At 67.9% G+C, this 115343-nt stretch carries 109 protein-coding genes and 1 riboswitch (1 of these 110 running past the window's edge); of the genes, 84 read left to right on the top strand and 25 right to left on the bottom strand.

Annotated elements, in window-relative coordinates; translation table 11 throughout:
* The 12 genes from L5G28_RS11345 to L5G28_RS11290 all read left to right on the top strand — a co-directional run.
* A protein-coding gene (locus L5G28_RS11345; RefSeq protein WP_237001649.1) for an acyl-CoA dehydrogenase family protein crosses the window boundary here: on the top strand, window positions 1-467 show its 3' end. 766 nt of this gene lie to the left of the window's left edge; only the last 467 of its 1233 coding nucleotides appear in the window; its start codon lies off the left edge, out of view; its stop codon occupies window positions 465-467.
* A 6-nt stretch (window positions 468-473) separates the two neighbouring features.
* Window positions 474-1625, top strand: coding sequence for an acyl-CoA dehydrogenase family protein (locus tag L5G28_RS11340; protein ID WP_237001648.1), 1152 nt, complete (start codon window positions 474-476; stop codon window positions 1623-1625).
* Between the two features lie 193 nt (window positions 1626-1818).
* Entirely contained in the window at window positions 1819-3921 is a 2103-nt protein-coding gene (gene thrS / locus L5G28_RS11335; protein ID WP_237001647.1) for a threonine--tRNA ligase, read from the top strand.
* Window positions 3918-4475: an ATP adenylyltransferase gene (locus L5G28_RS11330; protein WP_237001646.1), complete on the top strand. Its 558-nt coding sequence runs from the start codon at window positions 3918-3920 to the stop codon at window positions 4473-4475. The genes thrS and L5G28_RS11330 overlap by 4 nt, the downstream gene beginning before the upstream one ends.
* Window positions 4468-5142, top strand: coding sequence for a phosphatidylinositol phosphate synthase (gene pgsA, locus L5G28_RS11325; protein WP_237001645.1), 675 nt, complete (start codon window positions 4468-4470; stop codon window positions 5140-5142). The genes L5G28_RS11330 and pgsA overlap by 8 nt, the downstream gene beginning before the upstream one ends.
* A 6-nt stretch (window positions 5143-5148) precedes the next feature.
* On the top strand, window positions 5149-6060 hold the full coding sequence (locus L5G28_RS11320) for a phosphatidylinositol mannoside acyltransferase (RefSeq protein WP_236997634.1): 912 nt from the start codon (window positions 5149-5151) through the stop codon (window positions 6058-6060).
* A gap of 7 nt (window positions 6061-6067) precedes the next feature.
* Window positions 6068-7192: a glycosyltransferase family 4 protein gene (locus L5G28_RS11315; RefSeq protein ID WP_237001644.1), complete on the top strand. Its 1125-nt coding sequence runs from the start codon at window positions 6068-6070 to the stop codon at window positions 7190-7192.
* A 31-nt stretch (window positions 7193-7223) separates the two neighbouring features.
* Window positions 7224-7736: a LemA family protein gene (locus L5G28_RS11310; protein WP_237001643.1), complete on the top strand. Its 513-nt coding sequence runs from the start codon at window positions 7224-7226 to the stop codon at window positions 7734-7736.
* A gap of 111 nt (window positions 7737-7847) precedes the next feature.
* On the top strand, window positions 7848-8753 hold the full coding sequence (pdxS, locus tag L5G28_RS11305; RefSeq protein WP_308191972.1) for a pyridoxal 5'-phosphate synthase lyase subunit PdxS: 906 nt from the start codon (window positions 7848-7850) through the stop codon (window positions 8751-8753).
* Between the two features lie 206 nt (window positions 8754-8959).
* Window positions 8960-9745, top strand: a complete 786-nt coding sequence (locus tag L5G28_RS11300; RefSeq protein WP_237001642.1) for a PP2C family protein-serine/threonine phosphatase — start codon at window positions 8960-8962, stop codon at window positions 9743-9745.
* Entirely contained in the window at window positions 9742-10479 is a 738-nt protein-coding gene (locus L5G28_RS11295; RefSeq protein ID WP_237001926.1) for a hypothetical protein, read from the top strand. The genes L5G28_RS11300 and L5G28_RS11295 overlap by 4 nt, the downstream gene beginning before the upstream one ends.
* Before the next feature lie 190 nt (window positions 10480-10669).
* Entirely contained in the window at window positions 10670-11143 is a 474-nt protein-coding gene (locus L5G28_RS11290; RefSeq protein ID WP_237001641.1) for a helix-turn-helix transcriptional regulator, read from the top strand.
* Window positions 11144-11149: 6 nt separating this feature from the next.
* Here the strand turns inward: L5G28_RS11290 and L5G28_RS11285 are convergent, their stop codons facing one another.
* Window positions 11150-13108, bottom strand: a complete 1959-nt coding sequence (locus L5G28_RS11285; protein ID WP_237001640.1) for an acyl-CoA dehydrogenase family protein — start codon at window positions 13106-13108, stop codon at window positions 11150-11152.
* Window positions 13109-13222: 114 nt separating this feature from the next.
* On the opposite strand from L5G28_RS11285, the gene L5G28_RS11280 reads away from it, so the two are divergent.
* From L5G28_RS11280 to L5G28_RS11225, 12 genes are all read left to right on the top strand, one after another.
* A complete protein-coding gene (locus L5G28_RS11280) occupies window positions 13223-14074 on the top strand; it encodes an acyl-CoA thioesterase (RefSeq protein ID WP_237001639.1) in 852 nt (283 codons plus the stop codon).
* Window positions 14071-14697, top strand: a complete 627-nt coding sequence (gene pdxT / locus L5G28_RS11275) for a pyridoxal 5'-phosphate synthase glutaminase subunit PdxT (RefSeq protein WP_237001638.1) — start codon at window positions 14071-14073, stop codon at window positions 14695-14697. The genes L5G28_RS11280 and pdxT overlap by 4 nt, the downstream gene beginning before the upstream one ends.
* Before the next feature lie 64 nt (window positions 14698-14761).
* Window positions 14762-15517, top strand: coding sequence for a YebC/PmpR family DNA-binding transcriptional regulator (locus L5G28_RS11270; RefSeq protein WP_237001637.1), 756 nt, complete (start codon window positions 14762-14764; stop codon window positions 15515-15517).
* 63 nt (window positions 15518-15580) lie between these two features.
* The gene (gene ruvC, locus L5G28_RS11265; RefSeq protein ID WP_237001925.1) at window positions 15581-16153 is read left to right on the top strand and encodes a crossover junction endodeoxyribonuclease RuvC; all 573 of its coding nucleotides are present in this window, start codon (window positions 15581-15583) and stop codon (window positions 16151-16153) included.
* Entirely contained in the window at window positions 16150-16743 is a 594-nt protein-coding gene (gene ruvA / locus L5G28_RS11260) for a Holliday junction branch migration protein RuvA (protein WP_237001636.1), read from the top strand. Before ruvC ends, ruvA begins: the two co-directional genes overlap by 4 nt.
* Window positions 16740-17813, top strand: coding sequence for a Holliday junction branch migration DNA helicase RuvB (gene ruvB, locus L5G28_RS11255; protein ID WP_237001635.1), 1074 nt, complete (start codon window positions 16740-16742; stop codon window positions 17811-17813). Before ruvA ends, ruvB begins: the two co-directional genes overlap by 4 nt.
* 123 nt (window positions 17814-17936) lie before the next feature.
* On the top strand, window positions 17937-18371 hold the full coding sequence (yajC, locus tag L5G28_RS11250) for a preprotein translocase subunit YajC (RefSeq protein ID WP_237001634.1): 435 nt from the start codon (window positions 17937-17939) through the stop codon (window positions 18369-18371).
* Window positions 18372-18382: 11 nt separating this feature from the next.
* Window positions 18383-19981 carry a protein translocase subunit SecD gene (gene secD, locus L5G28_RS11245; protein ID WP_237001633.1) on the top strand — a complete coding sequence of 533 codons (1599 nt, stop codon included), beginning with the start codon at window positions 18383-18385 and terminating at the stop codon, window positions 19979-19981.
* Entirely contained in the window at window positions 19978-21024 is a 1047-nt protein-coding gene (gene secF, locus L5G28_RS11240; protein WP_237001632.1) for a protein translocase subunit SecF, read from the top strand. The genes secD and secF overlap by 4 nt, the downstream gene beginning before the upstream one ends.
* Window positions 21021-22769 (top strand): ABC transporter substrate-binding protein, encoded by a 1749-nt coding sequence (locus L5G28_RS11235; protein WP_237001631.1) that lies wholly within the window; start codon window positions 21021-21023, stop codon window positions 22767-22769. Before secF ends, L5G28_RS11235 begins: the two co-directional genes overlap by 4 nt.
* Window positions 22766-23344 (top strand): adenine phosphoribosyltransferase, encoded by a 579-nt coding sequence (locus L5G28_RS11230; RefSeq protein ID WP_237001630.1) that lies wholly within the window; start codon window positions 22766-22768, stop codon window positions 23342-23344. Before L5G28_RS11235 ends, L5G28_RS11230 begins: the two co-directional genes overlap by 4 nt.
* A gap of 37 nt (window positions 23345-23381) precedes the next feature.
* Window positions 23382-25685 carry a RelA/SpoT family protein gene (locus L5G28_RS11225; RefSeq protein WP_236997263.1) on the top strand — a complete coding sequence of 768 codons (2304 nt, stop codon included), beginning with the start codon at window positions 23382-23384 and terminating at the stop codon, window positions 25683-25685.
* Window positions 25686-25716: 31 nt separating this feature from the next.
* On the opposite strand, the gene L5G28_RS11220 is transcribed toward L5G28_RS11225, so the two are convergent.
* Window positions 25717-26667, bottom strand: coding sequence for a peptidylprolyl isomerase (locus tag L5G28_RS11220; protein ID WP_237001629.1), 951 nt, complete (start codon window positions 26665-26667; stop codon window positions 25717-25719).
* Window positions 26668-26793: 126 nt separating this feature from the next.
* On the opposite strand from L5G28_RS11220, the gene L5G28_RS11215 reads away from it, so the two are divergent.
* On the top strand, window positions 26794-27504 hold the full coding sequence (locus L5G28_RS11215; protein ID WP_237001924.1) for an MBL fold metallo-hydrolase: 711 nt from the start codon (window positions 26794-26796) through the stop codon (window positions 27502-27504).
* A complete protein-coding gene (gene hisS / locus L5G28_RS11210; protein ID WP_237001628.1) occupies window positions 27501-28766 on the top strand; it encodes a histidine--tRNA ligase in 1266 nt (421 codons plus the stop codon). Before L5G28_RS11215 ends, hisS begins: the two co-directional genes overlap by 4 nt.
* A gap of 110 nt (window positions 28767-28876) precedes the next feature.
* Here hisS and L5G28_RS11205 read toward each other — a convergent pair whose 3' ends face one another.
* Entirely contained in the window at window positions 28877-29689 is an 813-nt protein-coding gene (locus tag L5G28_RS11205; RefSeq protein ID WP_237001627.1) for a type IV toxin-antitoxin system AbiEi family antitoxin, read from the bottom strand.
* A gap of 190 nt (window positions 29690-29879) precedes the next feature.
* Window positions 29880-30725, bottom strand: coding sequence for a KPN_02809 family neutral zinc metallopeptidase (gene ypfJ, locus L5G28_RS11200; RefSeq protein WP_237001626.1), 846 nt, complete (start codon window positions 30723-30725; stop codon window positions 29880-29882).
* 191 nt (window positions 30726-30916) lie between these two features.
* Between ypfJ and aspS the strand changes: the two genes are divergently transcribed.
* The 11 genes from aspS (at window position 30917) to aroB (ending at window position 44552) form a co-directional block, all read left to right on the top strand.
* Entirely contained in the window at window positions 30917-32728 is a 1812-nt protein-coding gene (gene aspS / locus L5G28_RS11195) for an aspartate--tRNA ligase (protein WP_237001625.1), read from the top strand.
* A 7-nt stretch (window positions 32729-32735) separates the two neighbouring features.
* Window positions 32736-33896, top strand: coding sequence for a hypothetical protein (locus L5G28_RS11190; RefSeq protein ID WP_237001624.1), 1161 nt, complete (start codon window positions 32736-32738; stop codon window positions 33894-33896).
* 10 nt (window positions 33897-33906) lie between these two features.
* Entirely contained in the window at window positions 33907-35265 is a 1359-nt protein-coding gene (locus L5G28_RS11185) for a replication-associated recombination protein A (protein WP_237001623.1), read from the top strand.
* A gap of 92 nt (window positions 35266-35357) precedes the next feature.
* On the top strand, window positions 35358-38024 hold the full coding sequence (gene alaS / locus L5G28_RS11180) for an alanine--tRNA ligase (protein WP_237001622.1): 2667 nt from the start codon (window positions 35358-35360) through the stop codon (window positions 38022-38024).
* Window positions 38021-38467, top strand: a complete 447-nt coding sequence (gene ruvX / locus L5G28_RS11175) for a Holliday junction resolvase RuvX (protein ID WP_237001621.1) — start codon at window positions 38021-38023, stop codon at window positions 38465-38467. Before alaS ends, ruvX begins: the two co-directional genes overlap by 4 nt.
* Before the next feature lie 30 nt (window positions 38468-38497).
* Window positions 38498-40330 (top strand): endolytic transglycosylase MltG, encoded by a 1833-nt coding sequence (locus tag L5G28_RS19445; protein WP_237001620.1) that lies wholly within the window; start codon window positions 38498-38500, stop codon window positions 40328-40330.
* On the top strand, window positions 40323-41156 hold the full coding sequence (locus L5G28_RS11165; protein ID WP_237001619.1) for a shikimate dehydrogenase: 834 nt from the start codon (window positions 40323-40325) through the stop codon (window positions 41154-41156). Before L5G28_RS19445 ends, L5G28_RS11165 begins: the two co-directional genes overlap by 8 nt.
* A 69-nt stretch (window positions 41157-41225) precedes the next feature.
* Window positions 41226-41639: a prepilin peptidase gene (locus L5G28_RS11160; RefSeq protein ID WP_237001618.1), complete on the top strand. Its 414-nt coding sequence runs from the start codon at window positions 41226-41228 to the stop codon at window positions 41637-41639.
* 83 nt (window positions 41640-41722) lie between these two features.
* On the top strand, window positions 41723-42901 hold the full coding sequence (gene aroC, locus L5G28_RS11155) for a chorismate synthase (RefSeq protein WP_237001923.1): 1179 nt from the start codon (window positions 41723-41725) through the stop codon (window positions 42899-42901).
* 14 nt (window positions 42902-42915) lie between these two features.
* Window positions 42916-43446, top strand: coding sequence for a shikimate kinase (locus L5G28_RS11150; protein WP_237001617.1), 531 nt, complete (start codon window positions 42916-42918; stop codon window positions 43444-43446).
* Entirely contained in the window at window positions 43443-44552 is a 1110-nt protein-coding gene (aroB, locus tag L5G28_RS11145) for a 3-dehydroquinate synthase (protein ID WP_237001616.1), read from the top strand. The genes L5G28_RS11150 and aroB overlap by 4 nt, the downstream gene beginning before the upstream one ends.
* A gap of 33 nt (window positions 44553-44585) precedes the next feature.
* Here aroB and L5G28_RS11140 read toward each other — a convergent pair whose 3' ends face one another.
* Entirely contained in the window at window positions 44586-45068 is a 483-nt protein-coding gene (locus L5G28_RS11140) for a B-4DMT family transporter (protein WP_236997246.1), read from the bottom strand.
* A gap of 48 nt (window positions 45069-45116) precedes the next feature.
* On the opposite strand from L5G28_RS11140, the gene L5G28_RS11135 reads away from it, so the two are divergent.
* The 10 genes from L5G28_RS11135 to pyrF all read left to right on the top strand — a co-directional run bounded on the left by L5G28_RS11135 (window position 45117) and on the right by pyrF (window position 56314).
* On the top strand, window positions 45117-46295 hold the full coding sequence (locus tag L5G28_RS11135; protein WP_237001615.1) for an aminopeptidase P family protein: 1179 nt from the start codon (window positions 45117-45119) through the stop codon (window positions 46293-46295).
* A gap of 58 nt (window positions 46296-46353) precedes the next feature.
* Window positions 46354-46917 carry an elongation factor P gene (gene efp, locus L5G28_RS11130; RefSeq protein ID WP_237001614.1) on the top strand — a complete coding sequence of 188 codons (564 nt, stop codon included), beginning with the start codon at window positions 46354-46356 and terminating at the stop codon, window positions 46915-46917.
* Between the two features lie 37 nt (window positions 46918-46954).
* On the top strand, window positions 46955-47404 hold the full coding sequence (gene nusB, locus L5G28_RS11125; RefSeq protein WP_372477212.1) for a transcription antitermination factor NusB: 450 nt from the start codon (window positions 46955-46957) through the stop codon (window positions 47402-47404).
* 62 nt (window positions 47405-47466) lie between these two features.
* On the top strand, window positions 47467-48045 hold the full coding sequence (gene pyrR / locus L5G28_RS11120) for a bifunctional pyr operon transcriptional regulator/uracil phosphoribosyltransferase PyrR (RefSeq protein ID WP_265744124.1): 579 nt from the start codon (window positions 47467-47469) through the stop codon (window positions 48043-48045).
* Entirely contained in the window at window positions 48042-49043 is a 1002-nt protein-coding gene (locus tag L5G28_RS11115) for an aspartate carbamoyltransferase catalytic subunit (RefSeq protein WP_237001613.1), read from the top strand. The genes pyrR and L5G28_RS11115 overlap by 4 nt, the downstream gene beginning before the upstream one ends.
* Entirely contained in the window at window positions 49040-50347 is a 1308-nt protein-coding gene (locus L5G28_RS11110) for a dihydroorotase (protein ID WP_237001612.1), read from the top strand. The genes L5G28_RS11115 and L5G28_RS11110 overlap by 4 nt, the downstream gene beginning before the upstream one ends.
* On the top strand, window positions 50344-50928 hold the full coding sequence (locus tag L5G28_RS11105; RefSeq protein ID WP_237001611.1) for a PH-like domain-containing protein: 585 nt from the start codon (window positions 50344-50346) through the stop codon (window positions 50926-50928). The genes L5G28_RS11110 and L5G28_RS11105 overlap by 4 nt, the downstream gene beginning before the upstream one ends.
* Window positions 50929-52161: a glutamine-hydrolyzing carbamoyl-phosphate synthase small subunit gene (gene carA, locus L5G28_RS11100; protein WP_237001610.1), complete on the top strand. Its 1233-nt coding sequence runs from the start codon at window positions 50929-50931 to the stop codon at window positions 52159-52161.
* On the top strand, window positions 52161-55496 hold the full coding sequence (gene carB / locus L5G28_RS11095; RefSeq protein ID WP_237001609.1) for a carbamoyl-phosphate synthase large subunit: 3336 nt from the start codon (window positions 52161-52163) through the stop codon (window positions 55494-55496). Before carA ends, carB begins: the two co-directional genes overlap by 1 nt.
* Window positions 55493-56314 (top strand): orotidine-5'-phosphate decarboxylase, encoded by an 822-nt coding sequence (gene pyrF / locus L5G28_RS11090; RefSeq protein WP_237001608.1) that lies wholly within the window; start codon window positions 55493-55495, stop codon window positions 56312-56314. Before carB ends, pyrF begins: the two co-directional genes overlap by 4 nt.
* A gap of 32 nt (window positions 56315-56346) precedes the next feature.
* Here the strand turns inward: pyrF and L5G28_RS11085 are convergent, their stop codons facing one another.
* Window positions 56347-57411: an alpha/beta fold hydrolase gene (locus tag L5G28_RS11085; protein WP_237001607.1), complete on the bottom strand. Its 1065-nt coding sequence runs from the start codon at window positions 57409-57411 to the stop codon at window positions 56347-56349.
* Between the two features lie 220 nt (window positions 57412-57631).
* Between L5G28_RS11085 and mihF the strand changes: the two genes are divergently transcribed.
* The 10 genes from mihF (at window position 57632) to ribD (ending at window position 67747) form a co-directional block, all read left to right on the top strand.
* A complete protein-coding gene (gene mihF / locus L5G28_RS11080; protein ID WP_132993466.1) occupies window positions 57632-57946 on the top strand; it encodes an integration host factor, actinobacterial type in 315 nt (104 codons plus the stop codon).
* A 2-nt stretch (window positions 57947-57948) separates the two neighbouring features.
* On the top strand, window positions 57949-58569 hold the full coding sequence (gmk, locus tag L5G28_RS11075; RefSeq protein ID WP_236997235.1) for a guanylate kinase: 621 nt from the start codon (window positions 57949-57951) through the stop codon (window positions 58567-58569).
* Window positions 58570-58866, top strand: a complete 297-nt coding sequence (gene rpoZ, locus L5G28_RS11070; protein ID WP_236997234.1) for a DNA-directed RNA polymerase subunit omega — start codon at window positions 58570-58572, stop codon at window positions 58864-58866. It abuts the gene before it with no gap.
* An 8-nt stretch (window positions 58867-58874) separates the two neighbouring features.
* Window positions 58875-60104, top strand: a complete 1230-nt coding sequence (gene coaBC, locus L5G28_RS11065; protein WP_237001606.1) for a bifunctional phosphopantothenoylcysteine decarboxylase/phosphopantothenate--cysteine ligase CoaBC — start codon at window positions 58875-58877, stop codon at window positions 60102-60104.
* 76 nt (window positions 60105-60180) lie between these two features.
* A complete protein-coding gene (gene metK, locus L5G28_RS11060) occupies window positions 60181-61395 on the top strand; it encodes a methionine adenosyltransferase (protein WP_237001605.1) in 1215 nt (404 codons plus the stop codon).
* Window positions 61396-61460: 65 nt separating this feature from the next.
* On the top strand, window positions 61461-63470 hold the full coding sequence (locus tag L5G28_RS11055) for a primosomal protein N' (protein WP_237001604.1): 2010 nt from the start codon (window positions 61461-61463) through the stop codon (window positions 63468-63470).
* 2 nt (window positions 63471-63472) lie between these two features.
* A complete protein-coding gene (gene fmt / locus L5G28_RS11050; RefSeq protein ID WP_237001603.1) occupies window positions 63473-64414 on the top strand; it encodes a methionyl-tRNA formyltransferase in 942 nt (313 codons plus the stop codon).
* A complete protein-coding gene (locus tag L5G28_RS11045; RefSeq protein WP_237001602.1) occupies window positions 64411-65880 on the top strand; it encodes an RsmB/NOP family class I SAM-dependent RNA methyltransferase in 1470 nt (489 codons plus the stop codon). The genes fmt and L5G28_RS11045 overlap by 4 nt, the downstream gene beginning before the upstream one ends.
* Before the next feature lie 152 nt (window positions 65881-66032).
* Window positions 66033-66737, top strand: coding sequence for a ribulose-phosphate 3-epimerase (rpe, locus tag L5G28_RS11040; RefSeq protein WP_237001601.1), 705 nt, complete (start codon window positions 66033-66035; stop codon window positions 66735-66737).
* A 5-nt stretch (window positions 66738-66742) separates the two neighbouring features.
* Complete coding sequence (ribD, locus tag L5G28_RS11035) at window positions 66743-67747, top strand: bifunctional diaminohydroxyphosphoribosylaminopyrimidine deaminase/5-amino-6-(5-phosphoribosylamino)uracil reductase RibD (protein ID WP_237001600.1); 1005 nt, start codon at window positions 66743-66745, stop codon at window positions 67745-67747.
* Window positions 67748-67769: 22 nt separating this feature from the next.
* Here ribD and L5G28_RS11030 read toward each other — a convergent pair whose 3' ends face one another.
* Window positions 67770-68096: a LapA family protein gene (locus L5G28_RS11030; protein ID WP_237001599.1), complete on the bottom strand. Its 327-nt coding sequence runs from the start codon at window positions 68094-68096 to the stop codon at window positions 67770-67772.
* A gap of 126 nt (window positions 68097-68222) precedes the next feature.
* Window positions 68223-68373: riboswitch (FMN riboswitch) on the top strand.
* A 58-nt stretch (window positions 68374-68431) separates the two neighbouring features.
* Between L5G28_RS11030 and L5G28_RS11025 the strand changes: the two genes are divergently transcribed.
* The 4 genes from L5G28_RS11025 to L5G28_RS11010 are packed head-to-tail and all read left to right on the top strand — an operon-like array spanning window position 68432 to window position 71290.
* Complete coding sequence (locus tag L5G28_RS11025; RefSeq protein WP_237001598.1) at window positions 68432-69055, top strand: riboflavin synthase; 624 nt, start codon at window positions 68432-68434, stop codon at window positions 69053-69055.
* Window positions 69055-70362 carry a bifunctional 3,4-dihydroxy-2-butanone-4-phosphate synthase/GTP cyclohydrolase II gene (locus L5G28_RS11020; protein WP_265744121.1) on the top strand — a complete coding sequence of 436 codons (1308 nt, stop codon included), beginning with the start codon at window positions 69055-69057 and terminating at the stop codon, window positions 70360-70362. The genes L5G28_RS11025 and L5G28_RS11020 overlap by 1 nt, the downstream gene beginning before the upstream one ends.
* On the top strand, window positions 70359-70829 hold the full coding sequence (gene ribH / locus L5G28_RS11015) for a 6,7-dimethyl-8-ribityllumazine synthase (RefSeq protein ID WP_237001597.1): 471 nt from the start codon (window positions 70359-70361) through the stop codon (window positions 70827-70829). The genes L5G28_RS11020 and ribH overlap by 4 nt, the downstream gene beginning before the upstream one ends.
* Window positions 70826-71290 carry a PH domain-containing protein gene (locus L5G28_RS11010; protein ID WP_237001596.1) on the top strand — a complete coding sequence of 155 codons (465 nt, stop codon included), beginning with the start codon at window positions 70826-70828 and terminating at the stop codon, window positions 71288-71290. Before ribH ends, L5G28_RS11010 begins: the two co-directional genes overlap by 4 nt.
* Here the strand turns inward: L5G28_RS11010 and L5G28_RS11005 are convergent, their stop codons facing one another.
* Window positions 71291-72118, bottom strand: a complete 828-nt coding sequence (locus L5G28_RS11005) for a hypothetical protein (RefSeq protein WP_237001595.1) — start codon at window positions 72116-72118, stop codon at window positions 71291-71293.
* Window positions 72119-72258: 140 nt separating this feature from the next.
* Here L5G28_RS11005 and uvrC point away from each other — a divergent pair, with 140 nt between their 5' ends.
* The 9 genes from uvrC to ppc all read left to right on the top strand — a co-directional run bounded on the left by uvrC (window position 72259) and on the right by ppc (window position 83831).
* Window positions 72259-74361 carry an excinuclease ABC subunit UvrC gene (gene uvrC / locus L5G28_RS11000; RefSeq protein WP_237001594.1) on the top strand — a complete coding sequence of 701 codons (2103 nt, stop codon included), beginning with the start codon at window positions 72259-72261 and terminating at the stop codon, window positions 74359-74361.
* On the top strand, window positions 74354-75250 hold the full coding sequence (gene rapZ / locus L5G28_RS10995; protein ID WP_236997221.1) for an RNase adapter RapZ: 897 nt from the start codon (window positions 74354-74356) through the stop codon (window positions 75248-75250). Before uvrC ends, rapZ begins: the two co-directional genes overlap by 8 nt.
* Window positions 75247-76275: a gluconeogenesis factor YvcK family protein gene (locus tag L5G28_RS10990; RefSeq protein ID WP_237001593.1), complete on the top strand. Its 1029-nt coding sequence runs from the start codon at window positions 75247-75249 to the stop codon at window positions 76273-76275. The genes rapZ and L5G28_RS10990 overlap by 4 nt, the downstream gene beginning before the upstream one ends.
* A gap of 112 nt (window positions 76276-76387) precedes the next feature.
* On the top strand, window positions 76388-77365 hold the full coding sequence (gene whiA, locus L5G28_RS10985) for a DNA-binding protein WhiA (RefSeq protein WP_236997627.1): 978 nt from the start codon (window positions 76388-76390) through the stop codon (window positions 77363-77365).
* A 162-nt stretch (window positions 77366-77527) separates the two neighbouring features.
* A complete protein-coding gene (gap, locus tag L5G28_RS10980; RefSeq protein ID WP_236997219.1) occupies window positions 77528-78547 on the top strand; it encodes a type I glyceraldehyde-3-phosphate dehydrogenase in 1020 nt (339 codons plus the stop codon).
* Window positions 78548-78549: 2 nt separating this feature from the next.
* A complete protein-coding gene (locus L5G28_RS10975) occupies window positions 78550-79770 on the top strand; it encodes a phosphoglycerate kinase (RefSeq protein ID WP_237001592.1) in 1221 nt (406 codons plus the stop codon).
* Window positions 79770-80570, top strand: coding sequence for a triose-phosphate isomerase (gene tpiA, locus L5G28_RS10970; RefSeq protein WP_237001591.1), 801 nt, complete (start codon window positions 79770-79772; stop codon window positions 80568-80570). Before L5G28_RS10975 ends, tpiA begins: the two co-directional genes overlap by 1 nt.
* 114 nt (window positions 80571-80684) lie before the next feature.
* Window positions 80685-80921: a preprotein translocase subunit SecG gene (gene secG / locus L5G28_RS10965; RefSeq protein ID WP_236997216.1), complete on the top strand. Its 237-nt coding sequence runs from the start codon at window positions 80685-80687 to the stop codon at window positions 80919-80921.
* Between the two features lie 72 nt (window positions 80922-80993).
* A complete protein-coding gene (ppc, locus tag L5G28_RS10960; RefSeq protein ID WP_237001590.1) occupies window positions 80994-83831 on the top strand; it encodes a phosphoenolpyruvate carboxylase in 2838 nt (945 codons plus the stop codon).
* 90 nt (window positions 83832-83921) lie between these two features.
* Here ppc and pgl read toward each other — a convergent pair whose 3' ends face one another.
* The 5 genes from pgl to tkt are packed head-to-tail and all read right to left on the bottom strand — an operon-like array spanning window position 83922 to window position 90409.
* Window positions 83922-84668 (bottom strand): 6-phosphogluconolactonase, encoded by a 747-nt coding sequence (pgl, locus tag L5G28_RS10955; RefSeq protein WP_237001589.1) that lies wholly within the window; start codon window positions 84666-84668, stop codon window positions 83922-83924.
* Entirely contained in the window at window positions 84665-85582 is a 918-nt protein-coding gene (locus L5G28_RS10950) for a glucose-6-phosphate dehydrogenase assembly protein OpcA (protein WP_236997213.1), read from the bottom strand. The genes pgl and L5G28_RS10950 overlap by 4 nt, the downstream gene beginning before the upstream one ends.
* A 25-nt stretch (window positions 85583-85607) precedes the next feature.
* Window positions 85608-87149 (bottom strand): glucose-6-phosphate dehydrogenase, encoded by a 1542-nt coding sequence (zwf, locus tag L5G28_RS10945; RefSeq protein ID WP_237001588.1) that lies wholly within the window; start codon window positions 87147-87149, stop codon window positions 85608-85610.
* Window positions 87150-87185: 36 nt separating this feature from the next.
* On the bottom strand, window positions 87186-88304 hold the full coding sequence (gene tal / locus L5G28_RS10940; protein WP_237001587.1) for a transaldolase: 1119 nt from the start codon (window positions 88302-88304) through the stop codon (window positions 87186-87188).
* A 29-nt stretch (window positions 88305-88333) separates the two neighbouring features.
* Window positions 88334-90409, bottom strand: a complete 2076-nt coding sequence (gene tkt / locus L5G28_RS10935) for a transketolase (protein WP_237001586.1) — start codon at window positions 90407-90409, stop codon at window positions 88334-88336.
* A gap of 237 nt (window positions 90410-90646) precedes the next feature.
* On the opposite strand from tkt, the gene L5G28_RS10930 reads away from it, so the two are divergent.
* Window positions 90647-91618, top strand: coding sequence for a heme o synthase (locus L5G28_RS10930; protein ID WP_265742566.1), 972 nt, complete (start codon window positions 90647-90649; stop codon window positions 91616-91618).
* A 10-nt stretch (window positions 91619-91628) separates the two neighbouring features.
* On the opposite strand, the gene L5G28_RS10925 is transcribed toward L5G28_RS10930, so the two are convergent.
* Complete coding sequence (locus L5G28_RS10925) at window positions 91629-92594, bottom strand: quinone oxidoreductase family protein (RefSeq protein ID WP_237001585.1); 966 nt, start codon at window positions 92592-92594, stop codon at window positions 91629-91631.
* Between the two features lie 34 nt (window positions 92595-92628).
* Between L5G28_RS10925 and L5G28_RS10920 the strand changes: the two genes are divergently transcribed.
* Entirely contained in the window at window positions 92629-92991 is a 363-nt protein-coding gene (locus L5G28_RS10920; RefSeq protein WP_237001584.1) for a hypothetical protein, read from the top strand.
* 38 nt (window positions 92992-93029) lie between these two features.
* Here L5G28_RS10920 and L5G28_RS10915 read toward each other — a convergent pair whose 3' ends face one another.
* The 4 genes from L5G28_RS10915 to mptB form a co-directional block, all read right to left on the bottom strand.
* On the bottom strand, window positions 93030-94040 hold the full coding sequence (locus L5G28_RS10915) for a COX15/CtaA family protein (RefSeq protein WP_237001583.1): 1011 nt from the start codon (window positions 94038-94040) through the stop codon (window positions 93030-93032).
* Window positions 94037-94843 carry an ABC transporter permease gene (locus L5G28_RS10910; protein ID WP_237001582.1) on the bottom strand — a complete coding sequence of 269 codons (807 nt, stop codon included), beginning with the start codon at window positions 94841-94843 and terminating at the stop codon, window positions 94037-94039. Before L5G28_RS10910 ends, L5G28_RS10915 begins: the two co-directional genes overlap by 4 nt.
* Complete coding sequence (locus L5G28_RS10905; RefSeq protein ID WP_237001581.1) at window positions 94840-95811, bottom strand: ABC transporter ATP-binding protein; 972 nt, start codon at window positions 95809-95811, stop codon at window positions 94840-94842. The genes L5G28_RS10910 and L5G28_RS10905 overlap by 4 nt, the downstream gene beginning before the upstream one ends.
* Window positions 95812-95905: 94 nt before the next feature.
* The gene (gene mptB / locus L5G28_RS10900; RefSeq protein ID WP_237001580.1) at window positions 95906-97678 is read right to left on the bottom strand and encodes a polyprenol phosphomannose-dependent alpha 1,6 mannosyltransferase MptB; all 1773 of its coding nucleotides are present in this window, start codon (window positions 97676-97678) and stop codon (window positions 95906-95908) included.
* A gap of 126 nt (window positions 97679-97804) precedes the next feature.
* On the opposite strand from mptB, the gene L5G28_RS10895 reads away from it, so the two are divergent.
* From L5G28_RS10895 to L5G28_RS10865, 7 genes are all read left to right on the top strand, one after another.
* On the top strand, window positions 97805-98575 hold the full coding sequence (locus L5G28_RS10895; RefSeq protein WP_237001579.1) for a helix-turn-helix transcriptional regulator: 771 nt from the start codon (window positions 97805-97807) through the stop codon (window positions 98573-98575).
* Window positions 98572-100008: a Fe-S cluster assembly protein SufB gene (sufB, locus tag L5G28_RS10890; protein WP_236997199.1), complete on the top strand. Its 1437-nt coding sequence runs from the start codon at window positions 98572-98574 to the stop codon at window positions 100006-100008. The genes L5G28_RS10895 and sufB overlap by 4 nt, the downstream gene beginning before the upstream one ends.
* Window positions 100008-101189, top strand: a complete 1182-nt coding sequence (sufD, locus tag L5G28_RS10885) for a Fe-S cluster assembly protein SufD (protein WP_237001578.1) — start codon at window positions 100008-100010, stop codon at window positions 101187-101189. The genes sufB and sufD overlap by 1 nt, the downstream gene beginning before the upstream one ends.
* Window positions 101190-101275: 86 nt before the next feature.
* Window positions 101276-102046: a Fe-S cluster assembly ATPase SufC gene (gene sufC / locus L5G28_RS10880; protein WP_236997197.1), complete on the top strand. Its 771-nt coding sequence runs from the start codon at window positions 101276-101278 to the stop codon at window positions 102044-102046.
* Window positions 102047-102051: 5 nt separating this feature from the next.
* Window positions 102052-103320, top strand: coding sequence for a cysteine desulfurase (locus L5G28_RS10875; RefSeq protein WP_237001577.1), 1269 nt, complete (start codon window positions 102052-102054; stop codon window positions 103318-103320).
* On the top strand, window positions 103317-103766 hold the full coding sequence (gene sufU, locus L5G28_RS10870; protein WP_237001576.1) for a Fe-S cluster assembly sulfur transfer protein SufU: 450 nt from the start codon (window positions 103317-103319) through the stop codon (window positions 103764-103766). Before L5G28_RS10875 ends, sufU begins: the two co-directional genes overlap by 4 nt.
* 2 nt (window positions 103767-103768) lie before the next feature.
* Window positions 103769-104107 (top strand): metal-sulfur cluster assembly factor, encoded by a 339-nt coding sequence (locus L5G28_RS10865; RefSeq protein ID WP_236997194.1) that lies wholly within the window; start codon window positions 103769-103771, stop codon window positions 104105-104107.
* Window positions 104108-104128: 21 nt separating this feature from the next.
* On the opposite strand, the gene L5G28_RS10860 is transcribed toward L5G28_RS10865, so the two are convergent.
* A complete protein-coding gene (locus L5G28_RS10860; protein ID WP_237001575.1) occupies window positions 104129-104707 on the bottom strand; it encodes a helix-turn-helix domain-containing protein in 579 nt (192 codons plus the stop codon).
* Between the two features lie 48 nt (window positions 104708-104755).
* Here L5G28_RS10860 and L5G28_RS10855 point away from each other — a divergent pair, with 48 nt between their 5' ends.
* From L5G28_RS10855 to L5G28_RS10845, 3 genes are all read left to right on the top strand, one after another.
* A complete protein-coding gene (locus L5G28_RS10855; protein WP_237001574.1) occupies window positions 104756-105730 on the top strand; it encodes an NAD(P)/FAD-dependent oxidoreductase in 975 nt (324 codons plus the stop codon).
* 87 nt (window positions 105731-105817) lie between these two features.
* Window positions 105818-106177 (top strand): thioredoxin, encoded by a 360-nt coding sequence (gene trxA, locus L5G28_RS10850; protein WP_236997191.1) that lies wholly within the window; start codon window positions 105818-105820, stop codon window positions 106175-106177.
* 67 nt (window positions 106178-106244) lie between these two features.
* Window positions 106245-107375: a DUF7373 family lipoprotein gene (locus L5G28_RS10845; RefSeq protein ID WP_237001573.1), complete on the top strand. Its 1131-nt coding sequence runs from the start codon at window positions 106245-106247 to the stop codon at window positions 107373-107375.
* Here L5G28_RS10845 and L5G28_RS10840 read toward each other — a convergent pair.
* Complete coding sequence (locus tag L5G28_RS10840) at window positions 107353-108492, bottom strand: lycopene cyclase family protein (protein ID WP_237001572.1); 1140 nt, start codon at window positions 108490-108492, stop codon at window positions 107353-107355. The two genes, L5G28_RS10845 and L5G28_RS10840, sit on opposite strands and share 23 nt — an antisense overlap.
* 27 nt (window positions 108493-108519) lie before the next feature.
* Window positions 108520-109608, bottom strand: a complete 1089-nt coding sequence (locus L5G28_RS10835) for an NAD(P)-dependent alcohol dehydrogenase (RefSeq protein WP_237001571.1) — start codon at window positions 109606-109608, stop codon at window positions 108520-108522.
* 121 nt (window positions 109609-109729) lie between these two features.
* Between L5G28_RS10835 and L5G28_RS10830 the strand changes: the two genes are divergently transcribed.
* Entirely contained in the window at window positions 109730-111358 is a 1629-nt protein-coding gene (locus tag L5G28_RS10830) for an ABC-F family ATP-binding cassette domain-containing protein (protein WP_237001570.1), read from the top strand.
* Between the two features lie 99 nt (window positions 111359-111457).
* On the opposite strand, the gene L5G28_RS10825 is transcribed toward L5G28_RS10830, so the two are convergent.
* Entirely contained in the window at window positions 111458-112060 is a 603-nt protein-coding gene (locus L5G28_RS10825; protein WP_237001569.1) for a class F sortase, read from the bottom strand.
* A complete protein-coding gene (locus tag L5G28_RS10820) occupies window positions 112060-112644 on the bottom strand; it encodes an MSCRAMM family protein (protein ID WP_237001568.1) in 585 nt (194 codons plus the stop codon). The genes L5G28_RS10825 and L5G28_RS10820 overlap by 1 nt, the downstream gene beginning before the upstream one ends.
* Before the next feature lies 1 nt (window position 112645).
* On the opposite strand from L5G28_RS10820, the gene L5G28_RS10815 reads away from it, so the two are divergent.
* Window positions 112646-112945 carry a hypothetical protein gene (locus tag L5G28_RS10815; protein ID WP_237001567.1) on the top strand — a complete coding sequence of 100 codons (300 nt, stop codon included), beginning with the start codon at window positions 112646-112648 and terminating at the stop codon, window positions 112943-112945.
* A gap of 132 nt (window positions 112946-113077) precedes the next feature.
* Here the strand turns inward: L5G28_RS10815 and L5G28_RS10810 are convergent, their stop codons facing one another.
* Together L5G28_RS10810 and L5G28_RS10805 are read right to left on the bottom strand one after the other, a co-directional pair.
* Window positions 113078-114622, bottom strand: a complete 1545-nt coding sequence (locus tag L5G28_RS10810; RefSeq protein WP_237001566.1) for an acyl-CoA synthetase — start codon at window positions 114620-114622, stop codon at window positions 113078-113080.
* A gap of 145 nt (window positions 114623-114767) precedes the next feature.
* Window positions 114768-115343: TetR/AcrR family transcriptional regulator (locus L5G28_RS10805; RefSeq protein WP_237001565.1), on the bottom strand; the 576-nt coding region annotated here is incomplete at its 5' end.

Here is a 115343-nt window from a genome sequence, read left to right as displayed (position 1 = left end):
TGCAGGTGATGTTGGAGAACCTGACCTCCGACGCCGCCGAACAGTCCCTCCCCGGCGGCCGGCGACTCATCGACGATCCATTGTTCGCCGCGAAACTCGCTGAAGCACGGATCCGCACCGAGGTGCTGGAGATCTTCGAATACCGTGTGCTCGCGACGGTCGCGGCCGGAAAGAACCCCGGTCCGGCGTCGTCGATGGGCAAGATCCTGTCCACCGAACTCAGCCAGAGCATCACCGAGCTCACCATGGAGGCCGCGGGCAGGTACGGCCGTGCCTACCAGCCGCACATCACCGCTCCGGGCGGGCCGATCGCCGAGTTCACGCCACCCGCCGACGGGTACGCCGGAGGCGAGCCGTGGCAGGCCGTCGCGCCGCTGCGGTACTTCAACGACCGCGCGGGCTCGATCTATGCGGGCAGCAACGAAATCCAACGAAACATTCTCGCTAAAGCAGCTTTGGGGCTCTGACACACCATGGACTTTGAACTCTCCGCAGAGCAGCAGTTGCTGCGCGACGGGCTCGCCCAATTCCTCGCAACGCGCTACGGACTCGAATCCTCGCGCGCGGCAGTCAAGACCGGTCCCGGCTGGCAGCCGGACATCTGGAAGGCGTTCGCGCACGACCTCGGAATCCTCGGCGCCACCCTGCCCGAGTCGGCAGGCGGCATGGGCGGCGGTCCCGTCGAGACCATGGTGATCGCTGAAGCACTCGGCCATGCGCTCGTCGTCGAACCGTACGTCAACACCGTCGTCGTCGCGGGTGGACTGCTCTCGCGCATCGGCTCAGACGTCGCGAACACCGTCACCGCACAGATCGCCGAAGGCGAGGCCATCGTCGCACTCGCCGCGGCCGAGGACTCGTCCGACAATCTGACCTCGGTCTCGACCACCGCCCGCCGCGATGGTGACCAGTGGGTGCTCGACGGCTCGAAGGCGCTCGTCGTCGACGCGCCCATCGCGACCCACCTCATCGTCACCGCGCAGATCGACGGTGAACAAGCCGGGTCCGGCCAGCCCGAACTCGGCCTGTTCGTCTTCCCGTACGACGCCACGGCGGAGGGGGTCACGGCACACGCCATCCGCACCGTCGACGACCGGCAGGCCGCCGACATCGTGTTCGCCGGAGCCCGAGTGCCGGGTGACTCGCTCCTGTTGACCGGCGATGAGGCGACCGAGGCGCTGTCGCGTGCCGTCGACGAAGGCTCAGCCGCGGTCTGCGCCGAGGCAGTCGGCGCGATGCGCAAAGTGCTCGACGACACCGTCGAGTACAGCAAGCAGCGGCAACAGTTCGGGGTGCCGTTGAGTAGCTTCCAGGTACTCAGCCACCGCATGGTCGACATGCTCATCGAAGTGGAACAGGCCTCCGCCGCAGCGCTTCTGGCAACGATCAAGATCGACGCGGCGCCGGCGGAGAGGGCTCGCGCGGTATCGGCGGCCAAGGTCACCGTCGGGCGCGCCGCCCGTTTCGTCGGGCAGAACGCAGTACAACTCCACGGCGGCATGGGCATGACCGAAGAGTTGGCGATCGGCCACTACTTCAAACGGCTGACCGCGCTGCAGTACGAGTACGGCGCCACCGACCGTCACCTCGCCCGATACGTGGAGTTGACGGCACCGCCTCGCTGAGGTGAGCGCGCGGCGTTGATCGAGCGGAGTCGAGATCTCGACTCCGCTCGATCAATGAGTGGGGTGTGCGGCCGATCGCAAGGTCGCTCGATCGGCCTGAGACATCGGGTGCGGTACGCCGTGGTGTGGACGGGACCGATAACATCAAGCTCGACAGTTTCATGTCGTCAGCCCGAAACACAGGAGTCAGCAAGTGCCCGACAACGTCGCGTCCGCTCAACGAGTTCGCCTTCCCGAGACCGTGCGGGTTCCGGCGGGCACTACTGCGGGCGCAGCGATGCGGGACACCGAACTTCCCGACGGCGTCGAGCTGCCGAACAAGGGTCCGCAGGCCGTCGTCGTCGTCCGGGAAGCCGACGGCACCCTTCGTGACCTGTCGTGGGCGCCGGACATCGACAAGTACGTCGAGCCGGTGACCGCCGACTCCGACGACGGGCGTTCGGTGATCCGACACTCCGCCGCGCATGTGCTCGCGCAGGCCGTGCAGGACCTGAACCCGAAGGCGCAGTTGGGGATCGGGCCGCCGATCACCGACGGCTTCTACTACGACTTCGCCGTCGACGACCCGTTCACCCCCGAGGATCTGAAGGTCCTCGAGAAGCAGATGCGCAAGATCATCAAGTCCGGTCAGAAGTTCTCCCGCCGCGTCTACGAGTCCAAGGACCAGGCCCGCGCGGAACTCGCGAACGAGCCGTTCAAACTCGAACTGATCGACGACAAGGGCGCAGCCGACGATGACGAGATCATGGAGGTCGGCGGCGGAGAGCTCACCGCGTACGACAACCTGAACCCGCGCACGGGCGACCGAGTATGGGGCGACCTGTGCCGCGGCCCGCATGTGCCGACCACCAAGTACATCCCGGCGTTCAAACTGACCCGCAGCTCGGCCGCCTACTGGCGAGGCGACCAGAGCCTGGCCGATCTGCAGCGCGTGTACGGCACGGCCTGGGAGACGACCGAGGCGCTCGATCTCTATCTCGACCGGCTGGCCGAAGCGGAGAAGCGCGACCACCGTCGTCTGGGCAGCGAACTGGATCTGTTCAGCTTCCCCGACGAGCTCGGTTCGGGTCTGCCGGTGTTCCACCCCAAGGGCGGCATCATCCGCAAGGAGATGGAGGACTACTCGCGCGAGCAGCATGCGGCCGCCGGGTACGAGTTCGTCAACACCCCGCACGTCACCAAGAGCAACCTGTTCGAGGTGTCCGGACACCTCGACTGGTACGCCGACGGCATGTTCCCGCCGATGCAGCTCGACGCCGAATACAACGAGGACGGCACGGTCCGTAAACCCGGCCAGGACTACTACGTCAAGCCGATGAACTGCCCGATGCACAACCTGATCTACGGCTCCCGCGGACGGTCGTACCGGGAGCTTCCGTTGCGGCTGTTCGAGTTCGGTTCGGTCTACCGCTACGAGAAGTCCGGCGTGGTGCACGGTCTCACGCGCGCTCGCGGATTCACTCAGGACGACGCCCACATCTACTGCACGCAGGAGCAGGTCGTCGACGAGCTCACGACCACGCTGAACTTCGTGCTGCAGTTGCTCAAGGACTACGGACTCGACGACTACTACTTGGAACTGTCGACGAAGGATCCGGTCAAGTACGTCGGCTCGGACGAGGTCTGGGAGCAAGCCACGCAGACGCTCCGGGAGGTCGGCGAGGCGTCCGGGCTCGAACTCGTCCCCGACCCGGAGGGCGCGGCGTTCTACGGTCCGAAGATCTCCGTTCAGGTCAAGGACGCGCTCGGTCGCACCTGGCAGATGTCGACGTTGCAACTCGACTTCAACCTGCCGGAGCGTTTCGACCTCGAGTACACGGCGACCGACGGCACCAAGAAGCGTCCGGTGATGATCCACCGCGCGCTGTTCGGCTCCATCGAGCGGTTCTTCGGCGTGCTCACCGAGCACTACGCGGGCGCTTTCCCGGTCTGGCTGTCGCCGGTGCAGGTGGTCGGCATCCCCGTTGCGGACGCGTTCGCCGGGCATCTGCAGACGACGGTCAATCGGCTCAAGAGCCGCCGGGTCCGCGCCGAGGTCGACCACTCCGACGACCGGATGCAGAAGAAGATCCGCAACCACACCGCGGCCAAGGTTCCGTTCATGCTGCTCGCCGGGGAACGCGACGTCGAAGCCAACGCTGTCAGCTTCCGGTTCCGGGACGGCACACAACTCAACGGGGTGGACGTCGACGACGCGGTGGTCGCCATCGACGAGTGGGAGGAGTCGCGCCGCAACGACTCGCCGACCGCCGACACGATGCGTGAGTTCCTCGAACTCGTGAGGAAACGCCGATGACAGCGGCCGACCGTTCGGCGCGCGAGGGCCTGGAACGACTCTGGACTCCGCACCGGATGAGCTACATCACCGCGGAGTCGCCGAAGAAGGCGTCCGACGGCGGTGAGCTCACTGGCCATCCGTTCCTGGACATCCCTCGGATGACCGACGAGGAAGGCCTCATCATCGCGCGCGGCGAGAGCGTGTACGCGGTGCTCAACCTGTACCCGTACAACCCTGGGCACACCATGATCGTGCCGTATCGCCAGGTGGCCGACCTGGAGGATCTGACGGTCGACGAATCGCGCGAGCTGATGTCGTTCACCCAGCATCTGATCCGTGTCATCAAATCGGTGTCGAACCCGAACGCGTTCAACGTCGGTCTCAACCTCGGTGCGGCCGCAGGCGGGTCGCTGTCGGAGCACCTGCACCAGCACGTCGTGCCACGATGGTTGGGCGACGCGAACTTCATCACCGTCGTCGGCGACACGAAAGTGATGCCACAACTGCTTCAGGACACGCGGACGCTGCTGGCGCGGGCGTGGACGGACCTCGGGGGACCAGAGAGTGCTTAGCATCAAAGGCCGCGCGTCGGTGTCGAAGGTGACACTGCCGATCGGCCGCGCCCTCATCCGGACCGGTCTCACCCCGGACCTGATGACAATCATCGGCACGGTCGTGACCGTCGCCGCGTCGATCTGGCTGTTCTCACAGGGGCACCTGTTCGCCGGAGCCCTCGTGACGTGGGCGTTCGTCATGTTCGACATGCTCGACGGCGCGATGGCCCGCGCCCGCGGCGGCGGCACCCGTTTCGGTTCGGTGCTCGACGCGACGTGCGACCGCATCGCCGACGGCGCGATCTTCGGCGGCCTCGCATGGTGGGCGGCCGTCCAGGACCCGCACGAACTGCTGCTCATCGCCACCCTGATCTGCCTGGTGACCTCACAGGTCATCTCGTACGCCAAGGCGCGCGCCGAGGCGGCCGGCCTGAACGGCGACGGCGGGCTCATCGAACGACCCGACCGCCTCATCATCGTGCTCGTCGGCGCAGGCCTCACAGACTTTCCGGGACTGCACTGGTCGTGGGCGATCCACGTCGCGATGTGGGCGCTCGCGGTCCTGAGCCTGATCACCGTCGCGCAGCGCATGTGGTCGATCTACTGCTCGCCGGGCGCGCGTGAACTGATCCCGGCCGCGACACCGGCCGTAGCCGAGCCCGACGAACGAACCGGGGAGGCCTGACAGGTGCTGGGCGGATTGGGCGACATCGTCGCCGACCTCGGTTATCGCGCCGGGTGGGCGGCCGTCAAGTACTCGCCGGAGACGCTGGCGCGCGGCGTCTTCGACGCGGCGGGAACCTTCGCCGGCCGCCGGAACGGTGGACCGGAACAGCTCCGGAAGAACCTGGCCCGGGTGATCGGCACGACGCCCGACGACGTCCCCGCCCAACTGGTCGAAGAGGCCATGCGCTCGTACGCGCGCTACTGGCGTGAAGCGTTCCGGCTGCCGACGACAGACCCCGACGCGATCGCGGCAAGCGTGGCAATGACCGACTACGACCGGGACTCGCTCGACGCGTCGATCCGGTCCGGGCGAGGCGTCGTGATGGCACTGCCGCACTCGGGGAACTGGGACATCGCAGGCGTGTGGCTGGTGAAGAACTACGGCCGGTTCGCGACCGTCGCCGAACGTCTCGAACCGGAGTCGCTGTTCGACCAGTTCGTCGCCTACCGGGAGTCTCTCGGCTTCGAGGTGTTCCCGCTCACCGGCGGCGAACAACCACCGTTCCAGGTCCTCGCTGAGCGTCTGCGCGCGGGAGGCCTCGTCTGCCTCATGGCCGACCGTGACCTGTCCGCGCACGGAGTGCCGGTCACGATGTTCGGGGAGAAAACCCGCATCCCGGCAGGCTCGGCGAAGCTCGCCATCGAGACCGGCGCGGTCCTGCACGCCGTGCATCACCGGTATACGGGTGTCGGGACGTCGCACCTGAGCTGCGGTACCGTCATCGACACCGACGGCGGTATCGCACCGACCGCGCAGCGGCTCGCCGACGCGTTCACCCGCGACATCGCGACCGCGCCCGCCGACTGGCACATGCTGCAGCCGTTGTGGGAGGCCGACTGGTCGCCCGAACGTCGGGCGCGGCTCGGAATCGAATGAGGTTCGCGTGAAGATCGGCATGATCTGCCCGTACTCGTTCGACGTGCCGGGCGGTGTCCAAGCGCACGTCGTCGAGCTAGCGGAGGTGTTCGTCGGCCGCGGCCACGAGGTGCGTGTGCTCGCGCCCGCCGGCCCCGACGTCGTCCTTCCCGACTACGTCGACTCCGCTGGCCCCGCGCTCGGCATCCCGTACAACGGATCGGTCTCGCGCGTCACGTTCTCGCCCAAGGCCTACCATCGTCTCCGTCGATGGATCGCGACGAACGAGTTCGACGTGCTGCACGTGCACGAGCCGAACTCGCCGAGCCTGTCCATGCTGTCGTTGATGGTCGCCAGCGGGCCCATCGTCACGACGTTCCACACGTCGACGACGAAGTCGATGTGGCTGTCGATCTTCGATTCGGTGCTTCGCCAGTTCCGCGAACGGATCAGCGGCAAGATCGCGGTCTCCGAGCTTGCGAGGCGCTGGCAGATGGAGTCCCTCGGCAACGACGCGGTCGAGATCCCCAACGGTGTCGACGTCGCGGCGTTCACCGAGGCGACTCCACTGGACGGATATCCGCGGGCCGGCCGCACCGTGATGTTCCTCGGCCGGTTCGACGAGCCGCGCAAGGGCATCGACATCCTGATGCGTGCATTGCCGAGCATCGTCGAAGAGTTCCCCGACGTCCAGGTCCTCGTGGTCGGCGGCGGGAACGAGGCGGCGCTGCGTCGACGTGCGGGCGGTCTGGCCGATCGTCTCCGATTCCTCGGCATGGTCGACGACGAGACGAAGGCGCGCGCGTTGGCGAGTGTCGACGTGTACGTCGCACCGAACCTGGGCGGCGAGAGTTTCGGCATCGTGCTCGTCGAGGCGATGGCCGCAGGCGCCGCGGTCGTGGCGAGCGACCTCGTCGCGTTCTCCCGGGTCCTCGACAGCGGGCAGGCAGGCTGCCTGGTGGCGACGGGGTCGCCGACCGCCCTCGCCGACCAGGTCAATTCGCTGCTCGGCGACGACGACCTGCGCGCACGATACGTCGCCCGCGGCCGCGAGCGCGCCGACCTCTACGACTGGTCGCGAGTCGCCGACCAGATCCAGAGCGTCTACGACACCGTCACCTACAACGCCGGCCCCGTGGTGGTGTCCGACTGATGCGAACCACTGACGCCGCAGGCGGCACCGCATGACCGCCGCCGCGACCACCGCGACCGTCGTCGGGACAGCCGTCGGCATCGGCCTCGTGTGGCTCGTCGTCCTGTCGGCGACCCGAGCGACGAGGATGGACCGTCTGAACATCCGCGTCGATCTCACTCGGCAAGCGCTGTTCGGAGCGTTGGAGCGACGCGCCGTCGTCGCCCGGGCCATCGCCGCAGCCGACCCCGACGCGTCGGGTGCTCGCGACTTGGCGGCCGCGGCCGACGCTGCGGAAGGCGCTGCCCCCGAGGTGCGTGAGACCGCCGAGAACCGCCTGTCGGCCGCCATCGCACACGCCGACCCCGCACGCCGCTCGGCGGCGTTGACAGCCGAGCTCGCCGACGCGCAGACCCGCGTGACGATGGCACGCCGGTTCTACAACGATGCGGTCCGTGACGTTCGTACCCTCCGGAGTCGTCGGATGGTCCGATGGCTGCACCTGGCGGGGCACGCGCCGCGCCCGGCCTACTTCGAGATCACCGAGCGGGTGACCAGCGGATGAGCCCGTGCGTGGCGTGCATCTCGTAGGAGACGACCCGGCGTTGGACGACGCCGCCTGATCGGGTTTACTTGGACGCGTCAGACCCTCACCTGAGACCAAGGAGCACCGCCCGTGACCACTGATCCGCAGAACTCCCCGGCGACCGGTACCGCCCGTGTCAAGCGCGGCATGGCCGAGATGCTGAAGGGCGGCGTGATCATGGATGTGGTCACGCCCGAGCAGGCCAAGATCGCCGAGGACGCCGGTGCGGTCGCCGTGATGGCACTCGAGCGCGTGCCCGCCGACATCCGCGCTCAGGGCGGCGTGTCGCGCATGAGCGACCCGGACATGATCGACGGGATCATCGAAGCGGTGTCGGTCCCGGTCATGGCGAAGGCTCGGATCGGTCACTTCGTGGAGGCGCAGGTCCTGCAGAGTCTCGGTGTCGACTACGTCGACGAGTCCGAGGTCCTGACCCCGGCCGATTTCGAGAATCACATCGACAAGTTCGCGTTCACCGTGCCGTTCGTGTGCGGTGCCACCAACCTCGGGGAGGCGTTGCGTCGCATCAACGAGGGCGCGGCGATGATCCGGTCCAAGGGCGAGGCCGGGACCGGTGACGTGTCGAACGCGACGACGCACATGCGTCAGATCCGCCAGCAGATCCGTCGTCTCAGCTCGCTTCCCGAGGATGAGCTGTACGTGGCGGCGAAGGAACTGCAGGCGCCGTACGACCTGGTCGTCGAGGTCGCGAAGGCAGGCAAGCTTCCGGTCACGCTGTTCACCGCGGGCGGTATCGCCACCCCGGCCGACGCAGCGATGATGATGCAACTCGGCGCCGAGGGCGTCTTCGTCGGCTCGGGCATCTTCAAGTCGGGCAACCCGGCTCAGCGTGCCGCCGCGATCGTCAAGGCCACGACGTTCTACGACGACCCCGACGTGCTCGCGAACGTCTCGCGCGGTCTCGGCGAAGCCATGGTCGGCATCAACGTCGACGACCTGCCGCAGCCGCACCGGCTCGCCGAGCGCGGTTGGTGATCGACCCGACAGCGATCGCCGACTCGATCGGGCGATAGGCGCGCCAGGGGAGTCCTGGCGCCACCGTCCCGATATGATTATGGGCGGTGATCTCGACTACGCTGACGGCACGGCTCGAGCTGTGACAGTGCGCTGTCCGGCCCGACCGCGTCCGGTCGGCGGAGTCTTTCGACTCATGAGCCAGGGGTACTCAGGGAGAGGTGAGCATGGACGACACCGTCATCTTGCGTGACGAGGCGCGGACCGGACAGGATCGGATCGGCGACGTCACCGTCGACTGGTCGGTGGTCTGCCATGTGGGCCGCGTCCGTGAAGCCAACGAGGATGCCGCACTGGCGCTTCCCGGCTGCTATCTCGTCGCCGACGGCATGGGCGGTCACGACAGCGGCGAACTCGCCAGCGAAGCCGCGCTCCTCACCCTCGCCGACGCTCCGGTCGGCGAACCCTTCGACGCGACGCGCACCGCCGTCGCCGCACTGCTCGTGCAGGCGCAGGAGAAGATCGGCGCTTTCGGTTCCGAATCCGGGCGACGCGCGGGAACCACGACGACGGGTGTTCTCCTCGCCGAAGGGGAGGACGGCCCGGCGTGGGTCGCGTTCAACATCGGTGACTCGCGTACCTACCTGTACTCCCAGGGCGCGTTGCGACAGGTCAGCGTCGACCACTCCCAGGTGCAGGAACTCGTCGAAGCGGGCTACCTGACACCCGAGCAGGCGCGAGTCGACTCGCGACGCAACGTGATCACGCGTGCACTCGGCGCAGGCATGGCGGAACCGATCGCCGACTACTTCGCGTTCGCCGCGGTTCCCGGCGACATCGTGCTCCTCTGCTCGGACGGGCTGGACGGCGAACTCGATGACTCCGAGATCGCCTCCGTGGTCGCCGCGGCCGACGGCGACGTCGAACTCGCCGCGGCCGCCCTCGTCGAAGCCGCGCTCGAGAGCGGAGCCCACGACAACGTCACCGTCGCCGCGGTGACCGTGAGCCGATAGCGGTGCAGCCCGCGGGCGACGGCACGACGTTTGTCGAGTTCGTCGGCGAGCGCTACCAGGTGGTGCCCGGTCAACCGTTCTACATCGGCCGGGAAGCCACCCTCACCGTCGACGACAATCCGTACCTGCATCGTCGTTTCCTGCTGCTGCACGACGAGAACGGCATGTGGTGGCTGACGAATCTCGGAACCCACCTGTCGGCGACGGTGACCGCCGCCGATCTCGGCTTCTCCGCGACGCTGGGGCCCGGTGCGCGCATGCCTCTCGTGTTCGGTCGGACCAGCATCGTCTTCAGCGCCGGACCCACCACGTACGAGGTCCAGGTTCAGGCAGGTGCGCCCGCGGTCGCCCCGCCGGTCGGCACCTCGACGGTCGGCGGCGACACGACGCGCGGCGTCCCCAACTTCACCGAGAGCCAGAGGCTCGCCGTTCTCGTCCTCGCGGAGGCGATCCTCCGCCGCGACGGCACCGGTGCGAGCGCGCTGCCCAGCTCCGCGAAAGCGGCTGCGCGCCTTGGCTGGTCGCTGACGAAGTTCAACCGGAAACTCGACAACGTGTGCGACAAACTCGACCTGATCGGCGTCGCAGGCATGCGGGCCGGCGGCGGACGTCTGGCGTCGAACCGTCGACTCAAGCTCGTCGAGTACGCGCTGTCGACCGGCCTCGTCAGTCGAGGCGACCTTCCGATGCTCGACGCCGAGCACATGCGGAACACCCAGCCGCCGAACTCCTGACGCACCGACGCGCCACTCGCCCAGCACCGTGCCTGGGCACGTCGCCGCGTCGAGTCGGTCAAAAACATAGTTTGACCTGCGCAGATACCATGGGTAGTTCTCCCCATCGCGTTATGGTCGCCGTCACCCTAACGTTCTTCTCATCAGCCCGGTGATCGACCGGTCCCGGGCGCCGAGGAAGGGAAGAAAGATGACCGTCGCCGCGATCCACACCGCCCCCGGATACCAGACCGCAGCCCGCACCGCCGTGTCCGCACCGAACCGCTCGAGTTCGGTAGAGGCGCGTCGCCGTGAAGCACTGGCCCGCCTGAGCGCTCGCGTGATGCCGCTGCCCGGCCGCCCCGTCTACGTCGAAGCGCCGCTGCGCCGTCGCGGCCACCTGGCTCCGGTCGCCCTCGCCGCCGCAGCCGTCGTCGAGCCGACCGCCCCCGATCTGCCGCGCCCGACCCTGACCGACCGCGAAGTGGAAGTTCTCCGCACCTGGCTGATGGTCGACTCCAAACCGGCATGCGGCGAAGAACTCCACATCTCGCTGGGCACCGTCAACACCCACCTGACGCGCATCCGCGCGAAGTACGCCGAGATCGGGCGCCCCGCCTCCACGAAGGCCGCGCTCGTCGCCCGCGCCATCCAAGACGACATCATCGACATCGACGAACTGTGACGCCGGTCAGCCGTGGCGGATCATCGGGACGTCGAGTGCGGTGTCGGGGACGCCGAAGGCGTCGACGAGATCAGCGGCGTGCGGTCGCAGAACGCCGCACAATTCGTTGACACCGCGTCGGACGGCCTTGGCCCGCTCCACCGAGACGTGCCGGTGCATCAGATACCAGCCGAGATCGTCCTCGACCAGTGAATAGACGAACAGATCGCGGACCCGCTTGAGCAGGGTCCGCGTCTGCTTGTCGGTCACCCTGCCGATCACGTCGACGACGGTCTCCAACACGACCCGCTCGATGTGCGCGTCGCCGACCTTGATCAGATGGTCCTGCGTGCCGGTGAACACCTCTTGGGCGTCCGCGTCCTCGTCTTGCGCCCGGCCCATCCGAGCGGCAGCGGTCCGCAGCAGGTGATCCTCCCGGTTGCGGAGCAGCCGCAGCTGGGTGCCGGGGTGGGTGAGGTCGCTGTTCTCCGGGTCTTCGTCCGAGTCGTCGAGAAGCGTCTGCACCACCTGGCGGGCGGCGGTCTTCTCCAACGCGATGTCCTTCACCGTCGAGGCGACGAACCGGATCCAGCCGACCGCGTCCAGGTCGCTCACATCGCTCGCATACGCGGTGAGGAGCTGTTTGGCGACGAGCTGGCGGAGGATCAGGTTGTCGCCCTCGAACGTCGTGAACACGTCGATGTCGCCGCGCAGACGCGAGAGCCGGTTCTCGTCGAGGTACCCGGCGCCGCCGCATGCCTCCCGAGCCTCGGAGATGGCCCGCGACGCCAACTCGGTGTGGCCCGCTTTGATCGCGGCCGCTTTCACCTCGAGCTTGCGGATCTCCTCGGGGTCGGCGTCGGCGGGATCGCCGGACTGCAGTTCGTGGAGTTCGGCGACGACCTCGTTCTGCGCGATGGCGAAGGCGTACGCGCGCGCCACCAGCGGCAGGAGACGTCGCTGATGGGTGCGGTAGTCGAGGAGGACGAGCTCGTCGTCGCTGTCTGGCCCGGAGAACTGGCGACGGACCAGTGCGTACTTGACGGCGAGTGTCAATCCGAGGCGGCCCGCTGCTCCCGCAGCGGCGCCCACCGTCACGCGGCCCCGGACAAGCGTCCCGAGCATGGTGAAGAAGCGTCGGTTCACCGACTCGATCGGGCTGGAGTACGTTCCGTCCGCGGCGACGTCGCCGTAGCGATTCAGCAGATCGTCCCGCGGAATCCGCACGTGATCGAACACGATCCGACCGTTGTCGACGCCGGGTAGTCCGCCCTTGTGGCCGCAGTCCGACGTCGTGACTCCCGGCAGGTCGTTGCCGTCGGCGTCGCGGATCTGGACGACGAAGCAGTGGACGCCTCGGCCGGTCGGCTCTTCCCCGGGGCCCGCGGTGATCAACTGGGCGAACACCGCGGCATAGCGTGCGTGCTCCGCGGCGCCGCCGATGTAGTCCTTACGGGATCCCGGCGTCGGCGAGGTGATCTCGAACTCGTGCGACTCAGGCAGATAGGTCGCGGTGGTCTCCAGCGCCTGCACATTGGAGCCGTGGCCGGTCTCGGTCATCGCGAAACAGCCGAGGACGTCCAGGTCGATGAGCCCGGGCACGTACTTCTCGTGGTGGCGCTCGGTGCCGAGATTCTCGATCGCCCCGCCGAACAGGCCCCACTGCACGCCTGCCTTCACCATCAACGAGAGGTCGCCGTAACCGAGTGTCTCGATTGCGGTGACGGCGGCGCCCACGTCGCCGGTTCCGCCGTGCGGCACCGCGAAACCGTCGGCTGGGAACCCGAGCGGCACCATCGCAGTCATGGCGTCGAGCATGCGAGCGCGATAGTCGGCCATCGACAGCCCCGACATGGGTACGAGGTCGCTCGCCTGGATCTGGTCGCGGACGATGTCACGGGTGTGCGCCCAGCGGCCGTCGAGAACGGCGCGCAATTGTGCGACGGTGTCGGTCGGGGGAGTGGAGACTTCCTCGCGTTCTGCCATACAGGTGACACTACCGACGAGTAACGATCTGCGCATGACGCTACCGACGAGTAACGATCTGCGCAGCAGGGCGAACGATGCGGCCGCACATCGCCTGAGGGATAATGCGCAACTGTGGCTGACATCGAAGACATCTTGGCCGTCGAGCGCATCGACGACGACATCTATCGCAGCAGCGTGTTCGCGAGTGCACTACGCCGGACGTTCGGCGGACAGGTCGCCGGGCAGGCGCTCGTCGCGGCCACGCGAACGGTCGGCACGGAGTTTCGGGTGCACTCCCTGCACGGATATTTTCTGCGTCCCGGCAAGCCCGACCATCCGACCATCTTCCTCGTCGACCGGATCCGCGACGGTCGCTCGTTCGTGACCCGCCGGGTCAACGGCGTGCAGAACGGCGAGACGATCTTCTCGATGTCCGCGTCGTTCCATGTCGCGAACGACGAGGGGATCGAGCATCAGGACACGATGCCCACCGCTCCCGATCCGGAGTCGCTGCCGGACGGCAGCGAACTGGAGGGGCCGGCCAAAGCGTTGCGCGCCGAGTGGGAGAACTTCGATGTGCGGGTGGTGCCGGAGGACCAACTCGTCAAACACGGCTGGTTCGCCTCGCAGCAGCGCGTGTGGTTCCGCTACCGGAAACCGCTGCCCGACGACCAGCTCCTGCACGTCTGCACGCTGGCGTACATGAGCGATATGACACTCCTCGGCTCGTCGAACGTGGCGCATCCCGGCGTCCGGTTGCAGAGCGCGTCGCTCGACCACGCGATGTGGTTTCTGCGGCCGTTCCGAGCCGACGACTGGTTGCTGTACGACCAGACATCGCCGTCGGCGAGCGGCGCCCGCGCTCTGACACAGGGCCGGATCTACGATCGGGCAGGCCGGATGGTGGCCGCGGTGACCCAGGAGGGGCTGACCAGGACCGGCGTGCCGGAGCAGAAGGCGAGCTTCATGGCGGAACGCGAGTGAGCGCCCAGAGGGAGAAGCCGCTGATCGGCGTCCTCGCGTTGCAGGGCGACGTCCGGGAGCACTCCGAAGGTCTGATCGCGGCGGGTGCCGACGTCGTCGCGGTGCGCCGGGCGAGCGAGCTCGACCGGGTCGACGGGCTGGTCATCCCCGGCGGCGAGTCGACGACGATGAGCAAACTGCTGGGCGTCTTCGACCTCTACGACCCGCTCGTCGCGCGACTGGGCGACGGGATGCCCGCCTACGGATCGTGCGCGGGGATGATCATGCTCGCGTCGAACATCCTCGACACGCGCGCCGACGCCCGACACCTCGACGCGCTCGACGTCACGGTCCGCCGCAACGCATTCGGCAGGCAGGTCGAATCGTTCGAGACCGATCTGGAGTTCGCGGGCATCACCGACGTGCCCGGCGCCGCCCCGATGCGAGCCGTGTTCATCCGGGCGCCGTGGGTCGAGTCGGTCGGCGGCGACGTGCAGGTCCTCGCCACCGTGCCGAGCGGGCCCGCAGCCGGGCGCGTCGTCGCGGTCCGCCAGGCGAACGTGCTGGCCACCTCGTTCCATCCCGAGGTCACCGGGGATCATCGAGTGCACAGGTACTTCGTCGACCTGGTACGTGCAGCGTAGAATTCGACAGTCACTCCGCTCGTCGTGCGACGACGGGCGAGCGTAAACGGAAGGGATCACCACCATGAGCGGCCATTCCAAATGGGCCACCACCAAGCACAAGAAGGCGGTCATCGATGCCAAGCGCGGCAAGATGTTCGCCAAGCTGATCAAGAACATCGAGGTGGCCGCCCGCACGGGTGGTGGTGATCCGGCAGGCAACCCGACGCTCTTCGACGCGATCCAGAAGGCCAAGAAGTCGTCGGTGCCCAACGACAACATCGAGCGGGCTCGTAAGCGCGGCGGCGGCGAAGAGGGCGGCGGCTCCGACTGGCAGACCATCATGTACGAGGGCTACGGTCCGAACGGCGTCGCGGTCCTCATCGAGTGCGTCACCGACAACCGCAATCGTGCGGCAGGCGAGGTCCGCACCGCGATGACCCGCAACGGCGGCAACATGGCCGATCCTGGGTCGGTGTCGTACCTGTTCACCCGCAAGGGCGTCGTGACGCTGGAGAAGGGCGACCAGACCGAGGACGACGTTCTCATGGCGGTCCTCGACGCGGGAGCCGAAGAGGTCACTGATCTGGGTGAGTCCTTCGAGGTCGTCAGTGAACCGGGTGATCTCGTCGCCGTGCGTACCGCGCTGCAGGAGGCGGGCATCGACTACGACTCGGCCGAACCGGATTTCCGCGCATCGGTCGAGGTCGTGGTGGACGCCGAGGGCGCCCGGAAGATGTTCAAGCTCATCGATGCGCTCGAAGACTCCGACGACGTGCAGAACGTCTACAGCAACGTCGACGTGAGCGACGAGGTGCTCGCCGAGCTCGAGAACGACTGATAGGATCTCGAACAAACGTTCGCCGCGTTCGGTGCGGTGCACTTGTCGGGAGGTCGGTACGCGGTGCGAGTGATGGGTGTGGACCCGGGCCTCACCAGATGCGGTGTCGCACTGGTGGAGTCGGGGAGCGGCCGAAAGGTCACGGCGCTCGACGTCGACGTCGTCCGCACCCCGTCGAACATGGAACTCGCCGAGCGTCTCCTGGCGATTCATCGCGCCGTCGAACAGTGGCTCGACACGCACCGGCCGGACGTCGTCGCGGTCGAGCGAGTGTTCGCGCAACGGCAGGTGAGTACCGCCATGGGGACTGCGCAGGCCGCCGGAGTCGTTGCGCTCGCCGCGGCCGAACGCGGCATACCGGTGCGCTTCCACACGCCGTCCGAGGTGAAGGCGGCCGTCACCGGGTCCGGCCGCGCCGATAAGGCTCAGGTGACCATGATGATCACGCGGATCCTCGGTCTGCAGACGCCGCCGAAGCCCGCGGACGCGGCCGACGCCCTGGCCCTCGCGGTGTGTCACTGCTGGCGCGGCCCGGTCAACGAGCGGATGGAGGCGGCGGCGGCGAAGGCCAAGGCCGCCCAGGACCGTCATCGTGCGCGCCTGAAGGCGGCACAGGAGGAGGCTGCAGCGCGATGATCGCGTCCGTGTCCGGCGAGGTCGTCGACATCGCCCTCGACCACGCCGTCGTTGAATGCGCGGGCGTCGGGTACCGCGTCCTGGCGACTCCGCCGACGCTGGGAAAGCTGGTGCGCGGCAAGCACACCCGCTTGCTGACGTCGATGATCGTCCGCGAGGACTCGATGACCCTCTACGGGTTCACCGATCCGGCGGCCCGTGACCTGTTCGGTCTGTTGCAGACGGTCACCGGGGTCGGGCCGCGTCTGGCGATGGCGACGCTGGCCGTCTTGGAGCCCGAGAGTCTGCGTCGCGCGCTCGCCGACTCGGATGCGAAAGCGTTGACCGCCGTTCCGGGCATCGGTAAGCGGGTGGCCGAACGTCTCGTCGTCGAACTGCGCGACAAGGTCGACGCCGCGCCGGGTGCACCGGGGGTTCCGGGAGTGTCCGCGAGCGGTGTGGGCGGGCAGGTCGCCGAGGCCCTCGTCGGGCTCGGGTTCACCGAGAACGCGGCGCAGCAGGCCGTCGCTGCGGTGCTCGCCGACCAGCCGGACGCCGACTCGTCGACACTGTTGCGCAGTGCTCTCGCCGGTCTCGGACCGCGACGATGACCGGAGAGTTCGACGGTTCGCCCGACGACTTCCTGGCGCCGGACGAGATCCCCGCAGACCGCGACCTCGACGCGAGCCTGCGGCCCAGCAGTCTCGGCGACTTCATCGGCCAGCCGAAGGTCCGCGAACAACTCGAACTCGTGCTGCACGCGGCCCGCGCACGCGGCAGCACGCCCGACCACATCCTGCTGTCCGGCCCTCCCGGACTGGGTAAGACGTCGCTCGCGATGATCATCGCGAGCGAGATGGGTGCGGCCATCCGCATCACGTCCGGCCCGGCGTTGGAGCGGGCGGGCGACCTCGCCGCCATGCTCTCGAACCTCGTCGAGGGCGACGTTCTCTTCATCGACGAGATCCATCGGATCGCCCGACCCGCCGAGGAGATGCTCTATCTTGCGATGGAGGACTTCCGGGTCGACGTGGTCGTCGGCAAGGGGCCCGGCGCGACGTCGATACCGCTCGAGGTCGCACCGTTCACGCTGGTCGGGGCGACGACCCGGTCGGGAGCACTGACCGGTCCGTTGCGCGACCGTTTCGGTTTCACCGCCCACATGGAGTTCTATGAGCCCGCCGAACTCGTACGCGTACTGGTGCGATCGGCGAAGATCCTCGGCATCGACCTCGACGCCGCCGCTGCCACCGAGGTCGCGGGACGGTCACGAGGGACGCCCCGGATCACCAACCGCCTGCTGCGGCGCGTCCGCGACTACGCGGAGGTCCGCGGAGACGGCCGGGTCGACGTCGAGACGGCGCAGGCGGCGCTCGCGGTCTACGACGTCGACGAACTCGGGTTGGATCGGCTCGACCGCGCGGTGCTCGGGGCACTGGTGCGCGGATTCGGTGGGGGACCAGTCGGGGTGTCGACGCTCGCCGTCGCGGTCGGCGAAGAGCCCGCCACGGTCGAAGAGGTGTGCGAGCCGTTCCTGGTCCGGGCGGGCATGCTCGCGCGGACACCGCGCGGCCGGGTCGCGACCGGTGCCGCCTGGAACCATCTCGGCCTAGCGGCGCCCCCGGACGCGATCGACCAGGTGCACGGTGTGCGTGCCCGCGAAGAAACCCTCTTCGACTGAACCGATCCGTCGGATTCGTCGCGGTGCGTCGTCGATCGCGAAGTGGTCGATCGCGCAGTGGTCGAGAGTTCATGTGCGTGTGCGCTGCACGGCGCCGGTGGCGGGCCTGGCACACTGGAGGCCATGTCATCCTCATTGATCATCCCGCTGATGCTGGCGGCTATGGCGGTCTTCATGTTCGTGAGTGTCCGCAACCAGAAGAAGCGGGCTGCAGCCGTCGCCGACATGCAGTCGGCCATCGGACCCGGTACCCGCGTCCAATTGCAGTCCGGTCTGTTCGGGGTGGTTGTCGACGCGTCCGACGACACCGTCGTCCAGATCGAGATCGCGCCCGGTGTCGTCACCGAGTGGAACCGCCTGGCCATCCGCGAATCCGTCACGGACACACCGGAAGACGACGGCGACACGCCGACCTACGACCAGGACGCAGACGACTTCCAAGTCCCCGACAGCCTCGAAGGACTCGACGGCGACCCGACTGATTCGCAGCACGACAAGCCGAACCTCGACAAGTCGCGCGGCGACGAGTCGGGCGACGACAAGCACGAAGAGAAGTAGGCTGCCGAGACGTGAGCAGTAACAACCCACTCACCGCGCGACGCACTGCGCAGCGAGAGACGTCGCCGTGGGCACCTCTCCTGGGGTTCATCGGCGTCCTCGCACTGATCTTCGTGCTCGTGTTCGCCACCGGTGATCACAAGGCGGAGCCCAAGCTCGGCATCGATCTGCAGGGCGGCACCCGTGTCGTCCTCACCGCACGCACCGAGAACGGTCAGGCACCCGACAAGACTCAACTCGACCTCGCACGCCAGATCATCGAGCAGCGCGTCAACGGGCTCGGCGTCGGCGGCTCCGAAGTGGTCGTCAACGGCAGCACCCTGGTCATCACGGTCCCCGGCGACGACGGCAAGCAGGCCAGGTCGCTCGGCCAGACCGCGCGACTGTACATCCGGCCGGTCGTCACACAGACGCCCGCGACACCGCAGAAGGCCGACCCGAACGCCAAGAAGGTCTCCGAGATGACCTCGGAGGAGCAGACGGCGGCGATCGACGCCGCGCGCCAGGCGCGGCAGGCGCCCGCCGGTGCCGACCAAGCCACGATGCAGCGCCTGCAGGCAGAGATGGCGAAGGTCAACTGTTCGCCGGACGCCGTCGACCCGCTCGTCGGCTACGACAAGCCCGACCAGTATCTCGTCGCGTGCGGCGACAAGGATGGGCAGGTGTATCTGCTCGAGCCGATGATCATCAAGGGCACCGACGTCGACAAGGCGAAGGCCCAACAGAACGAGGGCGGCCAATGGGTCGTCGCGGTCGATTACAAGGGCGACGGCAAGGATACGTGGGCCGAATACACCGGGAAGAACGTCGGAAAGGTCACCGCGACCGTCCTGGACACCCAGGTAGTGAGCGCCGCGACCATCAATTCGGCCATCATCGGCACCACCGAGATCTCCGGCGACTTCACCCAGTCCGAGGCCGAAGAACTCGCCAACGCGCTCCAGTACGGTTCGCTGCCGCTGTCGTTCGAGACGTCGGACGCGCAGACCGTGTCCGCGACTCTCGGCCTCACCTCGTTGCGCGCCGGTTTGATCGCGGGCGCCATCGGTCTGCTCGCCGTGCTGCTGTACGCGCTCCTGTATTACCGCATGCTCGGCTTCCTGACGTTCCTGTCGTTGATCCTCGCGGCGGCGATGGTCTACGGTCTCATCGTCCTGCTCGGCCGCTGGATCGGATTCACGCTCGACCTGTCGGGCATCGCCGGTCTGATCATCGGCATCGGCATGACCGCCGACTCGTTCGTCGTCTACTTCGAACGAATAAAGGACGAGATGCGTGAAGGCAGATCGTTCCGGTCCGCGGTCAACCGCGGTTGGCAGAGCGCCCGCCGCACGGTCTGGACCGGTAACGCCGTCAGCTTCATCGCCGCGGCCATCATCTACTTCCTCGCGGTCGGCCAGGTCAAGGGCTTCGCGTTCACTCTCGGCTTGACCACCATCATCGACGTCGTGATCGTGTTCTTGGTGACGCATCCGATGGTCGTGTTGGCGAGCCGCACCGACTTCCTGTCCCGTTCGCGCATCAACGGCCTCGGCGGGGTCTCGGAAGTCGCGCGAAGACGTCGCGCCACCGCAGCTAAGCGGTCCGGCGCAGGAGAGGACACGCTGTGAGCGACGAGAAGTCCAGGACGGTCTGGGCCGACGAAGACTACGTCGGGGCGAAGAACCAGTCGTTCCTGTCCCGGCTCTACACCGGCACCGGCGCCTTCGACATCGTCGGCAAACGCAAGATGTGGTACGTGATCTCCGCGGCGATCATGTTGATCTGTCTGCTGTCGATGATCTTCCGCGGGTTCACGCCGGGCATCGACTTCGAGGGCGGCACCCAGGTGTCCCTTCCCGCGTCGGCGTCGGTCACGACCGACGCGGCGAGCGAAGTGTTCGCCACGACGCTCGGGCAGGAACCGGAGTCGGCGCAGACCGCGGGCTCGGGCGGATCCGCCACGATTCAACTGCGCACCGAGACGCTGTCGGCGCAGGACGCGTCGAAGCTCGCGCATGCGTTCGCCGACGCCTTCAAACCCGATGTGACCGTGGCCGATGTCAGCAGTTCGGACGTGAGTTCCACCTGGGGCCAGGAGATCACCCGCAAGATGGTGATCGCGCTCCTCGTGTTCCTGGTGGTCGTCTTCATCTACATCGCGGTCCGTTTCGATCGGGAGATGTCCGCGGCTGCTCTCGTAACGCTGCTATTCGACGTGGTCGCCACTGCGGGCGTGTATTCGCTCGTCGGCTGGGAGGTGACTCCTGCGATGGTCATCGGTCTGCTCACGGTTCTCGGCTTCTCCGTGTACGACACGGTCGTCGTGTTCGACAAGGTCGAGGAGAACACCAGATCGGTCTTCGCGACGTCGCGGCGTACCTTCGCCGAACAGACGAACCTCGCGGTCAACCAGACGTTGATGCGGTCGATCAACACGACAGTCATCTCGGTTCTGCCGATCATCGCGTTGATGGTCGTCGCGGTGTGGATGCTCGGCATCGGGACGCTCAAGGACCTGGCGCTGATCCAGTTGGTCGGCGTCGTGGTCGGCACGTACTCGTCGGTGTTCCTCGCGTCGCCGATGCTCGTGTCGCTCAAGGAACGCCGCAAGGACGTCAAACGGCACACGGCCAAGGTGCTCGCTCGCCGAGAGAAGGTGGCGAGCGCATGATCGGTCCGCGGCTGCGAAGGGTCGCAGCGTTCGCCGCGACACTCGCGGCCGCGGGCACGATCCTGGTCGCGTGCGGTGACGACGAGGAGTCGAGCATCGACTACCTGATCGATGCGCGGGTCTCCGACTACAACGTCAACACCCGCGACGGATACGCCGAGGGCGCGTTGATGGCGTTGACCCGGGTGCTGCCCGGCTTCTCGCTCATCGGTCCGGACGGTCAGATCGTCGCCGACCGTGACGTCGGCACCGCGACGCTCACCGAGACGTCGCCGATGACCGTCCGCTACGACTTCAACCCGGACGCCGTCTACTCGGACGGCAAGCCGATGGTGTGCGACGACCTCGTGCTCGCCGCCACCGCGCTCGGGGGCCGGGTGCGCGGCTTCGACGCGGCCACCAACGCCGGCTACCGCGACATCGACAAAGTCGACTGCACGCCCGGCGCGAAGACCGCTACCGTCACCTTCGACAAGGACAGCGAGTTCCGCGAGTGGCGCGGACTGTTCGGCGCGGGCACGCTGCTGCCCGCGCACGTCGTCGGGCGGATCGCAGGCGTGCCGGACGTCGTCGGCACGCTGAACGGCAAGAACCGCGCCGCGATCGCAAAGATCGCGAAGGCGTGGAACACCGGATTCGCGATCGCGCCGGGCGACGAGATCGACCCCGAGACATTCGTGGCGTCCGGGCCGTACCGCGTCGAGAGCTACAGCACCGATCGCGGTCTGCGGCTGGTCGCCAACGACAAGTGGTGGGGGCAGAAGCCGGTGCTCGGCGACGTCACCGTCTGGCCGCTCGGCACCGACGGCAAGACGGCGGTCGACGACGGAGTCGTCGACGTCGCGGACACCGCCGACCTGGCGCTCGCCGACACGGTCGCCGGACGTGATCCGCAAGGCCCACAAGGGGATGAACAAGGCGGGGATGCACAAGATGGGGAGGGCGCCGAGACCGATCGCAGCGCTGCACGCGACATCGCGCCGCTCGCCGTGACGAACCTGGTGTTTGCGGACACCGGGGTGACCGCGGACCTGAAGGTCCGGCAGGCGCTGGCCACCTGCATGCCACGAGACCGGCTGGCGCGCGAGCACGGCTCCAATGGCATCGTGTGGAGCCTGCACAGTGCGTCGCCCGCCGACACCCTCGGCCCGTCGTTGAACGTCCAGTTCGGTCGCCGCTACCCGCGGTCGAATGTGGCGCGCGCCCGCACTCTGCTCGAGCAGCGGGTCGCGGACGAGAACGGGCGCCGCGCCAAGCCGGTGATCCGGATCGGTTACCCGGCAGGCAGTGCCTCGTCTGCCGCCGTCGTGAAGACGATCGCTGACGCGTGCGTCGGTGCGGGCATCACGGTGAAGGACGCGTCGTCACCGGATCTCTCGGTGGCCGGGCTCGGCAAGAAGGTCGACGCGCTGCTCATGTCCGGCGACACGTTCGCCGCGGCGGGCACGTCCAGCGGCATCCCGGCGCTCTACGCGCTCTATCCCGGCGATCCTCTCAACCTGTCCGACTACCGGAACGCCGAGGTCGGCAAGGCGATCACCGGGCTCTCGGAGACCGCCAGCGACAGTGCGCGCCTGCCGCTCCTACGCAAGATCGACACACAGGCGTGGGACCAACTGCCCACGATCCCGCTCTACGGCAGCGTGCGCGGGCGTGACGCGTCCGCCGCGGTGCAACGCATGGTGCCCGGTATGGGGCGCTCCGGAACCGGATGGAACATGGACCGATGGGGAATGACCCGATGACCGTTGACGTGGCCGCGAACGGCGTTCAGGATCGGCTCGATCGGGCACGCCGTTCCATCGACGCGCACGCCCGACTCGTTCCGGACTTCCCAGAGCCAGGCGTCGCGTTCAAAGACCTGACTCCGGTGCTCGCCGCACCCGACGGTCTGCGTGCCGTGACCGCGGCGCTCGCCGACGCGTGCGCGGGAGCCGAACTCATCGCGGGCATCGACGCTCGCGGCTTCCTGCTCGGCGGTGCGATCGCCCACCATCTCGGCATCGGCGTCGTCGCGGTTCGCAAGGGTGGCAAACTTCCGCCTCCGGTCATCGGGGTCGACTACGACCTCGAATACGGCTCGGCCCGACTGGAGGTTCCCGCGTCCGGGATCGAGTTCGCCGGGCGGCGGGTCGCGGTCGTCGACGACGTCCTCGCGACTGGTGGAACTCTGTGCGCCACACTCGATCTCCTCAAACAGGTCGGCGCGAAGGTGTCCGATTTCGCGGTCGTCATGGAGTTGAGTGGATTCCCGGGACGCGCACGACTCGAAGCGGCGGGCGCCGGTCAGGTGCACGTGCACAACCTGTGCGAAGGGTGATGTGAATCACTGTCCGCGAGTGACTTAGACTCGCAGCATGAGTGAACCCGATGCCGCGCGCCGCAGCGAAGACACAGCTGCACCGTTGAGTTCTCGGCGCGTGCGGGCTCGACTCGCGCGCCGAATGACGTCGGCCCCGCGGGGCGGCGTCACGCAGGTGCTGGAGCCGCTTGTCACGCTCCACCGCAGCGTCTACCCGAAAGCCGACGTCGCGGTCCTCCAACAGGCCTATGAGGTCGCCGAACAGCATCACACCGGTCAGATGCGCAAGTCCGGTGACCCGTACATCACGCATCCGCTGGCCGTCGCGACGATCCTCGCCGACCTCGGAATGGATACGACGACGTTGATCGCCGCGCTCCTGCACGACACCGTGGAGGACACCGAGTACTCGCTCCAGCAACTCGAGAGCGACTTCGGCGCGGAGGTCGCGCACCTCGTCGACGGCGTGACCAAACTCGACAAGGTCGCCCTCGGCAGTGCTGCCGAGGGCGAGACGATCCGCAAGATGATCATCGCGATGGCCCGTGACCCGCGCGTGCTCGTGATCAAAGTGGCCGACCGTCTGCACAACATGCGGACCATGCGCTTCCTGCCGCCCGAGAAGCAGGCCCGCAAGGCCCGCGAGACGCTGGAGGTGATCGCGCCCCTCGCACACCGCCTCGGCATGGCGACGGTGAAGTGGGAGCTGGAGGACCTTGCCTTCGCGATCCTGCACCCGAAGAAGTACGAGGAGATCGTACGGCTCGTCGCCGACCGCGCGCCGAGTCGTGACACCTATCTGGCTCGGGTGCGCACCGACCTCGACAACGCGCTCGGCGGAGCCCACATCCAGGCGAACGTCGAAGGACGCCCGAAGCACTACTGGTCGATCTATCAGAAGATGATCGTCCGCGGCAAAGACTTCGACGACATCCACGACCTCGTCGGGATGCGCATCCTATGTGACGAGGTGCGCGACTGTTACGCCGCGATCGGCGTCGTGCACTCGCTGTGGCAGCCGATGGCCGGCCGCTTCAAGGACTACATCGCCCAGCCGAGTTTCGGTGTCTACCAGTCGCTGCACACGACGGTGATCGGTCCGGAGGGCAAACCTCTGGAGATCCAGATCCGCACGCACGAGATGCACCGGACCGCCGAGTTCGGCATCGCGGCCCACTGGCGCTACAAGGAGGGCCGGAAAGGCAAGGGACGCAAGGCGACCGATGTCGCCGAGGTCGACGACATGGCGTGGATGCGCCAGCTTCTCGACTGGCAGCGGGAAGCCGCGGACCCGGGGGAGTTCCTCGAATCACTGCGCTACGACCTGGCCGTCCGGGAGATCTTCGTCTTCACGCCGAAGGGCGACGTGATCACCCTGCCTGCGGGATCGACACCGGTCGACTTCGCCTACGCCGTCCACACCGAGGTCGGGCACCGCTGCATCGGCGCGCGCGTCAACGGCCGCCTGGTCGCGCTGGAACGACCGTTGGAGAACGGTGAGGTCATCGAGGTCTTCACGTCGAAGGCGGAGACGGCGGGGCCGAGTAAGGACTGGCAGAACTTCGTCGTCTCGCCGCGGGCGAAAGCGAAGATCCGTCAGTGGTTCGCGAAGGAGCGTCGCGAGGAGGCGCTCGAGGCGGGTAAGGAAGCGATCGTCAAGGAGGTGCGACGCGGCGGGTTGCCGCTGCACCGCCTCCTGTCCGGTGAGTCCGTGATGTCCGTCGCCAAGGAGTTCGGCTTCAACGACGTCGACGCGCTCTACACAGCGGTCGGTGAGGGGCACGTGCCAGCCGGACGTATGGTGCACCGGCTGGTCGCGATGCTCGGTGGTGTCGAGGGGGCCGAGGAGGAGATCGCGAACCGAGCGACACCGTCGTCGACGCAGAACTCCCGTCCGAGTTCGGGTGACAGCGGTGTGGTCGTCGAAGGCCTCGGCAACGTGCTCGTCAAACTCGCCAAATGCTGCACACCGGTGCCGGGCGACGAGATCCTGGGTTTCGTGACCCGCGGCGGCGGCGTCAGCGTCCACCGCGCCGACTGCACCAACTCCGAGGAGTTGCGAACGCAGCCGGAACGACTCGTCCCGGTCAGTTGGGCCGCGACGACGAATGCAGTGTTCCTCGTCGCGATCCAAGTGGAGGCGCTCGACCGCCACCGGTTGCTGTCCGACGTGACCAGGGTGCTCGCGGACGAGCGGGTCAACCTGCTGTCCGCGTCACTGACGACGAGCCGCGACCGTGTCGCGATCAGCCGGTTCACCTTCGAGATGGGCGATCCGAAGCATCTCGGCCACGTCCTCAACGTGGTTCGCAACGTCGAAGGCGTCTACGACGTGTACCGGGTGACGTCAGCGGGCTGACGCCACCCGGGGGGCGGCTATCTGGGATCTGTCAGTCGTCGTCGCTGACGGACGCCGTCTTGATCTCGAGATTCGCCTTCGGAACGCCGTTCTCCGCGGTGGAGCCGGGTCCGACGACGGCGCCCTGCTTCATCACCTCGTCGATGACTTTGATGCCATCCGGGGACGCCTTGCCGATCACCGACAGGGGTGACGTGGAGGTCGAGTCCTTGGTGAAGATGATGAAGTTGGCGTTGCCGGTGTTGGCCTGCTGGGCCGGATCCTGCGCCTGAGGGTTGTTCGAATTGATGATGGCGACGGTGCCGCGCGGGTAGGTGATCTGGCCCTGGGTCATGCCGAGCTGCGCCATCTGCGGATCGGGCGGCGTCATCTCGAGGAAGTCGGGCGCTTCGTCCGGCGAGTTCCAGCCCGGTGAACCCGCACCGGTGCGCGTCGGATCGCCGCACTGCAGACCTGCGATGTTCTGGCTGCTGGCGAGCCGGTAACAGGTGGTCCCGTTGTAGTAGCCGTCGTTGGCCAGGGAAATGACGGCGTTCACGTTGCACGCAGCATGGCTGCGGTCGAGATCGACGGCGACGTCGCCCATATTGGTGGCGAGGGTCAATTCGGGGTTACCTGAGTTGAGGGTGCGGGAATCCGGTTTCGGGGAGGTCCTCTCCTTCTTGACTCCGTCGCGGAGGGTCGTCAGGAATGCCTCGGCCTCGGGCTTCTTGTCCGCTTCCAACTGCGGCAGCATTGCCTCGACGCTCTTGATCTGGCCCTGGAGGTCGGCGGGGGCGTCCGCGTAGTCGCACACGGTGTGTCGATCGTTGTCCCACGAACGCCACCAGAAGTATCCGCCGACGGCCGCGATGGCGACGACGACGACGCCTGCTGCGGCGATCATCGAGAGTCGACGCTTCTTCGCGGCCTGCTGCTCGCGTTCAAGCCGCTCTTCGAGCTTGCGGCGGGCGGCGTCGCGACGCTCTTCGTTGGTCGACACGCTGGTGGAACCTCCTGTAAGCGGTGTCCGCGGGCGAGAGTCCGCGCGGGGCGGCCCCATGCTATCGCAGAGGCCTGATCAGTCGATGAGACAATGGGTTCGACACACGAGAGAAGGGTGACGTCAGTGCTGATCGCGGGGTTCCCGGCCGGAGCATTCCAGACCAACTGCTATCTGGTCGCGTCGGCGCCAGGCTCGGACGCAGTCGTCATCGACCCGGGTCAGGACGCTGCGCCACAAGTGCGTGCCGCGTTGGCCGAGTACTCCCTGACGCCGGTCGCCGTGTTTCTGACGCACGGGCACCTCGATCACACCTGGAACGCGCAGGAGTTGGCGGACGAGTTCTCGATGCCCGTCTACATTCACGCGGATGACCGTCCGATGTTGACCGACCCCGGGATGGGGATCGGGTCGGCGCTGTCGTCGATGATCGGCGACCTCGAGTTCGTCGAACCGGAGAAGGTCATCGAGTTCGTCGACGGCGAGGACGTCGACGTCGCGGGGTTCCGATGGGGTGTCGACCATGCGCCCGGCCATTCGCGGGGGAGCGTGCTGCTGACACCCGACGTGCCGGCCGACCCGGATACGGGCGAGACGGTTTCCGTCTGCTTCTCGGGGGACGTACTGTTCAACGGTTCGATCGGCCGTACTGATCTGCCCGGGGGCAGTCATCAGCAGTTGCTCGACTCGATCGCGGCGAAACTATTGCCGCGCGACGACGACCAGGTGATCCTGCCTGGTCACGGACCGCAAACGACGATCGGCGCCGAACGCACCGGCAACCCGTTCCTCGTCGATCTGCCAGATACCAAGAAGAAGGGACGATTCGGACTGTGAGCGAGTTCTCCGCGCCGAAAGGCATTCCGGACTATTTTCCGCCCGCTTCGGCCGACTTCCTCGCCGTCCGCAACGCGCTGACCGATGCCGCGCACCGCGCGGGCTACGGGCACATCGAACTGCCGATCTTCGAGGAGACCGCGTTGTTCGCGCGCGGTGTCGGCGAGTCGACCGATGTGGTGAGCAAGGAGATGTACACGTTTGCCGATCGCGGCGGACGCACCGTCACGCTCCGCCCGGAGGGGACGGCAGGGGTGGTGCGCGCGGTGATCCAGCACGGTCTGGATCGTGGGCAGCTGCCGGTCAAGCTGTGCTATTCGGGTCCGTTCTTCCGGTACGAGCGTCCGCAGGCCGGTCGCTACCGGCAACTTCAGCAGGTGGGTGTCGAGGCGATCGGTGTCGACGACCCGGCGTTGGACGCCGAGGTCATCGCGATCGCCGACGAGGGATACCGACGGCTCGGTCTGACCGGCTACCGCTTGGATCTGACGTCGCTGGGCGACGAGACGTGTCGGCCCGAGTATCGAGAGATGTTGCAGGAGTTCCTGCTCGGCCTCGATCTGGATGAGCCGACGCGTGAACGTGCCCGCATCAACCCGCTGCGAGTGCTCGACGACAAGCGCTCGGAGGTGCGGGAGGCGACGGCCGACGCGCCGCTCATGCTCGACCATCTGAGCGATTCCGCGCGCGAACACTTCGAGCAGGTCAAGGCTCACCTGGACCGTCTCGGCGTGCAGTATGTGATCAACCCGCGGCTGGTCCGGGGGCTCGACTACTACACGAAGACGACGTTCGAATTCGTCCACGACGGGCTCGGCGCGCAGTCGGGGATCGGCGGTGGCGGACGCTACGACGGACTGATGAAGCAACTCGGCGGCAAGCAGGAGCTGTCCGGCATCGGGTTCGGCATTGGCGTCGACCGCACGGTCCTCGCGTTGCAGGCCGAGGGGGTCTCGGTCGCGGGTGCGGGCCGCGTCCAGGTGTTCGGCGTCCCGCTCGGCGCCGCGGCCAAGGCCGAGATGGTCGGCGTCGCCGGTGCGCTGCGCGACGCGGGGATCTCGGTCGACCTCGCCTACGGCGACCGCGCGCTCAAAGGCGCGATGAAGGCCGCCGACCGCTCCGGCGCGCGGCTGGCCCTCGTACTTGGCGAGCGCGAGCTCGACGAACGGACCATCGAGATCAAGGACCTCACGAACGGCGAACAGCAGTCGGTGCCTCTCGACGACGTCCTCGCACAGGTCCGCAGCCGACTCACGTCCTGAGGCATCCGCGGGTTTCGGCGACAGTCCGCGGTGTTCGAGGCACAGGCGCGGGCTTCGGTGACATTCGCGGCATTCACAGATGCCGCGAATGTCGGTGAGTGCCGCGACCGTCAGATGATGCCGGCGTCCTCGTCGTGTTTCCGGACAATCGACACCACCCGCCCGGTCCGCAGGTCGTCCCAGGTCCATCGGGCGACGTCGAGGCCGAGGTCGCGGAGCTCGTCCTCCCTGATCTTTTCGCGGATGACGACGTCTTCGGGCTCCTCGCCGTTGCGCATGTCGCGCCGGTACTTGACGAGCCCGTCGAATTCGCCGACGAACCTGCCCATCGTGCCGAAGTCGCAGAACGCTGTGCGGCCCGAGCGTAAGCGGTAACGGACCTGAAGGTCGGGGATCGGCAGCCCGGCGTAGATGATGTGGGCTCGGCTCCACGACTCACCCGGCGACTCTGCTCTGCCGTCGGCGAACGACAGAGCTCGCCGCGCGAGTGCCACACCGCGCCGACTGGATGCGAGCGCACGCGCCATCTCGTCACGGCACTCGTCGTCGCCTGCTGGCGGGCTCTTCGCCAGTCCGACGTCGAAGGCCGTCAGCGCCTGCGCGAAGTGCTTCGCCGCAAGAGCCAAATCCACGGCGGTTCGCCTCATGCTCGTCACGAGGACGCCGTCCACTTCGGTGATGTCGTCGTCGGCGAGGACACCGGTGTGCACGATCCGTCGCTCCTGCGTGTAGCCGCCGCCGGGCCGACCGTTCGTCATATGCACGTGCGCGCGATCCGGGTAGAGAAGGGCGAAGCCGTGTACCGCGGCAGCGGATTCGTGGCTGAGCACCATCGCGTGCGGGCCGGTGGCGGCCGCGAGACACCTGGCCCGGTACAACACCGCGGTGGCGTCGGCCCGGCCGATGAGGCTCGTCTGCGGCATGTACCTCCCCCGGCCAACGACGAGAAGTTCCCCGGCCCGGACCGCGGCAGGGGCGAACCGCACATTCTTTCCGCGGGTCTCGTCGACATTCGCGGCACTCCTGAATGCCGCGGGTGTCGATGAGATCCGCGGCTGGCGTCAGCGGGTGCCGCGGATGTCGACGTGCCCCGCGTTTACCGGTCGGTCGCGTTCACAGGTCGTTGGTGGCGAACGTGTCGCAGCGTTTCGGGTTCCCAGACTCGTAGCCGGTGGTGAACCAGCGTTGACGCTGTCGGGCGCTGCCGTGGGTCCAGCCCTCCGGGTTCGAGTTGGAGCCTTGGATGCTGTCGTCTCCGATCGCTTTGGCGGTCTGGATCACCGACGCGATCTGGTCGTCGGTCAGCGGAGCGAGCATCGCGTCCGGGCCGTCGTCGGCGTGCTGGGCCCAGACACCGGCCAAGCAGTCGGCCTGCAGTTCGACGCGGACCGAGCCGTCGTTGCCCATCCGCTGTCCCTTGGCGAGGACGCCCGTCAAATTCTCGACGTGGTGGCCGAACTCGTGGGCGACGACGTACTCCTGCGCGAGCGGGCCGTCCGACCCGCCCATCCGCTTGAGTTCGGCGAAGAAACTCGGATCGAAGTACGCGGTCTCGTCGGCCGGGCAGTAGAACGGGCCCATCGCCGACGACGCCGCACCGCAGCCCGTGTTGATGTTCCCGGAGAAGATTCGGACGGACGGCTCGGTGTAGTCGCCCATCAGGTCGCCCCACACCTTGTTGACGCTGATCGCCGTCGCCTTGATCCGGCAGACGTCATCGGTGTTGGCCTGCTCGATCGTGCAGTTGTCGATGTGCTCCTGCAGCGCCGCGTCCGATCCGGTGCTCGTCTGGGACGACGTCGCGCCGCCGCCCATGATGTCTCCGGGGTTGACGCCGAACAGCAATGCGACGACCGTCACGACCAGGCCCAGACCGCCGCCCATGGCGATCCGCCCGCCGCCGCCTCCGCCGCCGGAGACATTGCCGCCGTCCAGCGGCCCGCTTCCCTGGAAAGTCATGGAGTCAGGCTAGCGGGTGCGGCGCCGGTTTCGGGGCAACGTCGGAGACGTAACTGTCACTGCGTCGGAGACGTAACTGTCGCAACGTCGGAGACGTAACTGTCGCAACGTCGGAGACGTAATTGTCACTGCGTCGGACTCGAAACGTAGACTGTGGCGAGATCATCTTGTCCTTATCAGGAAGGAACCCAGTGCTCCGCACGCATTTCGCTGGATCGTTGCGCCGCGAGGACGCCTCGCAGACTGTCACCGTCGCCGGTTGGGTCGCACGACGCCGCGACCACGGCGGAGTCGTGTTCATCGACCTCCGCGACTCCTCGGGCCTGGTCCAGGTGGTGTTCCGAGACGACGAGGTCGCTGAAGCCGCTCACCGTCTGCGTGCCGAGTTCTGTGTCCAGGTGACCGGCGTCGTCGAAGCACGGCCCGAAGGCAGCGAGAACCCGGCGCTGGCGTCCGGCGACATCGAGTTGAACGCCACCGAACTCGTCGTGCTCAACGAGTCGGCTCCGCTGCCGTTCCAGCTCGACGAGCAGCCCGGCGAGGAGACGCGCCTGCGTCACCGCTACCTCGACCTTCGCCGTGAAGGGCCCGCGCGCGCTATCCGTCTGCGTTCGCAGGTGAGCGCTGCCGCTCGCACCGTCCTCGGCGGACACGACTTCGTCGAGATCGAGACGCCGACCCTCACCCGCTCCACCCCGGAGGGCGCCCGCGATTTCCTGGTGCCCGCACGCCTGCAACCGGGCAGTTTCTACGCGCTGCCGCAGAGTCCGCAGCTGTTCAAGCAACTGCTCATGGTCGCGGGCATGGAGCGGTACTACCAGATCGCCCGCTGCTACCGCGACGAGGACTTCCGCGCCGATCGCCAACCCGAGTTCACTCAGCTCGACATCGAGATGAGCTTCGTGGACGAGGACGATGTGATCGCCCTCGCCGAGGAGATCCTGGTTTCGCTGTGGAAGCTGATCGGCCATGAGATCACCACGCCGATCCCGCGCATCACCTACGCGGACGCCATGCGACGGTTCGGCAGCGACAAGCCCGACCTGCGCTTCGACATCGAACTCGTCGAATGCACCGAGTTCTTCGCCGACACCCCGTTCCGCGTGTTCAAGGCGCCGTACGTCGGCGCCGTCGTGATGGCGGGCGGGGCGTCGCAGCCGCGTCGCCAGCTCGACGCGTGGCAGGAGTGGGCCAAGCAGCGCGGCGCCAAGGGGCTGGCATATGTGTTGGTCCAGGAGGACGGCAGCCTCACCGGACCGGTCTCGAAGAACATCTCCGACACCGAACGCGACACCATCGCGGCGCACGTCGGCGCGAAGCCTGGCGACTGCATCTTCTTCGCTGCCGGACCGACGAAACCGATGCGTGCTCTGCTCGGCGCCGCTCGCGGCGAGATCGCCGACAAACTCGGCCTCATCAACGACGACGACTGGGCATTCACCTGGGTCGTCGACGCACCGATGTTCGAGCCCGCCGACGACGCGACCGCCGCGGGCGACGTCGCGGTCGGCTCGGGAGCGTGGACCGCGGTCCACCACGCGTTCACCTCGCCCAAACCCGAGTGCATGGCCGACCTGGAATCAGATCCGGGCGCCGCGGTGGCGTACGCCTACGACATCGTGTGCAACGGCAACGAGATCGGCGGAGGCTCGATCCGTATCCACCGCCGCGATGTGCAGGAACGCGTCTTCAAGATCATGGGGATCGGCGAGGAGGAAGCGCAGGAGAAGTTCGGTTTCCTCCTCGACGCGTTCGCCTACGGTGCGCCGCCGCACGGCGGCATCGCCTTCGGCTGGGACCGCATCACGTCCCTGCTGGCGGGCGAGGCCTCCATCCGCGAGGTGATCGCCTTCCCGAAGTCCGGCGGCGGTGTCGACCCGCTCACCGACGCACCCGCGCCCATCACTGTGGCGCAGCGCAAGGAGTCGGGCATCGACGCGAAGCCCGTCCCCAAGAACGAACCTGGTCCCAAAGCTCAGGAGGGACAGGCGGTCAACGCCTGAAACAGTCATGACCCTTGTGGCACACGATCGAATCGACTCCGTCCTCGACGCGGCGCAGGACGTCCTGACGCGACGAGCGGGAAGCCAAGTTCAGATCGACGATCCGGAGGATCTCGGCGGATCCGGACGCAGCACCGTGGTGCGCTTCCGGGTCGCCGACAACCCGGTCTCTCTCGACCGCACCGTCGTCGTCAAGGCGTTCGACGACAACTCCGAAGCGGGCCAAGTGCTGCGCGAGATCGCGTCGTACCGGTATGCGACTGCGTTGCCGACGGTGTCCCGGCCCGGCCCGCAGCTGCTCGCGTCCGACCTGGACACCCGCATTCTCGTGCTGACCGATCTGGGCAGCGGCCGTGGCATGCTCGACCAACTCGCGTCGTCGGACATCGACGACGTCCACCGCGGCGTCAGCGCGTGGGGTCAGGCGTTGGGACGTATGCACGCCGCGACCTACGGCGGTGAGGACGACTTCCAAGCGTTGCTCCGCGTGAGCGGGCGCGGCGGAGTCGGCCCACGCGATGTCGCCGACGACCCGGTGTTCGCGGGCATCGGCGGCGAGGCGTCGGAGTCGGTCCGACGGGCCGACGAAGTGGCGGCGGAGGTCGGCGTCGACGTCCCGGACGAGTTCCGGAGAGTCCTCGACTCCGGTCTGACCCTCTTCGACGAGGGCCGGTTCCGCGCGTTCAGCCCGTCCGACGTCGGCCCGGACAACATCCTCATCAACGACGATGGTGTCCAGTTCATGGACTACGAGTGGGGCGCCTTCCGCGACGCGACCCTCGATGTCGCGTATGCGTTGACGACTTTCCCCGCCGCACTGTCCGACCAGGGGGTCGCCCACCAGGTGGAACTCGAGTCGGCGCTGGTGGACGCGTGGCGATCCGAAGCCGGACCGCTGTGGCCCGCATTGAACGACGACACGACGCTGGGCAATCTGCTGCTGACACCGCGGACACTGTGGACGTGGTTGGGCACCTACTGGATGCTCGAATCGGACACCTCCGGGCACGATTGGGCGCTCCACACGAGCGACCCTCGCGTCGTGACCGCCCGGTGGGCCGATCTTGCGGTCGCGGCCGACGCCATGGCCGGCGGAGACGTCGTCGAGTCGGTAGCCGGCGTGGCGCACGACGTGCAGCGCGCGCTGCAACGACTCTGGTTCGAGTGATCGGCCGCCGATGAGCGATTCGGACAGGCTCTTCGACGACGTCGGCACCGGGACGCGCACCACGCCGCAGACGCCCGCGCCGTCGGCGCCGCTCGCGGTCAGAATGCGCCCGGCATCCCTCGACGAGGTCGTCGGACAAGACCACCTCCTGGGTGAGCGGTCCCCGCTGCGCAGGCTGATCGCGGGCTCCGGCGGTTCCTCGGTGATGCTGTACGGTCCACCCGGCACCGGCAAGACGACGATGGCGTCGTTGATCAGCCAGGCGACGGGCGGCAGTTTCGAAGCGCTCTCGGCGCTGTCTGCGGGCGTCAAAGAGGTGCGCGCCGTGATCGACGCCGCACGGCGTCGGCTCGTTCGGGGCGAACAGACCGTCCTGTTCATCGACGAGGTCCATCGCTTCTCCAAGACGCAGCAGGACGCACTGCTCGACGCCGTCGAGAATCGCATCGTCCTGCTGGTCGCGGCGACGACGGAGAACCCGTCGTTCTCGGTGGTCGCCCCGCTGCTCTCTCGGTCGCTCGTGCTGAACCTGCGGTCGCTGACCGACGAGGACGTCCGGACGGTTCTGCGGCGAGCGGTCGCCGACCCGCGCGGTCTCGACGGTTCGGTCGAGGTGGCCGACGAGGCGCTCGAGCATCTCGTCGCCGTCTCCGGCGGTGACGCCCGGCGCGCGTTGACCGCGTTGGAGGCCGGCGCCGACGGCGCCTCCGACGGCGTCGTCGCCGTCGCCGACGTCGAGGCCGCGATCGACCGGGCAGCCGTCCGCTACGACCGGTCCGGCGATCAGCACTACGACGTGACGAGCGCGTTCATCAAATCGATCCGCGGCTCGGACGTCGACGCGGCCCTGCACTATCTGGCTCGGATGATGTCAGCGGGCGAGGACCCGCGATTCATCGCGAGGCGTCTGATGATCCACGCGAGCGAAGACATCGGGATGGCTGATCCGACCGCTCTGCAGACGGCCGTGGCCGCGAGCCAGGTGGTCCAACTCGTCGGTATGCCGGAGGCGCAGTTGGCGTTGGCGCAGGCGACGATCCATCTGGCTACTGCGCCCAAGTCGGGGTCGGTGACGTCCGCGCTCGGTGCGGCCATGGCGGACGTCGCGGCGGGCAAGGCCGGAGCGGTGCCGCCGCACCTGCGTGACGGTCATTATGCGGGCGCCAAGAAGCTCGGCAACGCCATCGGCTACCGGTTCCCGCACGATCATCCCGATGGTGTTCTACCGCAACAGTATCCGCCGGACGAACTGGTCGGATCCGACTACTACACGCCGACCGACCACGGTTTCGAACGCGAGTTGGGGCCGCGGGTGGGCAAGCTGCGCACCATCATCCGGAGCGCGGCGAACCGTGGCCGCCGCCACTGACGGCCCCCCGGTAAACTCACACTCGAACACCCAGCAACCTGAACACCCAGCAACCTAAACGCTCAGCGATTCTCGACGAAGGACACCCCGCAGTGCAGACGCATGACATCCGGAAGCGGTTCCTGGATCACTTCATCCGTGCCGGACACACCGAGGTGCCCAGCGCATCGCTGATTCTCGACGACCCGAATCTGCTGTTCGTGAATGCGGGCATGGTGCCGTTCAAGCCGTACTTCCTCGGCGACCAGACGGCCCCGTACGAGCGGGCGACCAGTGTGCAGAAGTGTGTGCGCACCCTCGACATCGAAGAGGTCGGCATCACGACCCGGCACAACACGTTCTTTCAGATGGCTGGCAACTTCTCGTTCGGTGACTATTTCAAGCGCGAGGCGATCACGTTCGCGTGGACGTTGCTGACCGACCCTGTCGACGACGGCGGCTACGGTATCGATCCGACCCGGCTGTGGCCGACCGTGTACCTCGACGACGACGAGGCCGAGCGGATCTGGCGCGACGAGATCGGTGTGCCCGCCGAACGGATCCAGCGTCGGGGACTCAAGGACAACTACTGGTCGATGGGCGTGCCCGGCCCGTGCGGCCCGTGCTCGGAGATCTTCTACGATCGCGGCCCCGACTACGGCGTCGAAGGCGGCCCCGAGGCGGACGAGGACCGGTACATCGAGATCTGGAATCTCGTGTTCATGCAGAACATCCGGGGTGAAGGCGGAGCTAAGGACAACTACGAGATCCTCGGTCCCCTCCCGAAGAAGAACATCGACACCGGGATGGGCATCGAACGCGTCGCCTGCATCCTGCAGGGTGTCGACAACGTGTACGAGACGGACCTGTGCCGCCCCATCATCGACCTGGCGGCACAGTTGACCGGTCGCGGCTACGGTCTCGGCCGGCATGAGGACGACGTCTTGTTCCGGGTGATCGCCGACCATGCCCGCACGTCGGTGATGTTGATCGGCGATGGCGTCGTTCCGTCCAATGACGGACGCGGTTACGTGCTGCGGCGCTTGCTGCGCCGCGTCGTGCGCTCGGTCCGGTTGCTCGGCGCCGGTAATGCGTCGATGGGGCGGATCACGGAGGCGGTCATCGACCTGATGAGTCCGTCGTACCCGGAGCTCGCTCGACAGCGTGAGCACATCGTGGCTGTCGCCGTCGGCGAGGAGGCGAGCTTCTCCAGGACGCTCGCGGCCGGCTCGAAGCTCTTCTCCGAAGCAGCGGATGCGACGAGGGCGAGCGGTAGATCGCAGATCAGCGGCAGCGATGCGTTCGCGTTGCACGACACGTACGGGTTCCCGATCGAGTTGACTCTGGAGATGGCGTCCGAGGCCGGCCTGCAGGTCGACCGTGACGGCTTCACCGAGCTCATGGCCGAACAGCGCAGCCGTGCGAAGGCGGATGCGACGTCGCGGAAGTCGTCGCATGCCGACCAGACCGTGTACCGCGAGTTTCTCGACCGCGGCCCGACTGTCTTCACCGGATTCGACGAGTTGGTGTCGGAGGCGCGCGTGCTCGGCCTGGTCGCCGGCGGCGAACGGATCCGCTCGGCGTCGCCGGGCAGCGAACTCGAGGTGATCCTCGACCGCAGCCCGCTGTACGCGGAGGCCGGCGGCCAGACCGCGGACCAGGGCGTCATCACGACGTCGGATGGTGTCCGTTTGTCGGTGAAGGACGTGCAGAAGGTCGGCAAACAGGTGTGGTTGCATCGGGTGGTCGTCGACGAGGGTGAGATCACCGAGGGCGATGAGGTCCTCGCGAGCGTCGACGCCGGCTGGCGTCACGGCGCGACGCAGGGTCACTCGGGCACGCACCTGGTCGGGGCGGCGCTCCGGCAGATCCTCGGCCCGACCGCGACCCAGGCCGGGTCGTTGAACCGGCCGGGCTATCTGAGGTTCGACTTCCATTCGGCCAGCGGACTCACGGACGAGCAGCGTGCGCAGATCGAACAGATCAGCAACGACGCGGTCGAATCGAACTTCCAGGTCAATACGTTCGAGACCGATCTGGACAAGGCGAAGGCGATGGGTGCGATGGCGCTCTTCGGCGAGAATTATGGCGACCGCGTGCGCGTGGTCGAGATCGGTGGACCGTTCTCCATGGAACTGTGCGGCGGAACGCATGTCGGAAGCTCGGCGCAGGTCGGTCCGATCACGGTGATCGGCGAGTCGTCGGTCGGCTCCGGTGTCCGACGCGTCGAGGCGTACGTCGGCATGGACTCCTTCCGCTACCTGTCGAAGGAGCGCGCGCTCATGGCGGGCCTGGCGTCGTCGCTGAAGGTGCCGTCCGATCAGGTTCCGGGCCGGGTCGAGCAGCTCGTCGCACGTCTGCGTGATGCGGAGAAGGCGCTCGACGCGGCGAGGGCCGAGCAGGCGCGCGCCGCCGTGACCGGGCTCATCGACGAGGCTCAGACCGTCGGGGAGACCCTGGTCGTCGCCGGTCGCGTGGCCGACGGTGTCGACGCGAACGGACTGCGTTCGCTCGTCACCGATCTGCGTGGACGTGTCGCCGACCGGAACGCCGTCGTTGCGTTGTTCTCCGCTGACGGCGACAAGGTTCCGTTCGCGGTCGGCACCACCGACGCGGCGCGCGCGGCAGGTATCAAGGCGGGCGACGTCGTCAAGGAGATCGCGCCGTTGGTGGCCGGTCGTGGCGGCGGCAAGCCCGATCTGGCGCAGGGATCGGGCACGGACGCCTCGGGCGTGGATGCCGCGCTCGTGCGCTTGCGCGACGTAGTCGGAGGGCGATGATCTCCCCTCGCGGCCGACGGATCGCGATCGACGTGGGGAGCGTGCGCGTCGGGGTCGCCGTGTGCGATCCCGACGGGATCCTCGCCACCCCCGTCGAGACGGTTCGGCGCGCCAAGGACGGCAGCGACATCGAACGCATCGTCGAGATCATCGACGAGTATGAGGCGGTCGGTGTGGTCATCGGGCTGCCGCGGACGCTCGCCAACACGGAGGGGCACGCGACGAGGTTCGCGCGGGGGTTCGGGAGGGCGCTCGCAGCACGGCTGCGTGAGCGCGACGATCGACCGGACGTACCGACCGAGTTTTATGACGAGCGGTTGACCACAGTCACCGCAACAACGGCATTACGGGCAAATGGTGTGAAGGCGAAGGATGCGCGCGCCGTCGTGGATCAGGCCGCTGCGGTGGCTATCCTCCAGGGATGGTTGGACGCGCACCGGTGAGGCATTCGCCGATGAGGAGGATCGATCGACGTGACTGATCAGGACCCGACGTCTCGCCCGGGGAGCGACGACTCCCGGCGGTATTTCACCGACCGGCCCGCGTCGCAGGGCCCGAACAGGCATCGTCGTCGCCGCGGGCCGGGTGACCCCACGACTACGGGAAGTATTCCGATCGTCCGTGTCGACCGGGCGCTGCCGGACCCGACGATCGAGTATCGGACGCCGGAGCCCACGGAGAGCGCGTCGTCGTACTTCGAAGTGCGCTACCGCAGTTCGGACGATTCGGCGATGCAGTTCACCGACCCGCGGTGGACGCAGCAGCCTCCGCCCGCGCACGCACGTCCCGAGCCGCCCGCACCGCGTCGGCAGGCGCCGCCCCCGGCTCCTCCGATCGAGACTCCTCCGATCGAGACTCCTCCGGAGGCCACGACCCAGCCGACCCCGCGGTCCCGGCATGCGGCGCCCGCCGCCTTCGCGCCGCGGACCGAGCAGATGCCGCCCGCGGCGGTGCCTGCCGAACCGGTTGCTGCCGAACCTGTCACGGTGCACGACGCCGCGTTCGATGTCCTCGAGTCACGACCGGACGAGGTAGGGGAGTTTCCGCGCGAGACGCAGGTGTACCCGCCCGACGACGAGGAGTCCGCGGCCGGGTACGGGCCCGCGGCGCTCGACATCCTGGACGACGACGGCGACGACCCCGTCGTGGGCGGTGCGATGCCCGCACGTCGACGCAACAAACGCGTCCTGATCGGTATCGGAGTCGTCGTACTGATCCTGGTACTCGTCGTCGGCGGACTCGGATTGAAATGGTTCGGTGTCTTCGACTCCCGGACCGACTACGACAGCGCGACCGGGTCGGGCGCTGTGCTCGTCGAAGTCCCGTCGGACGCGGCGATCCGCGACGTCGGGCAGACCTTGGCCGACGCGGGTGTGGTCGGCAGCAAGCGGGCGTTCGTCGACGCTGCGGAGAACGGTCCCGGCGTGTCGGCGGGCTTCTACGACCTGCCGAAGGGGATCTCGGCGAAGAGCGCGCTCGACATGATGAGCGGCACCGATAAACGAGTCGGGCGGATCATCGTTCCCGAAGGGCTGCAACTCGATTCGAAGGAGAGCATCGGCGGGAACACGCGACCGGGCATCTTCGAGATGATCTCGAAGGCGACGACGTTCACCACCGACGACGCCGAGTACGGCGTGAGCGTCGAGCAACTCGACGAAGCGGCGGCTCAGGCGACTCCCGACGAGTTGGGCGTTCCGTCGTGGGCGAAACAGAAGGTCGAGGAGCTGACCGGCGACCACCGACGCATCGAGGGCCTCATCGCCTCCGGAGCATGGGAGAACATCGATCCGCGGCTCGACGCGAAGCAGATCCTGCGCGAACTCATCACGCGCAGCGAGACGCGATACACGGCGTGGGGTCTCCTCGACGGCAACGACGCGAAGCTGTCCCCGTACGACGCGCTGACCGTCGCGTCGATCGTCGAAGCCGAGGCGAGGAAGGAAGGCGACTTCCCGAAGGTCGCGCGCGTCATCCTCAACCGGCTCGATCGCGACCAGCGGCTGGAGATGGACTCGACCGCCAACTACACGGCGGACGTCCGGGCCAACGATTTGCACGGCGACGCCTACAACGACGACAACGAGTGGAACACCTACAAGCACGACGGACTGCCGTTGACGCCGATCGGCGCGGTCGGCGACCGTGCGCTCCGCGCCACCGAGGATCCCGCCGACGGCACCTGGCTGTACTTCGTGACCGTCGACGAGGACGGGACCACGTTGTTCGCCAGCACCTTCGAGAAGCACAAGCAGAACCGTCAGGTCGCATGCCGCAACAAGTTCCTGTCGGTCGGCTGTGAATAGCGGTCTCGGGCGTCGCGCAGCGGTGCTCGGGTCGCCGATCGCTCACTCGAAGTCGCCCGCGCTGCATCGGGCGGCGTACGCCGCGCTCGGTCTTACGGAGTGGACGTACGACGCGCTCGAGACGACCGCCGACCAACTCGCGGATCGAGTCGGCTCCGCGGGCCCGGAGTGGATCGGCTTCTCGGTGACGATGCCGTGCAAATCGGCTGCGCTCGCGTTCGCCGACACGGTGACTGAGCGCGCCGAGCTCATCGGTTCGGTCAACACCCTGGTCCGGTCCGACGGCGGGTGGCGAGCCGACTGCACGGACGTCGACGGCGTCACGGGCGCGATCGCGCAGACCGGGCTCGTCGAACCGCCGACCCGTGCGGTGCTGATCGGTGCGGGCGGGACGGCGCGGCCCGCGTTGGCGGCGCTCGCCGAGGCTGGCGTCACGGACGTCATCGTCGTGGCTCGGGACGCGGGACGGGCTGCCGGGCTCCTCATTCTCGCCGACCGGCTGGCGGTCAACGCGCACGTGGTCGGCTTCGCGCCGACCGATCGGCTGCGCGCAGAGTGCGCGGCGGCCGACATCACGATCTCCACCGTGCCCGCTGCGGGCGCCGCCGTCCTGACACCGTCGGTCGCGTCGTCGGCGCGGCTGATCGACGTCATCTACGATCCGTGGCCGACGCCGCTCGCCGCCGCCGTCGCTGATGCCGGCGGCGTCGTCGTCGGCGGGCTCGTGATGCTCCTGAACCAGGCGTACAGCCAGGTGGAGCAGTTCACGGGTTCACCTGCGCCGAAGGCCGCGATGGCCGCCGCCGTCGGTATCGACACGGACTGAGCCGCTGCGGGCAGCGCACCTACTCGCCGGTTGTGGATAACGCGGTTGGCAGCGTCGAGTCGAGCGACGATGCTGGCACTCATGCTCGTGGTCGCACTCGTTCTCTCCTGTGCCGCGCTCGCGTGCGCGGCGACGGACGCGTGGACCGGGCGCATACCCAATGCGATCACCCTGCCCGCGATCGGACTGGTGGTGGTGACCGGCGTCGTCGAGCCGCTCGTTCTGCTCGCCGGCGTGCTGTGTGCGTCCGTCTACGCCGTCGCATTCGCCCTCCGGACATGTGGCGGAGGGGACGTCAAGCTCGCCGCCGTGGTCGGGGGAGCCCTCGGAGCGCCCGCCGCCGCAGTGGCGACGGTCGTCGTCGCAGCGAGTGTCACGCTCGTCGTGAGCCTCGTCAGCCGTCGACGCGCCGTCGTGCACGGGCCCGCGCTCGTCGCTGCCGCGGGTCTGGTGACCGCGTTCTCGATCGCCGCAGGCCCGTGAGCGCTCGCGGGCCGTGACGTGGCGTGTGGGCGAATTCGGTGGTCGGGCCCGACTCTGGAACAATTGACGACGTGCTGCGTTGGATGACTGCCGGAGAATCACATGGACCGGCCCTGGTTGCTCTTGTCGAGGGGATGGTGGCAGGCGTGGAGATCACGTCCGCCGACATCGCCGAACAATTGGCTCGGCGGCGCCTCGGCTACGGCCGCGGTGCGCGGATGAAGTTCGAAGCCGATGAGGTCACCGTGATCGGCGGTGTCCGCCACGGCAAGACCCTCGGCGGGCCGATCGCCGTCGAGATCGGCAACACCGAGTGGCCCAAATGGGAGAAGGTCATGGCGGCCGACCCGGTCGACGAGGACGAACTCGCAGGCAGTGCGCGTAACGCCGCGCTCACCCGGCCACGTCCCGGACACGCCGATTACTCGGGCATGCTCAAGTACGGCTTCGATGACGCCCGCCCGATCCTGGAACGGGCGAGCGCCCGCGAGACGGCGGCCCGCGTCACCGCCGGAACCGTCGCCCGCAACTTCCTCAAGCAGGTGCTCGGCATCGAGATCGTGTCCCACATCGTCGCGATCGGCGACAGCGAACCGTACGCCGGACCCGCACCGCGCCCGGCCGACCTGGACGCGATCGACGCGAGTCCGGTCCGCGCGTTCGGCAAAGACGCCGAGACGTCGATGATCGGCGAGATCGAGGCCGCTAAACGCGACGGCGACACGCTCGGCGGCGTCGTCGAAGTCATCGTGACCGGTGTACCGGTCGGCCTCGGTTCGCATGTGAGCGGCGAGACTCGATTGGATGCGCGCCTGGCCGCAGCACTCATGGGGATCCAGGCCATCAAGGGCGTCGAGGTCGGCGACGGCTTCGAGACCGCACGTCGCCGCGGCAGCCAGGCCCACGACGAGATGGTCGCAGGCGCCGACGGCGTCCTCCGTTCGACCAACCGGGCGGGCGGGCTCGAAGGTGGCATGACCAACGGCGAAGACCTCCGCGTGCGGGCGGCGATGAAGCCGATCTCGACGGTGCCGCGCGCCCTGGCGACCGTGGACATGACCACCGGCGAACCCGCGAGCGCCATCCACCAGCGCAGCGACGTGTGCGCGGTACCCGCCGCAGGCGTCGTCGCCGAGGCGATGGTCGCGCTCGTGGTCGCACAGGCGGCGTTGGAGAAGTTCGGCGGCGACTCGGTCACCGAGACACAGACCAACGCGCATGCCTACCTGGACTCGGTGCACGCGCGCCCGCCGCGCCCGTGACGGACACCGCGCCGATGACCGACCGCACGGTCGTCGACCGCCCGCTCGTCGTCTTGGCCGGATTCATGGGGTCGGGTAAGTCGACCGTCGGCACCGCGCTCGCGGAGCGTCTGTCTGTCGACTTCGTCGACACCGACACCGAGATCGAACGGCGAGCCGGACGAACCATCCCGGAGATCTTCACCGCAGACGGCGAAGACGGATTCCGCGCGATCGAAGCCGACACGGTCCGCGACGTTCTCGCGTCGGCCCGCGGCGTCGTCGCGCTCGGCGGCGGGTCACCGACGGTTGCTGCGATTCGCGACGCCCTCGCAGGCTGTCACGTCGTCTACTTGGAGATCAGCGCCGACGACGGATTCGCGCGCGTCGCCGGGACGAATCGACCGTTGCTCGCCGACGATCGTCCGGACGAGCGCTACCGCACGATCCTCGCGGCGCGCGTCGAGCACTACCGGGGCGTCGCCACCCACATCGTGGACGCCGCCCAGCCGGTGACGACTGTGGTCGCCGACATCATCAGCCGACTTGATCAGGAGAAATCATGACCGAACCGGTCACCGTCGCAGTTCGCGCCGCAGCCCCGTACGACGTCACGATCGGTCGAGGACTGCTCGACGACGTCGCGGCCGCCGCGAAGGGCGCCGACCGCGTCACCATCGTGTATCAGCCGACGCTCGCGCAGACCGCCGAACAGATCCGCGCATATCTCGCCGAGCGGGGCTTCGATGCACACCGGGTCGAGATCCCGGACGCCGAAGCGGGCAAAGACCTGTCGGTCGCGTCGTTCTGCTGGGAGGTGTTCGGGCGCATCGGCATGATGCGCAACGACAAGGTGATCAGTCTTGGCGGCGGCGCAGCCACCGATCTCGCGGGTTTCGCGGCGGCCACCTGGATGCGCGGAATCGGTGTCATCCACGTGCCGACCACACTGCTCGCGATGGTCGACGCCGCAGTCGGCGGCAAGACCGGCATCAACACCGACGCCGGGAAGAACCTGGTGGGCTCCTTCCACGAACCGGACGCCGTCCTGATCGACCTCGCGACGCTGGAGACGGTGCCGCACAACGAGATCGTGTCCGGGCTAGCCGAAGTGATCAAGACCGGCTTCATCGCCGACCCGGTGATCCTCGACCTGATCGAAGCCGACCCGCAGGCGGCCCTCGACCCGAAGGGCGACGTTCTCCCCGAACTGATCCGCCGTTCGGTACAGGTCAAGGCCGACGTAGTCTCCGCAGACCTCAAAGAGTCGGCGCTGCGGGAGATCCTGAACTACGGGCATACGCTCGGGCACGCGATCGAACGTCGTGAACAGTACAAGTGGCGGCATGGAGCGGCCGTGTCGGTCGGCATGGTGTTCGCCGCCGAACTCGCGCGCCTCGCCGGGCGCCTCGACGACGCGACCGCAGACCGCCACCGCACGATCCTGGAGCTCGTCGGACTCCCGACGTCATACGATTCGGACGCGCTGAACGCGCTCCTGAAGACCATGGCGGGCGACAAGAAGAACCGCTCGGGCATGCTGCGCTTCGTCGTGCTCGACGGACTGGCCAAACCGGGACGACTCGAAGCGCCCGACCCGTCGCTCATCGCGGCGGCCTACTCGGCGATCGCGGGCGGGACACAGTCCGGCGGGGGAGCCGTCCTGCTCTGAGCCTCGGCCGCCGAGTAGAGGGGCCGGGGTGGCTCAGGCGGCGACGGGAGTCTGCTCGGTCGGGGCGTCGGCGTTGCGCTCGGCCTTGCGCTGCTCGCGGCGGATGATCAGGCGGCCGATCGACGCGCCGAAGAAGGCCGGGACGAAGACGATGAGGGTGATGAACGACGTGCCCGCGAAGATCTCGACGGCGAACGATGCCTGGCCGATGCCGTTGAACCAGCCTGCGGTGCCGACGATCCAGCTGACCAGGCAGGAGACGAAGCCGGCCAGCAGGCCGGCCTTGAGCCAGCGGACGGTGAGGTCGTCGTAGTCGTCGGGGTCGGCGTGGGCGCGCGCATCGCGGATGCCGTCGATACCGCCCCAGACGATGGCGATGAGGACGACCGCCGCGAGCGCGAGCGACGTCGACAGCGTCTTCGACAACGGTGCGGCGATCACGACGGCACCGAGGATGAAGCGGGCGGCGATCTGCACAATGGACATCAGAACGCCACGGATAAGCCACGAAGTCATGAAGACACAGTAGCCGCCTAGAACATGTTCAACAATGGAGACATACCGATGAGTAATACGAACGCTCGCCGTCGTGCGGCGCTGGCCGGTTCTCCGGCCCTCACTGACGTCGACGCGGTCATCGTGACGGACCTGAACAATGTGCGGTACCTGACGGGCTTCACCGGAAGCAACGGCGCGGCCCTGGTGTGGGTCGCCGAGCCCGCAGACCCCGATCACACGAGCCCCGACCCGACAAGCCCCGACCCGACAAGCCCCGACCTGACAAGCACCGACCCGACAAGCACCGACCGGATCAGTACCGACGGCCGCTACCTCACGCAAGTCGCGGAGCAGAGCGCGGACATGAGGGCGATCATCGCCCGCGACTGCCCGAGCGCTCTGCTGCGGTTCGTCGCCGACCGCGAGCCGGGGGCACGCGTGGCCATCGAAGGGCACGTCGTCACCGTCGCCGCATATGAAGGCCTCACGGAACTCTCCAGCGAACTCGGCGTCCAGCTGGTCCCGGTGGTCGACGCGGTCGAGCGACTCCGCGTCGCGAAGGACTCGAACGAAGTGGAGTTGATCACGTCCGCCTGCGCGCTCGGTGACGCCGCGCTCGCCGACCTGATCGCGCGTGGAGCGATCTCGCCCGGTCGCACCGAGCGACAGGTGGCACGCGACCTCGAGTGGGCGATGTTCGCACTGGGCGCAGACGCTGTCGCGTTCGAGACCATCGTCGCCGCGGGGGCCTGGTCTGCCGTGCCGCACCATCGGCCCACCGATGCCGTTCTGGCCGCAGGTGACCTGGTCAAGATCGATTTCGGCGCCGTCGTCGGCGGCTACCACTCGGATATGACGCGCACCTTCGTGCTCGGCGAGCCGGCCGCGTGGCAGGTGGAGATCTACGACATCGTCGCCGCTGCGCAGCAGGCCGGGCGGGACGCGCTCGCCGTGGGCGCCGAGCTCGCCGCAATCGACGGCGCGGCCCGCACGGTGATTGCCGACGCGGGATACGGCGAGTACTACGTACACGGTCTCGGGCACGGCGTCGGCCTGCAGATCCACGAAGCGCCGGGAATCGGAGCCGCGGCGAGCGGTACACTGCCTGACGGCGCAACGGTCACCGTGGAGCCCGGGATCTACCTCCCGGGGCGCGGTGGCGTGCGGATCGAGGACACCCTGGTGGTCACCGACGGCGGAGCGACGTCCCTGACGACGACGTCCCGCTCGCTGACCGTCCTGTAGACGCGCTCTATACGCCCACCCGGCCGACATGACGACACCAACCACGAGGAGAACACTCATGGCGACGACCGCCGACTTCAAGAACGGCCTCGTTCTGAAGATGGACAACCAGCTCTGGCAGATCATGGAGTTCCAGCACGTCAAGCCGGGCAAGGGGCCTGCCTTCGTGCGAACCAAGATCAAGAACGTCATGTCGGGCAAGAACGTCGACAAGACCTTCAACGCGGGCGTCAAGGTCGAGACTGCGACCGTCGACCGCCGCGACATGACGTTCCTCTACAAGGACGGCGCCGACTTCGTCTTCATGGACGGCGAGACCTTCGAGCAGATCAACATCCTCCCCGAGGTCCTCGGAGACGGTGCGCGCTTCCTCCTCGAGAACATGACCGTCCAGGTGTCGACGCACGAGGGCGAGCCGCTGTCGGTAGACCTGCCCGTCACCGTCGAACTCGAAGTGACCCACACCGATCCCGGCCTGCAGGGCGACCGCTCGACCGGCGGCACCAAGCCCGCGACCCTGGAGACCGGCGCCGAGATCAGCGTCCCGTTGTTCATCAACACCGGTGACAAGCTGAAGATCGACTCGCGCGACGGCAACTACCTCGGCCGCGTCAACAGTTGACGCCCCGTTCGACAACCAGTAGTGACGAGAACCATCAGTGAGTGAAGCGAAGGGCCGCCACCGCATGCGCGGGCGCGCGGTCGACATCCTGTTCGAGGCCGAGGCCAAAGAGGTCCCGGCGCCCCAACTGGTCAAGGAGCGACGCGACTGGTTCGCCGAGCATGACGCCGTCGGCGAGATGACCGGTTACACGGTCACGCTCGTCGAGGGCGTCTCGGCCGACGCCGCGCAGATCGACGCGGTGATCACGTCGCACCTCGAGAACTGGAAGCTGCACCGGCTGCCCGCCGTCGACCGCGCCATTCTGCGGTTGTCGGTGTGGGAGCTGCTGTACTCGAACGAGGTCGACATCAACGTCGTCATCGACGAAGCGGTCAAGCTCGCCAAGGAGCTGTCGACCGACGAGTCGCCCGCGTTCATCAACGGAGTGCTCGGCCGGGTGGCCGAACTCGCACCTCAGGTCCGCGCCGCCGCATCGGCGGAGTAGACTGCTTCATCAAGCGCTAATCCTTTAACGGACCGTCCAGTGAGGCGGGGAAGGAGGTCGGCTTGGTTCCGCCAGTCGATGATGCCCACCACCCGATACCGGGTGATCCACGTGTACTGCTCGACGCGTCAGACGTCGGCCGCACCGTGGCCAGGATGGCACATCAAGTCATCGAGAAGACCGCTCTGGACGAGTCCGGTTCGCGCCGGGTGCTCCTGATCGGGATCCCCACCCGCGGCACGTCGTTGGCGCAGCGGCTGGCCGACAAGATCGCCGAGTTCACCGGGGTCGCCGTGCCGACCGGATACCTCGACATCACCCTGTACCGCGACGATCTGCGCGACAAGCCGCATCGCCCCCTCGAACGCACGCTCGTCCCCGAAGGGGGCGTCGACGGCGCGCTCGTCATCCTCGTCGACGACGTCCTGTTCTCCGGCCGCACCGTGCGCGCTGCGCTCGACGCGTTGCGCGACCTCGGTCGACCGGCCGCCGTCCAACTCGCCGTCCTCGTCGACCGCGGTCACCGCGAACTGCCGCTGCGCGCGGACTACGTCGGCAAGAACATCCCGACGGCCCGCGACGAAGACGTACAGGTGCATCTGCACGAGCACGACGGTCTCGACGAGGTGGTGCTCAGATGAAGCACCTGCTCTCCGCCGCAGACCTGTCGCGCGACGAGGCGATCGACATCCTCGACGAAGCCCAGCGGTTCGAGCAGGCGCTCGCCGGTCGCGAAGTGCGCAAACTTCCGACCCTGCGCGGCCGAACCGTCATGACAGTGTTCTACGAGAACTCGACGCGCACCCGCGTCTCGTTCGAGGTCGCCGCCAAATGGATGAGCGCCGACGCGATCAACGTGAGCGCGTCGACGTCATCGGTGAACAAGGGCGAATCGCTGCGCGACACCGCGAAGACTCTCCGGGCGCTCGGCGCGGATGCCCTCGTCGTCCGGCATCCGGCGTCCGGGGCCGCAGCCCAGATCGCGCGGTGGACCAACGACGGCAGCGACGTCCTCGGCATTCCAGGGTCCACCGGTCCGTCGATCATCAACGCGGGCGACGGCATGCACGAGCATCCGACGCAGGCACTGCTCGACGCCTACACGATCCGGCAGCGACTCGGCGGCCTGGAAGGTCGTCGCGTCGTCATCGTCGGCGACATCCTGCACTCCCGGGTGGCCCGATCCAACGCGCTGCTGTTGTCGACGCTGGGCGCCGACGTCGTCCTGGTGGCGCCGCCCACGCTGCAGCCGACCGGAGTCGACACGTGGCCGGTGCGCGTGGCGACCGACCTCGACGCCGAACTGCCTGCCGCCGACGCGGTCATGATGCTGCGCGTCCAGGCCGAACGCATGAACGGCGGCTTCTTCCCGAGCAGCCGCGAGTACGCGGTGCGTTACGGACTCTCCGACGCCCGCACCGCGATGCTGCGCGACGACGTCGTACTCCTGCACCCGGGCCCGATGCTCCGCGGCATGGAGATCGGCTTCGACGTCGCCGACGCACCCCAGGCCACGGTCCTCGAACAGGTCCGCAACGGCGTGCACGTCCGGATGGCGGTCCTGTTCCGGCTCATCGCTGGCGCTGAGGAAGCCGTCGCCCACCACACCCCAGTCGACCTCGGAGGAGAGAAGTCGTGACCGTCACCGGTTCGGCCCTGATAACCAATGTTCGGCCATACGGTGACGGCGACCCGGTCGACGTCGCAATCGTCGACGGCGTCATCTCCGCGCTTGGCGCGGGCCTCGAGGCCCCCGACGGTGCGGAGAGGATCGACGGAGGCGGCGGCGTCCTGCTCCCCGGATTCGTCGACATGCACACCCACCTGCGTGAACCCGGCCGCGAAGACACCGAGACGGTCGCCTCGGGATCGCTGGCGGCGGCCCGCGGCGGCTACACCGCGGTGTTCGCGATGGCCAACACCGCGCCGGTCGCCGACAACTCGACCGTCACCGACCTGGTCTGGCGCCTCGGGCAGGAGGTCGGCCTCGTCGACATCCACCCGGTCGGCGCCGTGACCGTGGGACTCGCAGGCGAGCAGCTCGCCGAGATGGGCATGATGGCGCAGGGCGCCGCAGGCGTCCGGTTGTTCAGCGACGACGGGAAGTGCGTGCACGACCCGGTCCTGATGAAGCGCGCCCTCGAATACTCGAGAGGGCTCGGCGTCCTGATCTCCCAGCATTCGGAGGATCCGCGGTTGACCGTCGGCGCCGTCGCTCACGACGGACCGACCGCGGCCCGACTCGGTCTCGCCGGCTGGCCGCGCGCCGCCGAGGAATCGATCGTCGCCCGCGACGCGCTCCTCGCCCGGGACGCGGGAGCCCGTGTCCACATCGCCCACGCGTCGACCGCGGGCACCGTCGAGCTCGTCAAGTGGGCGCGCGACCAAGGCATCGACATCACCGCCGAGGTGACACCGCACCACCTTCTGCTCGACGACTCGCGGCTGGAGACCTACGACGGCGTCAACAAGGTGAACCCGCCGTTGCGTGAGGCCAGTGACGTCGCCGCGCTCCGTCAGGGGCTCGCCGACGGCGCGATCGACTGCGTCGCCACCGATCACGCGCCGCACGCGTCACAGGAGAAGTGCTGCGAGTTCTCGCAGGCCCGTCCCGGCATGCTCGGCCTCGAGACGGCGCTGTCGATCATCGTCGACACCATGGTGAACGCCGGGCTGCTCGACTGGCGCGGGGTGGCGCGAGTGATGAGCGAACGTCCCGCCGAGATCGTCGGACTCGACGACCAGGGCCGCCCGATCGCCGTCGGAGAACCTGCGAACCTGACCGTCGTCGACCCCGACGCCGAGTGGACGGTGCGCGGCGCCGCGCTGGCGAGCAAATCGCAGAACACGCCGTACGAGGAGATGACTCTGCCGGGAACGGTGCGGGCGACCCTCTTGCGGGGGCGGGTAACAGCGCGTCGGACGGCGGGTGAGTGGCAGTGAGCAACTGGGCCTATTACCTCATCATCGCGATCGTCGCCATCGCGATCTGGCTGTTCCTGGTCTTGCTCGCGCTGCGCGGCTGGCACAACCGCGGACGACGCCAGGCCGACCTGGTCGGTGACTTCCCCGCGCCGCCTGCCGACCTCGGCGAGCCGGTCCGCGGACCGCACACCGGACTGTACGTCGGCAGCACCCTCGCACCGAGTTGGCAGAACCGCGTCGCCGTCGGCGACAAGGGCGACCGCGCGAGCGCCGAACTCACCGAGTACCACGACGGACTGATGATCACGCGCCACGGAGCGTCGGAGATCTGGATCCCGCGCGAGTCCCTGATCGCGGTCCGCACCGAGAACGGCCTCGCGGGCAAGGCGATGAGCCGCGACGGAGTTCTGGTGATCCGCTGGAGGTTGCCGAGCGGCACCGAGATCGACTCGGGCCTGCGCGGCGACGACAAGACGACGTACCCGGCGTGGGTCGCGGCCTACGCCGAACTGAACGAACGGGCCTTCGCAGCCGTCGAAGCAGCAGACCTCGAGAACGCGAAGAACGAGGCCGGCACCACGAAGAAGAAGGAAGACTAGATGAGCAAGGCAGTACTGGTGCTGGAGAACGGCCAGGTGTTCACCGGGCTGGCGTACGGAGCCACCGGGCAGACGGTCGGTGAAGCCGTGTTCTGCACCGCGATGACCGGATACCAGGAGACGCTGACCGACCCGAGCTACCACCGCCAGATCGTCGTGGCGACCGCACCGCAGATCGGCAACACCGGCTGGAACAGCGAAGACAGCGAAAGCCTGCTCGGCAAGCGCTCGGACGTCCGCTGGGTGCCGGGATCGCCGGAGAGCGGACCGTACAAGACGTGGTCGTCGGACTTCATCGACCGCGACGACCCGGGCAAGATCTGGGCGGCAGGCTATGCCGTCCGAAACCCGACACGCCGCGTCTCCAACTGGCGTGCCGGATCGACTCTCGACGGCGAGCTCGCCGACCAGGGCATCGTCTCGATCGCAGGCATCGACACGCGTGCCCTCGTCCGGATCCTGCGCGACAGCGGATCGATGCGGGCGGGCGTCTTCTCCGGGGATGCGCTGCGCTCCACCGAGGAGATGCTCGACGTGGTCCGCGCCCAGCCGTCGATGGCCGGCGCCGATCTCGCCGCCGAGGTCAGCACCGCTGAGCCGTACATCGTCGAAGCCGCCGGGGGAGAAGCCCGATTCAAGGTCGCGGCCCTGGACATGGGCATCAAAGCCAACACTCCGCGGATGCTCGCCGCGCGCGGCGTCGAGGTCCACGTCTTCCCGTCGACGGCGACGTTCGCCGACATCAAAGCACTGAACCCGGACGGCTTCTTCCTGTCGAACGGTCCGGGCGACCCCGCGACCGCCGACGCCGCCGTCGCGCTCACCAGCGAGATCGTCGACGCGGGCCTCCCCACGTTCGGCATCTGCTTCGGCAACCAGATCCTGGGCCGGGCCTTCGGCCGCGGCACCTACAAGCTCAAGTTCGGTCATCGCGGCATCAACATCCCGGTGCTGGACACGGCGACCGGCCGGATCGCCATCACCTCGCAGAACCACGGTTTCGCGATCGAAGGCGAGGCAGGCGAAGAGTTCGACACCCCGCTCGGGCGGGCCCGTGTCTCGCACGTGTGCGCCAACGACGGTGTCGTCGAAGGCGTCGAACTGCTATCCGGCAGGGCGTTCTCCGTTCAATACCACCCCGAGGCCGCGTCCGGACCGCACGACGCCGCCAACCTCTTCGACAAGTTCGTCCACGTCATGGAGAACCCCGCCCAGGAAGGGAACCTTTCGTAATGCCCCGTCGTACTGACATCTCCCACGTCCTGGTGATCGGCTCCGGCCCGATCGTCATCGGCCAGGCCTGCGAGTTCGACTACTCGGGCACCCAGGCATGCCGCGTCCTCAAGGCCGAAGGCCTGCGGGTGTCGCTGGTCAACTCGAATCCGGCGACGATCATGACCGACCCGGAGTTCGCCGACGCGACCTACGTCGAACCCATCACCGCCGAATACGTCGAGCGGGTCATCGAAGCCGAAGCGGCCGCAGGCCACCCCATCGACGCCGTCCTGGCGACCCTCGGCGGGCAGACGGCCCTCAACACCGCCGTCGCGCTCCACGACCGCGGCTCGCTCGAGAAGTACGGGATCGAGCTGATCGGCGCCGACTTCGACGCCATCCAACGCGGCGAGGACCGCCAGAAGTTCAAGGACATCGTCGCCAAGATCGGCGGCGAGAGCGCCCGGTCCGCGGTCTGCTACACGATGGACGAAGTCCGCAAGACCGTCGACGACCTCGGCTTCCCCGTCGTCGTGCGCCCCTCGTTCACGATGGGCGGTCTCGGCTCCGGCATGGCGTACAACGACGAGGACCTCGACCGCATCGCGGGCGGCGGCCTCGCCGCGTCACCGTCGGCGAACGTGCTCATCGAGGAGTCGATCCTCGGGTGGAAGGAGTACGAGCTGGAACTGATGCGCGACAACATGGACAACGTCGTCGTCATCTGTTCGATCGAGAACGTCGACCCCGTCGGCGTCCACACCGGTGACTCGGTGACCGTCGCCCCGGCGATGACTCTCACCGACCGCGAGTACCAGGTGATGCGCGACCAGTCGATCGCGATCCTCCGCGAGGTCGGCGTCGACACCGGCGGCTGCAACATCCAGTTCGCGCAGAACCCGCGGGACGGACGTCTCATCACCATCGAGATGAATCCGCGTGTGTCGCGGTCGTCGGCTCTCGCGTCGAAGGCGACCGGTTACCCGATCGCGAAGATGGCAGCGAAGCTCGCCATCGGCTACTCGCTGGACGAGATCACCAACGACATCACGAAGGTGACCCCGGCCGCGTTCGAGCCGACCCTCGACTACGTCGTCGTCAAGGCTCCCCGGTTCGCCTTCGAGAAGTTCCCGGGCGCCGACGACACCCTCACCACCACCATGAAGTCGGTCGGTGAGGCGATGAGCCTGGGCCGCAGTTTCGCCGAGGCCTTCGGCAAGGTGATGCGGTCGATGGAGACCAAGGCGGCCGGGTTCTGGACAGAACCGGACCGTCCGGACCCGGCGACGCTCGACGTGGACGCCCTCCTCGCCGACATCGCCGTGCCCCGGAACGGGCGCATGCACAAGCTGATGCTCGCGCTCGAGGCCGGCGTGTCGATCGAGAAGCTGTACGAGGTCACCGCGATCGACCCGTGGTTCCTCGCCGAGATCGACGGGATTCGCGAGGTTGGCCACCAGGTGCGTGACGCCGACGTCCTCGACGAGGAGTTGCTGCGCATCGCCAAGTCGACCGGTCTGTCGGACCGCCAGATCGCCGCGCTCCGCAGCGATCTCGTCGACGAGGACGCTGCCCGCGAACTCCGCGTCGGCCTGGGCGTCCGACCGGTCTACAAGACCGTCGACACGTGTGCCGCCGAGTTCGAGGCGAAGACGCCGTACCACTACAGCGCCTACGAGATCGATCCCGCGGCGACGAGCGAAGTCGCCCCGCAGACCGAGCGCCCCAAGGTGCTGATCCTCGGATCGGGACCGAACCGCATCGGCCAGGGCATCGAGTTCGATTACTCGTGTGTGCACGCCGCGCTCACCCTGAGTGAAGCCGGCTACGAGACCGTGATGGTGAACTGCAACCCGGAGACGGTCTCCACCGACTACGACACTGCGGATCGCCTGTACTTCGAGCCGCTCACCTTCGAGGACGTCATGGAGGTCGTTCACGCGGAGAGCGAGTCGGGCACCGTCGCGGGCGTCATCGTGCAGTTGGGCGGGCAGACGCCGTTGGGTCTGGCCGCTCGCCTGGAAGCCGCGGGCGTCCCCATCGTCGGCACCAGCCCGGAAGCCATCGACCTCGCCGAGGACCGTGGCGAGTTCGGCCGCGTGCTCACCGAGGCGGGGCTGCCCGCACCGAAGTTCGGCACCGCGACGACGTTCGACGGTGCGCGGGAGATCGCCGCAGGCATCGGTTACCCGGTGCTCGTGCGCCCCTCCTACGTACTCGGCGGCCGCGGTATGGAGATCGTGTACGACGAGCAGGCACTCGCCGACTACATCTCCCGCGCCACGGAGATCTCCGACGACCGCCCGGTGCTCGTCGACCGATTCCTCGAAGGCGCGGTCGAGATCGACGTCGACGCACTTTACGACGGCAGCGACATCTTCATCGGCGGCATCATGGAGCACATCGAGGAGGCCGGCATCCACTCCGGCGACTCCGCGTGTGTGCTGCCGCCGATCACGTTGGGCGCCAACGTCATCGAGCGCGTCCGCGACTCGACCGAGGCGCTCGCGAAGGGGATCGGCGTCCGCGGCCTGCTCAACGTCCAGTACGCACTGGCCGACGACGTCCTCTACGTCCTCGAAGCGAACCCACGTGCCAGCCGGACCGTGCCGTTCGTGTCGAAGGCGACCGCGGTGCCGCTCGCGAAGGCCTGTGCGCGCGTCATGCTGGGCCGCACGATCGCCGAGCTGCGCACCGAGGGCATCCTGCCCGCGACCGGCGACGGGTCGTCGACGCCGGCGCATGCTCCGGTCGCCGTCAAGGAGGCCGTGCTGCCGTTCAACCGGTTCCGTCGCGCGGACGGCTCGGGCGTCGACTCGCTGCTGAGCCCGGAGATGAAGTCGACCGGTGAGGTCATGGGCATCGACGCCGACTTCGGCCGGGCTTTCGCGAAGTCGCAGGAGGGAGCCGGCGGCGCGCTGCCGACGTCGGGCACCGTCTTCGTGTCCGTCGCCGACCGCGACAAGGCGTCCATCCAATTCCCGATCAAGCGGCTGGCCGACCTCGGCTTCTCCGTCATGGCGACAGCCGGGACGGCAGATATGCTGCGCCGTAACGGGATCGACGTGACGACGGTGGCCAAGGCCGCGGACGCTGCGGAGGGAACGACCACGGTGATCGACGAGATCAAGGCAGGCAACGTCGACATGATCATCAACACGCCGTACGGCACGTCGGGCCCCCGCGTCGACGGCTACGAGATTCGGGCGGCGGCCATCGGCGCCACCGTCCCGTGCATCACGACGGTGTCGGGCGCGAGTGCCGCGGTGCAAGGCATCGATGCGGCGATCGGCGCGACGATGGGAGTCGCGTCCCTGCAACGTCGCCACGCGGAACTCCAGGGTCGAGCGTGAGCTTCGGCGTCCGCTACGCGGAGGCGGTCGCTGCGCGCGGCCGCCTCTGCGCGGGGATCGATCCACACGCCGCACTCCTGACCGAGTGGGGCCTGCCGGTCTCGGTGGACGGCTTGCGTGTATTCGCACAGTCCTGCGTCGCGGGGATCGCACCGGTCGCAGCCGTGGTGAAACCGCAGGTCGCGTTCTTCGAACAGTTCGGGTCGGCGGGGTTCGCCGTCCTGGAGGAGACGATCGCCGGATGCCGCGCAGCGGGCGCCATCGTGCTCGCCGACGCGAAACGCGGTGACATCGGGTCGACGATGGCCGCCTACACGACGGCGTGGCTCGATGACGCGTCCCGATTGTGCAGTGACGCCGTCACAGTGTCGCCGTATCTCGGGTTCGGCTCCCTCGACCCGACGGTTGCCGCCGCACGTGCCTCCGATCGCGGTCTGTTCGTGCTGGCGCGTACGTCCAATCCCGACGGCGAAGCCCTGCAGAACGCGTCGGTGGTCGACGGCGGGACTGTCGCACAGGCGATCGTGGACGCGGCCGCCTCGGTCAACGCCGAGAGTTCGGGCACCGTCGGAGTGGTCGTCGGTGCGACGCGTGAACACGGACTCGACTTGAGTGCCCTCGGCGGTCCGATCCTGTCACCGGGGCTCGGCGCTCAGGGGGCGACCGCTGCGGATCTCGCCCGCATCTTCGACGGCGCCGACGTCACCTGGCTCCTGCCCGCCGCCAGCCGCAGCATCCTGCGGTCCGGTCCCGACGTCGCCGGTCTCCGTGCCGCCGTCGAATCGACCAGAGACGAGGTCGAGAAGGCGCTGAGGTAGGGCCGCAGGGAGATTACTGTGCAGGGAGACTACTAGGCGAGCGAGGTCACCAGGGACTCGCGGAACGCTGCGATCGCCGGCCATGTGTGCGCCTGCGCGTCGGCCCCGGTCAACAGACCGAGGTGGCTGGATTCGACAGTGTGGAACTCGACGTGCGACGACGAGGTCAGAAGCTTCTCACCGTAGCGGGCCGCGGCATGACTGACGATCGCGTCGCGGTGCGAACCGACGAGGAACACCGGCGCCGAGATCGCCCGCAGGTCGACGGTGTGGCCGCCGAGGTGCAGCACACCTTCACCGACCTCGTTGCGCACCACCAGATTCACCAGCATCTGCTCGCTCAGCTTCCCCGAGTAGCCGGGCATCGCATCCTGAAAACGATCGATCACCTGCATGCGGACCAGAGCATCGTGATCGTCGAGACTGTCGAGAATGTACTTCGGCTTGCGGAGTTCGCGCTGCCACGCCGTCGCACGATACGACAGCTGGACGAGGGGAGCGGGAATGCCGCCGAGCGCCTTCAACACGTAGTCGATCGGCTTCCCGTCGGTCGGTGCGAGCACCGAGCGGACCGCGGCGTACATCGGCATCTTCGAGTAGTTCAACGGCGTGCCGACCGTGATGATCGACCGGATCGGAAGATCGCGGCGATGCGCAGCCGTCAACAACGACAACGTGCCGCCGAGACTCCAACCGAGAAGATCGACAGCATCCGAACCGGCCCGGAAATCGCCGATCGCGTCCGCGATCGCACGCGGAACGAAGCCGTCGAAGTAGTCCTCGAAACCGAGTCGACGCGCCGCGTGACCGAAATCGACGACGTACGGAATGGTCCCCGTCGACAACAGGAACTCGACGACCGAGTTCGCCGGATCGACGCCCGGAGCCAGGTCATAACACGATGCCGGAACCGCTAACGGCGGCACGAGAACGACGGGAACCGCACCTGCTTCACGGGCCGCGTCGAACTGGCCGCGGGTCCCATACCTGCGAAGACGTCCGTGCGGGCGGTCACTGACGGTCACCGATTCGGTCGCGGTCCGGGGAGCGTAGTCGTCTCGCAGAACGCGGGCGAGTGTACGCAGGTCGCTGAGCATGGACGCACACGGTACTACCAGAGGAGTTTCTGCGGCGCGCCCGGGGTGGAGGGTGCGAAGTGCCGGTGGCAGCGGGTACCGTTTGTGCTGGTCTCGGCGGCGAGCGTTACGATCGCCGAAGTACGTGAAGTCCTGATGGGCCTCACGACGAAACCACCGACCGATGTTGATAGCGTCGATCGGACCAACTGAACCCGCAGAAACGAAAGACGGAGGAACCGTGGCTCTTCCCCAGTTGACTGACGAGCAGCGCGCTGCTGCGCTCGAGAAGGCGGCTGCAGCCCGCCGCGTGCGTGCCGAGCTCAAGGAACGCCTCAAGCGTGGCGGCACGGACCTCAAGCAGGTCCTGGCCGACGCCGAGAACGACGAGATCCTCGGCAAGATGAAGGTTTCGGCTCTGCTCGAAGCCCTGCCCAAGGTCGGCAAGGTCAAGGCGCAGGAGATCATGACCGAGCTGGAGATCGCTCCGACCCGCCGTCTGCGCGGACTCGGCGATCGTCAGCGCAAGGCACTGCTCGAGAAGTTCAGCTCCTGAGCGTGCCCGATACGAACACCCGTCCGAGGGGCCGACTAGTAGTTCTGGTCGGCCCCTCGGCCGTCGGGAAGTCCACGGTCGTCCGCCGCCTCCGTGAGGAACTCCCCGATCTGCACTTCAGTGTGTCGGCGACGACGCGCGATCCGCGCCCCGGTGAGGTCGACGGCCGTGATTACCGCTTCGTCACCCGCGATGCGTTCGACGCGATGATCGACGCGGGCGACATGCTCGAATGGGCAGACATCCACGGTGGGCTCCAGCGGTCCGGGACGCCCGCGGCACCCGTCGAGGCGGCCCTGGCCGACGGTCGTCCGGTGCTCATCGAGGTCGACCTCGTCGGCGCGCGCAACGTGCGCGAGCATCTCGCCGAGGCGATCACGGTGTTCCTGGCGCCGCCGAGCTGGGACGAACTCGTCTCCCGGCTGACGGGGCGGGGCACCGAGAGCAGCGACGCCATCGAGCGTCGCCTGGAGACCGCGCGCGTCGAAATGGCGGCGCAAGACGAGTTCGGACACGTCGTGGTGAACGACGATGTCGACGAAACCGTCGAAAGATTGCTAAACTTGCTGGTCGGGCCGCGGGCGGAAACGCGGTCGGCCGAACAAACTGCGCAGGAGATGTGAGTGACCACTCAGACCGAGATCGATCAGACTGTCGTCGATGAGCCCGTGTACGACACCCCGCTGGGTATCACGAACCCGCCGATCGACGAACTGCTCGAGCGCACGTCGTCGAAGTACGCGCTGGTCATCTATGCCGCCAAGCGTGCACGCCAGATCAACGACTACTACAACCAGCTCGCCGAGGGCATCCTCGAATATGTCGGCCCCCTCGTGGAGCCGGGCGTCCAGGAGAAGCCGCTCTCCATCGCGATGCGCGAGATCCACTCCGATCTGCTCGAGCACACCGAAGGCGAGTAGGCCGACCGGTGTCGCACGTCCTCATCGGGGTCGGCGGGGGGATAGCCGCCTACAAGGTGTGCAGTGTGATTCGTCACTTCACCGAGGCTGGACACGATGTTCGGGTGGTCCCGACGCGGTCCGCGTTGAACTTCGTCGGAGCGGCGACGTTCGAAGCCCTCTCGGGTAACCCCGTCAGCACCGAAGTGTTCGACGATGTCGACGAGGTGGCGCACGTCGCGCTCGGTCGACGAGCGGACCTCGTGGTGATCGCGCCCGCGACGGCCGACCTGATGGCTCGCGCCGTCGCAGGCCGGGCAGACGATCTCCTGACCGCGTCGCTGTTGACCGCGACCTGTCCCGTGCTGTTCGTCCCCGCGATGCACACCGAGATGTGGCAGCACCCGGCGACCGCGGCGAACGTCGCGACCCTCCGCGAGCGCGGAAACACGGTGATGACGCCGGCGAGCGGTCGACTCACGGGCACGGACACCGGTGCGGGGCGGATGCCCGAGCCGAGCGAGATCGGACTGCTCGGCGAGCTCCTCCTCGACCGGCCCGAAGCGCTTCCATACGACCTCGCAGGCCGGCGCATCCTGGTGAGTGCCGGCGGGACCCGTGAACCACTCGACCCGGTCCGCTATCTGGGCAACCACAGTTCCGGTAAGCAGGGGTACGCGCTCGCGCGTGCGGCCGCCCAGCGCGGAGCGCAGGTGACGCTCGTGGCGGGCGCCACCAGCGATCCCGGCGAGCCTGCGGCGGTGGACATCGTCCACATCGAATCGGCGCGCGAACTCGAGCACGAGATGTCCCGGCGCGCCCGCGAAGCCGACGTCGTCATCATGGCGGCGGCCGTCGCGGACTTCCGCCCCGTCGACGTCGCCGGATCGAAAATCAAGAAGGGCGACGACGGCCCCGCGCCCATCCGACTCGACACCAATCCCGACATCCTCGCCGGACTCGTCCGCGCGCGCGATGCGGGCGACATCGCCCGCGACACGGTGATCGTCGGCTTCGCCGCCGAGACCGGCGACGCCGACGGAGGCGTCCTCGACCACGGTCGAGCCAAGCTCCGTCGCAAAGGCTGTGACCTGCTGGTGGTCAATGCGGTCGGCGACGGCAAAGCGTTCGGCACCGAAGACAACGCGGGCTGGATTCTCACCGTCGACGGCAACGAGACGGCCCTTCCGTTCGGGTCGAAGACATTGATGGCGAGCAGAATCCTTGACGAAGTAGCCGTCATCGTGCCTCATAGTTAGGCACACAGCACCGCTTTGTTCTGATTTGAAGTCAGCAGGGGATGACCCCTGTGATTGAGCACCCCGAGAGGAACCGATGACCGCCTCAGCGTCCCGACTGTTCACCAGCGAATCTGTGACGGAGGGACACCCCGACAAGATTTGCGACGCGATCAGCGACGCGGTGCTCGACGCACTGCTCGCCGTCGACCCCAATGCGAAGGTCGCGGTCGAGACGCTGGTCACCACCGGACAGGTGCATGTGGCAGGCGAAGTCAACACGATCGCCTACGTCGACATCCCGACGATCGTGCGCGAGAAGATCCTCGAGATCGGCTACGACTCGTCCACCAAGGGCTTCGACGGCGCGTCGTGCGGCGTGAACGTGGCCATCGGTGCCCAGTCGCCGGAGATCGCGCAGGGGCTCACCGACTCGCACGAGAAGCGCACCGGCGGCGGCGGCGATGACCTGGACCATCAGGGCGCGGGCGACCAGGGACTGATGTTCGGGTTCGCGACGGCCGAGACCCCCGAGCTGATGCCGCTGCCCATCGCGTTGGCGCACCGACTCTCCCGCCGTCTCACCGAGGTCCGCAAGACCGGCGTCCTGCCGTACCTGCGGCCCGACGGCAAGACTCAGGTGACGATCGAGTACGCAGGCGACACCCCTGTCCGTCTCGACACCGTCGTCGTATCGACCCAGCACGCCGCCGACATCGACATCGACAACATGCTCGCCCCGGACATCCGCAACCACGTCCTGCAGCCGGTGTTCGACGAACTCGAGCTGCCCGTCGCGCTCGACACCAGCAGCCCGCGACTGCTCGTCAACCCGACCGGCAGCTTCGTGCTCGGCGGGCCGATGGGCGACGCCGGCCTGACCGGCCGAAAAATCATCGTCGACACCTACGGCGGGATGGCCCGCCACGGCGGCGGCGCGTTCTCCGGCAAGGACCCGTCGAAGGTCGACCGCAGCGCAGCCTACGCGATGCGGTGGGTCGCCAAGAACGCCGTCGCTGCAGGTCTGGCCACACGCATCGAGGTCCAGGTCGCGTACGCGATCGGCAAAGCCGCACCGGTCGGCCTGTTCGTCGAAGCGTTCGGCACCGAGACAGTCGACGCCGGCACCATCCAGAAGGCGATCTCGGAGGTCTTCGACCTGCGTCCGGGCGCGATCGTGCGCGATCTCGAACTGCTGCAGCCGATTTACGCTCCGACTGCCGCCTACGGGCACTTCGGCCGTACCGACATCGACCTGCCGTGGGAGCGCACCGACCGCGTCGACGAGCTCCGTCGGGCCGCTGGGCTCTGAGGGGTTTCGACTCCGCTCGACCAGCGAAGGCTGGTTCGAAACCGGTGCGGTGAGGTCAGAACGGCGTGAGTGAGACGAAGGACCGCAATCGGCGGTTGCCCGCACCGGTGCGGCCCGTGGCTCGGGTGCTCCCGATCTTGAGCCTCGCCCACCTGGATCGGCCGTTCGACTACCTCGTCGACGAGAAGACCGACGCCGACGCTCAGCCGGGTGTTCGAGTTCGCGTCCGCTTCTCGGGCCGCCTCGTCGACGGCTTCCTGCTCGAACGGCGCGAGTCGAGCGATCACGGCGGGCAGCTCGCGTGGCTCGATCGCGTCGTATCACCCGAACGCGTGCTGACCGATGATGTCGCCGGCGTGTGCCGGGCCGTCGCCCAGCGCTATGCGGGCACTGTTCCCGACGTGCTCCGCCTGGCGGTTCCGCCCCGGCACGCACGCGTCGAGAAGGAAGCGGTCTGCGCGGGTCCTGTGCCGCCCGTCCAGGCGCCCGACCTCGCCGGCTGGTCGCCGTACACGGCGGGGGAGTCGTTCATCCGCGCAACGGTCGACGGCAGGCATCCTCGCGCGGTGTGGCAGGTACTTCCCGGCGACGACTGGGCCCAGCGGATCGCCGAACTCGTGACCGCCGTCGCAGCGTCCGGGAAAGGTGCGATCGTCGTGGTCCCGGATCAGCGCGACCTCGATCGGCTCGGCACCGCGTGCGAACCGCTGCTCGGTGACCGCTGCGTGATGTTGGCGGCCGGCCTCGGTCCGACCGCTCGCTATCGACGGTGGCTGTCGGTGCTGCGCGGGCAAGGGTGTGTGGTGATCGGCACCCGCAGCGCGATGTTCGCGCCCGTCGCCGACCTCGCATTGACGGTCGTGTTCGACGACGGCGACTCAAGCCTCCAAGAACCGCGCACACCGTACCCGCATCCCCGTGAGGTCGCCGTACTCCGAGCACACGCGGCAGACGCGGCGCTGCTCATCGGCGGATACGCGCGTACCGCCGAGGCTCAGGCGCTCGTCGAATCCGGGTGGGCGCACGACCTCGTCGCCCCGCGTGAGACGGTCCGCGCCGCTGCCCCGCGAATCGAGGGCGTCGCCGACGACGACCGACGACTCGGCGGCGACCCGCTCGCCAGGTCGGCGCGCATCCCGTCGACGGCGTTCGACGCGGCACGCACGTCACTCGCTGCCGGATCCGCGGTGCTGTTCAGCGTGCCACGACGCGGCTACCTGCCGTCCGTGGCATGCGCGCGGTGCCGCGCCCACGCGCGATGCCGCCAGTGCGGGGGGCCGCTGTCGATGAACGATCGCGGCGACATGTCGTGCCGATGGTGCGGTCGCCCGGAACTCCGCTTCGTCTGTCCCGCTTGCGGTGGAAAAGCGGTGCGCGCGTTGATGATCGGCGACAAGCGGACCGCCGAGGAACTGGGGCGGGCGTTCCCCGGAGTCCCGGTGGTCACCTCGGGCGGCGACAAGATCGTCGACGAGATCCCGGCAGGCCCGCGCGTGGTCGTCGCGACGCCCGGCGCCGCGCCGCGAGCACCGGGCGGCTACGGCTCGGCGATCCTGCTCGACACCTGGGCGCAGCTCGACCGGGAAGACCTGCGGGCGGGGGAGGACGCTATCCGCATGTGGATGAGTGTGGCATCACTGGTTCGCGCCAAAGGCGACGGCGGCCGCGTCGTGATCGTCGCCGACGCAGCCGGTCCCGCCGTGCAGGCGTTGATCTCGTGGAACCCCGTCGGATTCGCGGCCGCGGACCTCGCCCAGCGGGACGAGCTCGGCTTTCCGCCCGCGGTCACGATGGCCTCGGTGGACGGTCCGGGGCCGGCCATCACCGCCTTCGTCGAGATGCTCGACCTGCCGGCCGGTGCGGAGACCCTCGGCCCGGTCCCGCTCCCGGCAGGTGCCCGCAGACCAGCCGGGATGGACGCCGACGGCGACGTCGAACGTCTGCTCCTGCGTGCCCCGCGCAGCGTCGGACGTCAACTGGCCGATGCACTACGCGCGGGGCAGACCGTGCGCCACGCACGGCACGACGACACCGCGGGCATCCGCGTCCAGATCGACCCGCCTACGATTGGGTGATTATGAGACTGGTCTTCGCGGGCACACCCGACGTCGCGGTGCCGACGCTGCGTGCACTGATCGATACGCCCGACCACGATGTCGTAGGAGTGATCACACGTCCCGACACCACCGCGGGCCGCGGACGACGCGTGGTCCGCTCGGACGTTGGATCCGTCGCTGACGCGGCGGGCATCGACGTCCTGACGCCGCGCCGCATGTCTGATCCCGAGGTGGCGCAGGCCTTGGCCCGGTGGGCGCCGGACCTCGGCGTCGTGGTCGCGTACGGCGGGCTGATCCCGCAGGACATGCTCGACCTGCTGCCGCACGGCTGGATCAACCTCCATTTCTCGATCCTGCCCGCGTGGCGTGGCGCGGCGCCGGTCCAAGCGTCGATAGCCGCCGGCGACGAGGTCACCGGCGCGAGCGTCTTCGCCCTCGAAGCGGGGCTCGACACCGGGCCCGTGTACGGCACACTGACCGAGCCGATCCGGCCGACGGACACCGCAGGCGATCTGCTCGGGCGACTCGCCGAATCCGGCTCCGGGCTGACCAAGGCCGTCGTCGACGGCATCACGGCGGGCGAACTCGCCGCGGTGCCGCAGGGCGTCGACGGGATCTCCCATGCCGCCAAGATCACGGTCGACGACGCACGCGTCCGATGGGATCTGCCGTCGCACCTGGTGGATCGCGCGATCCGCGCGCACACGCCCGCCCCCGGCGCGTGGACGGCGCTCGGGGACACTCGACTCAAACTCGGTGCGGTGACGTCTGCCGACGACGACCCGGCGGTCCCCGGACCGCTCACCGTCGGGCAACTCGGCGTGACCAAAAAGGCCGTGTTCGTCGGCACCGGGACCGGCGCGGTCCGACTCAGTACCGTGCAGGCGCCAGGCAAGAAGGCGATGAACGCGGCCGACTGGGCGCGCGGCACACGAATCGACGAGAACGGACGGCTCGCATGACACAGGGCGGACAGGGAGTTCAGGGCGGACGGGGAGTTCAGGGCGGACGGGGATCTGGACGCGGCAAGAGCAGGGACCCCAAGAGCAGGGACCCCAAGACCAGGGATAAGGCCACCGACCCCGCGCGTCGCGTCGCCCTCGACGTTCTCCGCGCAGTCCGACGCGACGACGCGTACGCGAACCTTCTGTTGCCGCGCCTCCTGCGCGAACGCGGCCTCGATCGGCGCGACAAAGCGCTGGCCACCGAACTGACCTACGGGACCGCGCGCACCGCCGGTCTGCTCGACCTGATCATCGCCTCCGCTGCCGGCCGCGCGATCTCCGAGATCGACGGCGACCTGCTCGACGTACTCCGTCTCGGCTCGTATCAACTGCTCCGCACCCGGATCGGCTCGCATGCCGCCGTGTCGACGTCCGTCGACCTCGTCCGCGCCGAACACGGCATGGGGCAGGCCGGATTCGTGAACGCGGTGCTCCGCAAGGTGTCCCAACGCGACGAGCAGATGTGGATCGACGTCGTCGCACCGTCGATGGCCGACGACATCGTCGGTCATCTCGCGGTCACGTATGCGCATCCGCGGTGGATCGCCGAGGTGTTCGCCGAGTCCCTCGGGTCGATCGGCGAACTGCAGGCCGCACTCGCCGCCGACGACCAACGACCGATCGTCCACCTCGTGGCGCGCCCCGGGCAGATCACCGCAGAAGAGTTGGCGCTGATCAGCGGCGGCGAGGAGGGACGGCTGTCGCCGTACTGCGTCTACCTGCCCGAAGGCGACCCGGGATCGCTGGACGCCGTTCGCGACGGGTTCGCCGGGGTGCAGGACGAGGGCAGTCAACTCGTCGCACTCGCGCTCACCCGCGCAGACGTCGGAGAGGACGCGGGCCGGTGGCTGGACCTGTGCGCCGGGCCGGGTGGCAAAGCCGCGCTCCTGGGCTCGCTCGCCGACCTCGACGGCGCAGGACTCGACGCCGTCGAAGTGTCCGAGCACCGCGCCAAGCTCATCGAGAACATCGTCGACGGACTCCCCGTCACCGTGCACATCGCCGACGGTCGCGACAGCGGCCTGGAGCCCGGCTTCGACCGGATCCTCGTCGACGCGCCGTGTTCGGGCCTCGGATCGCTTCGCCGACGGCCGGAGGCACGATGGCGACGCACGCCCGAGGAAGTCCCCGAACTCGTCGAACTGCAGACCCAACTGCTCACCGAGGCGATGCGGCTGGTGCGACCGGGCGGCGTCGTCGTGTACTCGACGTGCTCACCGCATCCGGCCGAGACGACCGGCGTCGTGGCCGCAGTCCTCGACGCGGTCGACGGCGCCGAGCAACTCGACGCACGGCCGCTCGTCGCGGGCGACGCGGTCGAACCCGCGAGTCTCGGCTCCGGACCGCACGTCCAGCTGTGGCCGCACCGTCAGGACACCGACGCGATGTTCATGGCGGTGCTCCGCAAGCCGGTCACACACTGACAGTGATGTAGCGAGACTGGGATGTAGCGAGACTGGGATGTCACGGCACTGGGATGCCGCGGCACTGGGATGTCACGGTGCTGGGGTGCCACTCGGTGCTGGGATGTCGCGCAGTTCCCGACGGCGGCCCGCGTTCTCGTAGACTGCTCCGCATGTGCAATCCCGCCCGCCCGGCTCCGATGATCGCCCCGTCCATCCTGTCCGCCGATTTCGCCGCTCTCGGTGCCGAGATCGCCGCGGTCGGCCCGTCCGACATCGACCCCGGCGTCGACTGGGTGCACGTGGACGTGATGGACAACCATTTCGTCCCGAACCTGACCCTCGGCATGCCCGTCGTCGAAAGCCTGCTCAAAGCGACAGACATCCCGCTCGACTGCCACCTGATGATCGACGATCCCGGTCGTTGGGCTCCGCCGTACGCCGAAGCGGGAGCGCACAACGTGACGTTCCACGCGGAAGCGACCGACGATCCGTCGAGCGTCGCGCGAGACATCCGTGCAGCAGGCGGAAAGGCCGGGCTCGCGATCAAGCCGGGTACCGCGCTGGAGCCGTACCTCGAGGTCCTCCGCGACTTCGACACCTTCCTGGTGATGAGTGTCGAGCCGGGCTTCGGCGGACAGAAGTTCATGCCCGAAGTACTCGACAAGGTCCGCACCATCCGCAAGATCATCGACGGCGGCGCCCTGCAACTGCTCGTCGAAATCGACGGCGGGATCTCCGACTCGACCATCGAGCAGGCGGCCGAAGCCGGCGTCGACTGCTTCGTCGCGGGCTCGGCCGTTTATGGCGGCGACGACCCGGCGGCTCGCGTCGCCGAACTGCGACGCAAGGCCACCGCAGTCCGCGCGAACGCCTGACCGGCATGATCGAGACCGCGATGCGGCGAGCCGTCGGCGTCTCCGCCGACGCGCGCGGCGCGAGTTCGCCCAACCCTCCGGTCGGCGCGGTCATCCTCGACGCCGACGGGTTGGTCGTCGGCGTCGGGCGCACCCAGCCGCCGGGCGGGCCGCACGCGGAGGTGATGGCGTTGCGGGAGGCGGGAGACGCCGCGCTCGGCGGCACCGCGGTCGTCACACTCGAACCGTGCAACCACACCGGTCGCACCGGTCCGTGCGCGCACGCTTTGATCGATGCCGGCGTCGCCGCCGTCCACTACGGTGTCGCCGACCCCAACCCGTCGGCGGCAGGCGGCGCACAGACCCTGCGGGCAGCCGGAGTCGAGGTGTCCGGTGGCGTCCTCGAAACGGAAGTCCGTCGTGGACCGCTGCGGGGCTGGCTGCGCCGCCAGGAGTCCGGGCGCCCGTACGTCACGGTGAAGATCGCGGCGACCGTCGACGGTCGGATCGCTGCGGCCGACGGGACCAGCCAGTGGATCACCGGGGCCGCCGCGCGTGAGCACGCGCATGCGCAGCGGGCCGCCGTCGACGCGATCATCGTCGGGACCGGGACCGCGCTCGCCGACGATCCGTCGCTGACCGCGCGACGCCCCGACGGATCGATGTATCCGCACCAGCCGACCCGGGTCGTGATGGGATGGCGCGCGGTCGGCGCGACGGCACGGCTGCGCGACGGGACGTCGCCGTTCGTGCAGGTTCGCAGTCACGATCCCCACGAGGTCCTCGCCATGCTGCCGGATGCGCTCGCGGTTATCGTCGAAGGCGGACCCGCGATCGTCGGAGCATTTCTCGCTGCCGACCTCGCCGACGAGGTGCACGCGTATCTCGCACCGACCATCCTCGGCCACGGTGCGGCAGCGGTCACCGACACGTCGGTGACGACGCTGACGCAGGCGCATCGTTTCCGCCGCGAGTCGGTGACCGAACTCGCGGACGATCTGTTGGTGACCCTCATACGGGACCAGAACTGAGTGCGGGACCAGACCGGACCAGTCAGTCCTGCTGGCGACGCCCGACGAACCAACCGACCACGAAACCGACGAGGACAGTGACCGTCAACGTCAGCCACAACGGCGAACTGACGGTCACCCAGCCGAGTGTCAGATCGGCGCTGTTCGTGTTCGTGAGGATGAAAACGATCACGAGAATGACGAGAATGATCGCGATCCAGTACCGCTTGACGAACGCCAGGACGTCGCGACTCGGCTTCCGGCCGTTCGCGGCGGCGCGTCGACGCGGTGCGCGGCCTGCGGTGCTGGCCGACCCGAGACCGTCAGTAGGCCCGAACTCATTTTTAGGCCCGAACTCATTTTTAGGCATGGGGGCGGTGGCCTCGCAGTCTTGTCGGGCGGGCTCGGTGTTTTGGCCCGGCGTGAATCTATCTAACACCGCAGGCCGGAACTGGTGCGCGCGACACGTCGTGCCGCCAGCGTGCTACCTTCGAAAGGTAGTTCTCGGGGCGGGGTGAAAGTCCCCACCGGCGGTGATGCCCGGCAACGGGTCGAGCCCGCGAGCGCTCGCACCTCGTGTGCGGGGACAGCAGATTCCGGTGTGATTCCGGAGCCGACGGTCATAGTCCGGATACGAGAGAACGGCAGTGCGGCACGGTGCCGCGACCTGTCTGTCCCGAGCGCTCGCGTGCAAAAGGAGAGACGGTGTTCACCGGAATCGTTGAGGAACGCGGCGAGATCGTCGGCCGCGAAGACCTTGAAGAAGCCGCACGTTTCCGCATTCGCGGACCCCTCGTCACCAGCGACGCGTCCTTCGGCGACTCGATCGCGGTGAACGGCGTGTGTCTGACCGTCGTCGAACTCGGCGACGCGGACTTCGTCGTCGATGTGATGGGCGAGACCTTGAAACGCAGCTCGTTGGACGCCCTGTCCGCAGGAGCGCCGGTCAATCTGGAACGAGCGATGGCCGCAGACGGCCGATTCGGCGGACACATCGTGCAAGGCCACGTCGACGGAGTCGGCTCGGTGGCCTCGGTGTCGCCGAGCGAGAACTGGACCGTGGTGCGTGTCGCGGTGCCCGCCGATCTCGCCAGATACGTGGTCGAGAAGGGATCGATCACCGTCGACGGTATCTCGTTGACGGTCTCGAGCATCGGCGCCGACGCGGAATACGGCGACTGGCTCGAAGTGTCGTTGATACCGACGACACTCGCCGAGACCACGCTCGGGACTGTGACGACCGGCGTCCACGTGAACTTGGAAGTCGATGTGATCGCGAAGTACGTCGAGCGCCTGCAGAGCGCCGGCACGGACGGAGGACAGCGCTGATGAGCGAGAAGAATGAGAATCGTGCCGTGTTGGACTCGGTGGAGCGGGCGATCGCCGACATCGCAGCGGGCAAAGCCGTCGTCGTCGTCGACGACGAGGACCGCGAGAACGAAGGCGACCTGATCTTCGCCGCCGAGAAGGCGACACCCGAGCTGGTCGCGTTCATGGTCCGCTACACCTCCGGGTACCTGTGCGTGCCGTTGGAAGGGGACGACTGCGACCGTCTCGGCCTGCCGCCGATGTTCTCGCAGAACCAGGACAAGCACGGCACCGCGTACACGGTGACCGTCGACGCCCGCGACGGCGTCACCACCGGTATCAGTGCGGCCGACCGCGCGACGACGATGCGTCTGCTCGCCGACCCTGCCGCGACGGCACAGGAGCTGACCCGTCCCGGCCACGTGGTGCCGCTGCGCGCGAAAGAGGGCGGAGTCCTGCGTCGCCCCGGACATACCGAGGCCGCCGTCGACCTGGCCAAGCTCGCCGGGCTCCGACCCGCAGGCGCCATCTGCGAGATCGTGTCGCAGAAGGAGGACGGTTCGATGGCGCAGACCGACGAGCTGCGCGTCTTCGCCGACGAGCACGATCTCGCCATGATCTCGATCGCCGACCTCATCTCGTGGCGCCGCCGCAACGAGAAGCACGTCGAACGCGTCGCCGACGCCCGCATCCCGACCACCCACGGCACGTTCCGCGCCGTCGGTTACTCCAGTCCGTACGACGAAGCCGAGCACGTCGCCCTCGTGATGGGCGACATCACCGGCGACGACGGCACCGGCGAGGACGTCCTCGTCCGCGTCCACTCGGAGTGTCTGACCGGCGACGTGTTCGGGTCGCTGCGGTGCGACTGCGGCCCGCAACTCGACGCCGCTCTGGAGATGGTCGCCGCCGAAGGTCGCGGCATCGTCCTGTACATGCGCGGCCACGAAGGGCGCGGCATCGGTCTCATGCACAAGCTGCAGGCGTACCAGTTGCAGGATGCGGGTGCGGACACCGTCGACGCCAACCTCGAGCTCGGCCTGCCCGCCGACGCCCGCGACTACGGTCTCGGCGCGCAGATCCTCGTCGACCTCGGTGTGCGGTCCATGCGTCTGCTCACGAACAACCCGGCCAAGCGAGTCGGGCTCGACGGGTACGGTCTGCAGATCGTCGACCGCGTCCCGATGCCGTTGCGCGCCAACGCCGAGAACCTTCGATACTTGAAGACCAAACGTGACCGGATGGGCCATCTGCTCGACGGACTCGACGACTTCGACACCCCGGTCATCCAGGGTCGGGCAATTCAGGAGAACGGGGAAGGCGCATGAGCGGCAGCGGAGAACCGACCCTCGACCTCGACGACGCGACCGGCTTGACGGTCGCGATCGCGGCGTCGCAGTGGCACGAGACGATCTGCACAGCCCTCCTCGACGGCGCGGTGCGCGCCGCAGGACGCGCGGGAGTCACCGATCCGACCGTGGTGCGGGTTGCCGGAGCGATCGAACTGCCGGTGATCGTGCAGGCGCTCGCCCGCACCCACGACGTCGTCGTCGCGTTGGGCGTAGTCATCAAGGGAGGCACTCCACACTTCGAGTACGTGTGCGACGCGGTGACCGCCGGACTGACCCGTGTGTCGCTGGACGAGTCGACGCCGGTCGGCAACGGCGTCCTCACCACTCTGACCGAACAGCAGGCGCTCGACCGGGCTGGACTGCCCGCGTCGGACGAAGACAAAGGCGCACAGGCGATGACCGCCGCGATCGCGTCGGCGTTGACGCTCCGGAAGTTGGCGTGAACCCCGATTCGACGCCCGCCGACCAGTGGGACCTGGTGTACACGCCGCGTTGGATCCGGCGCGCCGCGTTCTGGGCGGCGGGCGTCGTCATCGCGATCCACTTGACGTTCGGGCTACTCCTGGACATCTCCTACACAGGGGTCGGTGTCGGTTGGTCGGACAAGATCGGTCTCATCGCCGTCGGTTTCGTCATCGCGGGAGTGTGCCTGATGCCGACCCGGGCGCGTCTGCGTGTCGGCCCCGCCGGCGTCGGCGTCCGCAATCTCGTCGGTGAGCGTCTGTGGGAATGGGACGAGGTCCAAGGTCTCGAATACCCTGAGAAGGGGTGGTCTGCCCACCTCCTGCTCCCGTACGACGAGCACATCCCGGTGCTCGCGGTACAGGCGCGCGACGCTGAACGTGCCATCGATGCGATGACCCGTTTCCGCGAACTGCAGGGCGAGTACGCGCCTGCGCGCTGATCACGCCGCGCGACTCAGATCGACCGGGACGACGACCTCCAGCGCGCGGTTGCGCACCCGACGGAACACGTTGTCGGGGGTCTGCTTCGGCAGGACGATCGTGAATCGCGGTTCGTCGACCGGCCGCTGTGCATCGGCCCGCCAGAACACCGGAGCCCAGGCCGCCGGTATCGCCGCCAGCACGTCGGACATTCCCTGGAGAGCGGCGAGATCGTCGCCTCGATCCCACGACACGTTCCCGTTCTTCTGCGCGGAGACGAGCTGACGCGGCCGAGTCGGGACAGTGCGGGCGTACCTGTCCAGCAGGGACGCGGTCGCGAACACGTCTCCAGTCGTGTCGACGTGGATCGAGGTCCCGAAGTCGGTGAGATCGGTCAGGCCGGAGGAGTCGGCGGCGAACGCCCGAACCGCGGCGACCCGTTCGACGAGTTCCGGCTCGCTCTGGCTCGTCCCGGAGACCGGTTCCACATGTAGGGAGACCGACGCCTCGCCGCCGGAACCGTTCGTCGCCGAGAACCGCAGCACGACATCGTGCCGTTCGACGCTGCGCTCGGGCGGGTGCGAGACCAACTGTTCGGCGACGGCCGCGACCTGAGCGTCCGACAGTCCGCCGCGCAGAGTGACCAGCGAACTCACCGTGCCATCCGACAGGACCGCGTTATGCCCGGAGACTGTGGCGCCCTCGACGTCGGGCAGGGATCGTGCGAACGCGGCGTACTCGTCGGCGTACCGATCGGCGTTGTCGAACGAACACCCCGTTAACAGTCCGCCGAGCAGCACGGTCAGCGCCACCACACATGTCGGCAGCAGACGAGTGCATGGCCTCATGGATCGACTGTACGGCTCGCCGCCGGTTCAGACAGTCGGTCGCGCTGACCATCCACCCGACAGCCGCCTGACGAGGGGCGGGACGACGGCGGCGACGCGGGCGTCCCGAACTGTCTGACACGACGACTACCCTGGAGCCCGTGGCAGACCCGTCGACCTACCGCCCGGCCCCGGGGGCGATCCCGACCGACCCGGGCGTCTACAAGTTCCGCGACGCGCACCGGCGCGTGATCTACGTCGGCAAGGCCAAGAACCTACGCTCGCGACTCACGTCCTACTTCGCCGATCTCACCGGACTGCATCCGCGGACGCGGCAGATGGTGACGACGGCGGCGTCCGTTGAATGGACGGTCGTCGGCACCGAAGTGGAAGCGCTTCAACTCGAATACAACTGGATCAAGGAGTTCGATCCGCGGTTCAACGTCCGCTACCGCGACGACAAGACGTACCCGATGCTCGCGGTGACGCTCAACGAGAAGTATCCGAGAGTGTTCGTGTACCGCGGCGCCCGCAAACCGGGCGTCCGATACTTCGGCCCGTACTCGCATGCGTGGGCGATTCGCGAGACGGTCGACCTGCTGACCCGAGTCTTCCCCGTCCGGACGTGCTCGACCGGCGTGTTCCGCCGCAGCGAGCAGATGGGGCGACCGTGTCTGCTCGGATACATCGACAAGTGTGCCGCGCCATGCGTGGGGCGGGTCGACGCCGACGAGCACCGCCAGATCGCGGACGACTTCTGCGACTTCCTCGCCGGACGCACCGACACTCTGATCCGGCGGATGGAACGGGACATGACCGCCGCCGCGGACGACCTCGACTTCGAACGGGCGGCCCGCCTGCGCGACGACGTGTCCGCGCTCAAACGAGCCATGGAGAAGCAGGCGGTCGTGCTCGGCACCGGCACCGATGCGGACGTGATAGCGATGGTCGGCGACGAGCTCGAATCGTCGGTCCAGATCTTTCACGTCCGGGACGGCCGGGTCCGCGGCGAACGCGGCTGGGTCGTCGAAGTCCAGGAGAACGCGACGCCCGCCGAACAGATCGAAGCGTTCCTCACCCAGTTCTACGGCGCCGAATCGGAGATGAGTTCGGGCATCCCCCGCGAAGTCCTCGTCCCATTCCTGCCCGACGACCCGACCCAGATGCAGGCATGGCTGTCCGACCGCCGCGGCGCGCGTGTCGACGTCCGCATCCCGCAACGCGGCGACAAACGGAACCTGATGACGACCGTCGAACGCAACGCCTCGGACGCGCTGACCCGCCACAAGCTGCAACGCGCCGGCGATCTCACCACGCGGTCGGCGGCCCTCACCGAACTGCAGGAGTACCTAGGCCTCGACGTCGCGCCGCTGCGTATCGAATGCATCGATATCTCGCACGTGCAGGGCACCGACGTCGTCGCGTCGCTCGTCGTGTTCGAGGACGGGCTGTCCCGCAAATCCGATTATCGGCACTACGGGATCAAAGAGGCTGCGGGCGAAGGACACTCCGACGACGTCGCATCGATCGCCGAAGTCACGCGCCGACGTTTTCTACGGCACCGAGGCGGCGACGCGACACCGCCCCCGGTCGACGGCGACAAGCCCGCGGCCGTGGTCGCCGAGGCGGGGGCCGACGTGACAGACCCCGCTCCGGACGCCGGAGGGGAGAAGAAGGCACGCAAGTTCGCGTACCCGCCGAACCTCTTCGTCGTCGACGGCGGCGCGCCGCAGGTGCACGCGGCGGCAACCGTGCTGGACGAACTCGGCGTCACCGACGTCGCGATCATCGGACTGGCGAAACGGCTCGAAGAAGTGTGGGTCCCGGGAGATGATGAACCGGTGATCCTGCCGCGCAACAGTGAAGCCCTCTTCCTCTTGCAGCGCGTGCGCGACGAAGCCCACCGCTTCGCGATCACGTTCCACCGCAGCAAACGCAGCAAACGCATGACGGCGTCGGCGCTCGACGGCATCCCGGGCCTCGGCGCGACCCGTCGCACCGCGCTCGTGACGCACTTCGGCTCCGTCGCCAACCTGACGAAGGCGACGGTCGATGAAATAGCGCAGGTGCGCGGCGTCGGGGCGGCGACCGCGCAGGCCGTGCACGAGGCGTTGCGGGGCGAGGCGAGTACCGGTGAGCCGAAGACGGGCGAGTCGAAAACGGGCGAGTCGAAAACGGGCGAGTCGAAAACGGGCGAGTCGAAAACGGGGGATGCCGACGCGGCGGCAGACCCGTCGACACAGGAGGAACCAGTCCATGGTTGACAGCGACGGTTTGACGACGGTGCTCTTCGTGACCGGCATGTCCGGTGCCGGACGGACATCGGTCGCGAATGTGCTCGAAGACGACGGCTGGTACGTGACGGACAACGTGCCGGTGTCCGTGATCGCGCAGGTCATCGAACAGGTTCGCGCCGAAGGTGTGCAGGGACAGAAGATCGCGATGGTCGTGCGCGCCGGACACTCGTCGTTCGGCGAGTCGGTCGCCGCACTGCGCGACGAACTCGAAGCAGACGGCACCCGCACTGGCGTCATCTTCGTCGACGCGTCCGACGAGGTACTCGTCCGACGGTTCGAGCAGGTCCGCCGCCGACATCCGCTGCAGGGCGATGGAACGCTCGGTGAGGGGATCGCGGCCGAACGGCTGCTGCTCGCCGACGTCCAGGCGGCGGCAGGCACCGTCATCGACACCTCGAACCTCAGCTCGACCCGCTTGCGCGCGATCGTCGAGAGCACATTCCCGAACGTCGGCGGCAGCGCCCTGTCGGTCGCCGTGCAGTCGTTCGGATTCAAATACGGTCTGCCGATCGACTGCGACCTCGTCATCGACGTCCGGTTCCTCCCCAATCCTTATTGGATTCCGGAACTCCGTGACCACAACGGGCGCGACGCCGCGGTCCGCGACTACGTGCTCGGGCAGGACGATGCTCTCGACTTCATCGAGCGCTATACCGAGCTCGTCGGCATCGTGGCGCGCGGCTACCGTCGAGAAGGCAAGGGATACATGACGATCGGGGTCGGCTGCACGGGCGGCAAGCACCGCAGCGTCGCGATGTCGACCGAACTCGCACGGCGTCTGGCCGCCACCGTCGGCGAGGACGGAGAACCCGCATACAAGGTCCAGGTGACACACCGGGATCTGGGGCGCGAATGACGTCGGGCGGGCCGGTGGCCTCGGCCGGACAGCAGGCCGGGCTGAAGGCCGTCGCACTCGGCGGCGGGCACGGTCTGTTCAACACACTGACCGCCGTGCGGTATCTGACACCGCACGTCACCGCCGTCGTGACGGTCGGCGACGACGGCGGATCGTCGGGTCGGCTCCGCAACGAGCTCGGCGGCATCCCGCCCGGCGACCTGCGAATGGCGCTCGCGGCCCTCATGGGAGCGCCCGCCGCGATCGACGATCAGCTCGCTCGTGATCCGGCGGCCGCGGCCCGTCACAAGCGGTGGTCGCGGATCCTGCAGCACCGACTCGGTGGCTACGGTGCGCTCGCAGGCCACCCCGTCGGGAACCTCATGCTGGCGGGCGTCGAAGAGTTGACCGGCGACGTCGTCCAAGCGCTCGACGCGATGGTCGACCTGTTCGGGATCGACGGACGTGTCCTGCCGATGGCGACGGTGCCGCTGGTGATCGAAGCCGACGTGTCCGGGCTCGAATCGGATCCGCGGATGAGCCGCGTCATCCGCGGGCAGGTCGCCGTCGCGACCACCCCCGGCAAGGTGCGGCGGGTCCGGGTGATCCCCACCGAACCCGCCCCGTGCGGCGAGGCCGTTGACGCGATCATGGCCGCCGACGTCGTGACCCTCGGCCCCGGCTCGTGGTTCTCCAGCGTGATCCCGCACGTGCTGGTGCCGGGACAGGTCGAAGCGCTTCGCGCGACGACCGCGCGCAAGGTGCTGTTCGTCAACCTCGCGAACGAACCGGGGGAGACCACCGGGTTCTCCGTCGAACGTCACCTGCACGTCCTGCACGCGCACGCCGACTCGATGCGCGTGGACGACGTGGTCGTGGACGCCGCATCTGTGCCCGCCGGATCCGAACGTGACCACCTCGAACGAGCAGCGGCGTCGTTCGGGGCGCGACTCGTCGTCGCCGATCTCGCGGTGCCCGGAACACACGAACACGATCCGCGCAAGTCGGCGCAGACTCTGGCGCGCCTGTTGGGCGGCGGATCGTGACCGGTAAAGTCAGCTCCACTGCGCTGTTTGCCCGCGGCTCGAGTGATCGAGTCCGGAAGCGTGCGTGTCGGGGGAGAATCGTGTTTTTAACAGGAGGGTGCAACCAGTGGCGATGACAGGTTCCGTCAAAGACGAGCTGAGCCGTCTGTCGGTGACCCAGATCAGTTGCCGGAAGGCCGAGGTGTCGGCTCTGCTGCGCTTCGCGGGGGATCTGCACATTCAGAACGGTCGCGTGATCGTGGAGGCCGAGGTCGACCTCGGAAACGTCGCACGGCGTCTCCGCTACGAGATCCACGATCTGTTCGGCTATGCGGCGGACGTCCACGTGCTCCGCTCGGGCGGGGCGCGCAAGAGCGCCCGGTACATCCTCCGGGTCACCAAAGACGGCGAAGGCCTGTCCAGGCAGACCGGTTTGCTGGACATGCGCGGACGCCCGGTGCGGGGTCTTCCCGCTCAGGTCGTCGGCGGCACGGTCGGCGACGCCGAAGCAGCATGGCGCGGGGCGTTCCTCGCGCACGGGTCACTCACCGAGCCCGGCCGGTCGTCGGCCCTCGAGGTCAGCTGCCCCGGACCCGAAGCCGCGCTCGCCCTCGTCGGATCGGCGCGCAGGCTCGGCGTCACCGCGAAGGCCAGAGAAGTACGCGGCGCGGACCGAGTCGTGATCCGCGACGGCGAAGCGATCGGCGTGCTCCTCACTCGGATGGGCGCGCACGACACGCGTCTGGTGTGGGAGGAACGTCGGATGCGGCGCGAAGTGCGGGCCACCGCGAACCGCCTCGCCAACTTCGACGACGCCAACCTGCGCCGTTCGGCACGCGCCGCCGTCGCCGCAGCCGCCCGAGTCGAACGCGCGCTGGAGATCCTCGGCGACGAGGTACCCGACCATCTGGTGGCCGCGGGCTCGCTCCGCGTCCAGCACCGGCAGGCGTCGCTGGAGGAACTCGGTCAACTGGCCGATCCGGTGATGACCAAGGATGCCGTCGCCGGACGCATCCGCAGACTGCTCTCGATGGCCGACAAGAAGGCCCGGTCGGAAGGGTTGCCCGACACCGAGTCGGCAGTCACCGCAGATCTGATGGACGACGCGTAACCGCTCACGTTCGTCACCGGCGCGTCAGCGCCGGCACGTGCTCCGCGTGGGAGTCGTCACACCCAAGGCCACCTCGTGACCTCGGGGGAGACGCACACTACGCTGGACACAACGGGTCGCGCGAACACCGCGGCTCTTCACTCACCGCTAAGGAGCTCAACAGTGACTGTTCGCGTAGGCGTCAACGGCTTCGGCCGTATCGGCCGCAACTTCTTCCGCGCCGTGGACGCGCAGAAGGCGCTGGGAACCACCGACATCGAGATCGTCGCAGTCAACGACCTGACCGACAACGCGTCCCTCGCGCACCTGCTCAAGTACGACTCGATCCTCGGTCGGCTGCCGCACGACGTCTCGCTCGAAGGCGATGACACCATCGTCGTCGGTGATCAGAAGATCAAGGCTCTGTCGCACCGCGGTCCGCTGTCCGAGCTGCCCTGGGGCGACCTGGGTGTCGACGTCGTCGTCGAGTCGACCGGTATCTTCACCGACGCAGCCAAGGCGAAGGGGCACCTCGAGGCCGGCGCGAAGAAGGTCATCATCTCGGCTCCCGCCAAGGGCGAGGACATCACCATCGTGATGGGCGTCAACGACGACCAGTACGACGGCAGCCAGACGATCATCTCGAACGCGTCGTGCACCACGAACTGCCTCGGCCCGATCGCCAAGGTCCTCGACGACGAGTTCGGCATCGTCAAGGGTCTGATGACCACGGTCCACGCCTACACCCAGGACCAGAACCTGCAGGACGGCCCGCACAGCGACCTGCGTCGCGCCCGCGCGGCAGCGCTCAACGTCGTGCCGACCGGCACCGGCGCCGCGAAGGCCATCGGCCTGGTCCTCCCGCAGCTGCTCGGCAAGCTTGACGGCTACGCCCTGCGCGTCCCGATCCCGACGGGCTCGGTCACCGACCTCACCGCGAACCTGCGCAAGTCTGCCACCGCCGACGAGATCAACGCCGCGATGAAGGCTGCAGCCGAGGGCCCGCTCAAGGGCATCCTCAAGTACACCGAGGACCCGATCGTGTCCTCGGACATCGTCACCGACCCGCACTCGTCGATCTTCGACGCGGGCCTGACCAAGGTCATCGACGACCAGGTCAAGATCGTCTCCTGGTACGACAACGAGTGGGGCTACTCGAACCGCCTCGCCGACCTCATCGGCCTCGTCGCGAAGTCGCTGTAAGCATGGCTGTCCGTACCTTGAAGGACCTCCTCGCCGACGGCGTGGAGGGCCGGGGAGTACTGGTCCGCTCTGACTTGAACGTGCCGCTCGACGGCGCCGAGATCACCGACGCCGGACGCATCGTCGCGTCGGCGCCGACGATCAAGACGCTGGTCGAGGCGGGCGCGAAAGTCATCGTGACCGCGCACCTCGGTCGTCCTAAGGGCGAAGCGGATCCGGCGCTGTCGTTGGCGCCGGTCGCGGTACGCCTGGCGGAGGAGTTGGGCCGCAACGTGCAGCTCGCAGGCGATGTCGTCGGCAGCGACGCGCTCGCCCGCGCCGAAGGCCTCACCGACGGTGACGTCCTCCTGCTGGAGAACATCCGCTTCGACCCGCGGGAGACCAGCAAAGACGACGCCGAGCGTGCACAGCTCGCTGCGGCGCTCGTCGAACTGGTCGGCGACGACGGAGCATTCGTCTCCGACGGGTTCGGCGTCGTGCACCGCAAGCAGGCGTCGGTCTACGACGTCGCCAAGGTGCTGCCGGCGTACGCGGGTGACCTGGTCGCAACCGAGGTCGACGTGCTCGCCAAGATCACCGGCGACGCCGTGGAACACCCGTACGCGGTGGTTCTCGGCGGGTCGAAGGTCTCGGACAAGCTCGCCGTCATCGAAGCGCTCGCGCCGAAGGTCGACACCCTGGTGATCGGCGGCGGCATGGCGTTCACCTTCATCAAAGCGCAGGGCAGCCCGGTGGGCGACTCGCTGCTGCAGGACGACATGATCGACACCTGCAAGGACCTCCTCGAGCGGTTCGGCGACGTCATCCACCTGCCGCACGACATCGTCGTCGCCGACAAGTTCGCTCCGGACGCGTCGACGTCGATCGTGAAGACCGCGGACGGATTCACCGAAGGAATGGGTCTGGACATCGGCCCGGGCAGCGTCGAACGATTCGCCGCGGTCCTGACCGGCGCCAAGACCGTTTTCTGGAACGGCCCGGCCGGCGTGTTCGAGTTCGACAAGTTCGCGGCAGGCACCCGCGGCGTGGCCGAGGCCATCGTCACAGCCACCGCGGGCGGCGCGTTCTCGGTGGTCGGCGGCGGCGATTCGGCGGCTGCCGTTCGCGCGCTCGGCCTCGCAGACGAAGCGTTCTCGCACATCTCGACCGGCGGCGGAGCGTCGTTGGAATACCTTGAGGGCAAGGAACTCCCGGGCCTGTCTGTGCTGGAGGTGAATGCGTGATGGCCGCATCGAACGGGCCGCGCAAGCCCCTCATCGCAGGCAACTGGAAGTGCAACCTGAACCACCTCGAGGCGATCGCGCTGGTGCAGAAGATCGCGTTCGCGCTTCCCGAGAAGTACTTCGAGAAGGTCGACGTGACGGTGATCCCGCCGTTCACTGACATCCGCAGCGTTCAGACGATCGTCGACGGCGACAAGCTGCTGCTGACCTACGGTGCGCAGGACGTCTCCGAACATGATTCGGGCGCGTACACCGGCGAGATCAGCGGTGCGTTCCTCGCCAAGCTCGGCTGCACGTACGCGGTCGTCGGTCACTCCGAGCGTCGCACGCTGCACGGCGAAGCGAACGAGACGGTGCTGGCGAAGACCAAGGCCGCGCTCAAGCACGGTCTCACCCCGATCGTGTGTGTCGGTGAAGGTCTGGACGTGCGCGAAGCGGGCGAGCACGTCGCGTACAACATCGCACAGGTCAAGGCGTCTCTCGCGGGGCTGAACGCCGCCGAGATCGCCAAGGTCGTCGTCGCGTACGAGCCCGTGTGGGCCATCGGCACCGGCCGAGTGGCCAGTGCGAGCGACGCTCAGGAGGTGTGTGCCGCCGTCCGCGGTGCGCTCGCCGAGCTCGCCGACCAGGCGACCGCCGACGCGGTGCGCGTCCTGTACGGCGGCAGCGTCAACGCCAAGAACGTCGGCGAGATCGTCGGACAGACCGACGTCGACGGGGCACTCGTGGGCGGTGCGTCACTCAAGTCGGACGAGTTCGCGCAACTCTCAGCGATCGCCGCGGGCGGGCCGCTGCTCTGATCGGCGCTTGCATCGCGTAGACTGTGGCAGGTTGCTCCTATGCGGAGCGACCTGCCACAATGCTTTCCGGCGGCCCACTGGCCGCGACCCACAGACTGACAGGACCATCGACTCGTGACTCTCGCGCTCGACATCGGCTTGATCATCACCAGCCTCCTGCTGATCGTGCTGGTTCTGCTTCACCGGGCCAAGGGCGGCGGACTCTCGTCGCTGTTCGGTGGCGGCGTCCAGTCGAGCCTGTCCGGTTCCTCTGTCGTCGAGAAGAACCTCGACCGTTTGACTATCTTCGTCGGGCTGCTGTGGGTGATTCTGATCATCGGCATCGGTCTCGACATCAAGTTCGGCGCGTAGCCCGCAGCAACACGCGCGCACCCGCACCCCACACCCGCACACCCGGCGCCCCGGCCGAGTAGTTTGGGGCACATGGCATCCGGAACGAACTCCGAATCTGTCCGCCGCGCTGTCGCCACGCCGATGGTCGATCGCATCCTGGTCGAGGACGCCGGACGCGCGGCAACCGAACCGCTGCGTGACGGCATCAGATTTCTGGGCGGACTGCTCGGCGATGTGATCCGGTCGCAGGCGGGCGAGGACGTGTTCGATCTCGTCGAGTCGTCCCGCCGCGATGCATTCGGCATCCGCTATCAGGATGTCTCCCGCGACGAACTCGCAGGCCGCTATCGGGGCCGCGGTGTGTCCCAGCTGATGCCCGTCATCCGGGCGTTCAGCAACTTCGCCCTGCTGGCTAATCTCGCCGAGGACCTGCACCGCGAACGGCGACGGCGTATCCACATGATCGCGGGCGACGCCCCGCAGGCGTCGTCGCTCGGCGCGACCGTCGCCCGACTCGCCGCCGCAGGCCTCGACGACGAACAGGTGCACCGTCTGATCGGGGACGCCGATGTCGTCCCGGTCATCACCGCGCATCCGACGGAGACCCGTCGCAAGAGTGTCTTCGACGCCCAGAACCGCATCAACGAACTGATGCGTGTGCGCGGACGGACCGAAATGACCGCCGACGAGGAGTCGGCCAACACGCGAGAGATCTCCCGCCACATCCTCATGCTCTGGCAGACGGCGCTCATCCGGATGCGCCGGCTGACGATCAGCGACGAGATCACCACCGGACTCCGCTATTACGGCGCGTCGTTCTTCGAAGTGATCCCGTCGCTGAACAACGACGTCCGGGCCGCTCTGCGCGCCGCGTTCCCCGACGCAGACCTCGATCCGTCGATCATCACGATGGGGTCCTGGATCGGCGGCGACCGCGACGGCAATCCGTTCGTGACCGGCGACATCGTCACCGAGGCCACGTCGTCGGCGGCGGCCACCGTGATGGCACATCACCTCGACGAACTGTCGGCGCTGCACCAAGAGCTCAGCATGTCCGTCAGGCTCGTGAGCGGTGTCACCGACGACCTGGCGGTCCTCGGGACGGGATTCGCGCCGGAGACGCCGGAAGGGGTCGACGACGAACCCTTCCGTTCGGCGGTCACCGCGATCCGTTCACGGCTGGCGGCGCGCGCCGTCCAAACCCTCGGCGACGACGTGGTCGGCCCGGCGGACCGGGCCCTCGCCGCCCGGTCCCAGGCGTACGCGGATGCCGGAGAATTCCTCACCGACCTGGACGTCGTCGACGGTGCGCTGCGGGCCGTCGTCGACGACGCGATCGCCGACGACCGGCTCGCGGCGCTGCGCGAAGCCGTCCGGGCCTTCGGTTTCCATCTGTCGGGTCTCGACATGCGACAGAACTCGGAGACGCACGAAGAGGTCGTGGGGGAGTTGCTCGCGTGGGCCGGGGCGGTCGACGACTACGCGGCGCTCGACGAAAACGCGCGGGTCGCGGTCCTGTCCGCTGAACTGTCCTCTCGTCGACCGTTGACCAGCCCGGACGCGCGACTGAGCGATCTGGCGATCAAGGAGCTCGGCGTGGTCCACGCGGCGGCCGCCGCCGTCGAGCGGTTCGGCCCGAAAGCCGTCCCGGTCTACATCATCAGCATGTGCCAGTCGGTGTCGGACATGCTCGAGGCGCTGATCCTGCTGAAGGAAGCGGGCCTGTACGACGCAGGTGGGGGCTCGCCGTCGTGCAGTGTGCGCGTGGTTCCTTTGTTCGAGACGATCGAGGATCTGCAGGCCGGTGCCGCGATCCTGACCGCCGCGCTCGGGGTCCCGTTCTACCGGGAGCTCGTCCGGTCGCAGGGCGATATGCACGAGGTGATGCTCGGCTACTCCGACTCCAACAAGGACGGCGGATACCTCGCCGCGAACTGGGCGTTGTACCGAGGCGAACTCGACCTCGTCGACGCCGCGCGCACCGCCGGGATCCGGCTGCGGCTGTTCCACGGGCGCGGCGGCACCGTCGGGCGCGGCGGAGGCCCCAGCTATGACGCGATCCTCGCACAGCCGCCGGGAGCCGTGCAGGGCTCGTTGCGTCTCACCGAGCAGGGCGAGATCATCGCCGCGAAGTACGCCGAGCCGGTGCGTGCCCGCCGCAACCTGGAATCGCTGGTCGCAGCGACCGTCGAGTCGTCGCTCCTCGACGTCGAAGGCCTCGGCGACGACTCGGCGGACGCCTATCGGGTGTTCGACGAACTCGCCGCCGCGGCACGAATCGCCTATTCCCGACTGGTCCACGACACCCCGGGATTCGTCGAATACTTCACCGCGTCCACACCGCTGTCCGAGATCGGTGCGTTGAACATCGGCAGCCGTCCGACGTCACGCAAGCAGACCACGGCGATCTCGGATCTCCGGGCCATCCCATGGGTGCTGTCGTGGACGCAGTGCCGCGTGATGCTGCCCGGCTGGTACGGCACCGGGACGGCATTCGCCGAGTGGATCGGCGACGACCCGGACCGGCTCGCAGTCCTCTCCGACTACTACCGCCGCTGGCCGTTCTTCCGATCGGTGATGTCGAACATGGCTCAGGTGCTCGCGAAGAGCGATATGGGACTGGCGTACCGGTATGCGCAGCTCGTGCCCGACGTCGAACTGCGCGATCGGGTGTTCTCGATGATCGTCGACGAGCATGAGCGCACCATCGCGATGTGCGCGGCGATCACCGGGACCGATGATCTCCTGGCCGACAACGACGCATTGAAGCGGTCGGTGGTCAACCGGTTCCCGTATCTCGAGCCGCTCAATCTGCTTCAGGTCGAACTGCTGGAACGCTTCCGTGCGGGCGACGACTCGCCCCAGATCCGGCGCGCGATCCAGCTGACGATGAACGGTCTCGCGACGGCGCTACGTAACAGCGGGTAGCCGCGGGCGCTGCCTGCCGAGTTCGTCGTCTCCGCGACGACTGACGAGATTCGGGTTCTCACGCTGGAGCATCCCGCCACGTGGCGACGGTTACGGCAGCGCGGACGCCGCATCTCGGTCGAGGAACCAGACGGTGGCCTCGGTTCCGGTGGCTCCTGCGCACGGCCAGTCCGCGCGCGAGGCGCCGTTGTGGGCGGCGGCCACGGCCTCCGCCTTCTCGGCTCCGGAGACGAGGAACCATACTTCCCGCGAGCGGTTGATCACCGGGAACGTCAACGTCAGACGAGCAGGCGGCGGCTTCGGAGAATCGGTGACGGCGACGACGGCCGCGGACTCCTCGGCCGTCGCAGCAGTGTGCGGGAACAGCGAATTGATGTGGCCCTCACCGCCCATGCCGAGCAGGTGGACGTCGAACACCGTGTCGGACCCGACCAGTCGCGCGTAGTCGCGCGCGGCGGCGGTGATGTCGTCGCCGAACTCGCCGTCGGACGGAGCCATCGCATGGATTCGCGCCGGGTCGACCGGGACCGACGAGAGCAGTGCCTCGAACGCCTGACCGGAGTTGCGTTCGGGATGTGACGTGGGGACGAAACGGTCGTCGCCCCAATAGATCTCGACCCGACCCCAGGCGATATCGCCGGAGTCGGATGCGAGCGCGCGGAGCAGCCCGATCCCGTTGGATCCGCCCGTCAGCGCGACGGACGCGACACCGCGCTCCTCCTGGGCGCGTACGACGGCGTCGACGAAACGGGCACGAGCGGTCTCGATCAACTCGGTAGACGAGTCGAAGACGAGAGTCTCGGGCGTCGTCGCCGCTCGATCAGCAGGGAACGTCATATCGACTCCTCAACTTCCACGGCGGGCAGACCGAGCAGCGCCGCCTCGTAGACTTCGTCCGCATCCAGGCTGCGGAGTTCTTCGGCCAGGCATTCGGCTGTGGTGCGTCGCGCGTACGCGACCCGACCGTCCGGGTGCCCGGTGCTGGCGACGGTCCCACTCACGCCGTCGTCGTTCACCGACATCGACAGGGTGGAATCGCTGCGGAAAAGGCGGGCCGCAAGTGACCCGGGACGGCGCACGACCCGAGTCTGCAGCGCGGCGGCCAGCCAGCCGGCGAACAGGTCGAGGCCCGGCATGTCTAGCGGGCCGGTGATCTCGGCTCCGGTGATCGGCGTGTGCGGCGGCCGATCGAGCGCCGACACGAACAGGGCGCGTGTCGGCGTGAGGGCCGACCACGCCAGGTCGGTGTCGCCGGGGGAGTAGCCCGCTCGCCGCTCGGCGAGGAAGGCAGCGGGATCGGCCGACTTCCGCGCATCGGTGATGCGGCGCGAGGCCAGGCGCCCCAGACGGTCCTGCGCCGGGTTCTTCGGCGCGCGGTCCGGCCACCACGTCACGACCGGGGTGTCGGGGAGCAGGAACGGCGTCACCACCGCGTGGGGGTGCTCGGCGAGCTGCCCGGACAGCGTCAGCAACACGACTTCGGAGGCTCCGGCGTCACCGCCGACACGGATCTGCGCGTCCAGCCGGGCGTCGCCGGTCCGGTTGCCGCGCGAGACGACGATGACGCGGCACGGATGTTCGCGGCTGGCCCGGTTCGACGCTTCGACGGCCTCCTCGGTGGCTTCGCCCGCGTCCACGTCGATGATCAGGGTCAGCACGCGGCCGAGCGTGACGGCTCCGCCGCTGCTGCGCATCCGGACGAGCTTCTTGCTGATCGCGGTGGTGTCGGTGTCGGGCAGGTCGACGATCATCGACGGCTCCTGTTCTGCGCGGACGTCACGGACGCCTCCAGACGCGACCGGTGCGGCTCATCATCGTCTCGGCGGAGTGCGGCCCCCACGTCCCGGCCTCGTACTCGTCCGGGGAGCCGGCCGCCGCCCACTCGGCGAGTACCGGATCGAGGATCTGCCAGCTGAGTTCGACCTCCTCGTTGACCGGGAACAACGACGGTTCGCCGAGGAGCACGTCCAGCAGGAGTCGCTCGTACGCTTCGGGCGACGAGACGGTGAACGCACCGCCGTAGCTGAAGTCCATGTTGACGTCGCGTACCTCCATCGACGATCCGGGCACCTTCGACCCGAACCGCAGTGTGACGCCCTCGTCGGGCTGCACCCGGATGACGAGCGCGTTCTGGCCGAGTTCGGCGGTCATCGTGTCGTCGAACGGGAGGTGTGGCGCGCGTTTGAAGACCAGGGCGATCTCGGTGACGCGACGACCGAGCCGCTTGCCGCTGCGAAGATAGAACGGGACCCCCGCCCACCGTCGCGTGTCGACCTCCAGCGCGATCGCCGCGAACGTCTCCGTCGTCGAGTCGGCGGCGAACCCCTCCTCGTCCTTGAGGCCGACGACGGATTCAGATCCCTGCCAGCCCGCCGCGTATTGGCCGCGCGCGGAGTTCTCCGCGATCGGCATGATGTTGCGGGTCGACTCGAGGACCTTGACCTTCTCCGTCTGCAGGTGGTGCGGCGAGAACGAGACGGGCTCTTCCATCGCGACCAGCGCGAGCAACTGCAGCAGGTGGTTCTGGATGACGTCGCGCGCCGCCCCGATCCCGTCGTAGTAGCCGGCGCGTCCGCCCAGCCCGATGTCCTCGGCCATGGTGATCTGCACGTGGTCGATGTAGTGCGAACTCCACAACGGGTCGAACAGTTGGTTCGCGAACCGGAGCGCCAGGATGTTCTGGACCGTCTCTTTGCCGAGGTAATGGTCGATGCGGAACACCGACTCCTCGGCGAACACGCTGTTGACGAGTTCGTTGAGTTCGGCCGCCGACTCCTGGTCGTGCCCGAACGGCTTCTCGATGACCACCCGGCGCCAGGAATCGCCGGTCTGGTCGGCCATGCCGGTGCGCCGTAGTTGACTCAACACGACGGGAAACGCGTTCGGCGGGATCGACAGGTAGTAGGCGTGGTTTCCGTCGGTGCCCCGTGCCTCGTCGAGATCGGCCAGGGTGGCCTGCAGTTGCTCGAACGCGGCGTCGTCTTCGAACGTCCCGGGCACGAAGCGGATGCCCTCGGCCAAGCGATCCCAGACTTCGGCGCGGAACCCGGTCCGACAGTTGGCCTCGACGGCCTCCCGGACGACGTCGGCGAAGTCTTCGTGCTCCCAGTCGCGTCGCGCGAACCCGACCAGGGCGAAACTCGGCGGAAGGAGTCCCCGGTTCGCGAGATCGTAGATCGCCGGCATCAGTTTGCGGCGGGCGAGGTCGCCCGTCACACCGAAGATGACCAGCGCCGACGGCCCCGCGATACGCGGGAGCCGCCGGTCGTGCGGGTCACGAAGCGGATTGGACCATTCCGGCTGGGCCGAGTGAGGCACGCTGTTGACTTCCTGTCGCGTCGTTCCCGCGGAGTTCTATCGGTTGGCGTCCAACTGCGCCGCGGTCGCGGTCAGCAGTTCGTCCCACGCCTGCTCGAACTTCTCGACGCCTTCACGCTCCAGGAGCGCGAACACGTCGGGGAGGTCGATGCCGACGTCGGTCAGGGCGTCGAACACCTGTCGGGACGCCGGCCCCTGGCCGATGATCGAGTCGGTGTTGACCCACCCGTGGTCGGCGTAGGCCTCGAGCGTCTTGCCGGGCACCGTGTTGACGGTGTTCGGTGCGACGAGCTCACTCACGTACAGCGTGTCCGGGTAGTCCGGGTTCTTCACGCCGGTCGACGCCCACAGTGCGCGCTGCGGCACGGCGCCGTGCGCCTGAAGATCCGGGAACCGCGTCTCGGTCTCGAAGACTTCCTGGTAGGCGGCGTACGCGAGGCGTGCGTTCGCCAGACCGGCCTTGCCGCGCAGCGCGAGCGCTTCGGGCGTGCCGATGGCTTCGAGGCGTTTGTCGATCTCGGTGTCCACGCGTGAGACGAAGAACGACGCGACAGAGGCGATCGCTGCGGCGTCGTGGCCGTTGCGCAGGGCGCGGTCCAGCCCGTCGAGGTAGGCGTCCATCACTTCGCGGTAGCGGTCAACCGAGAAGATCAGGGTGACGTTGACGCTGATGCCCTGGCCGATGACGTCGGCGATCGCCGGAACTCCCGCCGCCGTCGCCGGGATCTTGATGAAGAGGTTCTTCCGGTCGACGACGTTCCACAGTTCGACGGCCTGCTCGACAGTCTCGGCGGTCTTGTTCGCCAGACGCGGGTCGACCTCGATCGAGACGCGGCCGTCTGCGCCGCCCGACGCCTCGAACACCGGCGCGAGGACGTCGCACGCGGCACGCACGTCGTCGGTGGTCAACGCGGAGATCGCCGCGTCGACGTCTCCTCCCGACGTGGCGAGGTCGCTGATCTGCGCGGCATACGCGCTGGCACCCGACGAGATCGCGTTCTGGAAGATCGCCGGGTTGGTCGTGACACCGACGATGCTGCGCGTGTCGATCTGCTCCTGCAGACCGCCCGAGGAGATCAGGTCGCGCGAGAGGTCGTCGAGCCACACGGATACGCCTGCTTCGGAGAGCGCGACGAGATTGCTGTTCTGAGTCATGTTCTGCTCCAGACCTTTCGGAGGGACGCTCAGCGGCCGAGGAGGCCGCGAGCTGCGGTGGCGACGGCGTCGGCGGTGATGCCGAACTCTTCGTACAGCTTCGCGTACGGGGCTGACGCACCGTAGTGCTCCAGCGAGACGATCGCGCCGCCGGCGACGACGGCGTGCCACGGCATCGCGATGCCTGCTTCGACGGAGACACGTGGTACACCGGTCGGCAGCACCGACTCGCGGTAGTCGGTGTCCTGCTCGTCGAACCATTCGATGGACGGCATGGAGACGACGCGAGCGTTGATCCCGTCGCCGGCCAGCGCGTCGCGGGCCTCGACGGCCAGCGACACCTCGGATCCGGTGCCGATCAGTACGACGTCGGGCGCACCGTCTGTGTCGGCGAGCACGTAGCCGCCGCGCGAGACGCCCTCGAACGACGTCCCGTTCAGGATCGGCACGTTCTGGCGGGTCAGCGCCAGGCCGACCGGGTGATTGCGGCGGGTCAACAGGTGCCGCCACGCGTACGCGGTCTCGTTGGCGTCGGCGGGCCGCACGACGTCCAGGTTCGGGATCGCACGGAGTGCGGCCAGGTGCTCCACCGGCTGGTGGGTCGGGCCGTCCTCACCGAGGCCGATCGAGTCGTGCGTCCACACGTAAATCGGGTCGATCTCCATGAGTGAGGCCAGCCGGACGGCGGGGCGCATGTAGTCGGCGAACTGCAGGAAAGTGCCGCCATACGCCCGGGTGGGCCCGTGCAGGACGATGCCCGAGAGGATCGAGCCCATCGCGTGCTCGCGGACGCCGAAGTGCAGCGTGCGGCCGTACGGCTCCGCCTGCCACGTCGCCGTCGCGATCGATGTCGGACCGAACGACGGCTCACCGGCCATCGTCGTGTTGTTCGAGCCGGCGAGGTCTGCCGAGCCGCCCCACAGTTCGGGCATGACCGGGGCCAGCGCGCCGAGTACCTTGCCCGACGCGGACCTGGTGGCGACGGCCTTGTCGCCCGGCTCCCACGTCGGAAGCACGTCGATCCAGCCGTCGGGCAGTTCACCTGCGTGGAGGCGATCGAACAGCGCCTTGTTGTCGGGGTTGGCGGCCGCCCAGGCGTCGAAGCCCTGCTGCCACTCCGCGCGGATCGCGGCGGCACAGTCGGCGAGTCCGCGAGTGTGGGCGATGACGTCGTCGGCGACGTCGAAGTTCTTCGACGGATCGAATCCGACGGCCTCCTTGGTCGCGGCGACCTCGTCGGCGCCGAGCGCACTGCCGTGCGCGGCTCCGGTGTTCATCTTGCTCGGCGCCGGGAACGCGATGATCGTGCGGAGCACGATGATCGACGGGCGGTCGGTCACGTTCTTGGCGGCTTCGACGGCCTCTTCGATGCCGGACACGTTCTCGCCGCCCTCGACGGTCTGCACATGCCAGCCGTAGGCCTCGTACCGTTTGGCCGTGTCCTCACTGAGCGCGATCGCGGTGTCGTCCTCGATGGAGATCTCGTTGGCGTCGTAGAAGACGATCAGGTTGCCGAGCTGCTGAGTGCCGGCGAGCGACGACGCTTCGGAGGTGACACCCTCCTCGATGTCACCGTCGGAGGCGACGACGTAGATGTAGTGGTCGAACGGGCTCTGCCCGGTGGGCGTCTCCGGGTCGAAGAGTCCGCGCTCACGGCGGGCAGCCATCGCCATGCCGACAGCCGATGCGAGGCCTTGCCCGAGCGGGCCGGTGGTGATCTCGACGCCCTTGGTGTGCCGGAACTCCGGGTGGCCTGGGGTCAGCGAGCCCCAGGTGCGGAGCGCGACGAGGTCGTCGAGTTCGAGACCGAAGCCGCCGAGATACAGCTGGATGTACTGGGTGAGGCTCGAGTGGCCGCACGACAGGACGAACCGGTCACGGCCGACCCACGCGGGATCGGTGGGGTCGTGGCGCATGACACGCTGGTAGAGGCTGTAAGCGAGGGGAGCGAGGCTCATCGCGGTGCCGGGGTGGCCGCTGCCGCAGTTCTGCACGGCGTCCGCGGCAAGAATGCGGGCGGTGTCGACTGCCTTGGTGTCCAACTCGGTCCAGTCGGACGGGTGGACGGGTCGGGTCAGCGCGCGAATCTCGTCGGTGATGGGCACGATCGTGGTGTCTCCTGTGCATCGATGGCTCTTGCCCCCGCGGACAAATGGTGACTTCCAGCCTAGCGGGGCCGTCGACCTGTCTGCGCGGCTGCCGGTAAAGAGCGGGTGTGGCGATCGTCGCACCCGCCCACGCCCGATTCCTCGGCGCATGATGCCGCGGTCTACCATCGCTTGTAGTAGCCGTCGGCGTGGACGCGTCCGATACACGGCTAGTGCTGATGTGAGGAGCTTGTGTTGAGGACTCGGGAGAGCGCCGGTGCCGACGTGACTGAGTCCACCGCCTGGACTCGAGTCCGCACGACGGTTCTCGCTTACATCGCGCTCACGAAGCCACGCGTCATCGAACTCCTCCTCGTCTCGACGATCCCGGTGATGCTGCAGGCTCACCGCGGACACATCGACATCTGGTTGATCCTGGTGACAGTGGTCGGCGGCTGGTTGGGCGCGGCGAGCGCCAACAGCCTCAACATGGTGGCCGACGCGGACATCGATCAGAAGATGAAGCGCACGCAGAAGCGTCCGCTGGCCCGGAAGGCCGTGCCGATCCGGCATGTCCTGATCTTCGGGATCGTGATGGCGGCAGCGTCGTTCGCGGTCCTGTACTTCGGCACGGTCGACGACGACGGCAATCGGTCCTTCCTGCCGTCGATCCTCGTGATGATCACCATCGCGTTCTACGTGTTCGTGTACACGCTGATCCTCAAACGTCGCACCTGGCAGAACGTGATCTGGGGTGGGGCCGCGGGGTGCATGCCCGCGCTGGTCGGCTGGGCCGCCGTGACACACGATTTGAGCTGGCAGCCGTTCGTCCTGTTCCTCGTCGTCTTCTTCTGGACCCCGCCCCACACGTGGGCGCTGGCGATGCGCTACCGCGAGGACTACCGGGCCGCAGGCGTCCCGATGCTCCCGGTGATCGCGTCGGACGAGAAGGTCACCTTCCAGATGCTCGTGTACACGGTCCTCACCGTGATCACGTCGTTCTTCCTGATCCCGCCGACCAGTTGGATCTACCTCGCCGTCGCCGTCGCATCCGGTGTCTGGTTCATCTGGTGGGTCGGGAAACTGTATGTGCAGACTCGCGCAGGCGTGGAGCTCAAACCGCTCAAAATCTTCCTCGTCTCCAACGAGTACCTGGCCCTTCTGTTCTGTGGTCTGGCCGTCGACGCCGTCATCAATCTGCCGACGATCTCCAGCTACTTCTCCTGACCCGCCCGGCTCACGGGATCAGCGCGGTCGCACCGGTGGTGGCGCGGGACTCCAACGCGCGGTGCGCATCAGCGGCGTCGGCCAACCCGAACGTCTGACCGACCGAGACGTGCAGACGGCCCGTCGTGATCGAGCTGAAGAACTCGTTGGCACGCCACGCGAGTTCCGCACGGTCGGCGACGAAGTGGGCGAGTGTCGGGCGCGTGACCGACAGCGATCCCGCCGCGTTGAGACGCTGAAGGTCGAACGGCGGGACCGGGCCGCTCGCCGCGCCGAACAGGACGACGGTCCCGCGGACCGCGGTGGACGCGATCGAAGCGTCGAACGTCGACGCGCCGACCCCGTCGTATGTCACCTGGACTCCGTGTCCGCTGGTGACCTCGCGGACGCGGGCCGCGATGTCGTCGTCGTAGCGGAGGACATGCGCCGCGCCCGCCGTGCGCGAGAGTTCCTCCTTGACGTCCGATGACACCGTCGAGATCACGGTGACGCCCCGAGACGTCGCCCATTCGGTGACGAGCAGGCCGACACCGCCTGCCCCGGCGTGCACCAAGATCGTGTCGCCGGTCGCGGGATGCGCGCTGCCGTCGAGAAGGTAGTGGGCCGTGAGACCTCGCAGCAGCGCCGCCCCGGCCACCTCGTCTCCGACGCCGTCGGGCACCGGCAACGCCCGGTCGGCCGCGACCACGGTCTTCTCCGCGTACGACCCGGCGGCGTCGGTCCACGCGACGCGGTCGCCGACCGTGAATCCCGTGTCCGGCGAACCCGTTCCGATCACTTCGCCGCACCCTTCGATCCCGGGAACATACGGGGGACGGGACGGGTACAGGCCCGCCCGAAGGTACGTGTCGATGAAGTTGACGCCCGCGGCACGCACGCGAACGAGGAGTTCGCCGGGAGCGGGTTCGGGATCGGGGACTTCGACTGCGGTGAGGACATCGGGACCGCCGTGAGCTGTCACATGGATCGCGCGCATCGGCCCATTCTCGCACGCCGGTATGATCACCCGCATGAGTGAAGAATCCGCTGTGAAGACGCCCGCGACCGCACCGTCCGACGTGGTCTCGTCGATCCGCGGCTTCGTGGCCGCCAACGGGGGCTCCGCGAAAGCCGTGCTTCAGCCGACCGGCCAGGCCGGAGTCCGGGTGACCCTCGTCGGCGACGACGGCGGCGCACTCGGCGACCGGGTCGTCGACGACATGGACACCGCGGCGGCGGTCGTCGACGCCGTCGACGGGCTCGAGACCGCTGAGTGGGACCGCGAACTCACGTCGGCTGCCGACGTCCGCCCCGCCCACTGGCGGAAGATGGCCGGTTGGGTCGCCCACCAGAAGCGCTTCCCGAAGCCGCGCAACCGCAAGATCCTCGACTGACCGAGTCCCTTCTGGTGCCGGCGGCTGGGTCCGCGCGATCAGGCGGCGGCTTCGGCCACCGCACGATTCGCGCGGACCGCGCTGACCACCAGGTACGTCGCGCCCGACATGAGGACGGCGCTGCCGAACATGTGTAGGACAACCATCCACTCGGGGAGTTCGGTCGCGTACTGGATGTAGCCGATCAGTCCTTGGAACAGAATGATCGCGCCGAACACGACGGCCGCGCGCCGGGCGATCGTCTTCGCGACGAGCGTGACGACGATGAGTCCTGCCGTGATACCGACCAGGGTCCAGACGGCGTCGACGTGCAACTGCGTCGCCTGGGTGGGTTCGAGGCCGTTGCGTTTGGAGTCGATGTCACCCGCGTGTGGACCCGAGCCGGTGACGACCGTACCGAGGTAGACCGTCGCCCACGTGACCGCATAGACGGCCCACGACGCCACCACCGTGATCCGCGTGATGACCGGTACCGCGCCCGAGAGTTCGCCGACGGCGCCGACCGCGAGGGTTGGCGAGGTGCGGGCTGGCGAGGTGCGGGCTGGCGAGGTGTGGAAGACCAGCCAGGTGGCGAGTGAGATGATCAACATCGTCGCCAGGAAGTGGAACGACACGATCCACGGGTTGAGATTCGTCAACACGGTGATGCCGCCGACGACCGCCTGCAGCGGGACGCCGAGGCCGATGCCCAGCGCCAGTCGGCGCGCCAGCCGGTCGACCGGGCGGTGCCGCATGGCCGCGACGAAGGTCGCGACGGCCACGACCACCAGCACCCACGTGAGCATGCGATTGCCGAACTCGATGACACCGTGGATGCCCATGGCTGCGTGCGGGGTCAGCGAGCCCGACGTGCACTGCGGCCATGTTGGGCAGCCCAGCCCGGAGTCGGTGACGCGGACGGCGCCGCCGGTGACGACGAGCAGGACGTTCGCGGCGAGGTCGGCGATGGCCCAGCCGTACAGGAACCGTCGGGTCGGCGTCCGGAAGCCGGCCCACGACCCGATCAACGACTGCTTGCTCGACTGCTCGGTTGCGGACGAAGACGTCACTGGAATCGAAACCACCTCACTGCGAGGGCGCCGCCGACGACCGTCCAGGCAGCCAACACGCCGATGCCGAACAGATCGACAGACGAGTCGAGCGCCTGGATGAGCGCCTCGGTGAGAGCGCCGGACGGGGAACAACGAGCCGCCCAATGGACGGCGGAGGGCACGTGCTCGTCGAAGACGACGAGACTGCTCAACCCGAGCAGCACGAACCAGATCAGATTGCCGAGGGCCAGCACGATCTCGGCCTTCATCGTCCCGCCGAGAAGCAGCCCGAGAACGGCGAACGCGACGGTGCCGAGCGCGATGATCGCGGCGCCGAGAAGAAGCCCGGCGATCGCGGGCCGCCACCCGAGGGCGAGACCGATCGCGCCGATGATGAGCGACTGCAAGACGACGACGATGACCACAGCGCACGACTTGCCTGCGATGATGCCCCACCGCGGGATCGGCGTGGCACCGAGTCGTTTCAGCGCGCCGTACCGTCGGTCGAAGCCGACGGCGATGGCCTGCCCGGTGAATGCGGTCGACATGATCGCGACGGCGAGGATCGCCGGGACGAAGGTCGTCGCGCGGGCGGCAGTGGTGTCGCCGGACCCGGTGTCGATCGGCAGGAGGCTCAAGCCGATCATCAGGGTGATCGGGATGAACATGGTGAGCAGCAGTTGTTCGCCGTTACGCAGCAGGAGGGTCAGCTCCATGCGCGTCTGCGCCGCGACCATGGCGAACAGCGGTGCGGGCGCGGGCGCCGGGGCAAACGTGCCCGCCGGGAAGCGGTTCGGGGCGCCGCTGGACGTCTCGCTCATGCGCGCACCTCGCGTCCGGTCAGTTCCAGGAAGACGTCCTGGAGTGAATTCGTGTCGACGGTCAGCGACGTGACGAGGACATCGTTCTGGGCGCACCACGCGGCGACCGCGGACACGATCTGCGGCGTGATGTCGCCGTGCACGAGGTGATCGCCCGTCTGGCTCCGACCGCACGTGTAGCCGGCCGGAAGCGCGGACGCCAGGGCGTCGTCGTCGACGCCTTCGGCGGTGAGGCGGAGCTGGCCTTCGGCATCGCGCCGCACGAGGTCGGCCGGGGTGCCCGACGCGACGGCGCGTCCCCGATCGATGATCACGATGTGGTCGGCGAGCTCCTCGGCCTCCTCGAGATGGTGTGTCGTCAACAGGACCGAGACCCCGTCGGATTTGAGGCGGGTGATCAACTCCCACACCATGATGCGCGCGTGCGCGTCGAGGCCTGCCGTCGGCTCGTCCAAGAACACGAGTTCGGGTCGTCCGACGAGGGCGCAGGCCAGCGACAGTCGCTGCTGCTGGCCGCCCGAGAGGCGACGGAACGGCGTGCCCGCGATGTCAGCGATCCCGAGGACATCCATCAGCCACACCGGATCGAGGGGATCGGCGCAGTACGACGCGCACAGCCGCAGCATCTCCGCGGCCTTCGCTCCCGGATATGCTCCGCCGCCCTGCAACATCACGCCGATGCGGCTGCGCATTGCGTCGTTCTCGGCGATCGGGTCGAGCCCGAGGACGCGGATCTCGCCTGCATCGGGTCGATCGAAGCCCTCGCAGATCTCGACGGTCGTCGTCTTGCCTGCACCGTTGGGGCCGAGAAGTGCCAACACTTCGCCGCGACGCATGTCGAGATCGAGTCCATCGACGGCGACGACGTCGTCGTACCGCTTGACCAGACCTCGAATGCTCAGCGTGGTCTCGCCCGCGGCACGATCGACCGAATCGCTCGAAGAGGCAGGGGCGTCGCGCACGCTCATCAGCGTAAGCGAGTAACGGCCGCGCACCGGCATCGGGTCGCAACGATGTGCGCGGGGGCACACGTGCGTTCCGACCCGCCACGGCGGGGACGCGTCATCCTCGTTTGGCTCGGCGACGACGCCACAGCCACAGCCGTACCGGACTGTCGATGAAGAACGCCATTGCCGTGATCGCGACCATGAGCAGCCCGGTCAATAGCCCCTGTGCGACGACGAGCGGCGGGGTGTCCGAACTCGTGGGCATCACGACGACGGACATGATCGCGGAGATGACGACGGTACCGACCCGGAACCAGCGGGTCGTGGCCCACGCGGCGAGCGGGATGATCGCCCACAGCAGGTACCAGGCCTGTACGAATGGGAAGAAGACGACGAACGTGGCCATCGCGATGCCGAGACCGCCGAGTGGGTGCACGCGGCCCGCCAAGCACGCGAGGAGCCAACGGACGACGAGGATCGCCGCGATCAGCTGACCGATGGGCCGAGCGATATCGAGGATGGCCTGTGTCTGCTCGCCCATTCCGAGCCACAGTCCGACGCGACCGGCCACGACCGACAGCAGAGTCGGCATCGACATCCAGGAGCGGACGATGCCGCCGGTGCTGAGCGTGCCCGTCCAGCCGAACCCGAGGCCGGTGCCCAGACAGATCGCGACGATCACCGCGACCGTCACTGACAACAGGGCCGACGCCGCCTTCGTGAGAGCGAAGAACGATGTCCGCGAGCGGTCCCACCACTGCGCGGGCGGCGCGTTCCGCAGAGCCGGGAGTGTCGCACCCCAACGTCGTGCGAGAGCGATGCCGATGAAGCCGAGGGCGAGCATCGACGAGACCTTGACCATCGCAGACGCGGCGATCAACGCGACGCCCGCAGCCAGGATCCAGCCGGTTCTGGAGGGGAGCAGACGATCGAGTCGGCGCAGACGTTCGGAACCGTCGATGGCGCGGAAGCACCACTCCATTCCGACCAGCATCAAGCCGAGCATCAACGCTTCGTTGTGGATGCCGCCGATCAAATGAAGGACCAGCAGGGGATTGAGCGCGCCGAGCCAGAGCGCAGTGACGCTCGACACCCCGCAGCGGCGGGCCAGGCGGGGGAGCGACCACACGATCATCGCCACGCCGAACAGGGCGACCACGCGGTGCAGCAGGACGGCGACGGTGATGTTCTCCCCGGTGATCGCGGTGATGTGTTCACCGATCCACAGGAACAGCGGTCCGTACGGGGCGGGCGTGTCCTTCCAGAGGTTCGGCACCGACAGGGTGAGCACGTGGTCGACGCCGAGTCCGCGCATCGGACTGTAGGTGTACGGATCCATTCCGCGGTACGCGATCGCGCTCTGTGCGAGATACGAGTACACGTCCTTGCTGAGCAGGGGAGGCGCGATGACCAGCGGAGCCGCCCACATCACCATCGTCTGATAGATCTGGCTCCGGGACATCCGGCGGGCCGGACTGCGACGTTCGGCCACCTCGACCGACATGCGCCCGATGGTGAACCTCGACAGGAGCAGCCATGCGAGGACCAGCGTCATCATGCCGCCGATGGACACCGTCAGCGCCGTCGAATACATGCGCGACGGCAACGACAGGATGCGGGTGCCGACGATCGGATTCTGCAGGACCGGCAGCATGCCGGTGCCGAGCGATCCGATCAGGATGAGCATCGAACCGGTGGTGCCGAACAGTTGGATGCGTCGCAGTCTCGACTTCTCGAGCGCGTTGAGCGGTCCGACTTCGGCTTCGTCGGAGTGCATGCGCGCGAGTCGAGTGCCGTATTCCCCGGTAGCGTCGGGATCGCGCTCGACGACGGGGCGGGAGACACCGAGATAATCGAGGCCTCGACGCAGCAGCGGGAGTTCTGGCACACGAGCACTGTATCGGTTGGCGTGCGGTGCGGGCCCGCACGTGCGGCGGTTCCCGGAGCGAGAGCGATTAGGTCACCCTTGCTGGATCGGGGGAATCAATTACGTCACACTTGTGTTGTGAAAAGCATGACCGACTCGAAGCGACTGCTGTGGCAACAGCAGGCAGACGGATCTGGCGCCGATGGCCAGACCCGGGCTGCGGTCGTGTCGTTGCTGGTCGATGAGGGGCCGATGACGGCGAGCGACATCGCCGAACGTCTCGGCATCAGTGCGGCGGGAGTCCGTCGTCACCTCGACATCCTCACGGACGGCGGTGACGTCGAGCTGGCGCCCGCCGGATTCAACAAGGGTGGCCGCGGCCGCCCGGCGAAATGGTTCCAACTGGCGCCTGCCGGACGAGGCAAGCTGCGGCACGCCTACGACGATCTCGCGGGTGCCGCGATCCGATCGCTCCGGGACGTGGCGGGGCAGGCCGCAGTCGAGAAGTTCGCCCGCGACCGCGTGGACGGCCTCGTCGCCGGTGTCGCGCCGGTGTCCGAGTCCGGCTCGGTCATCGCCACCGTCGAACAGATCTCGGCCGCGCTGACCGGCGCAGGTTATGCGGCCGACGTCCGCGAGGTCGGTGCCGGCGTGCAGATGTGCCAGCACCACTGCCCGGTGGCGCACGTCGCCGCCGAATTCCCCGAACTGTGCGAAGCCGAGACCGCGGCCTTCACCGAACTGCTCGGCACTCACGTGCAACGGCTCGCCACCATCGCCAACGGCGACTGCGTGTGCAGCACGCACGTACCGGTCCACCGGCCCGCCGACGTGGCCGAACCCCAGAACGTTCTCGACCCGAAGGCGACGTCGCAGCCCGTCGTCGCCGACAACCCCGATGGAAAGGTCCCCCGATGACGGTCACCGATCCCGCCGCCACCCAGCTGTCCCAGGAAGAGACGATTGCGTCCTTCGACGGCTATGGCTACGGCTGGTCCGACAACGACGACGCAGGCGCCGCTGCCAAGCGCGGTCTGTCCGAGGAAGTCGTCCGCGACATCTCGGGTAAGAAGAGCGAACCCGAGTGGATGCTCGAGCAGCGACTCAAGGCATTGCGCATCTTCGATCGTCAGCCGATGCCCAGTTGGGGCGGCGACCTGTCGGGCATCGACTTCGACAACATCAAGTACTTCGTGCGTTCCACGGAGAAGCAGGCCGAGTCGTGGGAGGACCTGCCCGAGGACATCAAGAACACCTACGACCGTCTCGGTATCCCCGAGGCGGAGAAGAACCGACTCGTCGCAGGCGTCGCCGCACAGTACGAGTCGGAGGTCGTCTACCACCAGATCCGCGAGGACCTGGAGGAGAAGGGCGTCATCTTCGTCGACACCGACAGCGGTCTGCGCGAGCACCCGGAGATCTTCGAGGAGTACTTCGGCAGCGTCATCCCCGCGGGCGACAACAAGTTCTCCGCGTTGAACACCTCGGTCTGGTCCGGTGGATCGTTCATCTACGTGCCGCCGGGCGTCCACGTCGACATCCCGTTGCAGGCGTACTTCCGCATCAACACCGAGAACATGGGCCAGTTCGAGCGGACGCTGATCATCGTCGACGAGGACGCGTACGTCCACTACGTCGAAGGCTGCACCGCGCCGATCTACAAGTCCGACTCGCTGCACTCCGCAGTCGTCGAGATCATCGTGAAGAAGGGCGGCCGCTGCCGTTACACGACCATTCAGAACTGGTCGAACAACGTGTACAACCTGGTCACCAAGCGCGCCAAGGCCGAAGAGGGCGCCACCATGGAGTGGGTCGACGGCAACATCGGTTCCAAGGTCACCATGAAGTACCCGGCCGTGTGGCTGACCGGCGAGCACGCCAAGGGCGAAGTCCTCTCGGTGGCGTTCGCGGGTGAGGGCCAGCACCAGGACACCGGATCCAAGATGGTGCACCTCGCGCCGTACACGTCGAGCAACATCGTCTCGAAGTCGGTGGCGCGCGGCGGCGGCCGATCGTCGTACCGCGGTCTGATCAAGGTGAATCCGGGCGCGCACGGCAGCCGTTCGACGGTCCAGTGCGACGCGCTGCTCGTCGACCAGATCAGCCGCAGCGACACCTACCCGTACGTCGACATCCGCGAGGACGACGTGACGATGGGGCACGAGGCCACCGTCTCGAAGGTCAGCGACGATCAGTTGTTCTACCTGATGAGCCGCGGGCTCACCGAAGAAGAGGCGATGGCCATGGTGGTCCGCGGCTTCGTCGAGCCCATCGCCAAGGAACTCCCGATGGAGTACGCACTCGAGCTCAACCGGCTCATTGAACTGCAGATGGAAGGATCGGTCGGCTGATGGCTGAACTCACCCCGACGAAGGAAGTCGTCGTCAACAAGGGCGAGATGTTCACCTCGTTCGACGTCGACGCGTTCGAGGTGCCCGGCCAGCGCGAAGAGGCGTGGCGGTTCACCCCGTTCCGTCGTCTCCGTGGCCTGCACGACGGAACCGCTCCCGCCACGGCGACCATCGACTACGACGTCGACGGCGTCGTGGACGGCGTCACGTCCGAGCTCGTCGAACGCGACGACCCGCGACTCGGTGAAGGCGGCGTCCCGTTCGACCGGATCGCCGCGCAGGCGTACTCGTCGTTCACCAAGGCTCGCGTCGTCACGATCGCCGCGAACGCTCAGGTCGAGGTCCCCGTCGTGGTGACCCTCGACGGACCCGGCGAGGGCGAGGTCGCGTACACGCACCTGCAGATCCGCGCCGAAGCGTTCGCCAAGGCCGTCGTGGTCCTCGACCAGCGCGGCAGTGGGACGGTCGGCGAGAACGTCGAGATCGTCACGGGCGACGGCGCGCACCTGACCGTCGTCAACGTCCACGACTGGGCGCACGACACTGTGCACGTAGCGGCGCACCACATCTCCGTGGGGCGCGACGCCGTGATCCGCCACTTCGCGATCAGCCTGGGCGGTGACCTCGTCCGACTGTCGCCGCACGTGAAGTACCGGGCGCCGGGCGGCGACGCCGAACTGTGGGGCCTGTACTTCGCCGACGCCGGTCAGCACCTGGAGCAGCGTCTCCTCGTGGACCACTCGGCGCCGCACTGCCGTTCGCACGTCACCTACAAGGGTGCGCTGCAAGGAGACACCTCGGACGGGCCGGGCTCCAAGCGGTCCCGCGAGGCGCACACGGTGTGGATCGGCGACGTTCTGATCCGCCCCAGCGCCGAAGGCACCGACACCTACGAGCTCAACCGCAACCTGGTGCTCACCGACAACGCACGCGCCGACTCCGTCCCGAACCTCGAGATCGAGACGGGCGAGATCGTCGGCGCCGGGCATGCCAGCGCCACCGGGCGCTTCGACGACGAGCAGCTGTTCTATCTGCAGTCACGCGGCATTCCCGAAGACCAGGCTCGACGCCTCGTCATCCGCGGCTTCTTCGGCGAGGTCCTCGCCAAGATCTCCGTCCCCGAGCTCCGCGAGCGACTCGAAGCGGCCATCGAAGCCGAACTCGAAATCGCAGGCGCCTGAGCCCCTATCCCCACATCTCTCGGCCCCACATCTCTCGGCCCCACATCTTTTGGCCCCACATCTTTACGAAGGAACTACTGATTCCAGTGACTACTCTCGAAATCCGCGATCTCCACGTCGACGTCGCCGACAGCGATTCCGACGCTGAGCCGATCCACATCCTCAAGGGCGTGGACCTGACCATCACTTCCGGTGAGAAGCACGCCATCATGGGCCCGAACGGCTCCGGCAAGTCGACCCTCTCGTACGCGATCGCAGGGCACCCCAAGTACAAGATCACGTCCGGCACCGTCACCCTCGACGGCGAAGACGTCTTGGCGATGAGTGTCGATGAGCGTGCGCGCGCGGGCATCTTCCTCGCCATGCAGTACCCGGTGGAAGTGCCCGGCATCTCGATGTCGAACTTTCTGCGCTCGGCCGCGACCGCGGTCCGCGGCGAAGCGCCCAAGCTTCGGCATTGGGTGAAGGAGGCGCGCGAGGCGATGAACGACTTGGACATCGATCCGGCGTTCGGTGATCGCAGCGTCAACGAGGGTTTCTCCGGCGGTGAGAAGAAGCGCCACGAGGTGCTGCAGCTCGGTCTGCTCAAGCCGAAGATCGCCATCCTCGACGAGACCGACTCCGGTCTCGACGTCGACGCGCTCCGCATCGTCAGTGAAGGCGTCAACCGGTACGCCGACCGCGAGAACGGCGGCATCCTGCTGATCACCCACTACACGCGGATCCTGCAGTACATCAAGCCCGACTTCGTGCACGTGTTCGTCAACGGCCGCGTCGTCGAATCGGGCGGCCCGGAACTGGCCGACGAGTTGGAGCGCAGCGGATACGAGCGTTTCACCGCCGCTGCTGCGAAGTAGCGCAGATGACCGTGGCAACCGGCTTCGACATCGCCGCCGTCCGCGCGGACTTTCCGATCCTGGCGCGGACGGTGCGCGACGACAAGCCACTCGTGTACCTCGATTCGGGTGCCACGTCGCAGCGGCCGGTGCAGGTGCTCGACGCCGAACGGGACTTCGTGCTCAACCACAACGCCGCAGTCCATCGCGGTGCGCACCAGTTGGCGGAAGAGGCGACCGACGCGTACGAGTATGCACGCGACGCCATCGCATCGTTCGTCGGCGTGACGGCTGACGAGATCGCGTTCGCCAAGAATGCGACCGAGGCGCTGAACCTCGTCGCGTACACGCTGGGCGACGACCGGTCGGCACCGCTGTTCGGCGGAACTCGCCTCGGGGACGGCGACACGATCGTCGTCACCGAACTCGAACACCACGCGAACCTCGTTCCGTGGCAGGAACTGGCGCGCCGCACCGGAGCACAGCTGCGTTGGTACTCGGTGACAGACGACGGACGCATCGACCTCGACTCGCTCGACCTCGACGAGACCGTCAAGATCGTCGCGTTCACGCACCAGTCGAACGTGACCGGAGCGGTGGCCGACGTCGCCGAGCTCGTCTCACGGGCGCGCGCGGTCGGCGCATACGTCGTGCTCGACGCCTGCCAGTCCGTGCCCCACATGGCGGTGGACTTCCGGGCGCTCGACGTCGACTTCGCGGCGTTCTCCGGACACAAGATGCTCGGACCGTCGGGTGTCGGCGTCCTGTACGGGAAGTCGGCGCTCCTCGAACAGCTGCCGCCGTTCATCACCGGCGGCTCGATGATCGAGACCGTCACCATGGAGGGCTCGACGTACGCCGCGCCCCCGCAACGATTCGAGGCCGGCGTCCCGATGACGTCCCAGGTCGTCGGACTCGGTGCGGCGGTCGACTATCTCGACGCGATCGGCATGGATGCGGTCGCCGCCCACGAGCACGAACTCGTCGTGCACGCGCTGGCACGCCTGAGTGAGATCGACGGTCTGCGGATCGTCGGCCCGCGCGAGGGGACTGCGCGAGGCGGAGCGGTCGCGTTCGACGTCGCGGGCATTCACGCCCACGACCTCGGGCAGGTGCTCGACGACGAGGGCGTCGCCATCCGCGTCGGACACCACTGCGCATGGCCGCTGCACCGGAAGTTCGGGGTCGCCGCCAGCGCGCGGGCCTCGTTCGCCCTCTACAACACGGTCGACGAGGTCGACGCTCTCGCCGATGCCATCCGCGTCGCCCAGAACTTCTTCGGAGGACGCCCATGAGAATGGAGCAGATGTACCAGGAGGTGATCCTGGACCATTACAAACACCCGCACGGGCGTGGCCTGCGCGAGCCGTTCGACACCGAAGTCCACCACGTCAACCCGACGTGCGGAGACGAGATCACCCTCCGGGTGTCCGTCGTCGACGACGCCGTCGCCGACATCTCCTACGACGGCCAGGGCTGCTCGATCTCGCAGGCCTCGACGTCGGTGCTGTTCGACCAGATCGTCGGGCTCTCGCTCGACGACGCCATGGCCGCGCTCGACTCGTTCAACACGATGATGACCTCTCGCGGCACCGACGCAGGCGACGAAGACCTCGTCGGCGACGGTATCGCCTTCGCCGGAGTCAGCAAGTATCCGGCGCGCGTAAAATGTGCGTTGCTCGGATGGATGGCGTTCAAGGACGCGGTCTCCCAGACCGTTGTGGAAAAGACCGGAGCATAGAAATGACTGACACAGTAGAGACCTCCCTGCCCAGCCCGGACGATGTCGAAGAAGCAATGCGCGACGTCGTCGACCCGGAACTGGGCATCAACGTGGTCGACCTCGGCCTCGTCTACGGCCTCGCCATCGACGACGACGCCGCGGTCAAGATCGACATGACTCTCACCTCGCCTGCGTGCCCGCTCACCGACGTGATCGAGGACCAGACCCGTAACGTCCTTGTCACCAGCGGACTCTGCACGGACATGGAGATCAACTGGGTGTGGATCCCTGCGTGGGGCCCGGACAAGATCACCGACGACGGCCGCGAGCAGTTGCGCGCGCTCGGCTTCACCGTCTAGAGGCCCTCGCGCCCGTCGGCGCTAACTGTCGTGCAGGTGGGCGCGCTCGCCGTCCCGGTCGAAGATCGTCAAGATCTCGGCCGTCTTGCGGTACGCGCTGAGGTTGTGGGGCGTCATCGTGTCGAACTCGGCGGCTTCGCCCGTCTGGACGTCGATGACCCGGTCGCCCAGGAGCAGTCGGACCGTCCCGGAGAGCACCGTGAACCATTCGTGTCCCGGATGGACGCGCTGGTCCGTCGGTGAGGCCGGGTTCGGCGACAGTCGCATCTTCGCGACGATCACCCCGTTCTCGGCGCGATCGCGCGACAGCAGCCAGGTGACCGCCCCCGGCCACTGCTGTGGTTCGGGCCGGATCACGACGTCGTCATCGCCGACCGGCTCCACCAGCTGGTCGAGCGTCGTCCCCAATGCCCGCGCGATCGGGACCAGCTGGTCCAGCGCGACGCGGCGATGGCCGGTCTCTATACGCGACAGCGTGGACGGACTGACATGGCAGCGTCGGGCCAGCGCATCCAGTGTCCAGCCCTGGGAGACCCGTAAGCCTCTGACGCGTTGTCGGACGAGCGCGTCGACGTCATCGTCCACCGGTTCTTGCTTCATAGGCAAGATTGTATGCTCTCTGGGCAATGTGGGGATAGCGTCGGCTGCATGAGCCACACAGCGAAGAGCATCCCAGAACAGACACCCGCACCGTACGACGTCGTGATCGTCGGCGGCGGTGCCGCCGGACTGGCGGCAGCGGTCGCACTCGGCCGATCATTGCGGTCGGTACTGGTGATCGACGGCGGTGCCCAACGCAACCTGCCGTCGGACGCAGCGCACAACGTGCTCGGCCGAGAAGGGATCGCGCCGGGCGATCTCGTACGAGAGGGACGGGCCGAAGCCGAGTCGTATGGCGTCGAATTCGTCGATGGAACAGTCACCGACGCGCGCCGCGATGCGAGCGGGGCCGGCTTCACCGTCGACGTGGACGATGGGCGCACCGTCGCGGCACGCCGAGTGGTCCTCGCGACCGGTCTTGTCGACGTCCTGCCCGACATCGATGGCGTGCGTCAGGCGTGGGGTCAGGGCGTACTGCACTGCCCGTACTGCCACGGCTATGAGGTGCGGGGCAGGCGAGTCGGCGTGATCGCAACGGCGGCTCCGCTGGCAGTTCATCAGGCGTTGCTGTTCGCGCGACTGGCCGACCGCGTCACCGTCTTCGCGAACGGTGTGGACTTTGACGACGAGCAGCGCGCAGATCTCGACGTGATGGAGATCGGCGTCGTCGACGGCGCCGTGTCTCGCGTGCACGTCGACGGTCGTGAGGCGCGGGCGATCGAGGTCGGCGGTGAACGTCACGATGTCGACGCGGTGGTCGTCGCGACGCGGATGGTCGCGCGCACCGAACTGTACGAGCGCCTCGGCGGGCAGTCGCAGGAGCATCCGATGGGGCGGATGATCCCCGCGGACGAGAACGGTGCGACACAGGTAGCAGGCGTCTGGACGGCGGGCAACGCAGCCGATCTCGCGGCGATGGTCGCGGTCGCAGCGGGGGCCGGCGTCAAGGTCGGCGCCTTCGTGAACGCCGACCTCGTCGCCGACGAGGTGCGCGAGGCGAGGGCTCGGACCCGCGAAGGCTAGTGCCTGGAATATGCCTGCCAGGAATACGCCCGCCAGGAATATGTCTGCCAGGAATATGTCTGGGCTGGGGCGGTGTTGAATGGTGACATGGCAACAATTGATTTGACCGGGACCGACTTCGAGCAGACCGTCAACGACAACGAGATCGTGCTCGTCGACTTCTGGGCCGAGTGGTGCGGTCCGTGTAAGCAGTTCGCACCGACCTACTCGGCTGTGTCGGAGAAGCACGAGGACATCGTCTTCGCGAAGGTCGACACCGAGGACCAACAGCAACTCGCCGCCGCCGCGTCGATCCGGTCCATTCCGACGATCATGGCGTTCAAGGACGGGCACCTCGTCTTCAACGAGGCTGGCGCGCTGCCCCCGCAGGCACTCGAATCGTTGATCGAGCAGCTCAAAGAACTCGATGTCGAGAAGGCTCTGCGAGAGAGCGGACAGTCCGAGTAGTCGCCTGGCGCGGGGTGAAGGTCATTCGGGTGGCGGCCGTCCGGGACGGCACCCGTATCATCTGCTCATGCGAAAGTCTCTGATAGCCGTCGCCGCGGCGCTGACGTGCGTGCTGGCGGGCTGTGCCGTGGACGGGACCCCGACACGCGGTCCGATAGAGCTGCAGACCGGCAAGTACGGCTCCATGCAGACTCGGTCAGCCGGTGAAGCGACCTCGGACGTCGCATGGGCGAAGCTGCGAGCCGTGCGGCTGGCCGACCACATGATCTTCGCGCACGACCTCGACCCGGTGATGGTCGATGGGAAACTCCCCACCCAGCCGCTGGCGACCCCGGCGAACGTCCAGGTCGTCATCCCCGATACGGCAGACCTGCCGGTCATGAAGGACTTCGAGTACGGCTTCACGCTGTCGTCCGGGAACGAGAAGAACGACGCCGGCATCAATCACGCCGTGATGGTGTTCCGCGACGACGCCGCGGCGTCCGCCGCCGCACGGCAGCTCTCGGATGTGATGCTCAAGCGCACCTCGTACTCGAACTATGAGCGTGTCCGGGTGGCGGGCATGCCGTCGGAGTCGATCACCGTCCATGATGCGGGCGCGGGCGGCAAACACACGGTCGCCGCGTTCACGCCGGTCGGACAGCGCTTGATCTACACCTGGGCCGACGACCGCAACCGCTCGTGGCCCGAGCGAATCGTGAAGGCCGCCTACGACCAGCAGAAGCGGCTGCTGGACGCGCTCGGAACGGTGAGCGACGACCGTCGCATCGACCCGGACGGACTGCTGACCGGGACGGTCAGCGAGGACGGTGACAGCAGCAATCCGCTGCACGGGGCGGTCTACGGTCAGCGCGCCGCGGCGCTGTTCTACGGCGACCAGTCCGCCGCACTCGCCGCACTGAAGGAGTCAGGGATCGAGCAGTTCGCGTGGAACGGCACCCAGCTGTACAAGGCGGGCAGCGAAGGCCAGACGGCCAGTTGGATCGACTATCTCGTCAAGGACTTCGAGGACGACTCTTCGCGGAAGGCGGCGAGTCCGCAGGATCTGAACGCCGCACGGTGTCTCACCAGGGACGGCGCCGCTGGCTGTTTCGTCGCCGTCGGACCGTACGTCGGGGAGGCCTACGGCAAGGACCTGGCGGACGCGCAGCAGCAGATTTCCGCCCAGTACACCTTCATGAAGAAGCTCGCCGGCTGAGTCTTCTCGTATTGCACGGACGCCAGCACACCGTCGATGCGGCCACGCGTACGCGCAACGGCATCGGCGCCTGGGCGAACACTGCGGCCATCGTCCGCAGCACGCCGACGGCATCGTCGCGTCCGCACAGGTAGCGGTGCTGCAGTACCGGGTCGGTGCGGAAGAAGGCGTCGAAGAACGCGACCAGTTCGTCCGGACGCAACGACAGCAGAACGCGGAGCCCCAGCGTGCGCAACCGGTAGGCGAGGCGTGCGCGCGTAGACCACAGGGCCTCATGCGGATCGCGGCCCGCGAGGATCGCCTCGACCACGACGTCGGATGCGCGCACCGACTGTCCGACGCTGTACCCGGTGGCCGGGTTCATCAGGCCGCCGGCCGCACCGAACCGCAACGGGCTGTTCGCCGCGCGCGCCCACGGCCGCGTGTCGGCCAGAAGCGGGAAGTCGACCACCTCGTCGACTCGCGGCTGTGCGGTGCGGAGCCGATTCCGTTCCGCGAGGACATCGACGTCGATGGGCGGCGCCCCGACCAGGCAGGTCTCCTCGACGAGGCGTCGACCGCCGCCGAGCGCGACCCGATAGCTGAACGACGCAGGCGCGCCGGTGAGCGGCAGGCGGTGCGCGGGACGCCAATCCATCAAGACCATCGTCGGATCGTCAGAGTGGGCCACCGAGCCAGCGGCAGTCTGCCGAGGCCGGGCCGGATGGTCGGCGGCCCGTGCGCCCCGAGCGTCGACCACGTGGCGGGCCCGCACGTGCGAACCGTCCGCGCACGTCACGAGGCGCGCGCTGAGAGTTGCCGCGTAACGGTCGAATACGTCCGCGGCGTCGAGCGTCAACGCGTCTTGGAACAGAGCGGTGTCCAGGATTGCGTATGCGTGCGGCACCACCTGCTCGGTCGGTGTGAACACGGTGACCGACGGCGCCGCCGCCGCGATCACCGAACTGTCGAACCAGTCGGGCAGGTCCGCCGTGTACACCCCGTACGTCGCCGACCACCGGCGGTCGGGGGCGGGGTCGACCACCGCGACCCGTAGCCCTGCGGCCAGCGCCCGGTGCGCGAGAACGCGGCCCGCGGGCCCGGCGCCGACGACGGCGACATCGTAGATCGTGGTCACCGGGGTAAGGCTAGCGGCACGGCGTGATCACGGCAGCAACACCGGTTTGACGACGGAGCCCGCACGGAAGTCGGCGATCGCGGTCCCGATGTCGTCGAACGCGTACGTGGTGATCAGCTTGTCGAACGGGAAACGTCCGTCGGCCCACATCTGCACGAGTCGGGGGATCAGTTCGTGCGGGTCGGCATCGCCTTCGATCACGCCGCGCAGCGAACGACCCTGCAGCAGGTGACCTTGATTCACGTCGACGGGGTTCTTCGGTCCGCGGAATCCGACCGTCACGCAGGAACCGGGCGACGCCAACGCCATCAGAGCCTGGCGGATCACCGGAGCTGCGCCGACCGCCTCGACGGTGAAGTCGAGTCCGCCCCGCGTCTCGCGGACGATGTCCTTCGCGAGATCGTCGGACGGCTCATGGACGGCGGTCGCACCGAGCTCGAGCGCGAGCTCACGCCGTGCGGGGTTCGGGTCGACGCCGATGATCGGATCGCATCCGGACGCTTTCGCCGCCATGATCGCGGCGAGCCCGACGGGGCCGAGCCCCCACACGCCGTAGCTCTGGCCCGGCTTCGGGCGGTGCACGTTGACGACGGCGCCCGCGCCGGTCAGCAGGCCGCACCCGAGCGGGCCGAGCGTGGCCAGGGGCAGCGCGTCGTCGACCTTCACCGCGTTCGCGACGCTCGCCACGGCGTGCGTCGCCCACGACGACTGACCGAACCAGCTTCCGTGGACGGGCGAGCCGTCCCGGTCGGCGAGCGTCGTCGAACCGTCCGGCCGGACGCCCGCATAGTTGAGGAGCGCGAACCTCGTGCAGTACGCCGGGGCGCCGGCCGCACACCGCTTGCACTGACCACACGATGTGAAACTGCACACCACGTGGTCGCCGACAGCGAGTTCGGTGACGCCGGGACCGACGGCCTCGACGACTCCGGACCCCTCGTGGCCGAGGACGATCGGTGTCTGCTGCGCCAATGCGCCGTCGATGACGGTGAGATCGGTGTGGCACACGCCGACGCCGTGGACCTTGATCAGCACTTCGCCTGCGACCAGGTCCGTGGCGGTCAGCTCCACGATCGACAGATCCCCGCCGACCTCGTTCAGTACTGCAGCTCGCATGTCCGGCCCTCTCGTCCCGTCACCCTCCGAGCGAGCATATCTCGACTTACGGCCTGTGGTGTCGGGGCCCACCGTTTCACGATTCGCCGATAGCCGCCGGTCATCCGTACGATGGATCCTCGTGATCACCGCGACTGACCTGGAAGTTCGAGCGGGCGCGAGGACTCTCCTGTCTGCGCCCGGAGACCATCTGCGCATCCAGCCGGGCGACCGGATCGGTCTCGTCGGACGTAACGGTGCAGGCAAGACGACATCGTTGCGGATTCTGGCGGGGGAGACCCAGCCGTACGCCGGCTCCGTCCGCAACTCGGGGCCCGTCGGCTACCTGCCCCAGGACCCCAAAGAAGGCGACCTGGACGTCCTCGCTAAGGATCGTGTCCTCTCGGCCCGTGGCCTCGACGAGATCCTCGCCTCGATGGCCAAACAGCAGACGCTGATGGAAGAGGCCGCCGACGACAAGATCCGGGACAAGGCGATCGCTCGGTACGCGCGCCTCGAGGAGCGGTTCGCCAATCTCGGCGGATACGTCGCCGAAGCGGATGCGGCCCGCATCTGCAACAGCCTCGGCCTGCCCGACCGTGTGCTGGGCCAGCCACTGCGCACACTCTCGGGCGGCCAGCGCCGTCGAATCGAGTTGGCGCGCATCCTGTTCGCCGCGTCGGACGGATCCGGGAAATCGGATACGACGCTGCTGCTCGACGAGCCGACGAACCACCTCGACGCCGACTCGATCAACTGGTTGCGGACGTTCCTGCAGAACCACGACGGTGGACTCGTCGTCATCAGCCACGACGTCGACTTGCTCTCCGACGTCGTGAACCGCGTGTGGTTCCTCGACGCGGTGCGCGGCGAAGCCGACGTCTACAACATGGGTTGGAAGCGATACCTCGATGCGCGCGCCACCGACGAGCAGCGACGCAAGCGCGAACGAGCCAACGCCGAGAAGAAGGCGTCCGCTCTCCGTACGCAGGCCGCGAAGCTCGGCGCCAAGGCCACCAAGGCGGCGGCCGCCCACCAGATGGTCAAACGCGCCGAGCGGATGATGGACGAACTCGACGACGTGCGTGTGGCCGACAAGACCGCGCACATCCGTTTCCCGGAGCCGGACCCGTGCGGAAAGACGCCGTTGATGGCGTCCAACCTGACCAAGATGTACGGGTCACTCGAGATCTTCACCGGCGTGGACCTCGCCATCGACAAGGGGTCACGCGTGGTGATCCTCGGTCTCAACGGCGCGGGCAAGACGACGTTGTTGAAGCTCCTGGCCGCGGTGGAGAAGCCGGATCTCGGGGAACTGGAACCGGGCCGCGGACTCAAGATCGGCTATTTCGCACAGGAACACGACACGCTCGACGACGATGCGACGGTCTGGCAGAACATCCGCCATGCCGCGCCGGACGCGGGTGAGCAGGATCTGCGCGGGCTCCTCGGCGCGTTCATGTTCACCGGGCCGCAACTCGAACAGCCGGCGGGGACGCTGTCCGGCGGCGAGAAGACGCGCCTGGCGCTTGCCGGGCTCGTCTCGTCCGCTGCCAACGTGCTGCTGCTCGACGAACCGACGAACAACCTCGACCCGATCTCTCGCGAGCAGGTCCTGGAAGCACTGCGCAGCTACACCGGGGCCGTCGTCCTCGTGACGCACGACCCGGGCGCTGCCGAAGCGCTGGAGCCGCAGCGCGTCATCCTGCTGCCGGACGGTACCGAGGACCACTGGTCGGACGAGTATCAGGAGCTGATCGAGCTCGCCTGAACGTAAACGCGGGCCTCGGCGACATCCGCGGCTGTTGTGAATGCTTCGGATGTCGCCGAGGCCCGCGTTCAGGTCGTCGGAGTTGGTGACGAACGGCCATCAGGCCGGATCGGCGAAGACGACTATGTTGTCGCGGTAGCCGAGCGGTGGCCCGATGAACGGGCCGCCGCATGTCACCAAGGCGAGGGTCTCCGGGCCGTCGAGTCGGTTGAGCTCGTCGAACGGCACCGCATCGGTGCCCGTGGCCTTCTTCTGCGCATCCACCACGCGCGAGACCCGGTACGTCAGGTGCTGACCGTCGGCTGTCTCGATCGTCACCGTGCTTCCGGGCGTCAACGTCGTGAATCGAGCCGCGTACCCCGTGCCCTGTGCGACGTCGTCGACGTGTCCGACGACGACGATCGTTCCGGCGCCGGATCCCGGGAGAGCCGAGTCGACCCACCACCCGAGCTTCGAGATGTCGGTGGGCGGCAACAGCGTTCCCTGTGCATCGGTCGCGACGGCCTGCGTCGGCGCCGACCGACCGTCGATCACCAAGTGTTCCGGCGCGGACGGCTCGTGCGCCACCGCGATGACCGGTGCAGGCAGGTCGGCCTGCGCCTGGGTGGAGCCCGGGGCGGCCTCCTGCGCGCCGCAGGCACCGGTCGCGACCAGCACCACGACCGCGGCGGCCACGACGAGCGCCCGACCCAGGCGCGACATCAGTGCGTCCGACCGGTGGGAATCGAAGTCAACGGCTCGCGCTGGCTCGGATTGCGGATGACCACCGGCTGCTCGATCGGGGAATCGTACAGTTCCAGGTACCGAGTCTGGGACGGGGACACCTCGACGAACCGGACCGTGGGGTCGAGCACGTAGCCCGCGGGCGCGCCGATCTCCTGGATGCGGTAGCCGCCCGGGGCGAGCTGAACCGATCCGGTGCCCGACGGGCCAGTCACCAGCACGACGCTCTGATCGCTGTGGGCCGCTGTGACACGGTAGCGCGCACCGGGTAGCAGCGCGCCGGTGATCTTGTCGCGCTTGGTGATCGACACCGCGCCCACCTGCCCCTCCCGGGACAGGGAGACGATGAACGAGGCGCTTGCGCCGACTGCCAGATCCGCGCTGGAGGGGTCGACCCAGGCCCGGTTGTATCCGTCCGGGATCGCCGTGATGTGCGCGGACACGACGCCCGCGGGCATGTCGACGGTCGCGAGGGTGGCCACCGTCTTCACGACGCCCCCGGATCGGAGTTCCACACGGACGCCAGAGACGGGGATGTGGGTCTTCAGATCGATGGCCTGCACCGTGACGGATCCCGTGCCGGCCTCCGGCGGCGTGACCGTGGAAGTCGGCGGGGTGGTCGTCGTGCTCGTCGTCGTGCTCGGGTCGGGCGTGCTGGTGGTCGTGGACGGCGTCGTGTCGGCCGGCGTGACCGTGGAACTCGGCGGGGTTGTGGTGGTCGCGGTGGTCGACCCGGGCGACGTCGTCGACTCCGCCGAGGCCGGGGGCACGGTCATCGCGACGGCCGCGGCCAGTGCGACCAGCACTGCGGCCACCGCGACGAGTATCCGATTGAGGTTTCTGATCATGTCCGTCTCCTCATGACTGCCGGGTGACACACGCACCACGGCGGTGGGTCCCGACATGAAGTACGTCGTTCACCGGAGACGGACGGTTACGGTCGGAGCGACACGGTCATTCATCTGAATGGTCGACAGTCGCGAGCCTTCGGGCCGGTCAGCTGCCGAGGACCTGCTTGCGCAGATCGCCCTTGACGAGTTTTCCGGTCGGTGTGCGCGGAAGTTCGTCGATGAACTCGATCGTCCGCGGAACCTTGTAGGCCGCCAGTTCCGCCCGCGCGTAGTCGATGAGTTCCGCCGCCAGCTCGTCGGACGCATGGACGCCGTCGACCAGTTGTACGAATCCGGTCGCGGCCTCGCCGAGATCGTCGTCAGGTAGGCCGATCACACCGACGTCGTACACCGACGGATGGTTGATGAGGACGTTCTCGGCTTCCTGCGGGTAGATGTTGACGCCACCGGAGATGATGACGAACGCCTTTCGGTCCGTCAGATAGAGGAAACCGTCGTCGTCGAGGTAGCCGAGGTCGCCGGTCGTAGCCCAGTTCGGGTGCTGCAAATGCTGCGCGGCAGCCGTCTTCGCCGGATCGTTGTGGTAGGCGAACGGCATCTCGTCGCGTTCGAAGAACACGGTGCCGACCTCACCGGTCGGAAGGTCGTCACCGTCGTCGTCGCAGATGTGGACGACGCCGAGAGCAGCTCTGCCGACCGAGCCCGGTCGGTCGAGCGAGTCCTGCGAGCCGATGAGCGTGACCCCTGCGGCCTCGGTCGCCGCGTAGTACTCGTTGATGGCCGGACCCCACCAGTCGATCATCGCCTTCTTCACTTCCGCCGGGCACGGAGCGGCGGCATGGATCGCGACCTTCATGCTCGACACGTCGTACTTCGCGCGAGCCTCGGCGGGGAGCTTCAGCATGCGGACGAACATCGTCGGCACCCACTGGCTGTGCGTCACCCGGTACTCTTCGATCAGCTCGAGCGCGTTCTCGGGATCGAAACGGTCCATGAGCACGACAGTGCCGCCGAGCGCGTTGACCATCGCGCAGTAGCGCAGGGGAGCCGCGTGGTAGACGGGGGCGGGCGACAGGTAGACCGTGTCCGTCCCGAAGCCGTACACCGGACCGAAGACGAGCGAGATCAAGTCGGGAGCCTCGTCGACCTGGACGTCGGGCATGTTCGGTTTGATGCCCTTCGGCCGCCCCGTCGTTCCGGACGAATACAGCATGTCCATGCCGCGCGGCTGGTCGGTGAGCGGCTCGGCAGACGCGTCCGCCTTGACCTGGGCGTAGTCGGAGAAGCCGGGTAGACCGTCTCCCCACGCCACCCGGCGACGTGCGTCGCTCAACGCCGGGATCTCGTGTGCTCGCGCGACCGCTTCCGCGACGGTCGACGACGCGAACACCGCCTTCGCATCGCAGTCCTCAAGGATGTAGTTGACTTCGGGAGCGGTCAGATGGTGGTTGACGGCGGTCACGTACATCCCGCTGCGGATCACCGCCCAGTAGACGTCGAACACGCACAAGTCGTTGTCCGAGACGATCGCCACGGTGTCGCCCGGAACCAGCCCGAGCTCGTCGCGCAGGAAGTGCGCGATCCTGGTCGACGCATCCGTCAGCTCCGCGTAGGTGACGGTCTCGCCGGTCGACGGACGAACGACCGCGGCCTTGTCGGGAGTGGTCGAGGCGTGGGTTCCTGGGTACACGTAACGCTCCTTATGTCTCGGCGACACACAGACCGTAACCGAGCGCCCGCTCGGTGCGTACCCGTTTGCGTGACAACGTCACTGGGCACGAAAGAAGCCGTCGTCTCGACCCTGTTCGGGTCGAGACGACGGCTTCGTATCGGTCTCAGTCGGCGCGCGGCCTACGCACCGACGATTCGACGAGATCCAACACGGCGTGCAGATCGTCGGTCGACTGACCCGAAGCCAGTCGGGTGACGATCCCGTCGAGGATCACATCGAGGTACGTCACCAAGACTTCGGGCTCCACATCGTTGCGGAGACTGCCCGCCTGCCGCTTGCGCTCAAGGCGCGCGAGAGTGGCCCGCTCACGATCTTCGGACTGTGCCTCCCAGGCCGCGCGGAAACCCGGATCGCTCCGGATCTTCCGCACGATCTCCAGTCGCGTGCTCAGCCAGTCGAAGTCCTTCGGCCGCGCCAGGATGTCGCGCATCACCTGCACCAGGCCTTCCTGCGCGGCCACGTCGGCCATCCGCTCGGCGTCCTCCCGAGCGAGCGCCAAGAACAAGGCTTCCTTGTCTTTGAAGTGGTGGAAGATCGCACCCCGGGACAATCCCGTCGTCTCCTCCAGCCTCTTCACCGTGGCGCCCTCATAGCCGAATTCGGCGAAGCAGTGCCGCGGGGCGGGGCGGGTGTGGGGGCGGCGCGGGGGCCGCCGGGGCGCGGTGGCCCCGGGGCGCGG

This window comes from Gordonia liuliyuniae, from assembly GCF_021739025.1.
GTDB classification, from domain to species: Bacteria; Actinomycetota; Actinomycetes; order Mycobacteriales; family Mycobacteriaceae; genus Gordonia; species Gordonia liuliyuniae.
Note: the sequence above shows the minus strand (reverse complement) of the source record. Positions and strands in the feature narration are given on the sequence as shown.

What these genes read in the sequence shown, in the direction of transcription:
- L5G28_RS11340 (WP_237001648.1), top strand. Translation starts at nt 474, where the DNA reads ATGGACTTTGAACTCTCCGCAGAGCAGCAGTTGCTGCGCGACGGGCTC.
- L5G28_RS11330 (WP_237001646.1), top strand. Translation starts at nt 3,918, where the DNA reads ATGACAGCGGCCGACCGTTCGGCGCGCGAGGGCCTGGAACGACTCTGG.
- L5G28_RS11310 (WP_237001643.1), top strand. Translation starts at nt 7,224, where the DNA reads ATGACCGCCGCCGCGACCACCGCGACCGTCGTCGGGACAGCCGTCGGC.
- L5G28_RS11300 (WP_237001642.1), top strand. Translation starts at nt 8,960, where the DNA reads ATGGACGACACCGTCATCTTGCGTGACGAGGCGCGGACCGGACAGGAT.
- L5G28_RS11290 (WP_237001641.1), top strand. Translation starts at nt 10,670, where the DNA reads ATGACCGTCGCCGCGATCCACACCGCCCCCGGATACCAGACCGCAGCC.
- L5G28_RS11285 (WP_237001640.1), bottom strand. Translation starts at nt 13,108, where the DNA reads ATGGCAGAACGCGAGGAAGTCTCCACTCCCCCGACCGACACCGTCGCA.
- L5G28_RS11270 (WP_237001637.1), top strand. Translation starts at nt 14,762, where the DNA reads ATGAGCGGCCATTCCAAATGGGCCACCACCAAGCACAAGAAGGCGGTC.
- ruvA (WP_237001636.1), top strand. Translation starts at nt 16,150, where the DNA reads ATGATCGCGTCCGTGTCCGGCGAGGTCGTCGACATCGCCCTCGACCAC.
- ruvB (WP_237001635.1), top strand. Translation starts at nt 16,740, where the DNA reads ATGACCGGAGAGTTCGACGGTTCGCCCGACGACTTCCTGGCGCCGGAC.
- yajC (WP_237001634.1), top strand. Translation starts at nt 17,937, where the DNA reads ATGTCATCCTCATTGATCATCCCGCTGATGCTGGCGGCTATGGCGGTC.
- L5G28_RS11235 (WP_237001631.1), top strand. Translation starts at nt 21,021, where the DNA reads ATGATCGGTCCGCGGCTGCGAAGGGTCGCAGCGTTCGCCGCGACACTC.
- L5G28_RS11230 (WP_237001630.1), top strand. Translation starts at nt 22,766, where the DNA reads ATGACCGTTGACGTGGCCGCGAACGGCGTTCAGGATCGGCTCGATCGG.
- L5G28_RS11225 (WP_236997263.1), top strand. Translation starts at nt 23,382, where the DNA reads ATGAGTGAACCCGATGCCGCGCGCCGCAGCGAAGACACAGCTGCACCG.
- L5G28_RS11205 (WP_237001627.1), bottom strand. Translation starts at nt 29,689, where the DNA reads ATGCCGCAGACGAGCCTCATCGGCCGGGCCGACGCCACCGCGGTGTTG.
- ypfJ (WP_237001626.1), bottom strand. Translation starts at nt 30,725, where the DNA reads ATGACTTTCCAGGGAAGCGGGCCGCTGGACGGCGGCAATGTCTCCGGC.
- L5G28_RS11190 (WP_237001624.1), top strand. Translation starts at nt 32,736, where the DNA reads ATGACCCTTGTGGCACACGATCGAATCGACTCCGTCCTCGACGCGGCG.
- L5G28_RS11185 (WP_237001623.1), top strand. Translation starts at nt 33,907, where the DNA reads ATGAGCGATTCGGACAGGCTCTTCGACGACGTCGGCACCGGGACGCGC.
- ruvX (WP_237001621.1), top strand. Translation starts at nt 38,021, where the DNA reads ATGATCTCCCCTCGCGGCCGACGGATCGCGATCGACGTGGGGAGCGTG.
- L5G28_RS11160 (WP_237001618.1), top strand. Translation starts at nt 41,226, where the DNA reads ATGCTGGCACTCATGCTCGTGGTCGCACTCGTTCTCTCCTGTGCCGCG.
- aroC (WP_237001923.1), top strand. Translation starts at nt 41,723, where the DNA reads ATGACTGCCGGAGAATCACATGGACCGGCCCTGGTTGCTCTTGTCGAG.
- L5G28_RS11150 (WP_237001617.1), top strand. Translation starts at nt 42,916, where the DNA reads ATGACCGACCGCACGGTCGTCGACCGCCCGCTCGTCGTCTTGGCCGGA.
- aroB (WP_237001616.1), top strand. Translation starts at nt 43,443, where the DNA reads ATGACCGAACCGGTCACCGTCGCAGTTCGCGCCGCAGCCCCGTACGAC.
- L5G28_RS11140 (WP_236997246.1), bottom strand. Translation starts at nt 45,068, where the DNA reads ATGACTTCGTGGCTTATCCGTGGCGTTCTGATGTCCATTGTGCAGATC.
- L5G28_RS11135 (WP_237001615.1), top strand. Translation starts at nt 45,117, where the DNA reads ATGAGTAATACGAACGCTCGCCGTCGTGCGGCGCTGGCCGGTTCTCCG.
- efp (WP_237001614.1), top strand. Translation starts at nt 46,354, where the DNA reads ATGGCGACGACCGCCGACTTCAAGAACGGCCTCGTTCTGAAGATGGAC.
- L5G28_RS11115 (WP_237001613.1), top strand. Translation starts at nt 48,042, where the DNA reads ATGAAGCACCTGCTCTCCGCCGCAGACCTGTCGCGCGACGAGGCGATC.
- carA (WP_237001610.1), top strand. Translation starts at nt 50,929, where the DNA reads ATGAGCAAGGCAGTACTGGTGCTGGAGAACGGCCAGGTGTTCACCGGG.
- carB (WP_237001609.1), top strand. Translation starts at nt 52,161, where the DNA reads ATGCCCCGTCGTACTGACATCTCCCACGTCCTGGTGATCGGCTCCGGC.
- L5G28_RS11085 (WP_237001607.1), bottom strand. Translation starts at nt 57,411, where the DNA reads ATGCTCAGCGACCTGCGTACACTCGCCCGCGTTCTGCGAGACGACTAC.
- metK (WP_237001605.1), top strand. Translation starts at nt 60,181, where the DNA reads ATGACCGCCTCAGCGTCCCGACTGTTCACCAGCGAATCTGTGACGGAG.
- fmt (WP_237001603.1), top strand. Translation starts at nt 63,473, where the DNA reads ATGAGACTGGTCTTCGCGGGCACACCCGACGTCGCGGTGCCGACGCTG.
- L5G28_RS11045 (WP_237001602.1), top strand. Translation starts at nt 64,411, where the DNA reads ATGACACAGGGCGGACAGGGAGTTCAGGGCGGACGGGGAGTTCAGGGC.
- rpe (WP_237001601.1), top strand. Translation starts at nt 66,033, where the DNA reads ATGTGCAATCCCGCCCGCCCGGCTCCGATGATCGCCCCGTCCATCCTG.
- ribD (WP_237001600.1), top strand. Translation starts at nt 66,743, where the DNA reads ATGATCGAGACCGCGATGCGGCGAGCCGTCGGCGTCTCCGCCGACGCG.
- L5G28_RS11030 (WP_237001599.1), bottom strand. Translation starts at nt 68,096, where the DNA reads ATGCCTAAAAATGAGTTCGGGCCTAAAAATGAGTTCGGGCCTACTGAC.
- L5G28_RS11020 (WP_265744121.1), top strand. Translation starts at nt 69,055, where the DNA reads ATGAGCGAGAAGAATGAGAATCGTGCCGTGTTGGACTCGGTGGAGCGG.
- ribH (WP_237001597.1), top strand. Translation starts at nt 70,359, where the DNA reads ATGAGCGGCAGCGGAGAACCGACCCTCGACCTCGACGACGCGACCGGC.
- L5G28_RS11005 (WP_237001595.1), bottom strand. Translation starts at nt 72,118, where the DNA reads ATGAGGCCATGCACTCGTCTGCTGCCGACATGTGTGGTGGCGCTGACC.
- rapZ (WP_236997221.1), top strand. Translation starts at nt 74,354, where the DNA reads ATGGTTGACAGCGACGGTTTGACGACGGTGCTCTTCGTGACCGGCATG.
- L5G28_RS10990 (WP_237001593.1), top strand. Translation starts at nt 75,247, where the DNA reads ATGACGTCGGGCGGGCCGGTGGCCTCGGCCGGACAGCAGGCCGGGCTG.
- whiA (WP_236997627.1), top strand. Translation starts at nt 76,388, where the DNA reads ATGACAGGTTCCGTCAAAGACGAGCTGAGCCGTCTGTCGGTGACCCAG.
- L5G28_RS10975 (WP_237001592.1), top strand. Translation starts at nt 78,550, where the DNA reads ATGGCTGTCCGTACCTTGAAGGACCTCCTCGCCGACGGCGTGGAGGGC.
- tpiA (WP_237001591.1), top strand. Translation starts at nt 79,770, where the DNA reads ATGGCCGCATCGAACGGGCCGCGCAAGCCCCTCATCGCAGGCAACTGG.
- ppc (WP_237001590.1), top strand. Translation starts at nt 80,994, where the DNA reads ATGGCATCCGGAACGAACTCCGAATCTGTCCGCCGCGCTGTCGCCACG.
- pgl (WP_237001589.1), bottom strand. Translation starts at nt 84,668, where the DNA reads ATGACGTTCCCTGCTGATCGAGCGGCGACGACGCCCGAGACTCTCGTC.
- L5G28_RS10950 (WP_236997213.1), bottom strand. Translation starts at nt 85,582, where the DNA reads ATGATCGTCGACCTGCCCGACACCGACACCACCGCGATCAGCAAGAAG.
- tal (WP_237001587.1), bottom strand. Translation starts at nt 88,304, where the DNA reads ATGACTCAGAACAGCAATCTCGTCGCGCTCTCCGAAGCAGGCGTATCC.
- L5G28_RS10925 (WP_237001585.1), bottom strand. Translation starts at nt 92,594, where the DNA reads ATGCGCGCGATCCATGTGACAGCTCACGGCGGTCCCGATGTCCTCACC.
- L5G28_RS10920 (WP_237001584.1), top strand. Translation starts at nt 92,629, where the DNA reads ATGAGTGAAGAATCCGCTGTGAAGACGCCCGCGACCGCACCGTCCGAC.
- L5G28_RS10910 (WP_237001582.1), bottom strand. Translation starts at nt 94,843, where the DNA reads ATGAGCGAGACGTCCAGCGGCGCCCCGAACCGCTTCCCGGCGGGCACG.
- L5G28_RS10905 (WP_237001581.1), bottom strand. Translation starts at nt 95,811, where the DNA reads ATGAGCGTGCGCGACGCCCCTGCCTCTTCGAGCGATTCGGTCGATCGT.
- L5G28_RS10895 (WP_237001579.1), top strand. Translation starts at nt 97,805, where the DNA reads ATGACCGACTCGAAGCGACTGCTGTGGCAACAGCAGGCAGACGGATCT.
- sufB (WP_236997199.1), top strand. Translation starts at nt 98,572, where the DNA reads ATGACGGTCACCGATCCCGCCGCCACCCAGCTGTCCCAGGAAGAGACG.
- sufD (WP_237001578.1), top strand. Translation starts at nt 100,008, where the DNA reads ATGGCTGAACTCACCCCGACGAAGGAAGTCGTCGTCAACAAGGGCGAG.
- L5G28_RS10875 (WP_237001577.1), top strand. Translation starts at nt 102,052, where the DNA reads ATGACCGTGGCAACCGGCTTCGACATCGCCGCCGTCCGCGCGGACTTT.
- sufU (WP_237001576.1), top strand. Translation starts at nt 103,317, where the DNA reads ATGAGAATGGAGCAGATGTACCAGGAGGTGATCCTGGACCATTACAAA.
- L5G28_RS10865 (WP_236997194.1), top strand. Translation starts at nt 103,769, where the DNA reads ATGACTGACACAGTAGAGACCTCCCTGCCCAGCCCGGACGATGTCGAA.
- L5G28_RS10860 (WP_237001575.1), bottom strand. Translation starts at nt 104,707, where the DNA reads ATGAAGCAAGAACCGGTGGACGATGACGTCGACGCGCTCGTCCGACAA.
- L5G28_RS10855 (WP_237001574.1), top strand. Translation starts at nt 104,756, where the DNA reads ATGAGCCACACAGCGAAGAGCATCCCAGAACAGACACCCGCACCGTAC.
- trxA (WP_236997191.1), top strand. Translation starts at nt 105,818, where the DNA reads ATGGCAACAATTGATTTGACCGGGACCGACTTCGAGCAGACCGTCAAC.
- L5G28_RS10845 (WP_237001573.1), top strand. Translation starts at nt 106,245, where the DNA reads ATGCGAAAGTCTCTGATAGCCGTCGCCGCGGCGCTGACGTGCGTGCTG.
- L5G28_RS10835 (WP_237001571.1), bottom strand. Translation starts at nt 109,608, where the DNA reads ATGCGAGCTGCAGTACTGAACGAGGTCGGCGGGGATCTGTCGATCGTG.
- L5G28_RS10825 (WP_237001569.1), bottom strand. Translation starts at nt 112,060, where the DNA reads ATGTCGCGCCTGGGTCGGGCGCTCGTCGTGGCCGCCGCGGTCGTGGTG.